Raw genomic sequence first — 115,343 nt, forward strand, 5'->3', positions numbered from 1 at the left:
GGAAACGAGGCCATAAGGTACACCAATGACGATATCAACAACTGTTGCAAAGACAGCAATCATTAGTGAAATCCTGGTGCCATATAATAACCGTGAAAGCATATCCCGGCCAAGATTATCCGTTCCTAATAAGTAACTTGCGTTTTGAAATGGATGTAAGTTCGATAAACTGACATTTTGCGCATTCGGATCATGAGGCATCCAAACCAACGAAATTATCGATACGACAACAACAAATGTTAAAAAGCCAAGCGAGACCATTGCTGCAGTATTTTTCTTAAGTTCTCGCCATGCCTTCGTTCGAAAGGAAAGCGAGTGTTCTGCTAATTCCCCCGAATGATTGTGAAGAACATCAGCGTTCACAAACTCAAATGATTGTGCAGTTTCAGGTTGTTTCATATTAGTGTTCCCCCTTTTCTTCGGAAAGAATGCGCGGATCAACCAGGCCATAAACAATATCCGTTAATAAAATGATGCTACATAACAGTAGGCAATAGAACATTGTTAATCCCATAATGACTGGATAGTCGTTTGACAAGACGGAGTTAATAAATAGCTCCCCAATTCCCGGAACAGAGAAAATATTTTCCACCACCATAGAACCGGTAATGAGGGTCACTGCCAATGGACCAATTAGGGTTAAAGCTGGAATAATGCTATTCTTCAAAGCATGATGAAAAACAACTTCACGGGTTGAAAGCCCCTTTGCTTTAGCGAGCAAAATGTAATCTGAATTCAAAACTTCGACCATTTCAGTCCGTACAAAGCGTGAAACCTGGGCCATTGGGACTGCTGATAACGCAATCGTTGGCAAAACTGTCGAAGGGAAGCCATCCCAACTAGCAACCGGAAACAGACCGAGTTTAAATCCGAGATAGTATTGCAACAGGATTGCCAAAATAAAACTGGGAAATGAGATTCCGATTACTGCTAATGTACTGCTCGTTGTATCAACCCAGGTCCCTTTCTTCAGTGCTCCGAGACTACCGAGGATAATGCCGACCACCACACCTAAAACGAGTGCTTGGAGACTAATGAGAATTGACGGACCAACTCGGCGCCCAATTAATTCAGCAACGGATGTACTGGTGTATTGGTAGGACATTCCAAAATCACCATGAAATAAACCACCCATATAGGAAAGGTATTGCTGCCACACTGGTCGATTCAATCCATACTGTTTTTCAACCGCTAATTGTTGCGTCTTCGTTAATTTCATTGTATTGCCAAGTGGTGATCCCGGAATCATCTTCATTAAGAAGAAGGTTAGTGTTGCCACGATAAAGAGGGTTAAGACCATCATTAATAATCGTTTGCAAATGTATCTTTTCATAAGAACCTCCGTTTCTACAAATAAAGAAGGTCAGACAGAGGAGCAAGTCGACCTTCTTTATTGATCACGTTAATTACTTTTTCCATTGAGCATATTGGTATTGAGCAACTGTATTGAATGGTCCGTAATTCAGACCAGTGACGTGTTTTGAAACTAAGTGGGCTTGTGCTGCAGTGTATAGCGGCACCCCATCAGCGTTGGTATGAACTTGTTTGTTTGCTTGTTGGAGGAGCTTATAACGTTCGCTAGCTGACTTAGTACCGTCATTGGCTTCATTAAGCAAGTTATCGAGCTTTTCATCTGTGTTATTTGTGAAATTAACTTTATTGCCGGTCTTCAGGAGAGAGAGGAAGTCAGAAGCGTCAGGAACACTAGAATTCCAGTCAGTTAAGTTCAATTCAAACTTACCAGCAAAGTCTCGGCTAACGTGTTGGGCGTGTGGTAGAGTGGTTACTTCAACTTTGAGACCCTTAAATTGTTTTTGAAGGGTTGATTGAAGGTATTCAGCAACTTGTTTTTGGTCATCAGTATTATCAGCTAACAGATTTAATGTCATTTGTTTCTTACCGAGATCCTTTTGCGCAGCCTTCCAATAACTTTGGGCTTTTTGCTTGTTTTGTTTTTGCAGATGGCCGGCCTCTTTAGCAAAATCTTCACCAGTCTTTGGATTCTTCATATCACCCTCTGGGACCCATCCGGTAGCACCTACAGAACCGTCTTGCAGAACTTTCTTGGCAAGTTGATTATTATTAAACGCGTAGTTTACGGCCTGGTGGAAATTCTCATTCTTGGTTAATTCATTTTGTCCATTGAAGTACAAGTAATATTGTGTTGCCATCAGGCTAGTATTTAGTTCTTTATTGCCCTTGTTTCCTTTCACGTAATCGGCGGTCACAGAAGTTTCTTGAACTTTACCAGACTTAAAGAGGTTTTGTGCAGTGTTGTTATCCTTAGTAACTTGGACATTCACCTTCTTCATGTGAACGTTCTTTTTACCGTAGTAGTGCTCGTTCTTAACGTAGCTCCATTCATCATCACTGCCCCCATTCCAGTTGGTGACTTTAAATGGTCCGTTATAGACGGCCTTTGATGATGATGAACCGTACTTACTACCCTCCTTAGCTAACACCTTATGGTTCATTGGTTTTAAATTCGCAGCAAAGTTATTTCTTACGTTAACGGTTGGCTGTTTTTTAGCAAAGTTGAATTGCACTTTATATTTCCCCAGTGCTTTAACACCTAACGAGGAAGTCGGTGCTGATCCTTTCGCAACCTGATCGTAGTTTTCAAGGTTAGAAACCTTATCCGCTGCTTGTGACTTGGTCTTTGGGTCAGCCCAGTGCCGCATTGAGGCAACGTAATCTTGGGCCGTAACCTCATCACCATTACTCCACTTAAGTCCTTTCTTTAAGTTAAATGTCCAGGTCTTACCGTCATTGGTAACGGTTGGTTGTGAAGCAGCTTCACCAAGCACGACCTTATTATTTTTATCATACTTAAGCAGTCCTTCAAATGATTGAACTTGCATGGAAGTGCTTGGTGTTTCGATGGTTTTTGCAGGATCCAGGGTGACTGGATTTGCTTTTAAAGTCACGTTTAAATCTCCGCTTGATTTGTTCTTCCCACTATTGCCACAAGCTGCTAACGACATTGCTGTTAAAGCGACACCAGCTAAAGTCACCACTTTTTTGTTCATCTTCATAATTTTTTCCTCCTGTAAGGCGTTGGATTAACCGAAATTCTAATTGCTTTTTAATCTGACTAATGTCCGTAATGTCTGATTCCATGATCCTCACCTCACTCGAAAAGTTATTTGATTGAACAAAAAAAGTCCTAAGCAGCTAATAAACTAGCTACTTAGGACGATCCATTTACCGTGTTACCACCTAATTTTATTTAGTCATTACTGACTAAACCTCTGAACGTACGTGTGCATACGCTGGCATGATAAAGGATGCATTCCTGGCGACTCTACTTAGTTCAAGTCACATTGCTCAAGGATGATCTTCAATGCTTGCTTAACCTTCCCCTTTCACCACTACGGGGACTCTCTGATCGTCAAGAAAACATTTACTGTTCCTCTCGTCGCAAATCTTTGTTCAATTAATTGTTGTCTAAGATATTAATTAGACTTTTCTCATTTGTCAACAGCGAAATTTAATTCTTTTCAAATTCATTATAGCGGTAAGCGCTTCCTATATTGATAAAATAGTATTTTTAAAGAGCAAAAAAAATCCGTAAAAAGATTATTTCACGGATTTTAATAATTATGCTTCTTGATGGGCTAATTTACCACAGGCAGCGGCAACAATCGCTCCTAATAAATCATCAATGAATGTATTCACGTGTCCACTGTCGGTATCAAATTGCTTAATAATCCCTGACTTCACTCGATCAAGATAACCAAAGTTAGTAACCCCAATTGTGCCATATAGTTCCGCAATTTGCAGTGCCAATGCCTCATCAACGCCAAACACACCAGCATCGTTTTTAATAATTGTAGCTAGTGGCTCCGCAACTTGGTTATCTTCAGTCAAGCGGTCTAATTCTAAGCCGACCATCGCATTATTTAAGAATTCACGCTTGTGCATGACATCAATGACGGCTTCCCGGCATTCTTCATGAGTTAGTTTCGGGATGAACTCTTCCTGCATCTTAAAGGTCAGGTTGACAAGATCATCAATCGTTACCCCACGCTCCTGAAGTCGCTTAACAACAAAATTAAAGGCTTTCGTATCTGGATATTTAAAATTAGCGTTTTGCATACTTCCTCCTTTTTATTTGTACCAGAGTGTTTTTAAAATATCATTTAAGATCTGCTTTTTTTGGTGCAGTTGGACATGATTAGTATGCGGATAAATATGTTCAGCATAGTTAACCCGTTTATTTTGCAGCATGGAGCGGAGCATCTCCGACTGAATATGTGGCACTTCACCATCAGTGCGTCCACCCTTAGCACCCATCCAATTATAAATTTTACCAATGAGAACTAGGGATGTGTGACGAATTTGACGCTCCATCAATTTAAAGTTACTGTCCTTGGATTTCTTAAATAACCACTTCGTAAATTTAGTTCGTTCTCCGAAAGTTTCATCAACGGGAGTCCCAAGCAAAATCACCTTGGGGAAACGCATATTTTTTTGAATATCGGGCGAACTAATATAAGCATGGAGCCATTCCGTACCACCATAGGAATGAGCCACTATATTTAAAGTGCGAACATGATACTGATTATGTAATATTCGCATTACCCGCGTTAACTGCTTGGTTTGAGCCTGATAACCAGGAGTGTAGTTCCAGTCATATAGTAACTGGATAATTGAATTTTCCCGATTTAAATTACCCTTGATACGTACGTGACCATTGGGGGCCACCCAAATCGTCATACTTTTTTGGGCAACATTCCTTTTCTGAGCAGTATTGATCAGTTTTTGGTAAGTCCACGTGTTACCACCCCAGCCAGGAATAAGTAAAGTTGGCGTGGACTGATACCGAACTTGCGGATTATTGGTTTGAATAGACTGCTCTTTACTACCTCGTAAAAGATACAACTGAACTGCCCCACCAATCAAAATCATGATCAGAATAATTCTGAGAATGACTCGACCAACTTTGGCAATCATCTTGCCACCTTCTATCTAATGTGTCTGATTTAACCGAATAACCGTGCCCAAAAACTCTTTTTCTTTGGCTTTTCCTCTTCTGGTTCCTGTGTTGCAGATGTTTGCGCTTCTTCTGCCGTCTTTTCTGGATGCAGCTGTGGATTAGCGACCCCAATCCAATCATAAAAGGCTGGCGCCTTTAACTCAACAAACTTACCGTTTTTGCCGTTGATCCCATCAACACATATTTCAACAGGTAATGCATTCCGATATTCTTCAATGGAATCTTTTTCAAAACCATTAAAAGTCGTTAAACGGGTAATGTCGAACAATAAACTATTCTTTTCTTCATGATAAATAAAATCATCTTTCTGGGTAAGATATAGTTTGGCCCATTTACTACGGGCATTTTCGCCGAAATCATCTCGTAGGCCATCAGAGAAGTAATCCGGGACCGGCTCGTCGATTAATTTATAGTAATCACGGAAAATTTTTCGCGTGGTTGCTAAAAAGTCTAATTCACCAGTCGTATGGTCAAAGAGACGCCATGGCGTACTATCGTCTTCTAAGTAGTTAGCTAGCCGCACTACGAAATCTTTAAATAGAGTATTGTTAAGATCCTTGCGAACAGCATAAATATACTTTGAAGCAACGCCCTTCTTTTCACTATCAATGACCTTATCCAGCTGAAGGTAGTATGTCCGTCGAGCAGTTTCGCGCCGCATCGTAAAACCAGAATTATAGTTCGTGGTTCCGATCAATGGAGCATATGGCTTGGGACTATTAACAAGCTGGTTCATTGTATCAACGATTAAGCGACGACTGTATTGTGGCTGTTGGAAAAAGTAAGGTTCGATTTCATCGACCAGTACTGGGTATGAACTACCTTGCTTCATATATGACTCCAACGCTTGCATTGTCTTTGCTTTCCGCTGATTGGTATCTGTTGGATAAATGGTACCAAAGTCAATTAATGAGTTGTCGGTGTTCCATGTTAGTTGGTTAATGATACGCAGTAACGTGGTCTTTCCCGAACCTGCACTTGCTCCTAAAATTAGAAAATTAGGAATATCGTTCCCATCTTCTGGGTTTAAACTCGCCCGTTGACGGATTTCCCATAAAAACGGAGCTGTGAATGCGTACATGATCGCTTCGTAAAATCGTTTTCCATACTCAGGAGTAAAATCAACGACAAATTGTTGGTATCCTTTAATTACGTTTTCGATTTGATGGATACCATCTCGAATTTGATTAATCGTCGCTAATTTTCCAAAAGCAATCGGGAAAGTCCCCGCATCATTGGGCGTATATAGCCCTGTTTTATTATGAGCAATGTTTCTTTCGAGTGGACGATCATAAAGGAACGTCGTGTACTTTTTTTCTACAGCCAGATCCTGCGGCGACACTGCTGCGGACATTGCATTTTCAACGTTTTCCGCAATAACTTCCCGCTTTTTAATTTTGGGCCTGGCAGCTCGTGGTGACACGGCTTCTTTCTCAAGCATGAGGACGGTATCCCGTTGCTTGATTGCCCGTTCTTCCTTGTCTTGATCTTGAGTCCGATTATCGGTAACGTTCCGCATTGCCAGGGTGACACCAGCACTCAGATGCTGTTTATCGATTTGGTGTTGAACGTCGTCGACAATCAAATTAGTCATTTCTCGGTGTGAAATGTCATCTGTCTCATCATTGGACAAAATAATGATGTTATCATTATCACCCTTTGCTGCTTTTAATGCTTTAAGCTGTTTTTCAGCAACTTTCAATAATTCATTCGTAAAGTATGGCTGTAAAACTGGACGAAGGTCCCTTTTAAAATGGCTTAGCAAATTTTCATATAGCGGTGAATTATCAAATACCATTATTTCTTCAAACCGATTGGCATTAACGTCAAATGATGGTTCAGTTAAGTCCACAGAACCTAAAATGACCCGCGTTTCCTTCGTTGCTGGATTACCTAAGAGGTAAAAGCGTGAATGGATGACTTGGGTTGGTGCAATTTCAAGTTTTAATACACCAGCTAATGCCGCCAGTTGGAGTTGCGAACTGAGGCTTTGAAACAACTTAATTGATTCCTTATTAGCGGTATTCAAAAGCGCGTTTGCTAGAGCATCTTTAGTAACATTTTCCATCGAAGTATAGTGATGGTAATTCGGCAAGCTGCCAATGGCAATTTCTACCTGAACAAAATGCGCAAGATGTTTATTTAGAAATTCTGGACTAATCTGGCCCGTGACCCCCATTAATTGCGGATATTTTTCTGCATAAAAGATTTGATCCAGGGTCATTTGTTTAGACTGATTGTTATAAATAATATTAATTCGATTGGTGTTAACATCATTACCAGTCGTTTTGATTTCATTTGACATTCTTTAATCTCCAATAATTATTCATGGAATACATGTCTATTTTCCGCTATTTAGCCCGTTTTTTCAAGTTACTTATTATTTGATTGATTGTAATCATAGGGATTTTAATGTTATGGCTATTTAAACTTTATCTTGACAAAAATAGCATGCAAAGGATACAATCATTTTTGCAAATAGTAATCATTACGATTAACCAATAAAGGAGATTTAGAATTATGAAACATTTGCGTTTATTTTTGAAATTATTTATTGCTATGATCGCATTCTTAACCATTACTGGTTTTAGTCATGTATTGGCTTCTAGCAACAGTGGTAAACCAATTCAAGTGGTTACCGGATTGGACTTCTATGGGGAAGCAGCAAATCAAGTTGCAGGAAAATATGGGCATGTTACTTCGATCATTAATAGCACCTCAATTGATCCACACGACTATCATCCAGGAACTAAACAAGCCAAACAGGTTTCTAAAGCTAACGTGGTGATTGAAAATGGCTTAGATTATGATTCGTGGCTAAATAAACTAGTTAAAAATAATCATCAACATAATTTACAAGTAATTAATGTTGGTAAATCTGTGGCTGGTAAAAAGGTTGGTGACAATGAACATGTTTGGTATCGTCCATCAACAATGAAAGACTTAGCTTATAAATTAGCTGATAAATACAGTAAAATCGATCCTAAACATACTTCCTATTATCAAGCTAATGCTAAAAAATATGCTCAATCTTTACAATCAATTGATGAAAAAGTTAGTGAAATCAAAAATAATGTTAACTCTCAACGGAATAAAGTTGCAGTAAGTGAACCGGTTTTTGACTACGCATTAAATGCAACAGGATATCAAGTATCAGATCGCCATTTTGAAAAGGCAATTGAAGATGAAACAGATCCTTCACCAAAAGATATTCGATCCATTAAAAATGATATGAAGAACCATCGTTTAGCGTTTTTCGTTGAAAATTCACAGACTAGCGATAAGGTAGTTAATAATCTAGTAAAGTATGCTAAAAAACATAATACTCCAGTACTTAGAGTGACGGAATCAAAGCCAAATGGAAAAACATATAAACAATGGATGATGAGTCAATATCAACAATTATCTAAAATTCAAGAAGAAGAAAAATAGGAGAATTATCCATGAAACCACTTGTAACGATTAATAATCTAACAGTGGCGTTTGGAAACCATACAGTAATCAAGTCTCTTAGCTGCAAAATTATGCAGGGAGACTTTTTTATTATTTGTGGTGACAATGGAGTTGGAAAAACTACTCTAATTAAAACGCTACTTGGATCCTTACATCCACAAAAAGGAAAAATTATTCTGCCATCCAAACGAGAAATTGGCTATGTTCCACAATTTAGAAATTTAGACCAAGAATATCCCCTTTCCATTCGTGAGTTTGTTAGATTGAATTACCAAACAGCAATAATACCGTGGGCAACGTCAAAAGAGAAAATTGCCCAAAAGAAAATCATTGAAAAAACCGATCTTGTTAAACTGCAAAACCAACCGCTTGGGTTAGCCTCTGGTGGTGAAAAACAACGAGCATATTTAGCTCAAGCTATGATTAACCATCCTCAATTACTTATTCTGGACGAAGCAACAGCTAGTTTAGACAACTCTATGAAATATGAGTTATTAAATCTTGTTGCTAATTTTCAAAAAGACGGTGTTACGGTCATTTTTGTAACCCATGATCTCCCCTTAGCTAAACAATATGGTAATCGTTTTCTATATATGTCTTCTGGTAATTACATGATTGATTCTATAAATAAATTGCCAAAATGAAAGGAGAAATTTCATGTTTGATTTAGATTTTATGCGATACGCTTATATTGCCAGTACCTTTATTGCAATTACTAGTGGCGTAATGGGTGTTTTCATCGTTGGTCGTAAGATGTCTTTTTTAACGCATACACTTTCGGAAATTGGCTTTGCTGGTGGAGCTTTTGCTGTTTTTGTTGGTTGGCCATTGTTAAATGGGATGCTAATATTTACACTACTAAGTTCAATTCTAGTTGGCCAATTAAGTCCAAATAATGAACGGAGAGAGTCTGCAACAACAGCTGTTTCAGGATTATGTTTTGGACTAGGAATATTATTTTTATCATTAAGTAATAAAATGTCGAGTTCTGCAACTAATATTTTATTTGGGAGTATTGTAGGCATTAGTAATTATGAAGTTAAGCAGCTTATTATTTTATCAATCTTTGTAGTTGTGATGGTTGGCCTTATTTTTAAACCACTTAAATTCGACTCATTTGATCATATTGGGGCAACTGCCGCTGGCATTAAAATCCATCTATTTTCAATTATTTTTTTGTTATTACTTGCCATTAGTGTTAGTGTTGCAGCTCAAATTGTTGGTTCGCTTTTAATTTTCATTTTACTAACTTTGCCAGCTGCCAGTGCCCAATATTTTACTCATCGTATAAGTTTGATTATTCTTTTATCGATAGTATTCTGCTTAGTCGGTACATATTTAGGATTAGCATTAGCTTATATCACTAATTGGCCAGTTAGTTTTTTTGTTGCTACCTTTGAAGTAGGATTATATTTTATAGCTTTGTTTATCCATAAACTTGGCACACTGATTAGCCAACAGAAGATTAAAGGATAATTTAAAATGTTTAGACTGAAAAAACATACAGCAAAATATTGGAAAATAGTTATTCTGTTACTTGTGGGGTGCCTATTAATGACTTTTGCATGTCATGATCAGTTTTTATACCACCAGCCGATCGCTAAAATTACAAAAGTAACTAACAGTAAACCACTTAAACAAGTTGATGAATTTCAAAACAAAGATCAAATTACTTACCAAAAAATACGAGGAATAGTGTTAAATGGTCATTATCATGGTAAAAAAATCTATCTAAAAAATAGCTTTACTAAAACTCATGCTACAGATCAAGAGTTTCATAAAAATCGTCAAGTTTTTGTATCTCAAATTGCGAAGTCTAAAAATGGTTTGGAAGGAAATATAAAAAACGTTAAACGTGATTATGTCATTGTTTTTCTGGGATGGCTGGTTGTTGCACTGTTAATTTTATTAATGAATAAAGATGGATTGAAAACAATCTTTAGTGTCATTATAAATACTTCCTTATTTATTTTAGCAATTTGGATTGATCAACACGTTTATGGCAATGCAGTTGTAATTGTATTTAGCATTTTAACAATTTGTTTCTCAACAATTAGTCTACTAATTATTTTGGGGCCAAACAAAAAAATGCTAGCAACATTGTTTTCAACAATCCTCGGGACGTTGTTTTCCGTTTTACTAGGTATTTTGATTTTAAAAATAACGAAAAATCGTGGTGTCTTCTATGAATCCATGCAATATGTAACACAAATCCCTCAAACACTTTTTTTGGCAGAGTTAATGTTAGGTTCATTGGGTGCAGTCATGGATGAATGCAGTGATATTATCGCCACCTTATTTGAACTGCATTCTTTAAATCCAATGATTAGTCGACAGCAACTATTTCAAGCTGGTAAAAAAGTTGGAAATGAAATTGTCGGGCCACTGATAAATGTTTTATTTTTAGTTTTTATGACCGGAACTTTTGCCTCCAGTATCTTATATTTAAAAAACGGTAATAGTTGGGGATATACATTTAATATGAATATGAGTTTGGGGATGGTACAAAGTTTGATAAGCGCAATTGGGATTGCAAGTGTGGTACCAATCGTTAGCATGTTTGGCGCTATTTTATTAGGAAGGAAGTAAGTCAATGAGTAGTATTTTTGCATTAAGCTTAGTATTACTAGTAATTATGATTAGCGTAGGTCATCAACAAGGATGGACTTCCTTTATAAGCATGTGGTTGAACTTTGGCGCATTGATATTATTGATAACTTTAATAACCTGGCATTTACCACCACTAGTACTAACAATAATTTTTAGTATGCTGGTTTTGTCCATTACGATTTTTATGGGATCCGATAATATTAAAGCAACTGTACCAGCATTTTATGCTTCATTGTTAACAGTTAGTGTTACCATGATTTTAGTTATTATTACAACACATTTAGCAATGGCTTATGGTTTTGGAATGGAAGATAGCGATGATTTGCAAGGAATGTCAACCGCCTTTGGCATTGATTACATTCAAGTTTCAATTGCCATTACAACTATGGCAACTTTAGGAGCAATCGCTGAAGCATCTATTGCCATAAGTAGCGGGATGCAAGAGGTTCTACAAAAGCATCCTGATTTACGCCCCTCACCACTATTTATTACAGGAATGCACATTGGACATCAGATAATTGGTACTGCTTTAAATACACTATTTTTTGGTTTTTTTGGTGGCTTGTTATCACTTTTTACTTGGTTTGCTGGGCTTCACTATTCGCTAAGTATGATTATTAATAATCAAATTATGGTAAATGAGTTAGACGAAGTTTTAATTTCTTTTATCGGTGTTTTAATCAGTGTACCATTTACTGCTTGGATTACATGCATATACTCTAAACATCAATCTATAGATTCCTAGAAATATGTAGTTCAATGATTGTAAAGCTTTGAAAAATAATAAATGCATCATTCCATATATCACTTGTCGGAACGTTACTTTAAGAATGATCACACTAGGTTATTATAAAATGGATAATATAAGACTAAAGAAGGCTTTAGTTTTTATCGATTAATTATTGTAAAGAAGAATGGAGATCCATGAAATCTTTGAGTTTCATGAATCTCCATTCTTTATTAGAACTTTACATTATAGTGTTCCAGTTCTCTGGATCATAGCCTCCCAATTTACAAATCACTTTAGTAATTATTAATTGCTAATAAACAACAATTATAAAAGGAGCTCTTATAGTCATGTAACTATTATTATCTTTTAGCTACTGCACCAGTTTCGTAATTAATCTTAATATTGTTCTGCACATTCGGCACAAAGACGTTAAAACTCAATGAGCCATCCTTAGATATGGCTTCGATATGAGCACCGGCTGGTACTACACAATTACCATCGTAAATATTAGTAACCCGATAGCGAACTAGTTTGTTTTGGTCCAAGGCTTTTCGTACTAATCCTTCGTAGTAGTTTTGCCCAGTCGAATTACTCGATCGGGCTTCATTAGCCCACGCAGTTTGGGTCGCGATATTTTGCGGATTTGATTCCGAAGCGTTAAATCCCTTAATGCCCCCCACCAGTGCGTATCCTAATAAATGTCCTCGATCATATGCATGCCGCGGACCATTAGTTAAATTAGTTGCTTGAAGGAAGCCAGCTGGACGCCAATTTGTTGCGCCATTTCCCGTTTGCTCACGATTTTGATATTGCCGCGTACTATGGTTTAGCCACGCATCACCACGCCACGCGCGCCCTTTAGCATCCACATGGTTAACCGCGTACGGTGCACTAGAAATTTGGGCGTTCAATTGGGGATGATTATTATTGACAATATAGGCCCCATGACCATTCCAGCTCAAATTAGCAGGTAACTGGTTTCGCACCGCATCCGTTAAGACAACCTTAGCTTCGTCTTCAGTAGGCGCTGGTAATTGCTGACCATGTGAAGTATTTTGCGATGAAAACTGACTAAATTGGTTAAAGATTTTAGCAATACTATTTGTAGATGCTTCACTAGTCTGACCACTATTTTTTTGAAAGCCAGTTGCAATGGCAAAGAGCACCGCAAAAACTGCTAGCCAACGCCATAACTTTTTAAATTTTCTTTTCACTTTTCATGAATCCTTCCCGGTAATGTTATTACTACTATTTTACACTAAGCAGCTTAAAATGAACACCAGTTCGTTCGTGATTATTAAAAAATCGTGGCTTGATAACCACGATCTTCTAGACCTATATTTGTTTATTAATCTCAACGTCCTCCTTACCACGCTTAGCTCGGTAGAAATAAATTACTGTCATGATGACCAAGAAGACAATCCCTGCTGATACAGAAACTCGCGTATCAGGGTTAATAAACATGAACAGAACAATCAAGGCTAACATGGTGAGCGAGAAATAATTGTAAGCTGGATAGAGCGGCATTTTGAACGGATGATCGTTCAGGCGTTCTGGGTGAGCCTTTCGGAAATTCAATTCGGATAACAAGATTACAAACCACGGAACCATTCCCGGGAGCACACTTGAACTATAAACAATTACGAACAGATCTTTGGATGCGGAACTAATGGAGGTTAGAACAAAATTGACGACAAAGCCCAGAAAGATCCAAAACGAGATGGTAACAATTGCAACGTTAGGAACCACCCGTTTGGATAGTCGACCAAAGAAAGCTGGAACTTCTTTATCGATAGCCAGTTTAAATAACATCCGACTGGCAGAATAGATTCCTGAATTAGCTCCAGATAACGCTGCCGTTAAGACTACAAAGTTAATAATTCCTGCGGCACCGGTAATTCCAACTTTGGTAAAAGTTTCTACGAATGGTGAACCAACTGCTTTTAGTTGATCCCAAGGATAGATGGAAACAATTACAAAAATCGCACCAATATAGAAGATTAAGATCCGCCAAATTACGGACTTAACTGATTTGACGATTGCATGCCGCGGAGAAGCTGATTCACCAGCCGTAATTCCTAATAACTCAATTCCTTGATAAGAACCGGCAATGACAGCCATTGAAAAGACAAAACCCTTTAATCCATTCGGGAAAAACCCACCATGGCGCCATAAATTGCCAATTCCGACTGGCTGCCAATGGTTACCAAGACCAATGACGATCACTAATAACCCAATGATAATCATCGCAATAATTGTGACCACTTTGATCATCGCAAACCAGAACTCTAGTCGACCATATGCTTTAGCTGAGACCAGATTAGCCAACGTGAGAATAATAATCATGATAATTCCGGATAACCAATCTGGTAGATTGGGCCACCAATAGTTCAGATACTGGGTCATTGCGATGATATCGGAAATCCCCACGATAATAAACTGGAAAACATTACTCCATTTAACTAAATATCCAGTCAATGGATGAATGTAGGTCGTTCCATAATCAGCGAAAGAACCCGTTCCAGGACTAATATAAATCATTTCACCCAGCGCCCGCATTACTCCATACAAAATTACTCCAACAAAAGCGTAGGCTAACAAGACGGATGGACCCGCCCACTTAATTGTTGACGTTGCCCCCATAAATAACCCAGAACCGATCGTGCCACCGATGGCGATCATTTCCATTTGTCCAGGAGTCATGGATCGTTTTAGTTGGGGTTGTTTTTCCTCTTGCATTAAAAATCCCTCATTCTTTAAAAAAGGATCCTCCATTGCCGTTGATTACTGGCTGGAAGATCCATTTATTTTGATCATTCTTAAATCCCCCAACTTAAATCAGCTGATTAGTTGAGGTGGCGGTTGATTGATTTGCATTTGAACATAACATGTCTTCAACCTCCCAAAAAGATTACCTAATTAGGATATCATTAGAAAAATGAGAATGCAAGTAATAATTTTCTAACGTTTGTGTTGAGTATGAAACAGTCCCAAGATTGATAATAGTGCCACTCCAATGGCCACTAACAGTTGTCCACCACGATTACCGGTTTGTGGTAAAGTCTCACTTGTTGATTGGAGTTTTTTGTGGTTGAGGTGACTTTTTAGTGGACGGTTGTATTCCTTCAACTTTGCTAAATCACCGGTTGCGTGCTTTTCATCAGCAAGTTGCATCACTGGCTTCATTTCTGAAGTAATTGAGTGATTAGGGCTTTGGGAAATATTTGATGATGGACTACCGGTTGCGTTACTTTCACTTGCAGCTCCTTCTTTGGGAGAGTTAACGTGTCTTTTACTGGTTCCAAATGGTTTGATGAAGGCAACTTCACCGGCTTTTCTGATTGTGGTTTCTTCTGTGACGGAGTTGGTGTCTCTTTAATTGGCTCTACGGTCTTTGGTGCCGTGCCTGTCGTCGGCTTGGACGGTAATTCCTCAGGCTGTACTAATACTTCCTTATGTTCACCATATTTACCCATCAGTAATTGATCCTTGCTTACTGAATCGACAAAATCCATGCCGGTTGGTGCTTGTAAGGTCACCTGCCGAGTTTTGTCATATGGGACGGTATAGAGATGACGAACGTAGATTTTTCCCTGCGAATCTTTGAGATCTACTGAACAGTTGGCTGGTGGCTGACGTTGATGATCGTCCTTCGGAAAATATTCTATATGGTAAACCGTGACTGGAATATTGATTTTTTCTAATTTATCAATGACTAATCCATTAGCATTATTTTGATAACCTGCAATTTGGGGCAATTTTGCTGAACTAGTGCGAAGATATTCACCATATTTGCCCGACCGCCAAGAAACTAGATCCGTTTGTTGTTGATGGACTGTCCCATCAGTGGAAGTAATTTCAATGATTCGTTTAGTCTGCGGTAAGGCAACCGTTGCTGACGTCGTCGGTGGTTGGCTAGTATTTTCGGCAGCTTGAATCGGACTCCCCGAACAAATAATAACTGCCCCACTAATTACACTAATCCATAATGAGTAACCTTGCCATTTTGAATATTTCATAAAACATTCCTCCTATTTTTTGGGTCTCATTATTTAAAGACGCAAAAATGACTAACTTTTATCTTTTTTTACTAAAAAGATTTACACTAGGGTTAGTTACTTCATTTTAGAAAGAATGATTCATGTGAATAAGTCTGCTCGTTCCCATCTTCGTGGTGATATTGGTGATTATTTAAAGGTCTTTGCTTGTGTCGCCGTTATGGGGCAACCAATCATTGGTCTATTAATCCATGATCAGTCGCCCCATCTGCAAACCAATTTAGGGAGCATCTATAATTTAATTAAGTACACGGCCCCAGCCTTTATTTTTGGTATTTTATATACTGATATTCGCCAACACAGTGAATTAGGCTACTTTGATGTTCGTGCTTATTATCGCAATATCGGATTTTCTCTTTTTCTGCCGACGATTATTTGGTCTTTAATCTACCTGTTAATTATGCCCGACCTGCAGCAACGCTTCCGCTGGCATAATATTGTAACCTTTTTCTGGCAATTTATTAATGGTAATGCCGCTCCTCACCTTTGGTACAACACGATGATGCTCCAGTTTGCCATTCTGGTACCACTTTTCTGGCAACTCCACCTGTGGTTGGGACAGAACGTTTGGAAAGGCTGGGCCGTTTTGATTGGTACTGCCGTTCTTTACCTCGTCTGGCTTGGCATTTATAACAGTTACATATTTCATCAACCTGATGAAGCCCATTGGTATCTCACTGACCGTTTATTTATTAGTTTCATTCTCTATGCTGTCTATGGCGTTCTAGCATGGAACTATCGGCGACAATTTAATCACTGGATTTTTCGTTTTTGGCCCATCCTTCTGGTAATTCTGGCCATCACTTTTGTTAAGTGTAATCATGAATTACGGCAGTATGGCTGGCCGATTAATTTAGTTAACGCTTCTTACTATAAGCCATCAACCACCATGTACAGCTTAATGGTAATTGGACTAGTCGCCAAACTTTCCCTTAGTAACCAATTCCATCACCACTTAGCAATCCAGCACTTTTTTCACTACTTTGCTGATCTCGCCTATCAGGCCTACCTCAGTAATGTCTTCTGGGAACAACTACTTTGGCGAGCCCTTCACTTAGTAAAATATGTAACTATTCACCCATACTTAGTTTTATTTAGTTTATGGGGAGCAACCATTGTTCTGGCTTTCGGTTCGGCAGCCATAGTTCAACAAATCATAATCAAACTTAAAAGAGGTTAATCGAAAAAGCGATTAACCTCTTTTTGATGTTATTAAATTTGGTGAACAACCTTTTCAATATCATCAACAATCAGTTCTGGAGTCAAATGGTACCATTCCGCTAAGACATCGTAAGGAACATTGTCAGAGAATTCACGTGGTGCACCAAAGTTGAGCACCTTCATTTCACTAGCACTATAATAACGATCAATCGTTTCACCAAAACCGCCCGAAAGGTTGCCGTCTTCCAGCGTTACAACAATATCATGATCTTCTTGCAAATGATGAAGGTCTTGTTGGTCAATATTCGTCACCGTCTTCGGATTAATCAAGGTCGCATTGATGTTGAGTTTCTTTTGTAATTCTTTTCGAACATCTTCACCTAATTGCCAGAAATCACCAACGGCAAAAATGGCTACTTCACTCCCCTGGTGAGCAATTTCATAATCAATGGTACTATAGTCAGTTTGCGTTGCTGGTCGATGAAGCAACTGCCGTTCTGGTTGACGAATAACGACTGGGGTATCTGTTTGACTAATGGCCCATTTGAGCATCGAGATCATTTCTTCGACGCTCGTTGGTGCCAAATATTCGATGTTTGGTAATGAACTAATGTATGAAATATCAAACGTTCCTTGGTGGGTCGCTGATTCACTGGAAATGGTCCCACCCCGGACAATCATTACCACCGGAGCATCATTCAAAGCAACATCGTGAATTAATTGGTCATAAGCCCGTTGTAGGAAGGTACTACTTTCAAAGACCACCGGACGGACGCCATTTTGGGCCATTGCTACCGCAGATGTAACCGACATCTGTTCAGCAATTCCGACATCAAAATACCGTTCTGGATAAGCCTTTTCAAAACGCTTCAAGTCAAACATACCTGGGATTCCAGCATTAATGGCCGCAATATTGGTTCCGTCTTTAATTTCATTCAGGAGTTCGTCAATCATCACAGCTTCACTGTATGATTCCTTTGGTTGTGGAGTGGTGCTTTCACCAGTTTGACCATTGAATGGACCACGCCAGTGGTAAGCCATTTCATTATCAATGGCAGGTTGATAACCAGCACCCTTTAACGTATGAACATGTAAAACAATTGGGTGGTCGATATCCTTTACATCTTCAAAGACCTTGATCATGGCGCTCAGATCGTTACCGTCAGGAACATAACGATAATCAAGCCCCATAAATTTAAAGATATTATTAGCTGATTGACCAGCAGTTTCTCGCAATTCTTTAAGTCCTTGGTATAAACCACCCTGGTTATGATCAATTGACATGTTATTATCATTTACTACGATAATCAGGTTGGAATGGAGCTTGGAAGCATTATTGAGGCCTTCAAAAGCTAAACCGCCGCTTAAAGAACCATCCCCAATAATTGCAACGACATTTTCATGCTTGTGCTTTAAGTCTCGTGATTCCGCCATACCAACTGCTAAAGCGATTGACGTCGAGGTGTGACCAACTTGGAAAAAGTCATGGTCACTTTCTTCAGGCGAAGTAAAACCGGATACGTCCTCATAATGATCAGGATCTAAGAAACCTTGTGCCCGTCCAGTTAGCATCTTATGTGGATAGGACTGGTGCGACACATCCCAAATCACCTTATCATGTGGTGAATCAAAAACATAGTGATAGGCAAGAGTAGTTTCCACAATTCCTAAGTTTGGCCCCACGTGGCCCCCGATTTTTTCATCACGTTCGAGAATTAACTGACGCATTTCGTCTGCTAGCTCGTGCAATTGATCCAGTGACATCCCTTTGATGTCTGCAGGCTCTTCAACTTCATTTAAAAGATAATCTGGATGAAGATTCATAAACCCCACTCCTTAACTTAATCCATCTCTAAAGTATTCTTAATTTATTCTACAACATGTTTTGCCGATGTGAAACCAAAAACCAAATGGTGAGGAAAGATTACCATCTAACTGCCACCATTAATTGACGAGGACAGATTTTCTCGTTAGCATTAACGTAATTAATCTTAGAAAAGAGTAAATACTGTGAAGAATGAAGCAACGGAGAAGCTTTCTCCACTTAAGCCATTAACAAATGAACAAAGCGCTTTAATTCAGAAAATTATGAACTTTACAACTGAGCACCTTAAAGCTCAAAATACTCCAGCGATTTTTACAATTTACGGTGATGCCGGCACTGGAAAAAGTGTGGTTCTTTCCCACCTTTTTAATGAACTTCAAACTGCTGCGCGGACCGATTCTACAAGTCCACTGTACCAAACACGCAATAAGTTTTTAGTTAATCATCCTGAAATTATCAAAGTTTATCGTGAAATTGCTGGTGGACAACCACATCTGCTCAAAAAAGACTTCATGCGGCCGACTTCCTTCATCAACCAGTTAGATAAACTGCATCAAACTATTGATGTCGCCGTGATTGACGAAGCCCACCTGTTACTATCGAAGCCTGACCACTACAATAATTTTTACTATGACAATCAATTAGTCGAAATCATTAAACGATCGCGGATTGTCATTATCGTGTTTGACCGTTACCAGGTATTACGCATGAAAAGTCTCTGGACACCTGAACGGTTGCAAAAGTTGGTTAACCAGTATCCTCATGATGAGTATTACCTCAAGCATCAATTTCGAATGACTGCTAGTGATCAGTTGGTTCAATGGATGAATGACTTTACCGATGGCCAGATCAACCCATTACCTCTTGATAGTCGCGACCATTACGATTTTCGGATTTACGATGATGCGGAGGAGATGCGGCAGGCCATTGTACGGCGGAACAATGAGGTCGGACTTTCACGCATCCTTTCAACCTCCGGATACCCTTCCACGCTTGATGGTGGGAAACATTATATTTGTGAAGGACGCTTTAAGATGCCCTGGGATCAATATAACTTTACTGCCACCCCATGGGCAGAAATCCCAGAAACCATTAATGAAGTTGGCTCAATCTATACTTGTCAAGGCTTTGATCTAAACTATGCTGGGATCATCATTGGACCAATTTTTAGTCAAAAATCATCCAGTAATCAGCTTGCAATCCACCTGGATAAGTTTACGGATGTGGAAGCGTTTAAAAAAAGGAGTGATCTATCTGATCCTCAAGAGATCCAAGCTCTTGAAAAACGGATGCTGTTAAATGCTTTAAACGTGATCATGAAACGTGGTGTTAAAGGAACTTACCTCTACGCGCATGATCCCCGCTTGCGGCAAACCCTCGTTCAGTTGTATCATCAAATGATAAGACAAAACCAAAGGAACGAATTGAAATGAAAGCAAATCAGGAACATCACCGTCCCCGTTACGTAAGCAAAACACTGCTGATTAGTATTGCGATCGTCTTGATCGTATTAGCATTAGTCGGCATCTATCATGATTTTAAGCCAGAATTGAACCTCATTTTACACTACAACCACCATAATCAAACCAAACTGTTGCATTTAATTCGTGCTCACTCATACCGCGACATGGGAATGCTTGTCGTTATCATTGCCATGATGAATGCAATTCCCGGTTTATCAAATTCAGTGGTTTGTATTTTTACCGGGGTCTGCTATGGACCCATTGTTGGGCTATTAATTAATTGGATTGGCAATGTTACTGGTAACTGCTTAGTAGCAGGCTTAATTACCCACATTCATTTTTCTGATAAGTTTAAGCACAGTCGTTCGCTTAAACACTTAACAAACACCAAACATCCGCTCATCGCATTAACCATGGGTTACATGATCCCAGTGATCCCCAGTGCGCTCGTTAACTATGCAGTAGTGCAAATGAAAGTTTCTCGACAACGTTTCTTAGCAATGGTAATTATCGGAATGCTCCCGACTTCTTATCTGTATGCATTTGGTGGCGACGCCATCATCAAGGGTGATTTGAAACGAATTATTGCTGCATTACTAATTATCGTCGTAGGAATTGCAATCTATAAGTTGATCGAATACCGTCGAGAACGGCAAGAAAGTATCACTAAAAATTAGGACTCGATTGCTCGGCAAAGCCGAACCCTCGGGTCCTTTTTTCGTGAGTTATTACTTTTCACTTTGTCCATAGCGGTCAGCAACTGGTAGTTCCGGTTGTTGAAGGTATTTTACGTACGCTTGCGCCCGCTGTGCTAATTCAGTATCAGACATGTTGGAAGCATTATAACTGATAAATGGCGTCATGAACTTAGTCTTAATGAAAATACTGGTTGCTTGGTATGGTCGTAGCAAACTTGGCATTGTGTAATGAACCCGACCATCCTTGGCATACGCATCCTTATCATCTCCTGGCGTAACCGCAAGCAGCCATTCGTGGTCAAGAAGTGCTTTGCCACCGTTGTACGCCCAGTTGCCAGTGAAAACATCATCTTCATATTGCTTAACCAGTGCTGGACTGGAGTACCAATAAACAGGAAACTGGAACACAATTCGATCAGTATTTTCAAGAATTTGGCGTTCCTTTGGAACATCAATTTTAAAATCTGGATATAAAGCATACATATCACGAACTTCAAATCCAGACTTCTTGGCAGCTTCTGCTAGTGCTTTGTTGACCCGCGATTGATCCATGTGAGGGTGAAATAATAAAATTGTTGTTTTCATAATGAACGCTCCTTTTTCTTACTATTCGTCATTTAATTTTGAACCATTTTTAATTAAATTTCAACTTGTTTCATGCCTCAAACGTTTGTTCTTTTATGCTTAATTCGGTATAATACTAGTACCTAATATAACGAAAGGATTAATACTATGGATGCGCGAACCTTTTTAGCAATCGATCTAAAATCATTCTATGCTTCCGCTGAGTGTGCCGCTTTAAATTTAAATCCGCTCAATACTAACCTAGTGGTGGCGGATACTTCTCGTTCCGATAAGACCATCTGCCTGGCGGTTTCGCCTGCTTTAAAAAAGTTTGGCGTACCAGGGCGGCCCCGTTTGTTTGAAGTGCGTCAACGAATTCATGGAATTAATCGGGAACGTGCTAAGCATGCAACTTATCACCATCTGTCCGATCACTCATCGATTTACCGCGGTAAATTATTAAAGTCGCCTAATCTCCGGGTGGCCTTCAAAATTGCTAAGCCACGGATGGAATACTATATGCAGGTTTCGGCACAAATTTATGAAATTTATTTACGATATATCAAACCGCAAAACATTCACGTCTATTCGATTGATGAAGTTTTTATGGATGTAACTGACTATATCCATGAGCATCAAGTTTCTGCCCATGATTTAGCTAAAACCATCATTCAGCAAATTCAAGCAGAAACAAAAATTACGGCGACGGCAGGAATTGGTACTAATCTATACTTAGCGAAAATCGCTATGGATATTGTGGCCAAACGGATTCCCGGTGATCAAGATGGCGTGCGAATCGCACAAATGAATGAAAAACAATACCGACGTTATCTCTGGGCCCACACCCCACTCACGGATTTTTGGCGTTTAGGGAAGGGATATGCCAAGCGCTTAGAAAAACTTGGCTTACATACGATGGGAGATATTGCCCGTTGTTCACTAGGCAAACTCTCTGATCCAATGAATGAAGAAGTCCTTTACCGTGAATTTGGCAAAAATGCGGAACTATTAATTGATCACGCCTGGGGCTTTGAATCAGCAACCATTGCTGATATTAAGTCTTATACTTCAGACGAACATGGTATTTATTCTGGACAAGTCTTAATGCGTCCTTACAAGCCTAAGGAAACTCGGGTTGTCGTTAGTGGAATGGCGGATGATTTAGCATTAACGTTAGTTAAACGTGGCATGATGACAGATTCGATTGAAATCGTCATCCAGTACGATGTCCAAAGTTTAACGTATGCCAATAATTATAGTGGCGCAATTAGCGAGGATTTCTATGGCCGTAAGACCCCAAAACCAGATCATGCTAAATATCACTTACGATCGTTAACGGATTCAGCACAAGAACTCCGGGAAATTCATGGGGAGTTGTTTAAGCGAACGGTCAATCCCCACTTATTAATTCGCAAACTCACGTTGATTGCACATAACCTTACTCCAGTAGCAGTTGCGGAGCAAGAAGCCCGATATGAGCAAACCGACCTTTTTTCAAATGTCGACCAGGCGGTTAAGGAGGATCGGGTTGCCAAGGTTAAGCGCCAGCAAGATCATAAATTACAAGAGTTAATTGTTAAATTGCAACAAGATACCGGAAATAAAAATGTCATTATGCATGGTTCTGATCTTTTACCGGAATCGACAGCACGAGAACGAAATAATCAGATTGGAGGTCACCATATTTAATGGATCACGAAAAAGAAATTATCGAACACCACTTGTTTTCGGATACATCACGTTATCAAGACATTATGGATCCCCCACGTCATCAGTCAAAAGCTCACTTACCGATGAGCCAGCATGATCGAGCAGGTCAATTTGCCCCCTTCTCCGCATTAACTGGCTATCATCGTTTGATTGATCAAACTGCCCAACATTATAAAAATAAGCAGTATCAAACCAGCCAGCAAGCACGTGACATTAGTGAGTCGCTTAGCAAGCTTAGCAATCAATCTCCAGTTGAAGTCAATTACTTCAACGCTGAATCGGGGTTTTATGAAACGATTCAAACCCATTTGATGCAGATCAATTGGCAAGCTGGAACGGCAACGTTTATTGATCATCAAAATCCCCAACAACAGTATAAAATCCCCCTGGCAAACATCAGATCAGTGCGTAATTTATCGCAATTCTAAAAAACGAAAAAGCCTGGCCATAGTGGCCAGGCTTTTTGTGAAGCAATTTTATTTTAGTCTTTGTTAATTTCATTTGTGTTAGCAACATGGTGCTTCTTTGCTTGATGGTTGTAGAAGAATAAAGCAACCAGGCCAAAGAAGACCGGACCAAAGATTGTCCAGAATGCTGTTTGGTAATCGCCAGTCAAGATTGGGTTCAGGCAAGTGAAGATAATCCCGAAGGCAACAACACAGAACACAAAGATTGAAATCGCATTAGCTGAAGCTTGTGACTTAAAGAATACGAATGGACGATCAATTCCTTGACGCTTCTTAAAGAATGGGAAGGCCCCTACGATGAACAGGTATGGTGCAGATGATGCAACATTGGCCATGTTCGTCAAAATTTGATAGAACTTTTGGGCACCAGAACCACCAAATGAAATTGCGAAAATCAAGATGGCAATCACCCAGAATTGAATCCACATTGCAAATGATGGCATTCCATGCTTGTTAAGCTTAGTCATCCGTTCTGGCCATAAGCGCTTGTCAGAACCAAGAACTAAGGCCTTCAGTGGTGAGTAAACCATAACAAAGAATGAACCAACATATGCACAGAACATTCCTAAACCAGCAAACCGGGTCAAAACATTACCAATAATCAATGCGGTACCATGAGAAAGGCCTAAGGCATCACCCATTACAACCCCGGCATTGTTCATCATAACGTAAGTAATGTTCCCTAAGGTAACGTCTTTACCACTCAGCACTTGTTGCCAGTTGGTGCAGACACCCCAGAAGAAGATCATAAATGAGTACAATACCGTAATTACAATCATGGAAATAACCATCCCTTTAGGGAAAGTCTTAGCTGGGTCCTTCATGGAGTCTGTCAAAGTCCCCATTGATTCAATCCCACCATAAGCAAAGATTGCATAAACAACGAATGAAAGTAGTGCAATTGGGGATTGGAAATTAGGGTTTGGAGAAATGAAGAAACTCTTCACACCATGAATTGGTTCCAGAACCATACCTTTTTGTGCAATCCAAATTACAATGGCAATTACAACAAATAATGCGGACATGATTGAAACCATGGTTCCACCAAGAGAACCAATCTTTTGAATCTTATCAACCCCGTGGGATGCAGTAAAGGTACATACTACCATCCAGAGAATTGCTAAGATACCGACGAATTGGGTGGCGGTTAAACCAAAGAATGCCCAAGTTGTCGTCTTATCGGAACCAAAGATCAATGATGACATTGGAATCCAAATCTTTGATGAAGTAGAAACCATCCAGATTAGCCAGTTGGCTAACCAAATAAAGGTCCCAACGAAGGCAAATCGTTCACTAACTGAGAATTCCAACCAGGAGAAAATTCCCCCTTCGGCATTTGGCATTGCTGAACCATATTCGGCAATCATTAAAGCTGCTGGCAGGAAGAAGAAGATCGCTGCAACAACGTACCAGAAAATGGAAGCATAACCCATTTGGTAAAAGGCAACTGGTGAGTTGGCGAACCCGAACACGGTCGTAAAGACCATCAGGACCAAACTGGCCAGGCCAATTTGTTTTTTGTTTGACATTATTTTTCGCTCCTCTATATAAAAATAAAATGTCTATAAATGCTTCAATAACATTATACGACTGATTTAGATAAGTGTCGTCAGTTATTCGGAAAAAACGTATCAATGCCTTGATATTGTCTTATTTTTTGACATTTTAATGCTGAAAGCGATTACTTATTTAATAAAACAAAGTATTATCTGTTTTTTAATTAGGAATTGTGTCCCGACAATCTTCACAACTAATTCCTTTTAGTCTACAATTGTGGAAGAATTTAAAAATGAGGTGTTAAATATGAAAATGCGCAGAATCGATCATATTGTTTTAACAGTTAGTGATCTGGAAGCTTCCCGTCGTTTTTATCATGAGGTTTTCGACATGCCAATCGTTGAAGATCAAACAGAAGATAATGATCATGAGCATGTAGTTACTTTACGATGTGGTCACCAGTTAATCCGCTTGCAACCAACTGACCGTCCAAAGGAACAGTTGCAAGCCGCCCATCCGACCCCGGGTTCAGTTGACCTTTGCCTGGTTTCTGGTGATAATCCTGATGATGTTTTACACCATCTTAAGTCGTATTATGTTGATGTGATTGCAGAACCACAACCTAATCAAGGAGCAGAAGGTGACATGACTTCCCTTTATCTCCGCGATCCGGATCAAAACCTAATTGAAATTTGTTTTTACAAAAATAAATAATTTATTGGATTGATAGTGTCATTTAAACAAAAAAATCGTTATAATTTAACTGAATTAATTTATTTAACAGGAGGAATTAATCATGGGGGAACCAATTTACATGCGTAAAGCCACCCTTGATGACTTGGACGCAGTTTATGAAATTATTGAAAATGCTCGGCAATTGTTAAAGGAAGATGGTAGTGACCAGTGGCAAAAGGGCTACCCTTCCAAGCTAAGTATGCAACAGGATATTGAAGCTAACTCCTGTTACCTATTGATGTACGGACATACGATTGTCGGCACTGGAACTTTGATGCTCCAAGGTGATACTCACTATGCCTACATCGTTGATGGTAAGTGGAACCATGCTGGTCACCCATTTGGGACAATCAACCGGATTGCCATTTCGAGTGGCTACCGTGGTAAGCACTTCGCTCGCTACATCATGTCAACCTTAATTTCAATCGCTTATGGTCATGGTGCTCGTGATCTGCGGATTTCCACTCATGAAAAGAACGCTCGGGTCCACAACCTGGTGTTGGACTTTGGCTTCGTTCAACGCGGGAAGGTCTACACTGGGCCATCTGATGATGACTTACGGGTCGCTTACGAATTAAACCTTGAATAAACCTGGTGAACCTCAATCGTACTGCCATAATTGGTGGTGCGATTTTTTCATAAGGAGAAGAACTAAATGGCAACACAAATATCACAGGCTGAACGACTAAGGGAAATTATGGGAATCCTTCGTCGCCATTCTTTTATCAGTAATTTCTATCATCAGACTAATCCAGATGAAGTTTTAGCAACCTTTCAGGAATTAGGACCAACTTTCATTAAATTAGGTCAGATGCTCTCAACTAGACCTGATCTCGTTTCTCCGGACTACATCAAGGCTTTGCGCACTCTCCAAGATAAGGTTCCAGCTGATGATTATGATACGGTCGCTCAGATTTTTCTCAATGAAACGGGCCAAACAACCGATCAAGCCTTTAAAACTTTTGAACATCAACCTTTCGCTTCCGCTTCTGTCGGGCAATGTCACTACGCAACCTTAGAGGACGGCACCAAAGTGGTTGTCAAAATCCAGCATCCCGCGGTTAGTCAGTTAATCAAGGTAGACTTAGCTCTCTTTAAAAAGGCAATCCGCCTTCTCAAGTATGTTCCTGGCGACCTCAGCGTCGTTGATTTTGATGCCGTGATGGACCAATTAGCTGCATCGCTGTTAAGCGAGGTTAACACCCTACATGAAGCAGAAAATAGTGAAAAGTTTTATCGGTTCAATAATGGTGACGGTATTATTGAAGTTCCCCGTGTTTATTTAAAAGAATGTCATCCCAAAGTTTTAGTAAATGAAGCCATGCCTGGTAAAAGCATTAAGGCTTTAATGAGTAAACCACTTCCTGATAACCCAGCAGCTGCTGAACAATTAACTGCTACCCGGAAAAAAGTTGCACAGGTGCTAGTTAAAAACTTTATTAAACAAGTTTTTGAGGACCACTTTTTCCATGCCGATCCACACCCTGGCAACATTCTTTTTCACACTGTTACCAAACAACAAAGTAATCCAACTCATGAATATGAGAAATCGTTTGGTAACACGACAATTCAATTTAGTACTAATCAAGTATTACCACCCTACCGACTGGTTTACTTGGACTTTGGAATGATGGGAACTCTATCTAATACAATGGCAGATGGCATTGCAGAGATTATTGTCGCCCTCACCACAAAGGATAACTACCGGATTAGTAAAGCGGTTCTTAATGTCTGTAATCGGACCGGCGAAGTTGACGAGCAAAAATTCATTCGCGAATTTGGCGTGCTTATTCATCCATACTTGAACGCCCAACTAGCAACGATCGATATTCCTAAGTTCCTTTATTCAATTACCCAACTTTGTCGTGATAACCACTTGCAACTACGACCAGAAGTTACCCTTCTTTTCAAGGCATTTGGAACCTTAGAAGGCACCATTGCCAAACTTGATCCTGATCTCTCAATGATGCAAGTTGCGCAACCATTTGCTTGGCACTATTTCAAGGAGCACTTTAACGTTAAGGAAGCGTTGATTGATCACGCCGGAACAATGTACCAGGGCATTGAAGCGACTTCCCAATTACCACAAAAAATGACTCGTACCCTTGACCAAATCGCAAGTGGTGAAGCACGAGTTAATCTGCATTACCTTGGTCAAAAGAAAGTATTTGACCGCTTTGATCAGTTAATGAATCGATTATTAATTGTCATCATGTTAGCTTCGCTCGTTTTATCATCATCGATCCTCGTAGTTGGTAGTCGAGATCGTCTCATTTATAAACTAGGCGTTGGCGGTTGGCTATTAGCTGTCATTGTAGCTATTATCTTAGTCATTTCGGCGCTCCATAAGCGATGGAAAAATCGACATTAATATTAATACCCCCATGGTTTTATTAACATCGACCATGGGGGTTACTGTATTTTTAATAGCATTTAGTCACACCGTTCGCCAGGCACACAATTGCAATCCACCATTTTTGGAGCTGTTTGGGCCTTTTGTTTCAATAAGGTTTGTAGTGTTTGAATATCAGACTGGCTAAGTTGATGCTCTTTGATAATATGTACTAACGTTGATCCAACGTGCATCTCACAAAGACTAGAAAATAATTCATCAGCAGCGGTGTTCATCGTTTCCTGTTCTGCTACCAACGGTTCATAGATAAAATGGCGCCCCTGTTGCGTAGTTTTCAAAACTTTTTTCTGTACTAATCGTCGTAAGAGCGTCTTAATGGTTGCCGGTTTCCAATCAACCTTTCGCTGTAAAATATCGATTACTTGAGTACTGGTAACCCTACCCAATGTCCACGCGATTCGCATGACTTGCCATTCAGCTGGGCTAATTTCTAAACTTTTACTCATAAGTTCACCTCATTGCAAAGTTTACGTGTGTAAATTATAAAAGTCAATTATTCCTTTATAAAATCAGTTACTAATTGCTTAATCTCGGGTAAACGTTGTCCTTCTAACATATGATCTTCACCGGGCAGTAAATGTAGCTGGCTCTGCGGTAAAATTACGTTGTATTTACGAGAAGCTTCGGGGGAGACAATTTGATCAGCCAGGCCATGAATTAATAATGCTGGTTTTGCAAAATGTTGCGCCGTCTCATAAATTGGCAATAATTGAGCTGTTCTAAAGTATTGCCCACCAACTGCTTGACCGTGAACGCTAACTTCCAATGGAATATGGTTGGAATCATAGTGAGTTCCCTGACATTCACCCTTTAAGGCATCATCTTTAAGAGTGGCTGCTGGTGCTAAAAGCACCAATTTATTAACAATGTCGCGATAGTAACCCGCCAACATCGAAGCAACAACGCCACCTTGTGAATGACCAATTAGATAAATTTGTTTGGCACCCATTTGCGAACGTGCAAAATCAATAATTTGCATGCCGTCTAAGATTTCACTCAAAACCGTCATTTCAACAAATTGTCCCTGACTTTCCCCACATCCAGCAAAGTCAAAACGGAGCGTTGGTATTCCGGCAGCGTTTAGCGTCGCTGATAAATCATATAGTAATTGTCCTTGCTGATAGCCACGGTTCCCTTGAAAACCATGGAAAAGAATTGCTACCTGCTGATTTTCTAAATGGTCAGTCCCCTCTAGAACTCCTCGTAAGGTTATACCATCTCGTTGCACTGCTACTTCCATAATTAAATCTCCTTTGTTTTTAAACTTAAAATTAAGTCATTAATGAATATTTTAACGCAAGATAATTGACATCTAGACTTAATTTAGTTTATTCTCATTGAATTCTCACAAAAAAATTGGAATTTTTTTAGTTTTTGACTTTATTTTAAATGTGTATGGTTGTATTATATCTATCGTGGTAAAGATATAAAGCCACCTGGCAAGGCTCTTCCCCGATCCTTGTTAGTAGAATAATATTAGCCACTGAATGTCAATATTCAGTTTTGATGATTGATGCTATTTTTACAATTAGCCACGTGAAACTAGTAATCAATTTATAAAAGGTTGGGCCAGATTGGGTTCAACCTTTTTATTTTGACAATTTTAGTTCTGGAAACCAAATTTGAATTTCTCGTTGAGCATTGGCTGCACTATCAGAAGTATGAACTACGTTGCGCATCACTCCATCCGGCCACTCACGGCCAAAGTCAGCACGGATTGTCCCAACAGTTGCATCGCCAGGATTGGTTGCACCTGCCATTTTACGAATTTCTTTCACAACATTAGTTCCCGCAACCACAATACCAGCAATTGGACCTTCCTGCATATAATGGATTAATTCCGGAAAGAAACTTTGATTAACTTTATCAGAATAATGACGTCGTAACTGATCCTCAGATGCTTCAATCATTTTCAGCGCAGTAATCTGGTAATTTTTTCGTTCAATTCGGGTAATGATTTCTCCAAGATGGTGACTTTGAATTCCATCTGGTTTGACTAGTACTAATGTATATTCTGTTTGAAACATAATTAATCCCTCTTCCGCTAAAACTATTTTTAGATTAGCATAATCGGTTATCTTTGCAAATCCGATCATTATTGGAATCTTTAAATTCATAAAGCTTTCTTTAAGTTTGTAATCACTTTGTAATAATGATAGAAACATTTGATAAAATTAATTTGTAATTTGAATTTATTCCTAGTTTGGAGGGATTCATCATGAAAAATGAAGCAATTCAAATTCTTAAGGGAACACTCATCATTGGAATCTCAACTGGTTTAGGATACATGATTGGTGATACTCTACAAAAATCAAATGTAATTAAAGCGTTGTATTGAAAGCGTTACCATGTTAATATAATTAACAGATGACATACTACTTTCATAAAAGGGGCTTGGTGGACTGTTCTATCCGCTATCAAGGCCCCTTTTATTTTATTGTAAGGAGAAAAAATGAAAGCATTAGTTGTTCCAGATAGTAATTGTCATAGTATTAAAAATTTACAAATTATGAACGTACCTGTGCCCACCGTTACAAACAATCAAGTCTTAGTTAAAGTCCATGCAGTTGGCTTGAATCCTGTTGACTATAAAATTGTTGAAAGCGGAATTGATAGTTGGACATACCCCCACCCGCTCGGCTTGGATGTCGCAGGAGAAATTGTCGCAATTGGCAGTCAAGTTAATGACTGGCAGATTGGCGATCGAGTGTCAGGACACGGCAACCTTTTTAAAGCAGGTTGTTTTGCAGAGTACGTGAGTGTTCCGGAATATCAACTGGCAAAGTTGCCGGAAAACGTTAGTTATGAGCAAGCGGCGGCCCTCCTCTGTGGAGCCTTAACCGCCTATACAGCCATTAACCGCAAACCTAACCTTACTAACGTCCAGACTGTTTTAGTGCATGGTGGTGCCGGAAGCGTTGGAAGCCTAGCAATTCAATTCGCCCAACTACACGGTTTACAGGTTTTAACTACGGTTTCAACAAAGAAAATTCCGTTTGTCCGTCAGCTTAACCCTGACGTAATTATTGATTACCAATCCGAAAATGTTGATCAAAAAATTGCGAATTATACTAACGGCCATGGAGTTGATTTAATTATTGATACAGTTAGCAAAACGGAGGCCGAACGCGATTTGCACCGACTAGCATACAACGGCACATTAGTAACAATTGTAGACGTTCCAGAAATTGATGCAGATCTAATGTTTGATCACGCCTTAAACTTGTCAACGGTTAACCTAGGTGGTGCGCATGGTTCAGATAATCCTTTTCAGCAAGCTGATCTTGGTCATATGAATTCTGAAGTATTAGCGCTTCTTAGTGATGGTAAAATTGATCCACTAATTGAACGCGTCTTGTCGTTTGATGAAATCAAATATGGACTGCAGTTAATTAAGGATCACCGAGTAACTGGAAAATTGGTGGCAACAGTTACTGACTAATTGACTTTTGTTGTTCGCGTTTTCCATAATCAAGTTGTTCGTCATGAAAATCACGAATTGCTTTTCGGTGTTCGGAGAGGATGAATCCACCCCACTTCATCTTGCCCCGATCGTGGTAGTAATATTTAAAAAAGTTTTCCGCCACTTGGAATGTTTCTTGATCATTGTAATAGCGCATTATTGATTAACCTCCTGACTTAATCTCCGTTGCTCTTTACGACTAAAATGATAATAAACAAAGGTAAAGTGGTATTTAGTCCGAATTTCATTCAAAATAATGATTAACTCGTCGAAGGAACAGTTACTCACCTGACCGAGAGGAATTGACCTCGTAAAATGGTGTGGTCGGCGAATATTAAAAAAGAAAGTATAGCCGGTTTTGGGTGCATAGTAATTAACGATGATCCAGTAACGAACCTGCACAATATTGTTTTTAAAATAGCGATCTAGCTGACCAATAATTTTTTGGCCGGCTTTTTTAGTCCAAACTTTGTCCACCACTGTGACCACCTACCAATTTACTTCTCGCGATAAAGGTTGCCCCCTTCTCAAGGCTTGACGCCCGCATAATTGATGTTTTTCCAAACCGATGCCGTAATTCATCCATCGTATTTTCTAACTTAAGGCGTTTCGTAACGTGAGAATGAAAAAGATCCAATTGTTCACCCACGCGGCTGGATAATCTGGTACAGGCGATCCCTAGATGGCGAACGGCAGCATGACCATCCCAATATTTCTCAAATAACCAGATTACCTGCTCATTGATCTGATTAGTTTCGGCTGTCGAAACTGGTAATTTTAATGAATGGGCAAAACCAGTCTGACCATTCTCATCAACCACATTCATTGAATAGCTCACAAATAAGTGAATACCCTGACACTGCTTGTTTTGTGCGCGTAATCTGGCCGCCACTTGCGCCCCAATTTCCTTTAAAACAACTTCAATTTCTGCTCGCTGGTGATAATCACGGGGTAATACTTGAGAATTACCGATACTTTGATGACGAGTTCTGACCTGCTGCATCATTTGAGTTCGATCAATTCCCCATGCCGTGGCATACAATTGGGTTCCCATAATACCGAGCTGTGCCTTTAAATAAAACGGATCAGCGTGGGCTAAATCATCAACGGTATAAATGTTTAAACGATTTAGACGGGCGGCCGTACGATGATTAATTCCCCAAACATCTGTTAAATTCGGGATAGGCCAAATTTTACTAGGAACCGTCTGATTAGTAATCACACCGATAAACTCTCGATTATGCTTAGCATAGCAATCTAAAGCAATTTTTGCTTGGAGGGGATTATTGCCCAATCCGACCGTCAAAACCAATTGTTCTCGTGCTAGTACTTCCTGTTGGATTTGACGAATAACCGCCAGAATATTATTGCCAAAAAGCCGCCAGGAGTGGGTTAAATCCAGTAAGGATTCATCAATGGAATATGGCATTAGGTCCTCATCGGCAACATATTCATTAAAAATGCGATTAACTGCGGCATTTTTCTCAATGTATAAATTCATTCTTGGCGGCACCACGATTAAGTCAGGATCATCTGGCAAATCACGGCGCCGATTAACATTGGTAATATGGTAACGCTGCTTAGCCATGGGGGATGAAGCAAGAACTAAACCACTCCCCGTATTGGCCGCTTCAGACATTACAACCAAAGGTGTGGTTAATGGATCAAGGCCGCGTTCGGTACACTCTACAGTGGCGTAAAAGGACTTATTATCAATAAAAGCAAATACGCCGGCCGGTTCTTCTTCTGTAATCATTTGCTCACCTCACGAACATTTGTTCAAATAGAATTATATTATATTAAACATGCGTTCGTAAAGTGCAAAATAAAAAAGTAACCCAATTTTATGAGTTACTTTTTTAAATTAGCCTTTGTATTCTAAAACATTTTTGTTAGTTCCAGTTGTAAAGGTTTCGTGGAAGTTTTCAAAACTAATCGAGATCATGTCTTCCAGTGCTGGTTCAGTAAATGAACCCATGTGTGGTGTTAAGAGTACCTTTGGATAAAGTTTAGCTAAGTCACGAACGTCAGCATTTGGAATGTCATCTACAGAATCAAACTGGTGACCCATAATATCCTTTTCATCCACAGTAACATCACCAGCATATCCGGCAATTTCACCATTCTTAACTGCTTCCAAAATAGCCTTCGTATCTGCAATTTCGCCCCGCGCAGTATTTACTAAGATGGCTGACTTCTTCATCTTCTTTAAGAAATCTGCATCAATGAAGTTTTCGTTTTCACCAGGGAAATATGGAATATGAACGGAAACAATATCACTTTTTGCCAGAACATCATCCAATGGTTCAAATTCCACGTATTCTGCTGCCTGCTTAGAAGGATGGGAGTCTGAAGCCAGAACCTTCGTCCCCATTCCAGAGTATAACCGAGCTTCAGCTGTCCCAATCTTACCAGCACCGATAATCCCCACCGTTGATGAATGGATTTCTTTACTAAACAGATTTGGTGTTACTTTGAAATTCCCAGCAGCACTGTCAGTAGTTGCAATACTAGTGTGACGGAACAATTGCATTCCTAGAGTCATTGCTAATTCAGTAACCGCATATGGTGAGTAATTAGGTACTCGAGCAATTTGAATTCCTAATTCCTTAGCAGCCTTTAAATCGATGTGGTTGTAACCCACGGAACGCGTAAAGACGTACTTAATTCCGTAATCTTCAGCAAAGATTTTAAGGTTCTTGGCTGATGCGGCACAGTTGCCCCGAATTAAAATTGCATCCATGCCCTTAGCTTCATCGACGTTGTCATCAGTTAGAAACTCAGTCACTAACTTTAAGTCAAAGTCATACTTGTTTAATTTTTCAAAGTATGGTTCTTCAATTGGTCGAACCCCATAGCAAACGATTTTCATGATGATGCTTCCCTTCTTCAATACTTAAATCTTAGTGAAAAATACCTGCTGATTGGAGAATCCCTAACAATGCAATCCAGATCGGCATCATAACAACTGCCGAGACGGTTGATAATAATGATGCATTAGAAGTCAAGACCGCTTCACGATCGTAGCTAATTGCATATGCTGCTGCCACCGTTGCCGTTGGCGTTGCCATCATAATAACAACTGTCGCAATGGCAACGTAGTTTAATGGCAAGATGTGAACCGCATTTAAGATCAAGAGGATTACCAAGTTTAGTAATGGCACAATGATAACCTTGTTGAATGAGTAGTACCAAGAAAGCTTGTTAGTAACGGCTTCTTTAATCGAGATTGAACCTAAGGTACAACCAATCGCTAACCATGCCAATGGTGAAGCAAGTGATGATAAGTAATTTAATGGACGCCAGAGCCAAACTGCAGTTTGATCAATCCGGTAGAAAGCCACTTGTGTCATTCCTCCAGCGGCAACCCCGTTTTTCATTAATGGAACCGTAATTGTTGGCATCAGTGGCTGAATCAACCAAAGAATGAACCCAAGTAAAGTAGCAATTACGATTGGGTTTAAGAACATCTTCTTGATGTTGTCTTTTTCCATCTTTAATCCAGACATCTTAATGTAGGCATAGGAGTAAAGGAAGATCCGGTAACCGATGTTGAAAATGGAGCTATAAAGAACCCCTTCTGCACCGTAGATAGCTCCAACAATCGGAATCCCAAAGAAAGTAGTGGAACCGAACGTCGTTAAGATTCCCATTACCTCTTTCCGATCACGCTTTTGACCAGAGTAAAGCAATGGTGAGATGAAAATGAGGAGAATGTAAATTACAAATCCCCAAATTAAAACTCCAATTCCTTGATGCATCGACTTTTCATTAATTGGTTGCATAAAGGAATTAAAGGATAGTGCCGCGATGGCAACTGATAATACAACCTTGGTTAATACTTTACCGAAGTTTGGACCAAAGACGCCCCGCTTCCGTAAAAAGAACCCAAGTAAAATAATAAAAATGGTTGAAGTAATTGCGCTAACGATCGCTTGATTCGTGAACGTCTTAACAATTGCACTGCCGATATTCATAATCTGTCCCCCTGAGATTAGATAATGATTTTAAATTAACGATAATTGCAAATATTGTGCAACAATAACCTTTCTCACAATCAATACAGTTTGTCGACAACTTGTATACAAGCAATATACTAACAAACTTCTTTTATAATTCAACCCTTTTTCGCAATTTTTGTGGTGCTTTTCACAAAGTTTAACGCAATCAGTTGATTTAATGCGCTAATTACTTAAAATTTCACTAAATTAAAAACGACGCTTCGCCGATATTCACCAGCAAGACGTCGTTCGTGATTATATTAAAAGTAAGCTTGTTTAAAGTAAATCAATGCTTGGGTAACCGCCAAAATTGCAATAATCCACCTCATCAGCTTTGCAGAGACATGGCGGACAACAATTGGACCCAGGTAACCACCAATGAACATACCAATCGCCATGGGGATTGCATCCCACCATAAAATGTGCGAGGTAAAAGCATAGATTAGCAAAGCCGCAAGGTTGGTAAATGCCCCCACCGCATTTTTCAATGCGTTCACCACGATAAATTTTTCTTCAGTCAAATATGTTAACAGTACTAAAACAACAATTCCGCTGGCTGCACCAAAGTATCCAGCATAAATCCCAACTAGTACCAAACAAACAGTATAGAAAACCTGTTCCCAGACGGTATGTTGACGCCGCGGATTAGGCTGATGTTTACCTGATATTAAAACCAAACTTCCGGCAATCAGGATGAAAAATGGCACAACTTTTTCAAAGATCGCGCTCGGAAATGCCAATAATAGCCAACATCCGATGGCAGAACCAATCACCGTAAAGAATGCGTAGTATAAAACTTGTCGCCAATAACCATGTAACTCACGTAACGAACCTAAAATTGATCCCAGGCTTCCCCAGATCAAGGCCCCGTCATTTGTAACGTTAGCTAATACTGGTGGCACCCCTACACTAAGCAATAACGGATACGAGGCCAGCGAAGCAAATGAAGCTGCTGAAGCTAAAATTCCGGCCACGACCCCGCCGGCAATTAAATAACAAATGGTACCAAACGATGGAATTGCAAACATACTAAAACTCCTTTCTAGTCATTTAAATAATTCAAATAAGAACGGACTGAATCGTATACCCGTTGCAAATGATAGGCTAACGCTTTTTCAGCTTCATCCAGATTACGCTGACGAAGCCATTTGATAATTTCCTTATGTTCCTCCAATGAGCGACTCATCCGATTAGGATTATAGGAACTAACGTGGCGCGTCCGTGCCGTTTGTGCCTTTAAAATACTGAGAAACTGCGCTAACCGGGGATGCCCAGCAATATGAGTAATTAACTCGTGAAAATCAGTATCAACTTGTAAGTATTCATCCCAGTCTTCTTTAGCAGCAGCCTGCTCAAAGGCCTCTTCCAACTCATTTAACTTAACAATTGGAATCAGATTAATGGTCTTTTTTAACGCAAAAGTTTCTAATAGGCTCCGTAATTCATAGACCTCTTGCACTGCATCTACCGTTAATGGGGCAACCACATTTTCGCGCCCGCGCATTTCAATTAAGCCATCCGCTTCGAGCTGCTTTAGTGCCTCCCGAACCGGTGTCCGACTCATATTCAACTTATCGGTAATCTGATTTTCAGAAATTACTTCATTGGGCCGAAATTGGTTATGAACAATCTCGCCCCGAATATACTCGTACGCTTCTTCTTTTCTCGTCATGACTAACTCTCTCTTAGATTTTAGTTAATTGGATACTTTACCGTCAGTTCTTGAACTCCATTCCGAACTGCCTGCTTGGTTTCTTCATCTGGTTCATTCAACATTTGGACAATTAAATCGGCTACTTTGCGAACATCGGCTTCCTTAAAGCCCCGGCTAGTAACTGCAGGAGTCCCAATTCGTAACCCACTCGTCACAAATGGACTTCGTTGATCATTTGGAATTGCTTCTTTGTTAGTAGTGATGTTAACACTGTCCAGTAATGCTTGGGCATCCTTACCCGTTAAACCAGTATCGGTAATATCAAGGACCAGCAAATGGTTCTCAGTACCACCAGAAACTACCCGAACATTGGCCGACTTATTAAATTCATCCGCCATTGCTGCCGCATTTTTAACCACTTGGGCAATATAATCATGAAATTCTGGTTGTAAATCTTCATAAAAAGCCTGCGCCTTCCCAGCAATCACGTGTTCCAGCGGTCCACCTTGAATTCCCGGGAAAAGCGCTGAATTAATCTTTTTACCGATTTCTGGTGATTTGCTCAAAATCATTCCGCCACGCGGCCCCCGTAAAGTCTTGTGAGTCGTCGTAGTGACTACATCCGCTACTGGGACTGGATTGGGGTGCATCCCGGTAGCTACTAATCCAGCAATGTGCGCCATGTCAACCATTAAGTAGGCACCAACTTCATCTGCAATTTCCCGGAACTTCTGCCAATCAATGATTTTACTGTAGGCTGATGCCCCTGCCACGATTAACTGCGGTTGGATATTCACGGCCAGTTCACGAATCGCATCATAATCAAGCTCTTCCGTTTCTGGGTTTAATCCATAGCCATACGATTGGTAAATCTTACCGGAAAAGTTGACCTTAGAGCCATGGGTTAAATGCCCACCAGCATCCATCCCCATCCCTAAAATCGTATCACCTGGTTGTAATAGGGCTTGGTAAACCGCCATATTGGCTTGGGATCCTGAATGTGGCTGAACATTAGCAAACTCAGCACCAAATAACTGCTTAGCGTAGTCAATAGCCAATTGTTCGACTTGGTCAATGTATTGGCAGCCACCATAATAACGCTTGTTTGGGTAACCTTCCGCATACTTGTTGGTCAGAACCGAACCTTGAGCAGCCCGCACCGCATCTGAAACGATGTTTTCTGAAGCGATCAATTCGATCGTTTTTTGCTGACGTTGTTCTTCATGATGAATAGCTTCCCATAAAGCCGGTGATTTTCCTGCGTATTGCATGGCAATTCCCCCTTATTAAAACTTCGGTGAATATAAACAGCAAGTTTATTATACTAGATCGGTCCCTAAAAAACACTAACGGACGTTGCTCTTCTTTGAACAACGTCCGCATTTACTATTAATATCTGAATGACTAGCCTAAGTTTTTCTTGAAGAATTGATCAATTTTAGCAAACGGAATATAGTCATGGTCACCGCCATCGTATAGGTCAGTGTGCGTGGCATTTGGTACAATCAATAATTCTTTATTGTCGCTCTTTAATTTCTTAAAGGTATCCTCACCCATGTAACGGGAGTGAGCCTTTTCACCATGCACGATTAATACAGCATTCTTTAAGTCTTCCGGGTGAACCAGGATCTTAGTATTCATCCATCCTGTTTGACTTTGTAGAACCCAACCATCATTTGAGTTAACTGAACGCTTATGGTAACCACGCTTGGTCTTATAGTAAGCACTGTATTGCTTAACAAAATCTGGTTGGTCGTCAGGAGCTGGGTAGTCATAGCAACCGCCAGCCTTAGCTAAACTCTTGCTACCATATTCTTTGGTCCGTTGTTCAGCAATTTGCTTCTTACTTGCGTAACGGTCATCGGCAGTGTCCTTATCAAAGTAACCCCAGGCACCTACCCGTGGCATATCGTACATGGTAACCGCAGCAGTCGCCTTAATCCGTGGATCCATTGCAGCAGCATTTAATGAAATACCACCCCAACCACAGATACCAATAATGCCGATTTTTCCTGGATCGACATTATCTAGATTACTCAAGTAATCAACGGCCGCTTGATAATCTTCGGTGTTAATATCTAATGAAAATACATCTCGGGCATCACCACCACTTTCACCAGTAAATGATGGATCGAAAGCAATGGTTAAATACCCTTTTTCCGCCATTGTTTGCGCGTAAAGACCACTAGATTGTTCCTTAACCGCCCCGAATGGTCCTGCAACTGCTAAACCCTCATAATCCTTCGGTGTATATTGATCAGCTGCTAGGGTAACACCGAAATGGTTAGTAAAGGTTACTTTCTGATGATCAACTTTATCACTATTTGGGAAAACTTTATCCCATTCTTGGGTTAAATGTAATTTCTGCATATTTTTCCTCCTTATTAACAATTAATCAGACTTTTATATTTCTTCAATTGCCCGACTAACTGGTGTATCTCCATCCTCAACATCAAAAGCTTTGCGGATGGTATTATCATTTCCAAGCGAATCAACAATTAATGTAGCAACGTTGGCACGACTAGTATAGTTATGTGGCAGGTAATCGCCGATCGTAACTTTCCCAGTTCCTGGCTCATTGGTTAAGTTTTCTGGCCGTACAATGGTGTAGTCCAAGCTAGATTGTTGTAATAGTATATCAGCATAATACATGGCTGCACTATATTCTTCCCACTCATCCATCCACGCAAGCTTCTTTTCATCGTGGAAGTGTTGAATAGCACCAGCACTCACTAGGACTACTCGTTTAATTCCAGCCTGTTCAGCAGCTTGGTAGATCTTAACCTTACCATCAAGATCAACCATCCAACCACCACCAATGGAAATCACAATTGCATCAATATTATCAAGACTCTTTTTGATTTCAGTAACTGACTGGCGAACATCAACCACTCTTGCTTCAATCCCTTGATCTGTAAATTCTTTAACTTGTGACTGACTCCGCACACCAGCAACCGGTGTAAAATCAGCATTTTCTTTCAATTGTGCTACTACTTGACGACCAGTTTGTCCATGGGCACCAATAACTAAAATATTTTTCATCAAGGTTACCTCCAAACAGCTCTAAGCATTTTTAGTAAAGATCAGGTGGACACCACCATCGGCTAATTTGGTTGCTGATTTAAATACAAATTGCTCATTTGCAAAATTCCCGAGCGTATTAAAAGACGATTGAATCGCATTATCACCACTCACAAATGGAGCAATCACCAATGAAATTTCATCAACTAATCCCGCCCGAAGAAAGGCACCATTAATCGTTGCACCACCACATAAGGCAATTGTATCTAAGTTAAAGTATTGCCTTAACTTCAGTAACGCCTCATTTAAATCCAGATCTCGCTCGCCACAAATCAAGTACGGGATTTCCATTGACCGCAAAAATGATAAATATGCTTTAGGCGCTTGTTTAGTTAGCACTTCAACTGCTCGACTCTTCTTTCCACCATAGTCGAAATAATTACGCTCCCAACCTGCACGACCGTAACGATCAAAACTAACATCATAGGTTTCAGCATGAAAATCTTTGGGAACCCAATCTTCATACTCTAATTTTGAACCATCAAACTGTTTCAAATCAGGGTGGCCTTTAGCAGCATAAGCATTTACTGTTGTGATTCCATTGGCGTTAGCCGGACTCAATTTAAACAATTCATTTGAATAATATTTACTTGATGGTTTAGCTGCTTGTTGTTGTTCAAACGGGCCATCTATTTTCCCATCAATTGAGACACGCATATGGACGATAACTTTTGCTCGCTTCATCTTATTCATCTCCTAATGTTATCTTTGCCTTCGAAAGGTTATAAAAAAGAAGGATTGAAAATAATCCCCCATTTTATGTCCAAATTAGGCCAAATTCTTCTTAAAGAAACTTTCAAACTTGTCAAAAGGAATCTTATCCATTTGATCGTAAAGATCTGTATGAGTAGCATTTGGTACTAATACAAGTTCTTTAGGATCACTCAAACGCTTGTAAGCATCTTCTGCCATGTAACGTGAGTGCGCATTAGCACCTGTAACAATCAGTTTAGGAGCGCTAATCTTCTCAATCCGTTGTTGGAGTGGGAAGTTGTAGTAACCCCATGGGCTAGTAGCATCCCAAATCGCAGCAGAGTTAATTGCCCGTGGATGGTAAGCACGCTTTACATAATAGTTAAAAAATTCAGTCGTAACTGGATCAGCAGCAGCTGGCAATTCATCTGGGAATAATTTATTTGCCCGAACTGGTTGACCATTTTCATCAAATGGTAATTCATGGAAGCCACCAACATGTGTATCGTTATCAACATCTTCCCAGCGAATGTCAGCTAAATACTTCTTTTCGCGGTCACGTTCTTCTTCAGTCTTTGAGTTATTCAAACCAGACCACATTGATTCTGCCATGTCATACATTACTGAAGTAGCAACGGCCTTAATCCGGACATCAATTGAAGCCGCAGTTAAAACATGGGAACCTAAACCACAAATACCAATTGCCCCAATCTTTTCACGATCAACATACTTTTGGGTACCAAGGAAATCAACAGCGGCCGAGAAGTCTTCAACAAAAATATCAGGTGAAGCAACATTACGAATATCACCAGAACTTTCACCAGTAGTGGATTGGTCAAATGCTAAGGTTACAAAGCCTCGTTCATCAAGTGTTTGGGCATATAAGCCACTTGCTTGTTCCTTAACTGCACCAAACGGACCAGAAATCACGATTGCTGCATACTTCTTTGTTTCATCAAAATTTTCTGGCAAATAAAGGTTCCCAGCGATCATAAAACCATAACGGTTTTGGAAACGAACATCTTTTACTTCAATTTTTGGATCAACATTGAATACGCGAGTGTCTTCTGCTAATGGTTTTACACTATACTTCATTTTTCTAGTCTCCTTTAAATATCTTGTTTAATTGGTCGAATAATTACTTCATTAATGTCAGCATTATCTGGCATGTCGATCGCGAATTCGATTGATCGAGCAACGTCATCAGCCTTTAAGCCGACTTCTTTTTCAAAATTAATTTCTGCTTGCTTATTTTCTGGATTATTAATGGAATTGTATAATTCTGTCGCTACCGAACCCGGTGAAACGATGGTAGTTCGAATCCCATCATTATGGTGTTTCTGGCGTAATCCTTCAAAGATTGCCCGAACTGCAAATTTTGAGCCATTATAAACGGCCAAATTTGGAATAACCACGTGACCCGCAACCGAATCAGTAGCGATAATCTGGCCACTCTTTTGCTTTACCATTACCGGTAGGACGGCCGCAATTCCGTTCAAAACACCCATGACATTTACATCAAGAATCTGTTGCCATTCATCATATGCACGATTGATTAATGCATTAACTGGCATCACTCCTGCATTATTGTAAAGAACGTCAACCCTGCCAAATTTTTCAACCGCCGCATCTATTAGTGCTTGAACTTCTTCTTTTTTAGTGACATCAACCTTTTTTACTAAGATTTCTGCATCGGGAAATTCAGCCTTCAGTGATTCTAGTCGGTCTACCCGACGCGCACCAATGACTAACTTAGCATGTTGCTTAGCCAATCGACGTGTGGTTGCTTCTCCAATCCCACTTGAAGCCCCAGTAATTACAACGACTTTATCTTTAATCATTCTATTTTCCTCCTTTAGCATCATGAGTAATAATTGATCCAGACTTAATCACTGAACCATCCGTAATCTTAACGTCTGGCAAAATCGTAACGTTTCCACCAATCCTGACATTATTACCAACTATGATTGATCCTTGCTCAGTACCATCGACTGTTAAAAGTGATGAGCCAGGCCCAATTTCAACGTTGTCACCAATCTTGATTCCCGCCTTATCTGCCATCATGACATTACAGCTAACTGAGACATTTTTACCAAGTTTGATATTCCGACCATAGTCACTATAGAACGGTAATAAAAATTGATTACTATCGTCTAATTGATAACCCAAAATTTCACTTAGTAACTGCTTAATCTGTCGCTTATTCAAACAGGATGTATTGAGATGCTGCAGTAACCGTTGGTTTTGTTCTAATAATCCTTGATCAACATTAACTTTGTTTAACAATTATTACTCACCTCCATTTATTAACTGTCTTTATTATATTTAACGAGATCTTCAATGTGAAATACTTATATATTTTAGCTATTAATAGTTTTTAGTTATAGTTTGCCCATTAAAAAATCACCAGTAGAATACTGGTGATTCATCAATTATTTAGCTTGATCATTAATGTATGGTGTATTTTGCTTATTCCGTACCTTTTGTGCATGATCCAGAATATACCGATTAATTAGATCAACGATTTGCGTGTTTTGTGGTAAATCAGAATGCTGAGCATTATCACCAGATACCATGATTGTTGTAAAATGTTTAACTTGGTTTTGATAAATATATCGGCCAGTTAACACACTATTTAAGGGCACCAAACCATCCGAAGTAAAGGTTTGGGTTCCCGCCACTAAATAAACATTCATATTTTTGGGCAACCGTTTACGATATTTAATAAAGTCTGCCAGCATTTTTGTCTGATGATTCATCGACTTTTCATTAAAGTTATACGGTGAACCGATCATCATTAATTTCTTGATCCGTTCCGTTTGCTGGTAACGGGCATAGTAATGCTCTAAGAAATAAGTATAGATTAGCCCTCCATTGGAATGGCCAATTGCTTTGAAATTGTTAAAGTTATATTGTTTGGTTAACTCACGGAATGCTAAATTAAACCACCGTGCCTGCTGCTGGATATTGCTATAACCATCGTGGTTATTCTCGAATCCAACTACAATTATCGGTTCATTGTCATTCGGACGAATTCGACCAGAATACTGAATTTTATCATCCTTCATGACCTTTACCTTTAAAAGGCTGTGGGGATTCTTCCGGCGTCGATTCAGTTGATTAACTAAGCGATCAAAGCTATTAACGGACGCTGAACTACCCGGAATCATAATGACCGGTGACATTTTTGCATTATGCCATTTGGTCAAATTGTTAACATTGCGCTGAGACCATGATAAGGAAAGGACAATTAAAATAATCGTTAAGATAATTGAACAAATACTAATAATCCAGACTTTTTTACTACTCTTCATGGTCCACACCTGCCTTTACAATAATTTCTTCAGCAATCCGGACAAAGGGAACATAAATTAAAACGTCGACGACGATTAGGATGATGGATAAAATAAAGACACCCCTGTTTCCGTTGGTACCAACCAGTGCAATTAACGGCGCCGGTGTCCCTGCTGGAACTGGATAAATCGCTGCTGGAACCCAGTTTAGACTCAAAAGCACCCCTGAAACTAACATATTGACTAATGGTGCCACCACAAATGGAATGAAAAAGATTGGATTATATAAAATTGGTATCCCTAACATCATCGGATAATGATCATTAAAGATTGCCGGGAATAATGACCATTGGGCCACCCGTCGGTAACGCTTTTGGTGAGAAACAATGAAAATCGCGATGATTAGTGCTAGTACACAGCCACTTCCCCCAAAGTTGGCAAAGCTGTGAAAAATCGTGGTGTCAGTATACTTAAACGGTGCATTCCACGCTGATCCAGAACGGAGTGCATGCATCAAATTGGCCCATGACGGGGCATCCGTAAATGATGGACTGTTGATAAACGGACCACCAATCGCTAGAAATGCTAATATATCTGTTAACATCCCTAAGCCAATTACGTACCAAAAAGCCCGTCGACTAGAGTTGATGGTAATAAAGCTCGCCACATAGGTCGGTACTGATAGTCTTGCAAGGAGGCTCAGCAATAAATTAATCAGTGTCGCAATAATAGCGATAATAATGATTGGCTTTACCAACTCACTCAACTTTTGCTGATAACTTTTGGCAAACAGTACCAAGAGGCGACCACAAAAATAGCCAACTATAATGGCAAATAGCATTCCTTCTGATAAAAAATAATTATTAAAGCTCAAACTATCTTGAGTTGTTGTTTGGTAGGCAATAATCAAGAAGGCAAAAAGACCAACCGCACCGCCACCAGGAATATTTTTACCATACGCCTTAATCGTATAATGAGTACTAAAAAAGACTGCATATAAAGAAATTAAATTAATGGTACATTCAAAAATGATTTGACTAATTGTCCCTAATTGTTGGTATAACGGTAACCATTGTTTCAAATTAAAAATCGTCGCAATATACCCGGAATTAGAGAGAAAATTAAATCGCAAGACGGAGGCAAAACTCCCGCTGCGTCCTTGCCGACCTTGTTAGGATCAATATCGACAGCCGCAACTAATTTAACGGACTTGCGTTCACCAATCATCCGAACGGCCGCTCGACCAACGTTACCAAGGCCCCAAATAATGACTTTATATTGCTTCATGATTGTCGCTTCTTTCTGTTGAAACCGGTGCAACAAAAATGATGATTTAGCTAAACTTATTTAAAGAAATCCGGATCCTTATATTCTGGGTTTGGGTAATGGTAGAATCCTTGGCCCGATTCAACACCCGTGTGACCTTCATCGATCATCTTCTTCAAATTATCCGCAATCTTTTTAGCGAGTGGATCCTTGGTTTGTTGATATTGATTATTCACAATTTCGTAGGCAGTCCGAAGACCAACCACGTCCAAAATCATGAACGGTCCCATTGGCGAGCCATTTGAAATCATCCAGTCCTTATCAATTGTGTGCGGATCTGCGATGCCGTTTGCCCAGAGGGCTTGAGCAGCGTTCAGTAATGGAATCAATAATGCATTCATGACGTAACCATGGTTTTCCTTATTCAAAACCACTGGCACCATCTTGATGTCACGGGCGAACTTGATTATGGCGTCCTTCACTTCTGGTAACGTCTGGTCCGTGCCGACAATTTCAGCCACGTTGTGCGACCAGATATGGTTAGCAAAGTGCATGTGCAAGAACCGTTCCGGGAAATTCGTAAACTTGACTAATTGACTAGGAACAAAGGTCGATGAATTACTTGCGACAATTGTCTGGTCAGGAAGAACTTCGCCTAATTCTTTGTAAAAGGCTCTTTTGATTTCGACCGATTCAGAAACTGATTCAATTATTAAATCAGCGTCCTTGACTGTTGCGGCGAGATCATTACTAATGTCGACAATATTATCCATCGCCGCTTGATAATCGGCTTCCGTTGCGTGCATGTCTTGCATAAATGGCGCTTTAATGCTGGCTAACCGCTTTTCAGCCCGGTCAACGTGCCGGTTCCAAATCTTAACTTGAAAACCACACCGCGCGGTTTGAAAGGCAATTTGACTACCCAACACACCGGCTCCAGCTACGACAACATTTTTAATTTCCATTATGTCAGCCTCCTTCATTGTAGTAACTTCTCAACAACTTCATTATACTATGTGAACGTTTACAATGATAATTACCGGCTGGCAAAGTTGGTATAATGGTCCAAAAAGGAACAATTGGAGAGAAATGATGAAAGCTTTATCGATTCGCCCAGATGCGGCGCTAGATATTACGTTGGGACAAAAAGTCGAGGAATACCGGACGTGGAGTACCCCCTACCGTGGCGATCTGCTGATTTGTAATACCGCCAAGAAAATTCACGGGACGGTCCCCGGCTATGCTCTGTGTGTAGCAAAAATCTATGATGTGATCGAACGTCGCGATGCGGATGGTAAATATTATGCCTGGAAGATTGCGCCTTTTACTAAGGGTGGCTCGTACTGGATCGAACCAATTAAAGTCAAAGGTCAATTAAAATTATTCAATGTCGATGACCGTTTGATCCACCCGGCTCCCTTTAGTCGGATTGATAGCAAAGTTGCTGCCAAGTGGTTGATGGAGAAAGTGGAACCGTTGGTGTATTAGTCTGTTGAGATTTTAATGCAAAATAACACCCCCAGAACCAATTTTTAGGTTTCGGGGGTGTTATTGCGTCCTAATTTTAAGTGCAGTTACAATCAACTACTTAATGTTTTGCTTATAAATACTAGTCCAACCGCAAAGAGAATACTGCTTCATCGCTGAATCATCATTTTTAGAATCATCAAAAAATCCAGTATCCGCAAACAAGTCCATTTCTTCTGTAGCTCCTTGAACAGTACCAGTTGGCCCACTTTGATTAATGATAGATTCAAAAGTATATTCTGTTCGTTGAACTTTATTGCCAGACTCAGGTTTCCATTCACTAAAAATAATTGGTGAGCCATCCGAAGTTGTCTTTTCCAACGTATTCCCCTGAACCATATTAGCTTGAATAATCACTTTAGCACTATCAAGGACATGCTGATTAACCTTACCAGCAAATTTATCGTTAATGATCCGACTGTATTCCAGATTAAATGTTGTAATCATATTCATTACTAACATCTCAACATTGTCTTCAAGCAGTTCTACGCCGTACAAGGTTGATAAGGCGAGCAAGCTTTTATTGTTAAACGACTTTACCGATGTACTTTGACCCATTGCAACTTTGAGTTTTCTCTTTAATAGCTCAACCAGAAAAACACCTTCTCCTGCAGAAGGTTCAAAAAATGTCGCCTGTAAATCATTGATTTTAGTTTGTATTTCTGGCTGATCCAACATCAAATCAACGATTCGTTGGGGAGTAAACACTTCACCATGATCCTTTACCCGGTCAGATGATTTAATTATCCGTTCAGTCATTACTTGATCCCTTTTCTTTTTGAAATATTTTTCTCATCATATTAGGTAATTCTTGAATTAAGGCAATTATCTGCTCTTGGGTTTGCCGAATCCCATACTTTGTAGCTCTACCATTACCTCTCTTTTCAAGAATACCCTTTACAATTAATTCTTGTAATGATTTATCTACTTTAGATCTGGTCAACCCAGTCCTTTTTTCGATTTCCTTATGGCTTAATTCTTGACTTGGATAACTCACGATGGCCTTCAAAAGTAGTCGCTCTCTTTTTGAGATTTCTTTTCCTGAAAAAGAGTCAGCATAATCAACTTTCCAAATTCTCAGTGCTGTACCATGATAATCAGAACTTATTTCGGGGTTTCGAAAATTATTAACTACAGCAGATTCATAAATTTTTTCTCCACCATGTCCTGCCCGTTCACTTTCGCCAAGCTGAACAAATAATTTAGAGATTACCGGATTTCGTGATTTGGTCATATTGGTAGTGAAAAAAGAATTTACTGGTACCAACATTCTACCTGGATTAGTAAATTCATAATAATTAACCTTCACAAGCGCTCGCAACGGATCCTTTCCATAATAATTCGCGTGCATCAGCATATTTAATAATGCTTCCCGAAGGGCAATTAACATTGGCCCTGCTGTATCCTTACGATTCATATTACTATCCAGAGCAAACTTACTAGTAACGGTTGTTGATAATGCGGCTAAATTTCTTTTATAAAATGAATAGATATTTAAATTATCAGTGACTGAAGAAATCCGATTGAGCCATCGATCAACATTCGGCTTGCTCTGGTCTAAATAATCTAATTGAAAATAAGGAAAACGGTGAATAATGGCATTATTATTACCAAAAAATAGTAAACCACCAACGGTAATGCCTTCTTGACCATTACCTTCATAGTCCTTAGAAATAACCCCGATTTTTCTCAAAAAATGTTCCAAGTTATATTGTTTATAGCTAGAATACTGTTCTCTTGATGTTAATTCATCTTTATATGCATTTACAGAATCGATATCTAAATCATCAATCCAATAATTATCTAATACGTTTGTGTCCAGATCCGTTGCATTATTGATTAGTAACTGCTTGAGATCTTCCCCTTTAGCCTTCACATCAACTGAGCCTTTTCTTAGGTACGGTGTCCCATTAGCTCGAACTGGTTTTTGATTTATCTTTGCTTCCGGAACTGTAATTTCTATAACTTGTTTATTTGAAACATCAATTACTTTTACATCATCATTCGTGACAGTATTAACATTTAACACTTGATCCGCAGTTGACCAAAAATTTTCAAGTAATTCATGGGGGTTTGATACACCCGTTACAGAGAAGGACGGTCTACTTTGTGTCTTTCTGTCTTCGGCAACTCCTAAAATAATGACGCCACCTTCTGTATTAGCAAATGACGAAATTGTTTCCCACATTGCTTTAGAAAGTTTGCTACTATCTTCTTTATATTCTATATATTGATTTTCATCAGGTAAGTTAGAATAATCCATTCGTGCCTCCCTCCATAAAAACCTGCAGAAAACCTGCAGAAAAATTAGTTCTCAATTTGTTGATATACCAGCATTTAACAATGCTAAAGTATTTTTGACCTGCAGAAAACCTGCAGAAAAATTAATCATCATTAGTAAAAAAGTCAGCTAATTTATATGTAGTCACTGGTGTTACATATAATTGGTACTTAGCTACCAGATCAACTAGATGATCACCATCAATTAATGTCACTACTCTAGTGCCTAATCTGGAAGCCCGAATTGCATCTCTCGTAAAGGACGAGGTTGTAATAAATATGCCATACTCAGCCCGGTATTTATCCATGGTACCACGAAACTTATCAATTTCTGGTGAGGATACTAAATGGTTAGGATTCCATTTCTTAGCTTGAATCGCAACTCTAGTAGTTCTGAAGTCATCCGTTGTCATGTACCCGTATCCATCAAGTCCACCATCACCGCTTAGCTTTACGCCAATTGTTTCATCAATATCAACATTCATCCTTCGCACTAATGCCCGACAAAACATCTCAAATTTAGCTGGTGTTAGGCTGCATAGAGCATTTAGCAAATCAGTACGCCATTGTTCTTGAACTACTTCACTCTGACTAGTCTCTAGCTGATCCTGTCCTTCATCATGTTTAGATTTAGAGCGTTCTTTCCACATAGGTAGGGTGATCTGATACACCTGGTCGTTTAGCTCTTTTTGATTACCGTTAAATAATCTGCCTTGCTTAGTTAAAAGCAATTCTCCAGGATGAGGACGATCGATAAAATTAGCCATCACTAGGTTAGTTACTGCGAAGTTGAAAGGAAAATTAAAGGGTAAATACTCATTCCCTTTTCGAGACTTTTTAGTAGTAACTAACACTTTTTCAGGAATAAAGTTATCACTAGCAACCACCGTACTCCTTAGTTCCTTAGTATTTGACTGACCGCCTAGTTTCTTTAATCCCTGGATAATTGGCAGCATTAAATACGCTTCCTGGTCATGTCGGTTTAAATCATTAAAACTTTTCATTAATCCATAGCCTGCACTTTCGTTTCAATGAAGTCAATTTCATCTTGAGACAGGTTGTATTTTCGATAAAGCTGCTGATCAATCTCTGGAATACTCTTTGACCAATCAATATCAGAATTAGAGGTGAAGTCTTGCATAGGAACCTCTGCCCACGTGGCTCTGTTATTATCCTGAGTTATTTTCAAAATACCTAACATAGTTCTTGCAAACTTACTTTTAACGTATTTAAATGCTGCTTCGGCTTCTTTTTTTTTATCAAATGAACCAAGCCCTATAAACGTTTGGGTATACCCGATTAGGGGTTCCCCGATTAGGGGTGTACTCAATACTTCCCCTAGTGCTCCTGAACCGTTTGATCGAGGTATAAGAATCTTATATTTAGAAATGTTTTCATGGCTCATATCGAAATATTTTATAGGTAAATACCGCCAAACACGTTTATTATTTATAACCCCCAATACCTTTATATCGTCATCATTTTTCTTTTTTTCCGTAAAGGCATCAATTTTCTCAAAAATATTATTCCGAAAGCGTTTGTCTTTACCATTACTACCGATTACTTTCTTATACTCGGGATGATCTTCATATAAAGCGTCTAAATTAAACTTATTCTGGATATAAATATAATTTGATAATCTTTCCTTATCTGACCTTGGTTCTGCTTTGTCTTTTATAGAAGCTAGTTCAGGGTAAGGTGTAAATACCTTTATTGGTTTAAATTTCTTTTCTTTATCATATAAAGAAATAACTACCCCACCCTTAATATCAGTATGAGGAAAAATAAATGAACTATTTGCAAAGTATTTAACTACTTTAAAATGTTCATCATTAAGCATTTTATCATTCCATTTTTTGGGAGTGCTTCCTGCCCTAAAGAGAAACCTTGCCGGTGTAATTAGAGTTGTTAGTGATGAAAGTTCATTTGATAAATCCATAAACTGGTTATATATTGGTGCAGCATAATTATCCTGTTCTCCATGAGATTCATCTTGATAAGGAGGATTTCCAATTACCACATCAAATTTCAAGTTACCAAATACCTCCTTAATCTTCTTGGCTTCTGCTTCAACATCTTGCTTGGAGTCTTCAACAATATTATCTACAAACTCAATATTGGTATCATAATCTTGATATCCCGTTAATGTCCGTTTAGCAATTTCTCTTGCCATCGGCGTTTTTGCCACACAGAAAATGTTCTCACGTAAAATTTGCTGCCACAGCAATCGTTTATTTTCTAAAGATACATTGCCGGCAGTAGCCTGCTTTTGTTTCTCATATTCCTGGAAATAGCGAGAAGTAGCTACATATAACGGGTATAAACCAGTCTTTGAGTTGATCTCTAGTACATGAGCATTTCGATTAAATACCTGCCCAGTATAATCAGTATGAATCCAATGAGCAGCATCAACCCCATCAACGGTGGTATTTTGATAGTTCTTATCATAAAAGGAATAACCACCAATTGTCTTCCCCAAATGCATATTAACCACCCGCCATGGAGTTAAAACCGTTTCCTTATCTGGATTACGAAAAGTACCAAAGATTAAAGCTAATTGGCGAGTTCGTTCGATTGGGTCACTTTCATCTAAGGCCTTTACTCGGTTACGAATAATCTTCCCTGCTTCGATAAACACATCTTGATCATAATACTTAGAAAATTCCTTAAAGAGTTCCTTAGTCACACCCTTAGGCATGAATTCTTGCCATGATTGATCATCCACCTTATCAATGAACTTATTGATATTAACATCTTCGTCAAGTTCGACGTCCATGCCATAAATCATCATTGGTATCCGGATCGAAATGGATCGTAGAATCGAGATCATCGTCTTCCGCTGCTTTTTAAGTTGCTTCATTTTATCCATTGCAGCTTGTTCTTCTGGCGTGCGTTCCCGCTTTTTCTTTTTCTCACCCTTTTGCGCCTGATCGTACTCTTCATCGGTCAGGCCCTGGTTATTAACATCGACTTTAAGGGGCTTTTTTTCTGACTTAGTTGTACCGACAATTGCTTTTAAATCATTAAACGCCTTTAAGTCAGCATCTTTAATCATTAACAACTCGTCACTATACAGTGAGTCATCATCAAAGTCAGTTCGAACCGCTTTTTCGGCATATACCCGTTTAATCTTAGCCAACATGGAATCAACCTTGAACGGCTTCATTCCATTTCCAGTTTCACCAATAATTGGTAAGAAATTCATTAATTCCGCCATTTGGTACTTTTGAGCCGAGCTAGTTCGTTTACCAACACCAGTATTTAATTGGGTAGTGGCAGCCATAACAGTTAGTGCCCGATCTGGAGCAAAATCAAAGATATAACAATCAGTCTTCTCACCGAATGATTCTGATGAATAAGGCGTTTGCGCCCGAAAAGCTGCCTGTAAGTACTGCATCGCACTATTAGTGTTAGACAAAAATAACACTCCCGTCCACGGCTTGATCGTGACTCCGGTTGTTAACTTACGTACGGTTAAAGTGATGGTTTTAGTCTTAGCCGGATCTTTACCAATGGCTTCCTTAACCAAATCAACATCACTTTCAGAAGCAACTCCTTCGTTATCGCCATTTTTAACCACGTTGACAATTTGATATTCCATACCAAAAACCGGATGTTTCTTTATCATCTTCTCTAAGGCATTGGCTTCTTTAACTCCCGGCATAATCCAAAGAGTATGGCGAAGACGGTCCCGAAATTCTCTCGTTGAGTATGGATAATTAGTTTGCTCATCAGGAGTTGTAATGTTATTAAGGAACTGTTCGACCTGCTTTTGATAAACAAAGTTTCCTTGATCATCAACTTTAAAAAACTCCTTGAAGTTAAAGGACCGTTTATCATCACTTTGAAAGCGCAGATCGGTAAACTTACTTCCCATCTCAAAAGTAAACATGTTAACCCGAGGTAATCCCTGATAAGGGTTCTTTTCATCCGGATGTTCCTTACTCCAAGTATACTTAGCCTTTTGCTCATTCACATAATCCCAAGTGTAAACCTGGTCGTCTTCATACTGATCAAGAATATTAAATGGCGTTCCAGAAAGTTCTAGTAATTTAGTATTCTTACCAACTACTAAATCAGTAACATTCTTAGCTAATTCAGTCTGAGTGCCTTCATGAGCTTCATCAACAATTACCAAGTCCCACTTAGTATTGAAGATTGCTTCATTCTTATCGCCAGCCGAACCACCAGCTAATTTAGATCCACGCAAATCTTGCAGACTGGCGAAGTAAACAAATGGTTTCCCACTCTTAGCAAGGTAATCGAAATCTTCGCCATCCTTTTTAGAACCATATAGATAACCTGCTTCAGGCATCCCGATCTTCTTAAAGTCTTCAAACCATCCCTTATCAACAACCGGACGATGAGTCATGATCAAAACATGTTCATATTTTTCATCTTTAACAAGTTGTAAGGCAGACAATGTTTTACCAAAACGCATTTTCGCGTTCCATAACATTTTGTCATATAATTTGAAAGCTTTTTCAGTTTTTTCGACTGCGTCTTGTTGTTCGGGACGTAAAACAATTTTAATTTGATTCTTTTCTTTTGCTACTGGGGCATCAATTGACTTTCGTCCCTCTTTCACTGCCTGAATTGCCTTCTTAACAGTATCAAGATCTGTTTTAAACCATTCTCGACCCTCAGAAGCCTTAGATTTATAACGCTTTATACCTGAACGATCCAAAACATCATGCACGTCGTAGTCCCTAAACCAAGTGTTATCAAACTTTCGGTACGCTAGTTCCGCCCATTGAACGTTATACGGGACGATTGAGGTACCCATATAAGCAGCCACTCGTTTTTTGGCCACAGTAATTAAGTCGGAGCTTCCTGGGCGACTATCGATTTCAATATTATTAGTGGTCGTGTCACCAACTTTTTCTAGACCTTCATATGCTGGCCATTGTCCACTACTATTGTCCCCAGTTTCTGCATAAATAACTTTGCGTTCTGCAGTTTGGTACAAAGGCTTTTCCTTAGGTTCTTGGAATTCTTTAAAAATTGCTCCAGCACTGTAGTATTCCTTAAGATACCAAGTAAGAATTACATATGTATCCTCTAAACCCTGAAGAGCTTCAGATTTAGTATACGTCTGCATGGTATGAGCAGCAGTATTCCCTCTACCTTTGATAAAGTAAAACTTTTCTAGAATTGCACGATCAATTAAATGCATCTGACTTATTTGTCTTAAACAATCATTGAATGTACTGTGCCTATGCATCTTGATATTTTCTTCATTTAAAATATTTCTAGCAACATTTTCTGCAATTTTACGTAAGGATTCAAACTCATTAGAAATCTTTCCAGCTGAATATAGTTCTTCAGAGTCTTCAGCTGTTTTATATAAGTTTCGTGTATTTTCATTTTCAAGTAGAAAGCTAAAATTGCTAGACATTATTTTCCCCCCACAATTAGAACGAAATTTAACATAATAATTATAATACAGAACAAAACTTCTTTTGATAGTTTTAAACAAATACTTTTGTTTATCCGCAAAAAAATAACCGTGCATCCGCACGGTTATTTCACCATCATTAACTATTCATGATGTCGTTTCCGATCAATCAAGCCAAGACTGGCTAGCATTGAAGCAAAGCCAATTCCAACCAGTGCTCCACTATGATTTTCACCGGTTTGTGGCAATGAATGGTCTTGACGATTGTTATTCTTTAACCCAACAGCACTATGACTTGCAACACCATTATTGACATCAGCAGCCATGCCATTTCCTGGCTTACCAGTGGTTGTTGGTTTTGGTACCGCAACATAGGTTACAGTCACCACGATATCATCGCTATCTAGGTTGATTGATTGTCCATCAACAACCATCTTGTCAGCTGTGTAGTCAGCAATCTTTGGTGATTCAACAGCTACAAAGCTACCATCTGCTGGTTCCCATGGATTCCAATTAATATTCTGGGTAACTAAGTCTTCAATCCCCGTCCGCTTGAACTCGACTGGGGTTGCTTGGTAGTCATTCGTAACTGGGGTGCCATCAGCGTACCGATAATGAATCGTTTCATGAACCACTTTCGTATCCGTAACGTTCTTGGTGCCATGTACTAAATGGACAACAAATGACTGATCCATTTGGTCATCATTATCAAAGTTTGGATACTGAACACTCGCATAATCATTACCAGAGAGAGCAACTGGGGCCTTAGCATCCGTATCATTAACAACCTTTACGAACTTGTATCCTTGGTCGATTAATTGCTTAACCAAATCACTACCCTTGGCAAAGTTAATTTTTCCAGCGGTAACTCCATTATCATGATCACTATATCCCTTTAATCACCTGACCAGTTGTATCATCATAGAATGTCAACAACGCTAATTGTTGATCAGCAGAATACGTAACTGTCTTTTCCACATCAGTACTATCAGCTGTTACATCTTGCTTAGCAACCTTCTTGTAATCTGGAGTATAGCCCTTAATCACTGGTGAAGTTACTTCCACAAAACTGTTTTGAGCAGGCGCCCATGGATCCCACGTGGTAGTTTGGTCAACTAGATCTTTAGTCCCGGTCCACTTAAATTCAATTGGCGTTGCCGTGTAATCTTCAGCTGCTGTTGTCCCGTCTGCAAACTTGTAATGGATAACCTCCTTAACTTTCTTGTCATCAGACACGGACTTCTTACCATGCTTTAAGTGGACGACAAACAACTGATCAACGTTTTCATCATTATCAAAGTTCGGGAAGGTTACTTTTGCATACTGGTCGCCGCTCAGATCTATAGGCTTCTGCTGATCAGTATTATTCACTACTTTTACAAATTCATAGCCCTGGTCGGTAAGTGTCTTCAACAGATTACTACCATTGCTAAATTCAATCGTCCCGTTAGTAACCCCATTAGCATGATCCTGCACTCCACTAATGGACTTTCCGGTCGTATCATCATAGAAAGTCAGCTGAGCAGCTTGCTTGGCCGGTGAGTATGTAACCACCTTTGAAACATCGCTACTGTCATGATGAACCGTTGTCGTGCCAACTTCAGACTTGTCCGGAGTGTAACCGGCAACCGTTGGTGATTTCTTGCTATCAAACGTTCCATCGTCCGTGGTTTTGCCTGTCGCGGTCCAATGAATCCCTTGATCTGGGTCATCGTAAGTCTTAGTAATGTTACCTTGATCATCAACATCGACGAATTTTCCAGTCACCTTATCAACATGACCTGTCCCAGTGAATGTGATCGTCTCCGTCACAGGATTAGTCGTAATTTCTGTCTTGTGAGATGATCCATCACTGAACTTGTAGGTAATCGTCCGCGAAACTTTCTTGCTGGTGACAACATTTCCTTTACTTGGGTCTTTAGGATCAACTGGATATGTGTGTTGACTATCAACCGGTTCAGTTCCGTGCTTTAAGTGGATAACAAATGTTTGGGTTGTTTGATCGTCACTATCATAATTACCAAATTGGTACTTAGCGAATGCCGTGGAATCAACTGCACTCTTTTCATCGTTTTTACTAATTCCGACATAATCGTACTTATTAGTCAAACTATTCAGGGTATCTGGTGCAAAGGTAATTGCAGCGTCCACATCGCCTTTTGCGTCCGTTGGCGTCACTCCAGAAATAAACTGATGGAGTGTATCATCATAATACTTCAACTGGGCAGTTGCTTGGTTGGTCAATTCATACTGAACAATATCACCATCAAAGTAGTACTTTACCACTTGATCAAACGCGGCAGTCTCATTTTCCGCATCTGACTGCCATGTCTTAGGACCATTAATAATAGTTGGCGTCTTTGCAGCTAAGTGATATCCCGTTGGTACAAGCTTCTGATCAGCATCCGTCAACGTGAAGTCAGTTGACTTCATCGTGTCCTGATTATCTTTGTACTGATGAGTTAAATCATCTAAAGCAATATACTGATCCTTACCTTGAGCATCCTTGTAATGAAGTCGCGCCTTTACCGTCGACTGTCCATCAACCTTAATTGATGAACTACCTTTTCCTTCAGTAATCGTCATTGGTTTGTGTTCGTCAGACCATAACTGACCAGTTAAGTATGAAATCTTACCGGCATCACTGGCGACGGTTGGATCTGTTCCTTGCATAATTAATTGAACAGCCCCATTGTCCTTAGTTAATTGATTAATCTTCAAGGCCACTGACCGAATTTGTGACCAATCACTAACTTGATCGGCAGTCACATACGAACTCAAATCAGTCTTAGTAGTGGTATCATTTCCAGCCTTCGTTGAATAGAGAATTTGATAACTTCCAGCTGGTAATGCTTCACCAGTAGCAGTATAGACTACCTTAACCCCGTTGGCATTCAAATTAAAATTAAAGGCCGTTTTACTAATCGTCTTTGGCAAGTTGGCGACCACTACAACGTTATGTAAAGTGCCATCTTCCTTCGGATTATAAATAACGCCCGTACTGAACGTCATCTGGGTACTACCCTTATCATCAGAATGACCAGCACTTACTAGGTTAATATCAGTGTTCCCCTGAGCATTTTCAACAATTGCCAAACCATTTGCAGATTGTACAGCAACGTTAAACTTACCAATTAAGAAGGTGTGATCAGCTTGGGCACCCTTCAACATTGCCAATTGATCACTTGTTGCCAATGGATTATCACTCGTACTCTTTACCGCTAAATTGTCTGCACTAATGAAGGCATAACCGTCAGATGACATATTTGGCAGATTATTTTTAAGGTCATAGTGAGTAAAGTAACTTTGTAACCAACTGTAGCCAGGAATCGTCAAGCCAGTTCCATCATACTCAACAATTGTCCGGCCATTTGCCCGGTAAACATTAACTTTAAATTTAACAATATTATTACCAATGTAGTATTGGTTCTCATAATTAGCCTGATTACCAACCACCGTTGTTGGCAAAACATAATAAATATGAGGATTAACTAAATCGGTGTGATCAATGTCCTGAGGAATTTTGACTTCGATCATCCCCGCGTTCTTAGTACCCGCTGTCTTCTGCCATTGGTCATTACTAATACTAAATGACCACGGTGTGGTTACCCGTTGAACTACCGTTTGGGTCTTTGACCAGCCAATTGGTGACGTTTCGGTAAATTCTGGATGAGCGGGATCCGTTGCAATATTAATGGTTGCCGTCAGCTTATCGCCAACCTGCACAGACTGCCCATTTTGAAGGGTCTTTGCTACCTTTCCTGATACTTCGAGCAGCATCGATTTACCGGTTTCTAATTCATCAATCCATTCAACTTTTGCCAGATTTTTTGCTGCATTAATCTGAAAGTTACCACTAGTATCCTCTTCGACAACTTCAGATGTGCCGTCCTGATAGGTGACATAAATGTAACCGGATAGCGTAAGCTTATGCCCACTGATTTCAACTGGCCAGCTCGGATCATTGTTAAATGAAAGCTTATCCACAGAATAACCATCCGAGAAACTAGCAGTATAGTGAATATTCTTAAAACTATATGCCGAAGGGTTACTAATACTAATTTGGTTAATATAATGTTCGCCTTCAAAAGATCCGGTACCAACGTCAACCGGTGAATTTAACGGTACCGTATCTTGATACTGATAGTCCGCTCCTTGCTTAGTTGGGTAAGCATTAATTACATTGCCTTTAAAAATATTACCATCCGGCAATTGGGTTTCATTCCCTAAAATCGTATCTCCCCAGGCCGGAACCGCAACTTGGATTTGCTTGCCGCCATTCAAATTCCAGGTGGCTGTTGATGGAGCAGCTGTTATAGTTTCATCTTCAGTTGGTGAAGCCATGACAAATCGTCCCGTCCAACAATATAAAAATCATCATTCAGACTCAAGCCCTTAAAAATAACTGGTGATCCAGCGGCTTCCTGAGTCACGCTCGTGTATGATGTTGATTGGCCTGCGACTTGATATTTATCCAGCGTTGCTGATTCATCAATTTTAAAATTCTTTGGGACATTTAAGGTCAAATCAACCTTCCCATAGTTACTAATTCGATCCCTATATGGCAGGTTAGAGCTAATGTGACTTTCATACTCATAATCTTGATTAACTAGAATTTGTTTTTGCTCAGACGGTAACGGACTGACCCGGGTTGGCGCCGTCATCGTAAAGGTTGGGTTGATATCTTCATAAATTGTATGCTCACCAACCTGCTGACCATTTTGCATTACAGTAATGGTCTTAGTGAATCGGCCATTTTCAATCACATGGGAATTAATCTCCCGGGAAATCGTAATTCCTTGTGACATTCCACTTGCTGGCGCGTTACTGGTAAAAGTATCGTAACCGTGAATGAACCATCACTATTCTGCGTTGTCGTCGTAGTCCCAATTCCAGCTGGTAATGGATCTACACTTATTCCATTTTTGTGATACAAATCACCATCTGGAATGTTTAGTGACCAGACATCACCATTTTTAAAATTGGAAACTTGCCACGTTAAGCTAATTGAAGGTTGTGATAATGAAATTGTGTCATGATCAGCCGTTAGCGACCAATCCTGCTGAGTTTTATTACTGTCAGCATGAGGTGTTACAGCGACGGACGTTGTTACATTTACTGGTTGTTTACCCCCCCTATTGATATTTTGATCTGCCGTTGACTGATTATGGTTCAGAACCGCGACATTATTATTTGGCTGCTGAATTGCTGATCCTGTGTTTTGAACTTGATTAACAGAATCCGCATTATTTGCGTCAGTAGTTGCGGCCTTTACAGCTACATCGTTGGTCCCAAAATAAAGCGTTGTCCCTAATAACACTGAAGCAACCCCAAATGATAGTTTTCTCAAACCATAATGGGGACGTTGTTTGGCCATCCACTGGTCATGTTGCAAACGATTATTTTTTGATACCATTACTTTGCCTCCCAATAAAACATCTCTTACGATATCGCTTTCATTATACTCCCAATTATGTAGAATTATTCTAATTTTTTAGACAAATTTTGCACTACTAAAAAAGAGCTGGCACAATGCCAACTCTCTTCTTTAATAATGTCCCTTATTCATCAATACTTGTCCATCCAACTGTTCAAGCTGGCGGTTTTCTAGCATTGGCGCAAGTTTCTTTTGAACGGTTTTAAAGCCATCCGAATTGACGTAGTTATTAAACGTCCCATCATTTTGGAAGACTTGGAAATTCAGCCATTCATTCGGCCGTTCCTTAATCTGCGCTACATAGCAAACCAAAATTTCCGTTTCCGCCTTCATCGCCGCCTTCAGATAATCAGCCAGAATCCGCTTAAATTGTTCACCTTGGCCATCTTTCAGGGTGAAATGCACCAGATTAACCCGCATATTATTATCAGTTGTAGCGTTTAGAGAAACATCCTGCTCACCCAGGAAGTGCGGAATCAATTCCACCTTGCGACTTTCCTTCACGGCATCTTTAGCCACCGCTAAAAAATCTTGATATTGTGCAGAACGATGATGAACGTCAAAAGCATGTTTATCGTTATACAGTTCCACAATCAGGTTTTCGCTCTGTTCATTCACCGTGTTATACATCGCTAACGTGCCGCCTTCAATCGTCACGGACGTCACCATATTGCGCTTGCTGATGTCACTAAATGCCCGCCGGTGTTCTTCATCCACGGTCATCTTGTAAATATTTAAAATTCCAGAATTGTTAATAACTTTCATAATTCCCTCATATTCTCACTTTGCCGAAAGCGTTTTATACAGGGACATTATAGCAAAGATTATCACTAGAATGAAAGCGTTGCTTACGTTAATTTACCGTTTGAAAGTATCAAATAAAACTTCCAGCAGGCGTTCCATTCCCTCCTCGCTCAATCGTTCACCATAAAGTCGCTCATGCAGGCTATTGAGAACATAGCCATAGACGTGGCGTTTAATTTCAAACGCTTTCGCTGCCAGTTCTGCCCGTTCATAATATTGATTTCCATAACAGGCACAATCGCGCTCGATTCCATAGCGGTGTTCCATTTCATGTAACTCGACCAAATGCATTTGAGATATTGCATCCGCCTGTTGCAGAATCTTATCAAACTTTCTTTGGTATGCTGGCACCGAGATATTCAAGGATTCCCGGCCAATTTCAAATAGCAGCATCATCTCCTGCTGATCATCAAGATAATAATGACCCTTAAGCGGCTTCGCCATGTAATAAACCACTTCCGTATTTTGAATTTCCATTGACGGGACCAACAAATTCTTTCCCGCAACAAAAGCCCGAATTGGGTGCTTTTCTCCTAAAATATTGTAATATGGGATCGTGCACCGCTGGTAGCAATGATTAATCGTTGAAAAATCTTTCAAGGCCTGCTTCAATGGCTTATCAATCACGAGTCGCCGTCCATCTCGCAAAAGAACAAAGGTCTGCCGCTCGCCGTAGTGAGTAATTAATAAAAAGTTATCCCACGTCAGTTGATAGTATCCAGTCAGCGTCACTGGCCCCTGCTTTAATTCATGAATGGTGGTAAAAGTTGTCGTTTTAAACTGACAATTTGTCATTGGTGATTTCTCTCCCCGATTATAAATTTGCGCCGGCTTTATTTCATCGCCAATTAATTTACGGGAAACGCCGGACCCTGTCAATCAGAAATTTGTGAATTGACTGAGCAGTCGTTCAGTCACGTAAATTTTTATAGATTTCTAGGTTAAAGTTCTGTATACTAACTTATTTATTGCATTTTTCCGGTAGTTTAACCCGAATTTCAGAACTTTTAAGCCGGATCATGGACTTTTTGATAATCGTTTTCGTTCACCCACTCCGCTATTATTCACCATACCGGGCCCGAGTAATTGATTGGAGAAAGACAATGACTTTAAACTTAAACGATTATTTACAAGCCACTTATACCGATTCTGAATGTCAGCGGATCATTTTTGGCGTCCTCAAACGCTTGCATATCTATCACTATCAACCTGATCGGGCTGACTTCGAACAAGAAGCCCGATTGATCATGGCTAAGGCGATGCAACGCTTTGACAGTACGCATACAAATCTGACTTCAGATCATAAATCAGCCCGCTATCTCTACCTTTATCAACATCTTTATTGGCGTTTAATTGATCGCCTGCGGGTTCAAAAACGTCAAACTGAACAAATCCAAATGTCACTTGATAAGGATTTTGCAAATACTGCAGCTCAAATTCAGCAAGAAAAAATTTTGCAGGACTTTGCAGCGGAACATGAATTCACCAAACGAGAAATTAATAACTTTTTACAAATCTTGATAGCGCAACTGACCACTCAACAACGCCGCTATCTTCAGCTTCTATACCTCGGTTACAAACCGAGTGAGATTGCTGACCGGCTGGGAATTCCCCACCAAGCCGTTGCCAACCTGCGGCGACGTATTATCAAAATCGGCCAACAGCTCGTCAAATCAACATTGTACTAACAACAAAAAGGACTGCGTGTGCAGTCCTTTTTGTTTGTAAATGCATCCTTATGACAAATTATTTCCTATTGTATATACAGATGTATGCATTCGTATATACGAACCATCTGATCATCAGAAGAGCTTAATTCGTAAATTCAGTAATTGCCTTGCCCAGTCGCTGGATGCCATCCTTGATCTTTTCTTCACTCATGTTGGAGAAATTCAGGCGGAAGGCTCCAGATTCTGGTTCACCCGGATAGAATGGCTCGCCCGGTACAAAGGCAACATTATTTTTAATACATTGGTCAAAGAGGTCTTGTGTATTAATATTGCCTGGAATCTCAACCCAAATAAAGAGCCCACCATCCGGATTAGTATATTTCACACCAGTTGGAAAATGCTTTTGAATTTGTTCAATCATTAATTGCTCACGTTGCCGATAAACCTGGCGAATTTTTGCAATATGCTCATCAATATTAAAGTCCGTCAAAAATTCCGCAATGACTTGTTGCGCAACATTATCCGTATGCAGATCAGCGGACTGCTTGATGACCGTAAAGTGTTTGATGAATGCCGGGTCAGCCACTACCCAACCCGTCCGCAGTCCTGGCGTTAGGGTCTTTGAGAAGGTACTTAGGTAGAAGACCCGCCCGTCAGAATCAAAACTCTTCACTGCGGGTACCGGATCACCCGCAAAGCGTAGTTGACCATACGGATCGTCCTCGATAATCACAATATCATATTGCCGAGCCAGTTCCACCATGCGCTGCCGACGGTCAACTGGTAGTGTGCGACCAGTTGGATTTTGAAAGGTTGGCACGGTGTACAGGAATTTGGCTTCTGGATGGTCTTTCAAAGCCTGTTCTAGAGCATCCATTCGTAAACCATCATCGTCCATTTCCACGCCCACAATCTTGGCACCATAAGTATTAAAGACATCCAGCGCACTCATGTAGGTTGGCTTTTCAACCAAAATGGTGTCTCCACGGTTAATAAACATTTTAGAAATCAGATCGATTGACTGTTGCGATCCAGTGGTAATGGCAATGTTATCCGCATCACAGCTGACTCCACGTCGCGCCATCCGCTGCGCTAAAATTTCACGCAACCGATGAAAACCATTTGAATTGCTGTATTGCAGTGCTGATTCAGCAGAAGTTTGATAAACCCGGTCCGTGGCCTGTTGCAGTTCACTAGTTGGAAACAGCTCCGGAGCTGGCAAACCACCCGCAAAGGAAATGACGTTCGGTGATGCCGCCACCTTGAGAATTTCACCAACTGTATCAACCCCACCTTGGGGAACTGCTTTTGAATAATTGTATTCCATCAAAAAGACCTCCTTCAAAAATCCACTTTTACTTTTTAAATTGCCGCATTGTTTCCGCCAAATGGACTTCATGCACTACAAATTCATGCGTTCGACAGACGTAGTCATGCTCCCGACCAAGCTTGGCGATATATCCGTTAATGTAATCCACCTCGGTGGGCCGTCCCTTGCTAAAGTCTTGATACATGGAAGGATAGTGATATTTATAAGCTTTGGAAACTTCAATCACCGATTCAACTTCCTCTTTCCGGCTTTCGATTAGGTAAATGCCTGCTCGCTCACAAGCATCAAAGGCTTCGTCAAAAAGTTGGCGAGCCATGTCACGGACACCATCATATGCAATAAATTGACCCATCTGAATCTGAAACATTGTACAAAGGGTATTGCAGACGGCATTGAAGACCACCTTCGACATGCACATCCCTTGCCAATCCTTTGCCCAAACAGGGCCCAGCACCGCTTTTTGGAAGTCCGCAAAAATTACTTGCATGGTCTCATCAGGAGTTTCACTATTATACGGCGCCATGTGCATCACTTCTGACCCGGCAGCCCCCATAAAATCAACGTCGGCCGGTGCATCCATCCGGGTCGCAATCATTGCGGTCCCACAAACCATCTTGTCTGGTGAGAAGTATTGAGCAATCTTTTCAAAGTGACCCATCCCGTTCATTGCGGAGAATACGTACTGGTCATCATGGAAAAGTCCTGCTTTGGCATCCCGCTGTAGTTCGTCTGCCAATTGCATTTGCTTTTTAAAGATAATCCAGACATCTGGATGACCCGTATATTCTTCAGGATAGAAAATATTGATTGGAACAATGTGACGATTTTCATGATCGCGGGCTACCGAAACCCCGCCTTGTTCGCGCACCTTCTCAACATTCGGTTGCCAAGTATCAATAAAGTCAACCTGCACCCCAGCATTTTCTTGCAACATCACTCCGTACCGGTAACCCATCGCCCCAGCACCAATAATTCCATACTTCATTTGTCATCATCCTTTCAGCATTATTCGATCAATTAAAAAAGCGTCCTCTGTTCAACTTCTGAACAAAGGACGCTTCCACGTGGTACCACCTTTTTTCGTTGCCGACTCACATCGCCAACCTCAAACGGACGGCAAAAACTTGCGATCCGCTGCACGATATTGGGTGCCACCAAGTTGCCTCGGAAAGCAACTTTTTCATTGTCATCTTTAACTGGAGAGTCAGGATACCTTTCCACTTAACGGTACTCTCTGTGACCTCACTCTGCAGCGACTCCATCACAATGGTTAATTGATCTGATTAAGTTGTTGCAAGTATCATACGCCGTTTGATTAGAAAATGTCAACCATTTTCTAACTATTTTTTAATTTTGATCTGCGTTGAAGTACAATTCGTCATCCTTGTGCGTTTCGCCAAAAAGCGTCCGATCCATGACCCGTAATTCAGCCACCCGGTCTGCGTGCCCCAAAACATGCTGCACATCTTCACGAGCATTCTTCAAGTATTCTGGATCCTGCAGGCGCTTGGCGAAAAGTAATGGCACGTTTGTCATTTGATCAAAAACTGGTTGCTTATCCTTGTTTTCTTCGGCCATCTTAGCCAAGAAGGTAACAAATGCCTTGTCCTTATCAATCCATGAATTAAAGGTTTGAGACGCATTCTTTTCACTGGCAAAAGAAATCATGTAATTCTTGAAGTAATCAACCGCGTAGTAATCTTCACTGGTTGGCTTTACTAATGGGTTGTTTTCAATGAACATCATACAACCAGCCCCGTAAAGGTAGGTCATGATACCGGCACCCCAAGTGGCTGCCTGACCCTTGGTCACTGGTTCTTTTGCGTTTACTTCTGAGTAGCGCTCAAATAATAAGAGTGCCGCGATAATGAAATCATCCGCCGTCCACGATGACTTAACATCCATCGTGTGGTTGCTATCTTCACCAGCGGTTGGCTTTCCTGCGAATTGCACCATTGCCCGATTACCAAAGTACAGTGGACTATAGTTCAAACTGATCGCCTTATCAAACTGTTGTAAGGCTTCCTTTGGGTTACCAGTTGCCGCCAGTTTAATTCCCTTTTGATTGTAGTCTTGTGCGGTACTTGCATTGTGTTTTGCCATAGTCAAGCTCTCCATTCTATTTCGAATAATATTAGCAGTGGGAATAGCCAATTCCCAACCTCTATTAGTTTTAGCATTCTGCGCGCCAAAGCGCAAGATTAGTGTTGTTTAACAATCATCACGTTGCCATCTTCCGGATTACCATAAACCAGGTAGTGGCCAGAAAACTTAATTTCGGGAACATCCTTGCTAATGGCAATCCCTTTGACCACGTAATCGCCATTTGGTAATTCTCCAACTTGGTTAAAAAGTTATGGTACCGGATCAATATCGGTCACAAAGACTTGAAATTCACCGTCGACCCCACCGTTGCTAAAGGTGAGTTGCTGGCCATCCGCTTGGTCAATCACGACCTGCCCGTGATTAGTCAATTGGTAAACTTGTTGCATCATATTGCTTACCTCCATGTAAACATTTACATATAAAAGTTTAGCGAATTACTATCATAATTTCAATCAAAAAGGCTTTGTGAAGTTTAAACCCACAAAGTCTTTTTTAACAACTAATCTTGCTTTTTCTTTCGACTAAGACCTAGTAAACCAACTAGTGAGGCCAGTCCGAGTGCGCCAATGACTGCATTAGAATCATTCCCCGTTTGTGGTAAAGCTTGTTGATGGTCCTTAGCCTGTTGGCCTTGGTAGTTTGCAGTTACGCTTTGGCTACCAGTTTGAGCAGTGGCAGTTCCACAGCTTGGTAAACGATCATATTCAACATTGACCGTTGAATCTTGATCAGTAAATGCAACTTGTGCAGCAGGTACTGCCGCTTGGCTTGCTTGATAACCATTAATTACTGGAACGGTTAAACTAGTAAAGGTCTGCGCGTCAATTGAATCCCAAACAGTCTCATTCGTCACAAGATCCTGCGTCCCGGTTTGGGTAAACGTCTTCGTTTGCACAATTGAAGGTCGTAACTGATGACCAGACTGATCAACAAAGTTAATCGTCCGTGAAATCTGCTTACTCCGTTGAACCTGCTTGGTTCCATGAGTGAGGTGGACCGTGTAAACTTGATCAACGTCATCATCATTATCATAGGTTGCACCATCTGCTGGATAACCATCCTTCACTAGGGCATAACCCTGAGCTTCCAGTAATTGAATGTCACTAGCCGTTCGATACGGAGACGTTTCATCTGTATGACCACTAAGAGTAACCGGCTTTACAATTTTGCCAGTTTTGTCATCAACGAAGTTAACCATTACTTTTTGAGCATCTGGCGTATAGGTGACGGTTTCCGTAATTGGGTCACTATCATAGGCAACACCATTATTGACAACGCTAGTCTTAGATGGCGTGTAACCTTTAATGGTTGGTGAAGTGATCGGCTTGAAGTTCTTTGGCTGATCCCAGGTTTCAGAACCAGGAACAATCTTACCAGTTACTTTGTCGACTTTAACCGTTGCCGTGTAAGTCAAGCTATCATTATGGGTAGTTGGTTTCTGAGTACCATCCGCATAAACATACTTAATCGTCCGGTCAACCGTCTTGGTTAGCGACTTCTTATCAACTCCCGTTGGGTATTTTGCGCCTTGCGGATCATTTGCATTAATTGACTTACCCGCCTGACGATCCTGATCAGCCGTAACGGTGTCAATCCCGTGCTTCAAGTGAACTGTATAGGTTTGATCATTGTTATCATCATGATCGAACGTCATCGGTTGACCATTCGTCTCATCAGATACCAGCTCATAACCAGCGTTTTGATAATCAGTAATTTGCTGTTTCGTTGTGTACTTACTCTTGTCATCCGACTTACCAATAATCGTCTTGCTTGTCGTATCATCAATGTATTTAACCGTGATCTTTTGATTATCTGGCGTGTACGTCACTGTTTCTGTAATCGAATCACTGTTATAAGCAACATTCTTGTTAGTAACACTAGTCCGACTTGGTGTATAGCCCTTAATAGTTGGTGATGTAATAGTTTCAAAGTCCTTTGGCTGAGACCAGGCTTTAGAACCGATAACCTTACCAGTTACTTTGTCGACTTTAACCGTTGCAGTATACGTCAGACTATCCTTATGGGCAGTATGGGCAGTTTGTGCCGGTGTTCCATTCGCATAAACATAGTTAATCGTCCGGTCAACCGTCTTAGTCAGCGAGTTCTTGTCAACGCCAGCTGGGTATTTTGCTCCATGCGGATCATCCGTATTAATTGGTGTTCCCGATTGAATGTCATCATCAGCAGTCACTGTCTTAATACCGTGCTTAAGATGAATTACAAAGGACTTGCTACCTTGCGGATCAGCGTCATAATTGCCAAATTGAATATCACTAAACTTCGCATTTGGTTGGTTATTAAGAACCTCCGGAGTCTTCGCATTAGTTGTATTAACAGCGGAGACAAACTCGTACCCCTGATTAATTAAGTTTTGTAACTCCTGATTACCATTAGCGAAGTTGATCGCCGTTGAAACATTACCCTTAGTCGTTTGTTGATCACCGACCGTTTGCTGCTTTTGATCATCATCAACAAATGTTAATGTTGCACTTTGGGTATCAAACCGTTCATTAAACTGAATGGTATAAACCTGATCAGTAGTACTATCATCATCATAACTGCCGATAAATGAAGAAAGACCTTCTTGATCACTAGATGTATCTCCAGTAGAATTGGTCACTTGATTAAATTCATATTGTTGACGGCCTGCCGAAGTCTTCTCCTGGCTGATTGCATTAATGGTTTGAGTAATTTGATCGGTTGGAATCTTTTCACCGTCGACGCCCTGGAGCGTTAATGCTGGATAGTTGGCAATCTCCTTACCATTTTGATCAACAAATTTAATAATTGCCTTTTGACCATCCACCGTAATCTTAGCCGCATTGGCTGAATCAACCTGAACCGGGTATGGTTTAAGGCCATTTTCTGATTGCCAGTCTTGAGACCAGGAAACGGAACTCAAGTAACCAGTCTTACCGCTATCATTAGCTAAGGTTGGATCAATACCGTTCATAATGAACCGCACACCAGCTCCGACTGCTAATGATGGAATGAGAACTTTGACCGACCGCACTTTTGCCCAGTCAGACGGTGTTACAACATAGGTGCCCGTAGTTACTGGTTGGTTGGACAACGTTGGCTGATCTGTTGAATACGTTACCTCACCAGATACCGACTTCAAAGTAATTGGATCCACAATTTCAATTGGTCCCGTTAATTGGAAATTGAATCCTGACTTACTGTCATTCGTACTTGGTAAATTAATCACGGTCGTAACGTCTTGCAAAGCATGGCTTTGGAAGTTACGGACAGACGTTACATAAGTCATGGCTTTATCGCCAAAATCGTGAGACCGGCCGGAGACAGTCAAACCATTATCGGTATTTCCTTGACTTTGCTCGTAAAGCCCCAGTCCCTTCGCAACCTGCGTATGCCAAGTACCTGAACCAACGTAAACCGCATTCCGATTGCCATCGACATAGGAAAGCGTAGTTGCGTCGTCAGCAACTTTCGTTAACTCTTCTTTATTATTACCGTCTACCAGTTCATTATTTGGTGAATAAGCGTAAATTTGATATGGCGCTTCGCTGGTCCCAACGTCGAGAAGGTTAGCTAACTGGAATGACATTATACTATCAGATAGCTTGCCGCAATTCGTATAATCGACTTTAACTACACTACGCCCATCCTTAGCCTTAAATACCGTTATCTCCGGCTTGGCAACAGACCCATCTGATAAATTAAAGGCACTGACTGAATTAGCATTTGTCGAATTTAACTTCGCGTTGATTGGCAAAACCACATAATAAACTGATGCTGTATAGTTTCTATCAACATTGTTTAAATGAATATATATATCACCTGCATTATTCACACCGGGTACCATAGAAGTCTGGGTAGGAGTACTACTTATCTCAACTTTCGACATTACTGGTGCGACCACTTGTTGGGTCTTTTCTTTAACTGACCCGGACTTTAGCTCATCAGCGGTTACAGTAACCGTACCCTTTAATTCCGTACCAATCTTAACTGAATGATCAACATAGCCATAAAAGTTAATCCCATAGGATGGTTCCATATCTTGACCATTTAATGTACTAGTATACTCTCCTGGCGCCACCGTGCCTAAAACTAGGTCAAGCCCGCGAACCAATTTACCAAACTTAGTGGTGTCAATTGTTCCACCATTTACGACAACACCAGTCTGATCCGGTTGACCGGCCAAATGAAGGACATAATGATACTGGCTAACACCATCAATTGTCGGCACCTTAATTGAAGTGGTGACACAGCCCTCGGGAACTGTCATTTTCAAGGTTGTATTATGGAATTCATAAGCGGAATTGTTGTCAAAACCAAAGCTCCACATCTTAATCGTTTCCGGATCCTTAGCGGCACCCCGTGGAATTTGGGGATCTTTATATGTACCATTACTGTACGGTGAATATGCACCCGTTATATCTTGCTCTAATACGTTTCCAGTTGGAACGACATCTTTCTTCATGATGGTATCTTGAAAAGTTGGACCGGTTTTGGTTAAGGTTTTGCCTTGATCATCAATCTTCTCGACTACTTAAATTGGTGCCGACGCAGTTACCATTTGATCTGCTGTTGTTTGGTCAATATTAAAGTGACCAACTATTTGGATTCCTTGCTGATCAAATGTTATCTGTGTCAAATCATTAACGAGATCTTGTGAAGCCGGAATCGTGACGATCACATCCGCTCCTTGTCTGGCTTGCGTTGCCGTAATCCCGTATTGGTTCAGCGCATTAGTTTTCGCAGCATTCAGGACAAAGGACGCCGGAACTGGAATGGTAACTGTGGTTCCATGGTTAATAAGTGGGGATGGTAAATCATAAGCCGCATTTGTCGATACCATCGAACCATCAGGCTCAATCATTGTCACTGCTTGTCCTGGCGTAACCCCATCATGCTGATTAATTTTTAGTGTCCAAGTATAGTCAGTATTTGGCATTAATTGATTGACTGATTGCGAATCTGGCGTTGTCCGGTTTAAAACGACCTTTTCAAGTGAGGGACTAATAATTTGGGTATACTTAACTTCACCAATCTCCTGCCCATTCTTGAGCACTTTAATGTAAATATCCTTCGAGCCATCTGAATATAGTCTAACTTTACGCGTTTGCTTTGCATACAGTCCACCATCATAAGTTAATTTGAGATTTTGAGTGACCGTTCCAGTTCCAGTAATGGTATTTTTCACAACATCATTAGTGGGATCCTTTTCATCAAACGTAAAATTTGTGTTCCCCTGGCTGGGGTCCAAAGCTTCCCCGGTTAGCATAGCTGGAGTTGGATCAATCCGAATCGTATATTGATCACCCGGCTTTAAATTGGTAACTTTAAATGACATGTCAACTTCGGCGGAATTTTGATCTTTTAGTTCAACACTCGCCTGATTAACCTTTAGAGAAACATCGCCATTATTAAATGACTGAGTAACTGGTTGAACAGCGGCAGTCTGCACCACCTTTTCACCATTCAGTGCTTGAGGTGTTACCTGATTATCCTGTTGAGATGTCGCCTTAAATGTTTGTTCACCAGTCGTTTGCTTCTTCGCATTAGTTTTATCAACTGACGTTTGTGCAACTGTTGTTGGTTGGGTTTGCGTTGCAGCATGGGCAATCACGTTCCCACCAAAATAAAAACTGGTCCCCAAAAGAACAGAAGCGACCCCAATGCTTAGTTTCCGTAAACTGTAATGAGGCACCCGCTTGGCATTTAGTGCTTCTCTTTGCTTGACAGCATTAATAAGCCTCCTAAATAATTAACAAATATCTTAATTTTGCTGTATAACTATTTAATTATAACACTTATAATCATCACTTTGTTATATTCACTGATAAAACTAATCAAAAAGGCAGGATGGATTTTAATCCATCCCGCCTTTTTAAACTAATTTTCCTTCTTATTTCGACCAATGCCGAATAATCCAATCAGGGATGCTAAGCCAAGTCCAACCAGAGCAGTTTGATCACGATTACCAGTTTGTGGTAATTGCTGTGAATTCGTTGAGTTAGCTTGTGAGTAACTTCGTTGAGATTCAGCTGGGGTAGTTATTCCTGTTACAGCATTCGGGTTATTCTCGGAAACTGGAACAGCTTCGTATTCGACATTCACTGTCATATCCTGATCAGTAAATTGCACCGTCGCTGGTCCAACAATTTGTGAACCCACGACCTGATAACCAGGAATCTCTGGCACCGTTAAACTACTGAAAGTCTGTGGTGCGACCGGGTCCCAAGTAATCTGCTTAGTAACCAGATCTTCTGTCCCAACTTGCGTCATCGTAATCGTCTGGACAATCGATGGCCGTAGTTGCCGACCAGTCTGGCGATCAACAAAGTTAATTGTCCGACTGACCTGCTTAGTACCGTGCTTGACATGAACCACATAATTTTGATCCACCTGATCTTGATGATCAAAGACCAGTTCTTGACCATTGGTTGGATCATGTACCAGAATGTATTGCTGAGCTAATAACTTATCCAGCTCCGTCGTCGTTTGATAGCCAGTCTTCTCGTCTGAAGTCCCATGCTTAGTAACGGTCGTCAGTGGATCACCAGTCGTATCATCAACGTACTTAATCGTCATCGTTTGCGGATCACCACGATAGATGACGGTATGACTAATGGCTGGATGGTTATACGGAACGTTCGAATCAGTAATTACTGTCAAGTCCGGGGTGTATCCTGCCTTCTTCGGTGTCTTGACTACCGGATAACTTTGAGTATCCGACCAATCTGTCCTGATAACTTTGCCAGTTACTTTATCAATCGTCTTCCGAGCGCTATAGTGCAGTGTTTGAGTCTTGGTTGGTTCAGCTGATTCTCCATCCGCCAATACATACTTGATCGTTTTGGTAACATCATGGCCTAACGCCTGCTTGCCTGTTTCACCACTATATTTGGGTCCATCTAGATCTTTGGAGTTGATTAACTGACCTGGTGTTCCAGGATGCTGCTCATCAACGGTCGTGACACCATGCTTCAAGTGAACCTCAAATTTTTGATCGGTTTGATCATCTGTGTCGTACTTCACTCCCGTCGTTGGATAATTATCGGAAGCTACCTCATAACCTTGGTTTTCATAATTTTGGACATCCGTAGTTGTTCGGTATGGATCAATTTCGTTGGTATGACCAGTGAGTGGAACCGGCTTAATAGTTTTACCAGTATTGTCATCAATGAAGGTCACGGTTGCTTTTTGAACATCTGGTTTGTACGTAACCGTTTCGTTAATTGGATCGCTATTATAAGCAACTTGCTTGTTAGTAACACTAGTCCGACTTGGCGTATAACCCTTAATGGTTGGTGAAGCAATAGTTTTAAAGTCCTTTGGCTGATCCCAGGTTTCAGAACCTGAAACGATTTTACCAGTCACTTTATCAACTTTAACCGTGCCCGTGTAAGTCAAGCTATCATTATGGGAAGTTGGTTTCTGAGTACCATCCGCATAAACATACTTAATCGAGCGGTTAACCGTCCTCGTAAGGGAATTCTTATCGACCCCGTTCGGATATTTGGCACCATTCGGATCTTGAGGATTAATCGCTTCCCCCGGTTGTCGATTATCAGTCGCCGTGACGGTCTGAATTCCATGCTTCAAATGGACTACATAAGTTTGTTTCTTTTGATCATCATGGTCGAATGTCAATGTCTTTCCCTGCGTCTCATCAGAAACTAACTCATAGCCCTTATTTTCGTAATCGGTAATTGACTGAGCGGTCGTATATGAACTCGTAGTGTCAGATTACCAGTCAGTGTTTTCGTCGTTAATGGTTGGTCAGTCTTTGCGTCATCATCAATATATGTCACCATGATCGTTTGCTCATTTGGCGAATACTTAACCACATGCTTTAGATCTGCATGGTTATGGTCAATATTAGAATCAGTGACCTGCTTAATATCTGGGGTATAACCTTCGATTGTTGGCGATTTAACCGTTGCAAAGTTTTGCGCTGGTGACCATTCAGTCTTAAGCACTTTACCAGTAACCTTATCAATCGTCTTAGTTGCCGTAAATTGGAGACGCTTCGTGCTGGTTGGTTGCTTCGTTGCCTTGCCGTCTGCATAGACATACTCAATGGTTTGGGTAACGTCATGTTTCAACGCATCCTTCCCCATTTCCGTCGTGTACTTTGGGCCCGTTGGATCCATTGGATTAATTGGTTGCCCAACGGTTCCTGGAGTAGTCTCGCTGACGGTTGTCTCACCATGCTTGAGGTGAACCGTATAATTTTGGTCGGTATTGTAATCTTGATCGTATTGAACCCCAGTCTTTGGATAACCATCCGAAACAAATTCATAGCCTTGATTTTCGTAATTTTCGAGGTCCTGAGTCGTCCGATAAGGGGCAGTTGTACCACCATTACCAGTTAGATGCTTTACTGCGAGATTTTGTTTAGTCGTATCATCGACAAAGGTTACCGAGGCCTTCTGCTTTTGAGCACCGACCGTAATGGTAAATGTTTGTGCACTATATTTATCGGAATCATAATTACCAAATACCTTTTGCCAGTCAACATTTTCACCTTGCGCAAGGGTTTGACCAGTTGAATTATTGGTAACTGAGATGACATTCAAATGTTGCTGTTTCAGCTCACTAATGATACTTGCTAATTGATCAAAGGTAATAGCCTGATTAGCAACCCCCTTCATTGATGTTGGACTTTGGCAACTGAATATTCTTTGCTACTGAGGCATCGCCCTTAAACCGCACAATGGCAAGTTGATCTGCAGTTTCACCAGAAGCAGACGCCTTGGCTGGTAAGCTCCCAAATGAGAAGTTTAAAGTCATCCGACTAGCGAGAATATGCATGTTCATCCCAGGGTGAACTTTACCATTCTTAACTGGTGACTGACCCTCAAAATGCAAAATGTAGGCATTTGAATCTTGTTTCCCACCAAAATTAATTTTGACCGTGTTAGTTGCTGCATCATAATACAGGACACCTGGTGTCTCAGCATCAGCTTCATTGGTCGAAATTTTCAGTTGATTCGTAATATCGTCATACTCACTATAGTTTGGAATCAAAGATGCATTAAGGGTCTTTCCATCCTTAACCCGATAGACTCTAAACGTGCAGTTTTTAGGATTCAAATCAGTATTATTATCGCCACGCGCCCATATTTCGATCCGTTGGTTATCCAGTGGCTTATTTTGCGCATTAAAGTATGCGTTAACTTTATATTTTCCATTTGAAAAATCAATATCATAAATCCGCGCACTAAACCCGTATTGGGCATCATTTTGTTGCAGATTATCATACTGAATATTTAACGGGAAATGTTTAGTTTGATCCCCAACGGTAATTACTGCATCAACTGTCCCACTATTAGGAATTTTCATAATCTGGGGATAGAAATAGTTTGAGGTTGAAAACTTAATATTGCTTTCATTTTCAACGATTGGTAATAAAACATAGGTAATCTTATCTTCATTGGCATCGACATAACCATACGCAATCTGGTTACCATTACTATCCTTAATTGGATTGGCTGATTGTTTGCCATTGTTTGCGGACGCTTCATCAGTATCTGACCGTCTAATATTATCAGAGAAATTGATGCTAAAAGTATCCCCTGCTTTTGCCGTTGGACTGATTTCACCACTAACGGTCACAACTAATGGCTCATTACCATACAATTGACTGTATTGCAGTTTGTGTGGATCCTTTTTATCCGTGGTTGCCATTTGAATTTGAACATTTTGAACAGGCGCCGCTTGACTAGTTTGCCCCTCCTCAGCAGTTTTTTGATCAGCAACTGCTGCCTGGACAACTGGTTGGCCATTCGACTTCGTCCCGGTTAACGATTGCCCCACCTTTGGCTGCCCATTTGATTGGGTAACCGGTGAATTCTTAGTTGGTGTTGAAATTTGTGCTGCCGCATTACTGGATGCTGGCTGGGTAGTGGCCGCGTGCCCAACGGCATCCGTTCCACAAGCAAAAAATAAGCCTAAAACAACTGATACAAAACCGATTGATAACTTTCGCAGACTAAATACTTGATTAGTAGCAAGTAGACGCTGTTGTTTCATTCTATGATTATTTTGTGAAACCATTTAATTAACCTCCCAAATTTCATTATTCGGGTCTATTATTACACTAATTAGTAATTTTGTTAATTAAATATAGTTTCAATAACGTTTTATGATATTTTGATCATCTAATTCATTCTTTGCTTTTATAACTGACTTCTAGTAAAATAAACTCATTGCTTTTCACGAATGGAGTTTAAAAATGATTGGAATTTTATCAAATACATTCGCGGTTGTCCTTGGCACGGCCATTGGCGTCATAGTTCGACATTTCATAACCGAACGCTATAAAGACGCCCTCTGGATGGTCCTTGGATTTGCAGCATTGGGGGTTGGCATGCAAACGGTGGTCGCCAACCTCCCGAAAAGCCACTACCCCATTTTGTTCATTGTTAGTATGGCAATTGGCTTTCCACTCGGTACTTATCTTCAATTAGATGACCGCTCTAATCGGTGGTTAAATTCGCGTTTTTCCACCAAAGTTGGAGAAGGGATTGCGACCGCTAGCTTTCTCGATTGTATCGGTGCTTTGGCCATTTTAGGACCGGTTTACGCCGCCACCAGCGGCAACCAAACCATGCTGTACACCAATGCCATGTTTACACTGGTCTGTGCCATTATATTCGGTGCTGGCTTTGGTTGGGGGATGTTGCTTGAAACACCAATCATTTTTATTTGGCTGTCTTTAATTTTCCTGATTGCAAAGTTCTTATCCGTCAGCTTTTTCTCACCGGCATTCATTGTTGAAATGTCAATTGTTGGTGGTTTCCTGATCGTTGCGGCAGGGCTCTCACTCCTAAAGATTCGCCAATTCAAAACGGTTGATATGTTACCAGCATTGCTAGTACCAGTTATCTTCTTCATTTTGCTCAACGTGATTAAAGCATTTTAAATCCACTAACAACTAATGGTTACCCTGGTGTTGCGTCATGCAACACCTTTTTTGTTTCTTCTAGAATCTGCACTACCCGTGTGACGTCACCTTCGTCATACCCAGTTTCCATTAAATAACTCACCATTGTTTTCGAGTCCGTCTGCCAGATTAATTCTTCCATGTGAATCCCTCCTCATTAATATAAATACGCAAAAAATCGGTAACTCATTTCTGAATTACCGATTTTTTTAATCAACTTTTTTGGTTGCTTCAACTTTCATTTGCGGAATGATGGTTTGTAATGCGGTTACCAGCCGTTGAATATCTTCACTCGTATTTGTCATGCCGAGACTAAACCGCAGTGATTCATAAATCCGTGGACTCGTTTTCCCGTACATCGCCACTAAAACATGTGATGGTTCCAGTGATCCCGCCGTACATGCTGATCCAGCGGCGCCCACGATGCCATTTAAGTCTAAGTTCACCAATAATGCATCATTACGAATTCCCTTAAACCAAATATTAATCGTTTGTGGTGCCATATTATCAGTTAAATTTCCGTTGATTTCATAATCAATGTTACTGTCATCTAATCCTTGAATCAGTTGCTTTTTCAATGCAACATAATGAGCCGCATTCTTTTCCCGCTGACCATTCGCAAAGTGCATTTCAATGGATTTGGCAAATGATAGGGCTGCTGGCACATTCTCGGTTCCCGGACGATGCTTCATTTCTTGGTCACCGCCCCGCATTAACGGTGAAAAGTTAATGCCATCCCGGCGATACAAGAAACCAATCATTTTCGGACCATTAATCTTGTGGGCGGAAACCGACAATAAATCAATATGATCAGCCTGGACATCAATTGGTACCGCTCCATAGCCTTGCACGGCATCCGTATGGAACCACGCTTTCGAGTCCTTCACAATCTCACCAATTTCATGAATTGGCAGGTGACTACCAACTTCGTTATTAACCGTCATAATGGAAACTAGGATGGTTTCGTCATCCAAAGCGTCCTTTAATTGTTGCAAGTCAATCTGACCATTTTCATCGACATCTAAGTAGGTCACCTTAAATCCATAATTTTTTTCCAGATCTTCAAGGGGACGCAGGACCGCTTCATGCTCAAACTTGGTCGTAATGATGTGCTTACCTTCATTCTGCCGTGCTCGCGCTGTTTGATAAATCACGGTGTTGTCACTCTCGGTGCCCCCACTCGTGATGTTAATCTCACTATCAAGCTTAGCGTTAATCGATTTTGCCATCACGTGACGGGCCTTTTCTAACACCCCACGAGCTTGTCGTCCAAAATAGTTCGTCGCTGAGGCATTTCCCCAGTAGTCGTGCATGGCATCCGTCATTGCTTGCATCGTTTCCGGTAACATTGGTGTCGTACCGGCATTATCGAGATAAACTCGCTTTTCCATTGTATCCCTCTTTTAGCTTACTTAATGTCAGCAATTATACTATAAGTTGGGATTATTTAACAGAGGCACTTGCTCCCGTGTCCGGTTCATCATTTTCAGGCTGGTCATTTGCAGAACCTTCATCATCAGCCACGGAAGCACTGGCATCAGTATCAGTAGCCGGTTCTTCCACTGGCGTTTCTTCTGCCACCGAAGCACTAGCATTAGTATCTGGAGTTGCGTCAGCGTTCGTATCATCTTCGGACACTGACGCTGAAGCACCCGTATCCACCGCATTGTCAGGATCATCAACTAACTTTTGACCAGTCATTTCGAGGTATTTCTTCACAATTGGCCAAAAGTCTAGCACGATTTCGTTCGTTCCACGGTAATTACCGCTTTCGTCATGCATCGCTTGGTAGTTATTAACCACCCACTTAACGTTCTTCCGGTCTTGCGGTTCGGATAATTGGAACATGTCCTGCTTACCCGTCCGTAAAATATGCAGAACTTGCTTGACGTGGTCATGAACATTGCGAATATCAGGGTGGACCTCACTCAATGGTAGACCAGCTTGCTCTGGACGACGGGAAGCATTCATCCGTTCGGCCGGCTGATTATGGTTGTAGTACAAAAACTGGTTATTATCATCCACAAACGTTAATTCAGCTGGAATTGATTTAAGGAACCAGTTAATTTGATCGACCGTCAAGATTCCGCGATCTAATTGAACATAATCGTGTCCGGAAGCGGCTTTGGTAATCTCAGCTGCCTTTTCAACCCATTCTGGATCATTCATTTTGAACCCTTCAATGGTCGTATCAGCTTTGCCACTTGCCGTTAAATCTTCGTTCTTCCAGGCATCGGCCGGTTCTGGACCTTGGAGTGCTTGCATGACATCAACCCACTTGATGAATTTCTCCATCATCTTCGTCAAAACCTTGATGGTTTGACCGTCAGTAAGGTTACCGTGTTCATCAAAGGCTTCCTTAGCATCGCCCAGTAAGAATTCTGTCCCTGGCATTACCAATCCCCGCACTCCTGGTGCTTCGAGAATTTCTCGCAGGTCCAGTTGCGCCCGCGAAGAACCTTGCGAGAAGTAAGACGCACCAACAATCATGACTGGTTTATTTTCCAACGGGTGGATCTTGTATGACAACCATTCAATAACACTCTTGAGGGCCGCCGTGGTGGTGTGATTATGTTCTGGGGTCGCCATGATTACCCCATCGGCATTTTCAATCCGGTGCTTAAGATATTGGATTGGTGCGCTATTCGTAGCGTCCTGGTCCTCATTAAACATTGGGACATCCTTAATATCAACCACTTCAATATCCGCATAATTACGGAAGTGGTTGGCCATGTACATCATTAATTTGCGATTATATGAGTCTTCAGCGATAGAGCCGACAATTCCAACTAATTTCATTTGATTTCACCTCAATGCTTATTTGCCTAATTCTAATTGACGAATTTTTTCTAGTGCGTGGTCCTTTTCCAGTTGGAACTCACGCGTTTGCTTAACAAATGTTTCAAAAGAGACAAAGATTTGATCCAGTAAATCCACAAATTCTGCCTTTTTAAGTTCACCATGTTCATCAAAGGCTTGGAGCGAGTGGTCAAGCATATACTCAGAACTTGACATCGTCCGGGCCGCTAATTCTGGTGAAGCCAACATCTTTCGTAAAATTTGCTGAGCCCGGGAAGTCCCGAGCGTCCCATAAGAAGCCCCCGTCACCATGACAGGTTTATCCCGAAATGGGTGAATAGTATACGACAACCATGCGAGGGCATTCATCAATACGGCCGGTACTGCATGATCATATTCCGGTGTGGAAATAATCACCCCATCTGCAGCCGCAATCTTCTTGCCCATCTCTTGCGCAGCTGCGGGAATCGTATGATCAGGAGTCTTGTAGTAGACCGGCAGATTCCCAATGTCGAGAATTTCAATCTCAGCCACTTTTGCATAACGTTCTTTCATAAACTTAATCAATTTTTTGTTAGTCGAACCATGCCGGTTTGAACCAGCAATCGCAATAAAATGATTCATGTTGATCCCTCCGATTTTTTATCAGTATATCACATGTACAATTATTCACAAGTCAGCATTTGGCCATCACGATTAATGACAATAGCTTGGACATTTTCGAGCGTTTTGATAACCTGTTGAATGTACGACCAATCCTGGCCAAACAGCATTGACGTCCAAATTTCACCATCAACTGATTGGGGAGAAATAATTGATAAACTAGCCATATTCGTTTGAATCGGGTAACCGGTTTGCGGATTAAAAATGTGGTGATAAAAATGACCCTGACTGGTTAAATTCCGTTCATAAATCCCTGATGTAACTATCGATTGATTATTGAGTTTCAACACATCAACATAATTCCCTAATGCTTGCTGAGGATCCTGCAAACCAACGTGCCACATTCCATCGCTCCGTTGTTGATTACCACCAATCACAACCACATTTCCCCCGAGATTAATTACCGCAGAAGTAACCCCAGCGTGAACTAAGAATTCCTTAATCAGGTCAGCAATGTAACCCTTAGCAACCGCGCCGAGATCAATCTCCATACCAGGCTTTGCTAGCTTGACGGTCTGCTGTTGCTCATCTAACTTGATTAACCGCGGATCAGTTAAAGCCAATCGTTTCTGAATGGCTGTTTTATCAGGGACATGCGCATCCGTAAAACCAATATGCCACAGTTTCACTAACGGGCCAATGGCGATATTAAGGAAGCCACCCGGATACAGGCTATATTGCTTTCCAATTTTAATCAGGTTAAATAATTCTGCTGGAACCTTAACCGCAGACTTTCCTGCCTGCTGATTAACCTTCATCAATGTCGATGAATCATCATTTGCGGAAAAAATTTGTTCATACTTACGGAGACGTCGTACTGCTTCATCCGCAATTTGCTCCGCATTTGGTACTGGTGTTTGTAATTGCAACTTAATAATCGTGCCCATTAAGTGAATTGATCGTTCAACGCTCATCACGACTCCCCCATTTCTAACCAAATCTTACCATAACTCGGTGTGATTATTTACATTTTGCCAAAACATCTTAAAATGGTGATGAATCATACATGAGGAGCCTGATATTATGGAAAACCAGCTTGATATTTTTGACTTAAAAGCAGTCCAAATCAAAAAATCAAAACAAGAATTAATCAAATTCGGCCAGCAACGTCAAACTGAATTGCCAAGTGAAAAGTTGGCCCAGTATTCGCCGGTTAATCGCGATCCCCGTAAAGCCATCACCAAGACCGAATCCAATATGATTAAGGAACTTTTACCCTTGCGCCATCAGCGAATGATGGCTAGTCCCTTCGCCTTCTTTCGCGGAACTGCAGAATTAATGGAACGGGACTTGAAACACCAATCCCAAAGCAACATTCCCATCATCATTTGTGGTGATGCCCATATCCAAAATTTCGGTTTTTACGCTTCATCTGAACGCCAGCTTCTTTTTGGACTGAACGATTTTGATGAAGCACGAATTGGTAACTGGGAAAGTGATTTAAAGCGCCTGTTGGTAAGCAGTCAACTAGCCGGTGAAGAAAACGGCTTTGACCAAGATGATCTCCACCGGTTATTAAAGAAAATTACAAAAACTTATCGACATGCCATCAAACGTGCTAATCAAGAACCGCTCTTTGCTCGCCACTACTTTTCGTTCAAGTATTCAGACATGACCCAAACAATTCAGGCTCTCGATCATCATAAACAACCCCGTGCCATTCATAAGGTCATGAAACAAATTTTGAAAAAGAGCCAACAATCTAATTCCGCACAGATTGTGAGAAAGATGGCCGAAATAGGTTCCGATGGCGAGTACCATTTCATTGAAAATGCTCCACGCGCCAAACACGTTGGTAAAGCACGCTACCAGGAAATCGTGAATGGTTTCCGTAAATATCGAAAGAATGTCCGCCCAGATATTCAGATCTTGCTTGCCAACTTCCACATTTCAGATATTATCCGTTATAGTGTCGGGGTTGGTAGTTTTGGGACCCGCTGTTACTTGATGTTGTTAACGGGGAACGACGGAACCCCCTTGGTTCTCCAAATTAAAGAGGCCTTACCACTCCGGTATAACTTGCAAATCCTTGGTAGTGATCAAGTGGCTGCTAACGGTCAACGCGCGGGTCGTCGGATCGTCACCGCACAGCGGACATTGCAGTCATCTTCTGACCCCTTCCTAGGAGCCACTAACTTTGGCGGACGAAGTTACTACATTCGTCAATTCCGGGATATGAAAGAATCTGTTAAAGTCAGCAAACTCGATTTAGAAAGTTTTCAACTTTACTGTGAAACCTGTGCGCTCCTCCTGGCGATGGCCCATTACCAGAGTCCGACTGCGCCCATCATCCGGGGCTATTTAAAACACCAAAAGTCACTTGATACTGGACTAGCCGATTGGGCAATTCAGTATGCTAATCAAGTTCACCAAGATTATCAATATTTCGTCAATAGTCAACCATAATTAATAAAGGGAATTAGGTCCAGCGACCTAATTCCCTTTGTAATTATTTAACCTTTTACAAAACATATTTTTCAATTGCTTCTGCCACTCCATCATGATTATTATCGGCCACGGTAACGTCTGCCTTCGCCAACGTACTTGGAATTGAATTCCCCATGGCGACACCAGTATCGGCAAATTCAATCATGGACTCGTCATTTTGGGCATTACCAATCGCCATCACTTCATCCGATTGAATTCCTAGATGTTCACAAAGGGCCGCTAACGTGGCTCCCTTGCCGGCTTTTTGATTCACAAATTCAAGATAATAATCCTCGCTCCGGACAATCTTAAACCGCTCGACCAAGTCCGCAGGAAGTTGTTGGTGAGCAGCATCCAGCTTCTCCTTATCATCCGTCATCATAAACTTACCAATCACGAGCTGATTGCGAAGGGCATTAATCTGATCCAGTGAACGGTAGCGCATCGGCATAAAGACTAAACCAGACTCATGAACCGCGTATGGACTGATGTCTTGATTAGTGGTGTAAATATAGTCTTGGGTTTCAATCACCGACTTAACATTGTGCTTGGTGGCGTATGCCAAAATATCAACGTAGTCGTTAAAACCAACCGTGTAGTTAACGATAACTTGACCATTCGTGTCTTGAGCCAAACCGCCATTAAAGGCCACCACGTACTCATGATCAGAGTGATCTAAGTCCAATTGTTTGAGAAACGGCCGAACTCCCGTCATTGGCCGACCCGTACACAGCACAATTTTAACACCCGCTGAGCTAGCCCTTTTAATTGCGGCCACGGTTTGCGGCGTCACCGCTCGCTGATCATTAATTAACGTTCCGTCAATATCAATCGCTACTAATTTAATTGTCATTTATGTTCTCCCGTTTTTACTTTTATTATACCTGATTAGTGATTCAGAACCACCATTTCCGCCATCAAGATTTCTGAGTAGAGACTGGTCACAATGTCCATGTAACCAGCTTCTTGTTGTGAAACTTCGTTCAAATACTCCCGTTCTTCACGAAAAGCTAACCGATAAGCCATATCTAAAGTGTTGCTCTCTTCTGGAGTTAAGGCAGGCCGCTGAAGCGACCGTTTAAATTCACGGATAAAATGTTTAATTGAGGTGTGCATCCGTTGCGTTTGCAAATCATACAGTACTGTCTGACGAAGGTCCTCTGGGAGATAGATTTGGCGAATTTTTTCAATTGCGTGTTGAATCATTTGGTCACGAATCTGGATCGTTTTTTTAGTAATCACCTTGTCGGAAGGTTGCCGCTGTAAAATAAACCGAAACAGAAATGTTGGAACTAAGAGACTCAGAACGATTAACACTGCTTCAGCCATCAAAACTAAGTTAAAATCGGTCCGTTTTACCGAAGTTTCCGCAACCATAAATGCTAAGGCAAAGGTCACGGTTCCGTGGACCCCACCAAATGCAAAAATGGTAGCAGCTTTGGCATTAAGATGGCGAACTGTTAACGTATACACAAATCGCACGACAACGTTGGCCACGTACATAATAATCCCTAAAATCAACCAATTCTGCGGATGTAAAACCACATTGTTGTTATTGGTAATCCGCACCATCATAATTCCCAGAATCACGAACACGATCCCGTTCAGTAACTCTTTCATCATGCCGGTCAATGCTTCAGAATCATAGATGACACGTGGATTTAAGAGGTTGCTCCGTTCCATTTCAGCATTGTGTAAGACCCCGGTACAAACCACGGCAATAATTCCAGACACGTGTAAGTGTTCTGCCACAAAGTAAATCACGAAAGGCGTCGCCAGAAAAATAATCTTCGATGGCGTCCCTGTATTATTAGCCGTATTGACTAAATTAATATGGGAACGAACCAGGTCCTGCCGAACCAAAATGATAATTCCCCCGCCGACAAAACCGAATACGGCACCACCTACTGCAGAATACATAAAGTTAGCAACCGTTTGACCATAGTTGATATATCCATTGACGTACCACAAAATAGCCATGTTCAACAAGATAATCCCTGAAGCATCATTGAAAAGTGATTCTAGTTTTAAAAAGGTTCGTTCAGTCTCCGGAATAATCAGGCCGTGTGAAACCGCCTCACTTGCAGTCGCATCGGTTGGCGTACTGATTGCCGCAAGTACAAATGCCAGTGGTAAACTAACGATTCCCGTAACGGCCATACTAAAACCAGCTGCAATTGCACAAAAAAGCGCCATAAAAACGGTCAACGAAACAATCACCCTAAACTTCCGAGCAACTTTATAAAACCTGGTCTCCATGCCATCGTAAAATAACAGTGGCGCTACAATCATCCCCATAAAGATTTCCGAAGAAAATGTCGCCACCAAGTGATCTAGCACGGGCACCAGGGCCACAATCACCCCTAATCCGAGGTTGATATAGTTGCTAGCGATATGGCTTAAAAATTGTCGATGAACTACGATGCCGACGATTGCGACAGCCACTAAGAAAACTGTGGAAAGCATTAACGTCATTTTGGACTAACCTCCCAATTTATTAATCCTGCCACCAAAGTTTGATTAAGGCTTGTGTACCATCATTGCCCAGTCCCCGTTGGTCAACGAGAATTTCATACAATCGCTTTGCTTCCTTCGTAGCTGGAAAATCAATGTCCAGCTGTTCAGCAGTTGTTAAAGCAATTCGTAAATCCTTGAGGAAATGTTTAGCAAAAAAGCCCGGCGTATAATCATGCTGCAAAATCCGTGGTCCATAGCTGCCTAAACTAAAGTTTTCGGCCGCCCCACTTTGGAGCGTATTCATGACCTGCTGGAGATCTAAACCAGCTGCTTTAGCATAGACAAATGCTTCGGTCATCCCCGTCATGGTTCCAGCAATCATAATTTGGTTGGCCATTTTGGCATTTTGCCCACTTCCAGCCGGGCCAAAATAGGTTACTGATGCGGCAAATTCATCAAAGAGTCCTTGTAACGAGGCCATGGTCTGCTTTTCACCACCAACCATCACTGTCAATGTCCCTTTTTGAGCACCAATATCTCCACCAGAAACTGGCGCATCCAGGCACTGAATCCCCTGCTTTTGACAATCACGAGTGATTTCCTGATCCAGTGATGGCGTACTGGTTGTCAGGTCAATCAAAACTTGACCAGCATGGGCAGTAGTTAGGATTCCCTGACCACCATAGTAAACATCGCGTACATCCTGCGGGAAGCCAACCATCGTCATTACGACGTCAACCTGAGCCGTTAATTCAGCTGGTGAAGTTGCCCACTGTGCACCGTTATCAAGCACTGCCTGCGCATGACTCTTCGTCCGGTTATAGACGATTACCGTTTCATGATGGTTAAGCAGGTTATTAATAATTCCGGTTCCCATGACGCCGGTACCAATAAAACCAATTTTCATCATTGTCATCCCCAATTGTATTTCAAAGTGTTCTAATAGTTTCTAATTATAGCATTCCCTTATACCGACTGCTATTAACGGTTAATCAGCAGAAAACTGTGAATTGGCTAAGATAAAATCATGTCACCATTTTATTAATACATTCGTATAAAAACGCGGTATAATAAGAACATTAACCAATTTTTTGCGCGCATCAATTTCACTTCATTTGCACAATTCTGAGAAATTGATTAATATTTATAGTATGGTTCATGAAGCTGCATGAACTTAAAGGAGGAATTTAAATGGCTGATAAAAGCCATCAGGCCACGCAAGATTCAAATGAATTACAACGTGGACTTACTAACCGTCACGTTCAAATGATTGCCCTAGGTGGTGCAATTGGAACGGGTCTTTTCTTAGGATCTGGTGAATCCATTCACTTCGCCGGTCCATCCATCATCCTTGGTTACTTGATTACCGGGTTAATCTGTTTTTGGATGATGCGGGCAATGGGAGAAATGATGATGACCAATGTTCACTATCACTCCTTTGTCGATTTAATTCATAAATACTGGGGCCACCGGGCCGGATTTGTCATCGGCTGGGCCTACTGGGCCAGTTGGATTGCGATCGCGATGGCCGAACTAACTGCAATTGGGGTTTATATCAAACTTTGGTTGCCGGGCCTGCCGCAATGGGTCCCCGGGTTAATTACCATTGCAATTCTGCTTTGTATTAACCTAATTACCGTCAAGGCCTTCGGGGAAGTCGAATTCTGGTTTGCATTAATCAAAATTGTGGCAATCATTGCCCTGATTTTGATTGGGATCGGCCTAATGATTTTCCATTACCACACTAGTGCCGGTATTGCAACGCCAGCCAACCTGGTTAGTCATGGTGGTTTCTTCCCGACCGGTTGGTCAGGGGTACTGAAGTCCTTACCAATGGTCGTCTTTGCTTTTGCCGGGGTTGAAATGGTCGGAATGACCGCTGCTGAAACTCAAGACCCGGAAGAAGTTATTCCGCGGGCCATTAATAACATTCCCGTACGGATCTTAATCTTCTATATTGGTTCACTGGCGGTGATCATGTCGATCTTCCCCTGGAACCTGCTCAATGCTAACTCCAGTCCCTTCGTAATGGTATTCAAGGATATTGGGATTAGCGGGGCAGCGGACATTATCAACTTCGTTGTAATTACGGCGGCTGCTTCTTCATGTAACAGTGCGCTTTACACGACCGGACGAATGTTAGCTGAATTGACTTACAAGTCACCTAATCCCAAGGTGCGGATCATCAGCCACATTTCACGGTTCCAAGTTCCAACATTTGCGATTATCATTTCCGCACTCTTGATTACCCTTTCGGCTGCTTTAAACTACTTAGTTCCAGGCAGTGTCTTCACCCTGATTTCTAGTGTGGCCACCACGAGTTTTATCTTCATCTGGGGAGCAATTGTGATTACCCACTTAAAATTCAGAAAGAAGTACCCGAAGGAAAGTCCGTTTAAAATGCCATTAGCACCGGTTTCTGACTACTTAGTGCTGATCTTCTTTGCGGTAGTTGCTGTTACCATGACGATGCGGGAAAGCACTTTAATTTCATTAATTGTGACCCTCGTTTGGATGGCAATTCTGTTATTTGCAAGTCGGCAACACAAGGAAATCAAGATTAAAAAGTAATAAAAAAGGATTGACCGAAATTTGGTCAATCCTTTTTAATTTACTTTGGGGATGTTTCAGGAGCAAAGAAGAGACAGCCGACACCACCAATTAGCAGAATGATTGCACATACCAGCATGGCCAAATTACTACCACCAATATTTGTTAAAACTGGTAGGAGGAATGTCCCACTAGCCGCTCCAATCCGGCTAATCGTAATGACCGTACCGACACCAGTTGCCCGCACTTTAATATCAAATAGCTCCGTCGGGTACGGATAATCAAGCACCAATCCAGCAGATAGGACAACAGAGAAGATGGCAAAACATCCCAACTGGAAAACTGGCTGTGACCGGGATTAACAATGATAATCATTAAGGCCAGGGCCGCTAATAATAAGTGACCAACCAAAAATGCTCGCCGACTCAGACGATTAAATAAGGCCATCCCAACGAGCACCCCCGCCATGACGCAGGCGTTATACATTACCCCCGATAATTGATCATTTCCTAACTTCAACCCCTTTAAAAGAATTGGTAAGAAAATACTAATGCCAAAGAAGGCGAACGCCTGACATGCATAAAATAAGCCACCAACAATGGTCCGACGTCGATATTGCTTATTAAACACCACTCGCCACGTAATCTTCTCTGGATCACGCTTGCGACGCCCAATGTGCTTGTGAATTAAGTGTTGGGCCCGTTCCTTTTGCCCTTGGCTTGCTAACCAACTTGGTGATGCGGGAACCCGGCAGACTGAGCGATACAGCGCAGTAATTAAGCTTGGTACCACTGAGGAGGCAAGGATAATTTGCCAGGTGGCACTACCGAATCCCTGAATTAGAATTCCCGCAAAATATGAACAAACAAAGCCAATTGCCCAATAGAAGATCAGGCGACTTTGCCGCTTACCTGCTTCTTGCTCTGGTAGCCATTCTACTAATAATGAATTGCCGACCGTGTAATCAATGGCAATCATCAAACCAATCGCAACCCGAATAATAAAAAGCAGCCAGGGATTAGTTGTCACTAATTGCGCCAACGATAGCACAGCAAAAATGTACATATTAATCATCAAAAGACCGCGACGACCGATTGAATCCGCTAACTTACCCATCACAGCGCTACCGGCTAGACCAATCAAACTCCCCGCACCGAGCAAGCCAACCCAAAAGTCAGTTAGATGAAGATAAGTTTGTGCGAGTGAAAAACCGGTTCCGCTAATACCTAACGCATACCCACAGGATATTTGTCCCAGGATTAACGCGATTAAGATCCGCCGATGGACCGTTTTGAAAGGGGCTTTCTTATAATTCTTCTGTGGAATCTGTTGTTCATTCATATAATGATTCGGTTGATGACCAACCGACTTCAATCCCTCCTTATTAAATTAACACCATTTTTATAAAAAAAAGGCACTGCGAACGCAATGCCTTAATTTTTATTGGGCTAGCTGGATTCGAACCAGCGCATGACGGTACCAAAAACCGTTGCCTTACCGCTTGGCTATAGCCCAATATTTAACTTGTCGCCTGACGACTATTTAAATATAACATCGTTTTCAAAAAAGTTCAACGATATTTTCAAAAAAATCCTTACGAAAAAATTTAGAATCTGGTAGAGTAATCAATCGTTGGTATTAATTACCGTTTGAAATTTATTTGAGAAGGAGTTTTGTTTTATGGATAATTAAGAAACTGTGCATTTACAGGCACGGGTTTCCGTCCACCATCCAAAGCTGGCGATGGTTAGTATGATGTTGGGGGGGGGCGTTTGTCGGGATGTTTAGTGAAACTTCATTAAACATTGCCCTGCCCCAACTCATGGCTCAGCTCCACGTTAATCAGTCAACGATTCAGTGGTTAGTGACTGGATACATGTTGATCATTGGAATTATCTTACCCCTTTCGAGTTTAATTACGAAGTGGTTTACAACTCGTCAAGTCATTATCTTTGCCCTGTGTGACTTTATTATTGGTTCAATTATCTCCGCGATGGGAAATGGCTTTACGGTTGTTTTAATCGGTCGAATGATTCAGGGAATTGGAACTGGATTGATCCTTCCGCTTATGTTCACCGTGGCAATGCAAATCTTCCCACCACAAAAAATTGGTGCGGTCATGGGAATGTGTGCGCTCGTGATTATGTTCGCCCCAGCCATTGGACCAACACTAACGGGAATTTTACTGGGCGTTGGTAGCTGGCGCTGGGTCTTCTGGTCATTCGTTCCATTCTTGGCAATCGCGTTAATTTTTGCGATTACTTCTTTGGAAAACATCAGTGAATTAACTAAGCCACATGTAGATATCATTTCAATCTTAGCATCCGCAATCGGTTTTTCTGGCCTAATTGCCGGGGTGAGTTTTGCCAGTGAAAGTGGCTGGTTATCAGCCAAAGTTCTCGGTTCCCTGATCATTGGGGTTCTTGCCCTCCTGTTCTATGGTTACCGGCAACTCCACCTCGCTGAACCAATCCTGAACCTCCGGGTCTTCAAGCACGCGAACTTCCGGACCGGGGCTGCAATTGTCATGATTGATTTTGGAATTATTCTTTCTGCAATGTACTTACTACCCCAATACATTCAAAATGGGATGACATTACCGTTGGCATTGACCGGGATAATTATGTTACCAGGTGGATTGGTCAACGCGATTGTCTCAGCCATCGCCGGACGGATGTACGATAATGTCGGTGCAAAATTACCTGCGCGCCTTGGCCTTGTTATCGCGTTAATCGGGGCGATCTTGCTCGCCTTTGTTTCTACCAAAACTGCAATTTGGTACGTTATCATGGCCCACATTATCTTAATGATCGGGGCACCATTGGCAATGTCGCCATCACAAACGAGTGCCTTAAATTCGCTCAGTGGTCGGGAATCTGCAGATGGTAGTACGATTTTGAACACGATGCAGCAAATTATTGGAGCGTTAGCGACTGCTCTTGCTACCAGTTTCTTGGAAGTTGGTCGTCACGCAGTTAGTGGTAGCAACGCCTTTACATTTACTAACGGGGTCCACTATGGTTTCTACTTTACCATTGCCCTCGTTGTGATCGGTTTGTTGATTTCACTTAAAATCCAAGACGACGCTGACAATCACTAAAATTAAGCCCACTCTTGTACAAACAGGGGTGGGCTTTTAAAATAGAACTAGAATTTCTACTGAAATGTGGTGACTAAATTGACTCAACAAAAATTGCTGTTACTCTCGACCGGTGGCACCATTGCCTCCGTTGTTTCTGAAGAAGGCCTGGCTCCTGGCGAATCTGGTGAAGATCTTCTCAAAATGGTTGGTAACCTTCCCTATCAAATTGACGTGAAGGACATTCTGAATCTAGATTCTTCCAATATCCAACCCGAAGAATGGAAGACCATCGCTGAAGACATCTACAAGTACCGGCATGATTATGACGGGATTGTCGTTTCACACGGGACGGACACGATGGCTTATACAGCCTCAATGATGACCTTTATGCTCCAAAATATTGATGTTACAGTCGTCTTTACGGGAAGTCAGGTCCCCATCAATGTCTTACTGAGTGACGCTCCAGATAATATGCGACTGGCTTTTGCGGCAGCCGCTAGTTTGCAGCCTGGCATTTACCTTGCTTTTGACAGTAAAGTTATGCGTGGTTGTCGTGCCGTTAAGGTCCGGACAACGGCCTTTAATGCCTTTGAAAGTGTTAATTTTCCGCCAGTCGCTGAAGTGACCTCCGATGGTTTAGAAATCAAAATTCCAGAGCAATGGCAACCTCGACAGTGCATTTTAAATACCGCAATTGATACAAACGTTTCTCTAATCAAATTATTCCCTGGCTTTGATCCCGCCCTCCTCCACGCAATGGCAGAAAATGGCTGTCATGGGATTGTGATTGAGGCTTACGGGCTCGGTGGCATGACTTTTATTCGACGGAATGTTGCTGCTGCCATCGGTGAGTTAATCCGCAAGGGGATTCCAGTGATTGCTGCCAGCCAATGTCTCTATGAACGAAGCGACCTAACCAAATACGAAGTTGGTCGGCAAGCATTGCTAGAAGGTGCCATTAGCGCCCGTGATATGACCTCCGAAAGCGCAATTACTAAGTTAATGTGGGGATTGGGCCAAGGGATGGATGTTAAAGACATCGATAAATTTTTCAACACCAACGTCGCTGGTGAAGTCACCATTGATGAGCTAAATTAACAAATAGTCCTCCAAGTGAGTCGCAATCTGACCTTGGAGGACTATTTGTTTACAACCAAGAACTTATTCTCCACCACTTCCTGGCTGATTGTACTTTGCGCCATGCGGTAGCATAAATTCAAGCTGATTGTAACCATTCCAAGTAGTTTGGTTGTGATTCAGCTGTGTCTCCTCATTATCAATTGTCGACAGTGATTTCATTCCTAACGTTTTCCGGATAAAATTACTGCCCTTCCGTAGTTCGGTAACCGTCGCAATTTGAAAAGCTGTCCCTTGAATCTCAGCATCCCTAAACCGCAAGACACGATGGCGAGTTTGTTTTAACGATGAATGATACTTCCAATAAAGACCGCTGACGTTATTAACCGGTAGATCTGTTCGGACACCATCGCCAATGGTCTTGATGATTTCATTTGTAGTCGTTAAAGAACCCCGTTTTCTGAATGTCCGCATGGCAGATTGAATGACCTGCTGCCCTCGTTTTTGGCGACCATAATCATTATTAGGGTCATCATAACGCATCCGGGCATACTTTAATGCTTGATTTCCGTTAAGATGCTGTCGTCCCTTTTTAAAATGGTGACCTTCATAATCAAAGGCAAACGGATTATCAACGTCCACGCCACCGACAGCGTTAACGACTTTTTTCATGGCCCCCATATTAACCAGCGCATAATAATCAACCGGAACACTCAATAATTCACTGACCTGCTTTTTTGCTTTCTTAGCACCACCAATAGCATAAACTGCATTAATCTTTACGTAGTCCGCTCCCTGGTTAGTCGATACTTTAACCAAGGTATCACGAGGAATTGCTAGCATTGCGACTTGTTGTTTCTGCGGATTAACGGCCATCAATTCCATCGTATCTGTATTACCTGCGTATGCTGTTCCACGGCCTAAAGCACCGACGTCAGTTCCCATTACTAGCACAGTAAATGGTTTTCCCTGACGTAGTTTAGCGGGGAGCGGCTGATGCGCATTCCCGGTCATCTGATTAGTCACTGAACTAATCTGTTGGTGAATCATCAAGCCAATCATCATAACTAATACGACGGTTACACTTAACCATAATTTTGCCGACCGTAATCGTTTAAATTGCACAAACCATCCTCCTCAATTTCAATCAATGGTTTAATTGTACAAAACCACTCTTAATAAATTAAATACTGTTTTATAATAATAGATATTAAAAAATTAGATATGAGGTGCAAAATGAATTTAAAACAGCTCCATTATTTTTTGGTAATTGCGGAAGAACACCAGATTACCTCGGCAGCCAAACACCTTTATACTGCTCAGCCACCATTATCGTATCAAATGAAGCAATTAGAAGAAGAATTAGATACCAAATTATTTCAGCGTACTGCTCATGGAATTAAATTAACCCCAGCCGGGATGACGTTTCAAAAGTACGCTCGCCAACTCGTTAGTATTGCTAACAATGCCAAGCAACAGATCCATCAAACCACTGACGGCACCAGCGGGACCTTGAAAATTGGTCTAATCTCATCAGCTGGGCAAATCGTAATGACCGGACCACTCAGTCAGCTGACTGATAACTATCCGATGGTTAATGTTGAAATTACTGAGGGCAATACGTATGAACTAATCCAAGCTTTGCATGCTGGAACCATTAACCTGGCGATTGTTCGCTCCCCATTCAATGCCGTTGGTCTCCAGCAAACTTCCTTAATGGAGGAACAAATGGTGGCCATTAGTTCGACAACTACTCCCACTATTAATGCACACCAGCATTTAACAATTAATGACCTTGCTCACCGGCCACTAATTTTATACCGGCGCTTTGAAGCCGTATTTAATGACACTTTTCGCCGGCACGGAATCGATCCTTTCTATGCTGTCAAATGTGATGACGCACGGACCGCTATTTTAGCAGCTAACTCTGGAATGGGGATTGCGTTGGTACCACACTCAATTGCCACCCTTTATGCTAACCACCCTTTTCAAACCATTGATGAACCTTCCTGGCGTTCAACCCTACAACTGGTGTGGATGAAAGAAACCGCCTTAGACCCACTTACAAAACGGGTGATCAATCTTTTTAATCATTCACAAATAAATTAATCTCTTGATTACTAACTTTTTGTAAGTTAAAATAAAGCTAATGAATGAAATTTAGCAAAACCATTGGAGGGATTACTATGACTTCAAAATTTAATGAAATTGCTGCTCAACGTCGTTCAATCTATTCGCTAGGTGAAAACGTGCGCCAAACTCCTGAAGAGATTTTTGACCTTGTTAAGACAACGGTTCGCAACTCACCAAGTGCCTTTAATAGTCAAACTGTTCGGACAGTTGTTTTGTTTGGTAAGCAATCGGATCGAGTTTGGGACATTGTGGAAGCCACTTTACAAAAAATCGTGAAGGATCCTGCCGCATTTGAAAAGACGAAGGCGAAAATTGCCACTTTCCGGGCTGGTTTTGGAACGATTCTCTACCTCACCGATACAGAAATTGTCCGTAATTTAGAAAAACAATTCCCATCTTACGCTGATAACTTCCAACCCTGGTCAGAGCAAGCCATTGGTGGTGCTCAACAAGCGGTCTGGACAGCACTCGCTGAACAAGGCATTGGCGCTAGTCTGCAACACTATAACCCACTGATTGACGACGCCATCCATGAAGCATTTGATTTACCAACAACTTGGCAATTACGTGCTGAGATGCCGTTTGGTTCAATTGAACAACCTGCTGGTGGTAAGGAATATCTTCCGGAAGATCAAGTGTTCAAGTTAATTCAATAATTATTTATTCAAAAAGCGACGCTGTGGATTTTCACAGCGCCGCTTTTGCAATTAATTACCATTATACGGATCAGTATCCGAATTCTTTTGATTAACTTTCCGCGGCCCATTATTCGGGTTGCGGTTATTTTTTAAGATATATCTTTGAATTAAGTCCAGGACTTCCGTATTTTGGGGAAGCGATGAATGTTGTGCCAATTTACCAGTGACGGTGACTTGTGTATAGTGCTCAACCGCGCCTTGGTATACATATTTACCGGCTAGCACACTACTCAAAGGCACAATCCCGTCTTCGACATAGTTTTCCGAACCAGCGACCGAATAAACATCGAGATCATCCGGTAAATTATCCCGGTACTTAACAAAGTCTTTCAGCATTTCTGTCCGCCGACTAGTTGGTTCAGAGAAGTTATATGGTGACCCAATCGTCATCAGTCGTTTAATCGTAATCTGATCTTCATCAAAGTAATGTTCCAAGAAGTAAGTGTAGACCAGCCCACCATTGGAGTGACCGATTCCCTTAAAGTTATTGAAATCGTACCGATTCTTTAACTGATTAAAAGCCTTATTAAACATCTTAGCCTGTTTTTTAATGTTGCTATATCCATCGTGGTTATTTTCAAAACCAACAACCATAAATGGTTCATTATCACCGCGCCGGACCCGGCCAGTATAGGTAATCTTACCATCGTTATATACCTTAACCTTGAGCAAGCTGTGACGTTTATGATCCATACTATTGATCTTTTTAACCATACCGTCAAACCGGTTCACCGTCGCACTACTGCCTGGAATCATAATTACTGGCGACATTTTTGACTGCTGACGAATCCGTAATTGGTGAACGTTTTGACACGACCAGCCATAGGAAAGCCCCGTCAAAATGGCAATCAGGATTACTAGCCAAATGATCAATCGCCGGTGTTTTTTAGTGATTTTCATTTGCTGAATCCCCCTTTAAGTCTTCCCGTGCCTGCGCTTCAACTTTTTCAACGAGTTTAACAAATGGAATGTAAAGAATAACATCAATTACCAACAGCACCATTGTAAAAATAAATGCAACCAAGTTACCACCAGTTGCAATAAATGGAATCAAAATTCCTGGGGTTCCATTAGGCACCGGGTAAACTAATGGTGGGAAGGCATGGATGAAAATCAGGCAACTTCCTAAAATAATATTAACTACCGGTAAAAACACGAATGGTAATAAATAAACTGGATTACAGAACACCTGCGCTCCAAACAAAATTGGCAGACCGATATTGAAAAAGCCCGGTGCCATACTCCATCGTGAGACTTGACGGTAATAATGCGAACGGCTGCTCCACAGCACCGCGATTATTAATGCGAGAGTCAATCCGACCCCGCCGAAAACTGCAAAGCCCGTATACAATGATGAAGGCGTAAATGGATACGGAATTCCCCAGGCTGTTTTATGGGTCAATGCATAACCAAGGTTTGCGGCCATTTCGTTGCTATAAACCTGCGAGGTCGCGCTAAGCGGTTCAGCAAACCCTAACCACACGAGAATTGTGTTAACGACTGACAAAGTAATGTTCAAGAAGTAGTTACTGTTCCGGTCTAAGGTCGACCCAATCCACTGACTGACCATGCCGTCTAAACCAAATTGTCGATATAAGGCAAATAAGAAGTGAAGAACAAAAGCACTGCCAACCAAAATGACAAGTGGCTTTAAATTTTTCAGTACGGTCTTAATAATTGCTGAATTGGGTTCTGCAAAGTCCATAAAAGTGGCTGACCGCCCGAGCCCCGGACAAACATTCGCCCAACTACATACCCTACCAGGACCCCAATAATGAGCCAAGCGGCACTATAATACTTCATCTCGATAACGTCACTATTACCTTGAACACCATGAACAAAGATCAAGGTATAGCAAACAATCGCTGCCACACCAGCAATCGGATTTTCCTTATGATAGTACTTGGTAGTTAAAACGGCACTGACTAAGCAGGCAAATGGTGCAGTCCAGCCAACCGTTACCCTGGTCATATCCATAAAGAGAGCCCGCCAAAATTGACGGAATGGTAACCAATCCGCAACGTGTAAAACACTACCTAAGAAACCGTTCGTTGACAGTAAATTTTCGTACAATAACCACGAAAAACTGCCCACTAAAATTAAAGGGAAAAGGGCAATTAAAGTGCGGTGCAGGATTTGGACAAATGACCGTTGCCGAAAACGGACCATCCAATTAATCCACCGTTCTTGATTGAACATTCAATCAACTCCATTCATTCAAACAAATTACTCCATATTATAAGCTGATTAACTTACCCTGTATAGTTTTTAGACGCAGAAAAGCTGTCTGACAAGTCCAATAGTGATCTTGTCAGACAGCCCTTTTATTATTCATAACGTTTTAGATAGTCAGCGAGATATTTGATTGTTAAACTTTGTGGATCATTAACCAGGTCTTGCGGTTGACCACTCGCTACAATCCGACCACCATTTTTTCCACCACGTGGTCCTAGATCAAGTAGATAGTCTGCATTGGCAATCAAGTTCAAATCGTGTGTAATTGTAATAATCGTGGCTCCACGGTCAAGTAACTGCTGCATGACATTAACAAGGGTCTTCACATCTAACGGGTGCAACCCAATTGTCGGTTCATCAAATACAAATAACGTAGTTGCTTGATTACGATTAAGGTGTTTGACTAGCTTCAATCGTTGTGCTTCCCCACCGGACAGGCTGGGCGTGCTTTCACCCAAGTGAAGATAATCAAGACCGACTTCTTGCAAAAGTTGCAGCTCTTTTTCAATTCGCGGTTGATCTTCAAATACCGAAAGGGCTTCACGAACGTCCATCTTTAAAATGTCAACAATCGAATAGCCGTGCCACTTAACTACCTGAACAGCCTGATTATAACGATCCCCGTTACATTCTGGGCAGACTTGCTGCATATCCGGCAAAAATTGAATGTCTAAAGTTACTACGCCAGCACCACCACAGGTAGGACACGCCCCTTGCTTAGGTAACTGCTGGTCCTTCGCTTGAGCTTGAATTGCTGGAACTAAGCTATCTAAAATCAGACTTGTCTTCCCTGCTCCAGAGAAACCAGTAATCGCACTTAACCGATTAACCGGCAACTGGGCATGGACATTCTTGAGGTTGAAATAATTTTGGACGTCAAAGTCAATTTGCTGTTTTGCTGGTTGATCAGCAACAGACCGGGCCAGCAACTTTGCGGTCCCATTTAGGTATGGTCCAATCTTGGACTGATCATCATGGGCCACTTGATCCGGTGTCCCTTGAGCAATAACTTGACCACCAGCATTCCCGGATCCAGGACCCATTTCAATGATCCAATCCGCCGCTTTAATAATGTCAACGTTGTGGTCAACAACCACAAGTGAGTTCCCTTGGTGAACAAGTTCCCGGAAGACGTTTAACAATCCAGTAATGTTATCCGAGTGCAGTCCAATCGACGGTTCGTCAAGGATATACAGCACCCCCGTGGTTTGGGTTCGCAAGGTCCGTGATAGTTGAATTCTTTGCAGTTCTCCCGTGGATAAAGTATTCCCGTTTCGTGACAGGGTCAAGTAATCCAACCCCAACTCTAATAACGGTCGTAGGTTATCCGTAAATTCTTTAAAGAGGCTTTGTGCCATCTTATGCATATCTGATGGTAGTTCTTTTAAGACATCCTGTTGCCAGTCTTTTAGTTCGACAAGTGTTAATTCACTCACCTGAGCAATGTTTAAACCACCAGCAAGCTGCTTGAGCAACTCGGGCTTTAAACGTGTCCCGTGACAGACTGGACATGTCGAATAGTGGAAAAACTCACTAATCCGTTTTTGGGCCCGTTCACTTTTACTAGATTGTGCAGAACGCAACACCGCTGCATGGGCATTTTCATATAAAGCATTAAAGTCGTGAAAGACCCGCCCCGTGCCTGACCGAAAGTCCATCTTAAATTTCCGTTCTGGACCATTCAGCACAAAGTCCTTCTCTTTATCCGTCAAATCCTTGTAGGGTACGTGAATCCGCACACCTGCTTGCTCAGCGACGCTCGGCATAAAGTTCCGCCCCGGGAGGTGCCAGGAAGCCACCGCACCATCTGCTAAACTCAGGTTTTCATCACCAATTAATTTACTATCGTCAATTGTCCGGACTTGACCAGTCCCCTGACAGTTAGTGCAAGCCCCTGCAGAATTAAAAGCAAAATCTTCCGCGCTAAAGGCATAGAATTGCGCGCCACATTCTGGACAGGTTAATTTCCCCATATCATCCCCAGACGTGCTCATCACCTGTGCAATCTCCAAACTCGGCTTTAGCCGATGACCATTCGGACAGACTGGTGACCCCAACCGAGAAAAGATCAGCCGAATAACGTTAAAGATTTCACTCATCGTTCCAACAGTAGCGCGTTCTGAAGGAATGCTTGGCCGTTGTTTCAAAGCAAGTGCCGACGGAATATGCTTAACACTGGTTACTTCAGCTTGAGCCCCAATTTTAATCCGCCGTCGGGTGTAAGTTGAAAGTGCCTCTAAATAACGGCGCGAACCTTCTTCATATAAAATTCCCATTGCTAACGAACTTTTCCCCGAGCCAGACAGGCCAGAGATCGCCACAAACTTGTGTAACGGAATATCAACATCAATATTTTTTAGATTATGAACTCGTGCTCCGCGAACTTCAATTTGCGTTGGTAATTTCTCCACATTTACGACTCCTTTCCATTAAATAATGTAATTATACGTGTCGACGATTCATAATAATCGTAATCACTGCCCACAGGAATGTCCAGATCAAACCAACTAAGGAGACCATTGCCCCTAGTTGTAATCCTGGAATATGGTAATGCAATACCACGTGGTGCGTTCCCTTGGGAAGCCGAATGCCCACGAATGCTTGATTGGTCCGAATAATCGTGGCCTTTTTTCCGTTTACCGTGGCGGTCCATCCACTGGAATACGGAATTGATGAGGTCAAAATCCCGGTTCGGGTAGTCGTGATATTCCCAGCCACTTGGTTTGGATTAAATTTAAGATTCTTGAGCCCATGACGTTGAATCGTTCGTACTTGTTTCTGATAGTGACGCCCTAATTTCACCGCAGTGACTTGATACTTTAATTGATACGTGCCTAGCTTAGTTGGTTTAAACGTTAACTTTTGCGGGAATTTACCATCGTAATAACCGATGTTGAGGGTTCCATTTTTGACCTTCTTAAAAAGTGACAACACACTTTGCTTGGGTTGGTCAACCGTTGCCGTCCCAAACTTACTCTTAAAATTCAACTTAAAACTGATATCTGGCGAACCATTAAGAACGTGATAACGCCAATACTTATACTGATTGAAGCGGTGGTTAATATATTGTCCGGGATTAACCGCCATTTCTAGTAAATGCTGCTGTTCGTACTTAAGCTGATCTTTCATTGAAAATGGCGTGTACTTAATTTTTGAAAAATCAATGTGCACTTCACTACCACTTAATTGCTTCCGGTTACTGGACTTCTCCATTGCCGGAAATTGCAGTTGATATGTTTCATCACTATCAGTGTATTTTAAGTGGTTTGGATCGACTTTATTCAGTCGGTTTGAAATCAACACTGACTTGACCGTTTGGACAGCATTACTCAAGTCAGCAACACGCATTCCTTGGGCATTCTTCTGACTGGCGTTAATAACCACCCCGCTGGCTAATGCCCGTTCTTTAGCGGAGGCAGATAGTTGCTGGTACCGTTGCGGACGAATGTAGGTGTCTTGCCAGTACAACAACGGAAAAGCATTTTTCGTCTTATAACGGATCGTCTGGGTCGGTATTAAATCCGTTTTTTTCTTCGCATCTGATGGTTGTCCCTGGTCATAATTGATAATTGGTGCCGTCAATTGATCTTGCTTATAACCGTACGGAATTTTAGTTGCATTATCTCCATTACTTTGAACAAACAGATATTTAACCCCAAAGAAATTATTTAACACCGTCCGATCATCCGCCTGACGAATCGGAATATTCGGGGTGTATTGGATGTTTTGCAGTGAATTATTAAATGCGCCAAGATATTTATTTTGCAGTGAATAGTACGAATCAATATTATTCAATCCGGATGTTAAATCATTATCCCAGTTGACTCCCGGAATAATCTTGTTTTGACTAACCGTAGAGACCCGGTAGAAATATTGTTGATTAAGGTCCTGGTCCAGCCCGCCATACCGATTCTTCGTCATCACTTGATACTCACCACGGTTTAGCATTCGACTGGAAAAGCCACCATTATACGGGAAAGCAGCATAAATCTCGTTAAAGCCGGCATTTAACAAGATAATCGCCAAAAGCCAATAGTCGGGATGGCGAACACCATGCAAATTCAGAATCCACAGCACCATCATCGAACCAATCAAGAAGAAGACTGGCATAAACATCGCATCATCATTTTGGAAAAAGTATGTGACAAATAAAATTACTAAGTAAATGATGGTCGCCCAATTTAAGATCCATAACTGGTGTCGGGAGAGCCGAGCAGCATTTTCTAGGAGGATACAAATTGTCATTGCTAGTGGCAGGTAAATTAATAACGTCCAACGATTAGAAGTTGACATCATCCCGTTAAAAAAGGCGCCGACTGCTGGAATTAGGAGCATCACAAATGCTAAGCCGAGACTAATGGTCAATAACGGGTAACGACGCGGCTGGCTGTACAAGTAAACTAGCGCGATAAAACCAATACTTACAATCCCGAGCGCCGACCAAAACATAAAGTACCACTGACCACCATTAATCAGCTGTTTAGGTAGGAAAAGATAATAGTAGAGCGGATATGTCTTGAGGCCGTTAGCAAACTGAGACCCAGCCCGGGTCGAATTCATCACCGCATTGAGTTCTGGGACAAGCAATACTGCTGCCAGTAAAATGCTGGTGACCGTAGCAAAAGCTAACTTTCCCAGAACCAGTGGGTAATTGAGTGTCTTACGATAATGAGTTGCCACCCGTAATACCAAGTATAAGAAGGCCCCAATCCCGAGAACGTAAGCCAGATAGTAGTTGCTGACCAGCATCCAGAAAAAGGCCCCAACCAATGGCCAAGCAGAACGATTCTGCAAAACCCGTTCAATTTGCACCACAATTAAAGGAAACAGAATAAACGGCGTGGTAAAGAACGGTTGGGCAATACATGCATACAGCAGAAATGCATTCACCATGTAAGCAACCGTTCCCCCGAGGATGACATTGTCGCGGAAACGAAAGTGTTGGGCAAAGTAGACAAAGGCAAGCCCGACACAATACATCCGTAAAATTAAAATCACCTGATAAGCCATGGTCATCTTGTGCGCGTGAAAGAGTAATGCTAAATATGAAAAAACATCGCCCAGCGTGTAATATGAATAGACTTGAAAGGTATCGGTTCCCAAGCCCATTTTCCATGACCAGACCTGGTGAGCATGAAATGGGTGCCGGAGAAACTCTAAGACCGCCTGGCGATACTTCACCATTAATGGCAAGTGTTGATTCAGCGCATCCCGGTTTAAAATGAAAGTATGCCCAAAAATTAAATATGTCCCAAAAATACAAGCGGCAATTACGATGAACAGTAAACTATACTTCAAATACAGTTTTTTTACGTCCCGCCGTTTAAACGAAAAATTCATGCTCCTGCTCCGTTCCTAAAAAATAAAGGCGCTGGCAAGAAGACTCTCACCCGCGCCTGTCAATCGGAAAGACAGGATTCGAACCTGCGACCCCCTGGTCCCAAACCAGGTGCTCTACCAAGCTGAGCTACTTTCCGAAATTACTCGCTGCTAATTAGCAACGAGTTATATATTACCGTTGATTCACTCAAATGTCAACGACTTAATTAGCGTGAAGCGCGACCTTAATAATGGCAACTACAACCGCAACTGCAAATAAGATCACGTTGGCCCCCATTAACCAGCGATCCTTATTACCTAATTCATTTGACCACAGTGCACTGACGGTTCCTGCTAAGGCAAAGAGCACGCCCAGAAGCATAATCATTTCCTGCTGAGCACCGCCTAGAAAAAGCACCGCATACAAAATGACTAGCATCCCAATTAAACTTAAAACTAACGCCACTAATTTCTTCATTCCTAATGAATCTCCCAACTATTCTTGATGTGAAACTTGATGTGAAAAATATTGTGCAGCATGAATTGCCTGCTGCCATCCTTGATACAGATTGGCTGCCCGTTCTGCTGGCATGGTAGGTGTAAACTGCGTGCCCAGCTTGCTGAGCTTTTTCAGTTCCGTTTGGTCTTCCCAGAAGTCAACCGCTAAGCCAGCCAGAAAACTAGCCCCAAGGGCAGTCGTCTCCTCAATTTGTGCTCTGACAATTGGTGTCTGAAGGATGTCTGCCTGAAACTGCATCATGAAATTATTGCGGGAAGCTCCACCATCGACGGCCAGCATTGTGAGAGGCAGTCCCGTATCCGCAACCATTGTATCCACTACATCCTTCGTTTGATAGGCAATCGCTTCTAGTGTTGCCCGGATAATGTGTTCGCGACTAGAACCCCGGGTTAGGCCAAACATCGCTCCGCGGACTTCTTGATCCCAGTATGGTGCCCCGAGTCCCGTAAAGGCAGGGACAACATACACACCACCAGTAGTTTTGGCGTCGACCGCCATTTGCTCAGATTCACCCGCAGATTTAAATAATTTTAAACCGTCCCGGAGCCATTGCACTGCCGATCCGGCCACAAAAATACTCCCTTCCAGGGCATACGTAATCTTGTTATTCAAGCCATAGGCAATTGTCGTCAATAAACCATTATCTGACAATGTTGGTTGGTCACCAGTATTCATGACGGTAAAGGCACCCGTCCCATAAGTATTTTTGACGTCCCCTTTGTCAAAGGCCGCTTGACCGAAGAGTGCCGCCTGCTGATCACCGGCAATCCCCGCAATTGGAATTTGGACCCCATAAAAGTGGTAATCACCAGTATAACCAAAGATTGATGATGAAGCCTGTACCTTTGGTAGCATTTGCCGCGGAATATCCAGCAGCCGGAGAATATCATCATCCCAATCTAAACTATGGATGTTAAATAACATGGTCCGACTGGCATTGGTGACATCAGTCGCGTGCACCCGATGACTTGTCAGGTTCCATAACAGCCAGGTGTCAATCGTACCAAACAATAAATCACCGTTTTCAGCTTTTTGCCGGGCACCAGGAACGTGATCTAGCAGCCACTTAATTTTGGTAGCTGAGAAATATGAATCAATCACCAGTCCCGTTTTGCTATGAATAAGGTCCGTATAGCCATCTGCAGCTAATTGTTCCGCAATTGGCGCGGTCTGTTTCGATTGCCAAACAATTGCATTATGAATCGGTTGACCAGTATGCTTGTCCCAAATAACGGTCGTTTCCCGCTGATTGGTAATTCCAATCGAAGCGATTTTGTAAGGCTGAATGCCAGCTTTGATCATTACTTCAGAAATTACTTGCTGAACCGCATCCCAAATTTCCAAAGCATTATGTTCAACCCAACCGGGTTGTGGGAAATATTGGGGGAATTCTCGTTGGGCGATGGCAACTTCCTGACCATCATGGTTAAAGATAACGGCCCGGGTACTAGTTGTTCCCTCATCAATCGCCATTACATACTGTTGATCACTCATCTTGTTATCCTTTCCAATTTGCGTAATACCCTTCTATTTTACAACAAGCAGTGAGGATCCGCGACTTTCCTTCACATTTGTAAGCTAATTCTGCTTACTCAATTCCCGACGAATAGTTGCCACAGTTCCAATATCCTTAGCGGTAAAAATAATGTGATCATTGTAATTAATCGTGGTACCGCCTGTCGGTACGATCCATTTATTACCCCGCCGAATGCGGCTAATCGTAATCTGATCAACAAATGGTAGGTCCATCAGTGGCCGGTCAGTGTACTTGTGATTGCGAACCCGGACTTCAAACAGACCGGCTTCAGTACTAGTCAGCATTTGGTAAACCGCTGGTGATTCGATCAGTGACCGCATGACAGAAGCTTCAACATTGAACGGATTGAAGAGTTCTACCCCTGATTGACTGAGGGTTGCTAATTGCCCTTCATCCACCGTGCGGTTAACTTGGGCGACAATTACCCGACTAACGCCATTTTTCTTCGCTAAATGACCAAACTTAAAGTTCTTATCATCGCGGCGGAAGCCCGTTACCAAAATATCGGTATCAAAGAACTTACCATCCGCTAAACATTGCTCATCAAGATTTGGCAAGTAAGTGAGCTGGTCAACCTGACTATTATAGGTTTTATAATTTTTCTCATCATCAGTGACCATCCGGACATCAAACCAATTCCGTTGCAATTGTTGAGCTACCGGCACCGTTAAGACATTTGTTCCTAAGAATACGACCCGTTGCCGAATCAGATCTTCTCGATCCAGGTGGTAACCCGAATTAAAGACAATTGGTGCCACAATACATACAATCACCGCCGCAAGGATAAAAGCATCTGATTGGGTAGCCGTAATCGTGTGCAGATTACGAGCAACTTGTAATGATGGCAAGACCAACGTAATCGTCGTGACGGTTAAGAAACCACCCGCAAATGAATTCCGCCGTCCAAAGCGCAGTCGGTAGACTGGGAAGGTCCAAAACTTAGCTAGGATAAAGCAAAGCACGAGAATTGGAATTAAAAGCAATGCCTGCGCATTACTTAGTAAGGTCCGCAAATTCAACCGCACCCCGGTCATAATGAAGAAAATTGGAATGAAAAATCCATAGCCAATTGATGTTAATTTATCACGGGTTGCTTCACTCGGTTCTAATAATTTCATTACCATTCCGGCTAAAAAGGCCCCGAGAATATTTTCAGCACCCACGGTTTCCGCAATGATCACAAGCGTAAAAATCAGGAAGAAAGCTAGCCGAATGTCTAGCTGAGTAGTGGACTTAGTAACCTTGGTAAACCAATTGTAAGGCTGCTTAAACCGTCGCAATAAGAAAATGGCTGCCAGCAATAAGAGCACGATTAACCAAATCCGGCTCCCGTTACCCCCATTAACCGACGCGTAAACGGTTAAGGCAAACATTGGTACCACTTCACCCAGTACCGCTGTCAGCAGGATGGTTTGCCCCATTGGCCGACTCAAAATTTCCTTTTCCTTTAGAGTCGCAATTACCACCCCGAGGGCAATCGTTGAAAAGAGGATCACTGACAGAAAGACATTGTCGAATAAGCCGGTCATGCGTAGAATTAAGCCTAAAACAAACGCATTAATTAGGGTCCCAACAAACGCAATTCCAGCCAGCTTCACTGGTGACCAACGTTGCTCTTCATTATTGGTACCGGGGCGGAAAAGGTCAAAGTCAATTTCCATTCCCGATAGAAACATTAAAATGATCACTCCTAAAGACGACAATTGTGTCAAATCAGACGTGACCTGAACAATATTGAAACAGCTTTTTCCGATTAGGATCCCCATGACAATTTCAGCAACCGCAGTAGGAACTCCAGAGATCTTAAACCGCGCCATTAAAATTGGAATTAATAGCGCTGCTAGCATTACAAGAAACATTGATAATCGAGCCATAATACCCCTCTTTCCGAATTCTTCCCCATTTTACAATTTTTTGGGTGTAATATTAACACAATAACTAATTTTAAGGAGCAAGTTCATGAAAAAATTTTCTGCATGTACCAGTATTTTGGTTGGGAAAAAGGCCTCCCTGGATGGAACCATCATGATTGGCCGTAATGAAGATGCTAAAGCGGCTTGGCCCAAACACTTTGTGGTCCACCAACGTGGTGAATTAGGTGATCAGTTCATTTCTAAAGAAACGAAGGTTAAAATTCCCTTACCAACCCCTAGTTTTAAATACACTGCTACCCCTGAATGGACGAGCAAAGCAGGTCTTTTTGAGGAAGATGGAATCAATGAATTTAATGTTGCCATGAGTGCCACCGAAAGCGCATATTCCAATGACCTCGTTTTAGGGTTTGATCCCCTCGTAGAAAATGGGTTAAATGAAGAAGGCATGATTACCCTTGTTCTGCCATTTGTCAAGACAGCGCGAGAAGGGGTTCAACGACTCGGTAAATTAATTGCACAGTACGGAACTGGAGAAACTAATGGGGTTTTGTTTGCTGATGATCAAGAAGCCTGGTATTTTGAAAGTGGTGCTGGTCACTACTGGGTTGCCCAGCGAATTCCCGACGATGCCTATGCGGTCGTGGGCAACCAACTTGCCATTCAAGAAGTCGACTTTAATGATTCGCACAACTTCTTGTATCACCCCGGTATTCAAGAGTTCGTGGAACATCATCATTTGAACCCGCAGCCAACTGGATTTAATTTCCGGCAAATCTTTGGCACTGCAGACCGTTCCGACGCTATTTATAGTACACCACGAGTTTGGTCTGGTCACCAGATGTTTAGTGCCAGTCAAGCTGAAAATGAAACGCCGGAATCACAAGCCTTGCCATTCATCATGAAACCGGATAATCTTATCAGTATCTTTGATGTGCAAAACTACCTCGGTTCCCATTACCAAGGCACACCATATGATCCAATTGGAACTGGCGATCCGCATGATCGGCATCGCTACCGACCAATTAGTCTTGCCAAAACGCAAGAATCACATATTTTGCAAATGAATCGACCATATGGTAATGATATTCACTGGTTAGCCATGGGCGTAACTGCCGAAAGCTCTTTCGTACCATTTTTTGCGGACATTAATGAAACGCCGGCTGCTTACCGCCGTGGTAAGCTACCGGCACAGCCCAACTCAGCTTATTGGATTTTTAAGCACGCGGGGGTACTTGTAGATAGTGACCTTCACAATCTCCTGCCCCTCCTAGAAGATGTGCAAAAAGGTGTTAATCAAGCGGCTATCAAATTTATTGATGAAATGGATCAGGCAAAGCAAACCCGTGATGAAAATTGGGCTTATTACATTACCAAGCAAAACACGGTCTTTGCCCAACAAGTTTTGCGAAAGTACCAGCAACTAACTGCAGAATTGATTACCAAGCTGACTGATAATAGTCCGTTGAATTTTAAAACTGATGAAAATCTATAAAAAAAGGCAATCGCAAATGCGATTGCCTTTTTAACTACCAACTAGCTTTTTTAACACCAGGAATTTGCCCCTTGTGCGCTAAATCCCGGAAGGTTAAACGTGACATGCCAAACTTTCGCATGTAAGCATGCGGCCGCCCATCATATTCATCCCGATTACGTAAACGCACCGGACTAGAATTCCGTGGCAGCTTTGACAATGCAACGTAATCACCACTAGCTTTTAATTCACGGCGCTTAGCTGCGTACTTTTTAACTAGTGCTCGTTGGTGTGCTAACTTAGCAATTTTTGACTTTTTCGCCATCTAAATATCGTCCTCCTTCGACAATTATTTTGGTAATGTAATCTGGCTAATTTAAACATTTCTTCGTCAATTTCTACTCTCTATTATCCCATACTTTCGGGATTTATCAAGTATTTTACTTACTTTTTGTTATTTAATTTCGCAGCATAATCGCGATATTGAGCTGCGTAATGATACTTTTGATTTTGGGCATCCACAAGCGGTTGGTTATGGGTATCAACCCGGCCACTTTTAAGGGTACGGTGATACAGTTCAAGATATGGAACGCCGGATTGGTCAGCCAACCGACCTTCTGCTGCCCGGTCGTAACCGACGTGCCGAAAATTCAGGCCCGCAATCCCTTGATCATCAACTTCCATAACCAGGTAGTGAGCCCGGGTATCTTTCTGGAGACGATCCCACCCATTAAACGGCTCACCAACGGAACCGGGATTTAAAACCTTGCGTTCATCGCTTGCGTAACGAAGCAGTTCATGATGAACATGGGCATAAATGGCTACGTCAGGACGATCTTGATCAAATAGTTGGTCAAAATTAGTCGACGAATTTGTTGGGAAAAGCGCCTGGCCCATATTCAAATCTGGTAGATTATGAGAAACCCCAAAGGCCAGCGGTCCCACTTCAACTGTCTGGTGAAGTGGCCATCCAGCAATTTTATCAATGATTGCTGGATCGATCCGTTCACCAACGTATTCGGCCAACCGCGCAAAATAAACATGTGATGGTCGATCAAGATCCATCTGTCCTCGGGCACCCCGAACCGTTAAATCATCCCAATTTCCCCGAACAATAACCGTTGGTGCTAATTTTTGAAAGATTTCCCAAATTTCGTCAATTCCGGGACCCGGCATTAATAAATCACCAATAAACCAGCTTTCGTCCACGTGCTGCTTAACCGCATCGTGATACATTGCCCGAAAGGCATGCACATTCCCATGAACATCTGAAAAAACCGCAATTCGTTTTGTCACCATTACCACTCCGCTTTCTCGATCTTCTTTTAACTTTACCACATTTTTTCCAGAATCAAGTAATGGAAATCTGGTATACTAATTTCTATATAATTTTTTGAGGAGTGATGAATAAATCTATGGATACCACAGATTCGCCAGAACCCCTGCCGAAGGGTTGGCATAATACCTTTTATACACTTTGGATTGGATGTTTCATTACCGGAATGGGTTATTCGATGACGATGCCTTTTATCTCCTTGTTCATTAATGAACTCGGTACTTTTAACCGATTTGAACTCAACCTGTATTCTGGTCTTGCCTTTGCCATGACCTTTATCTCACAAGCAATTGTTTCACCCTACTGGGGAAATCTCGCCGATCAAAAGGGCCGCAAATTAATGTGTCTGCGGGCCTCTGGGGTCATGGCCTGTACCATCTTTATTACGGGACTATCCACCAGCGTTTGGATGATCATTGGAATGCGTTTCTTACAAGGAGCGTTCTCCGGCTACATTAATAACGCGACGGCACTAATGGCTGGAGAAACGCCCCACCGTAAATCAGGGTGGGTGATGTCAGCAATGATGACTGCCGGAGTAACCGGAAACTTAATCGGGCCGTTAATCGGTGGTGCGTTATCAAGTCACTTTGGTTATCGGATTCCATTCTTTATCACCGGTGGTTGAATGTTCTTGGTCTTCATTACCACCTGGACCAACACGAAGGAACACTTCACCCCAATTGATAAAGAAGCAATGAAACCAATGAAGGATCTTTTACATAAAATCCCCAACGTGAAAATTATCTTTGCCATGTTCATTACCACCATGATCGTTCAAGCGTCTGTTATGAGTATTGACCCCATCGTGAGTCTCTACGTTAAAGAAATGATGCATGGTACTGGTGACATTGCCTTTGTAGCTGGGGTGGTTGCGGCAACTCCGGGCCTTGGTAACTTATTGTCAGCTTCGAAAGTTGGCCACATCATGGATGAAATTGGACCAGAACGGGTCTTAATGATTGGGTTAATTATCGCAACCTTGTTATTTATCCCGATGACCTTTACCACTTCCCCATGGATGTTAGCCTTCTGGCGTTTCTTGCTTGGCATGACCAATGCTGGTCTAATGCCAGCTGCCCAAACGATTTTGACTCTGGACGTTCCCGATGAGGCATTTGGTCGCATCTTTTCCTATAATCAATCATTTCAGGCTGCGGGATCGGTTTTCGGTGCCTTATTGGGTTCCGTTATTTCTGGTGTCTCAACCTATTCAATGGTCTTTGCCCTAACTGGTGCAACCCTCTTTATTAACATTTGGATTGTCGTCATTGGCCGCAGTCATCAAAAAGTTCGTAGTTAAATTCAAAAAATTCGTCAGAGTAATTTCCAGCTCTGGCGAATTTTCTTTTATTTAACATAGTTTTTAACTTGGCGTTGGTCCAGTGTGGTTCCCCGTCGGTTCTTAATAAACAGTGGCACGGTTTCTTCATAGGTTTGGCTAAATTCCAAACCATAGTATTGGACCGGCGAAAGGGTCAAGTTTTGCAGTAGCAACCGCATTTGAACTAACCATCGTTTCCACCCAGTAATTTCAGAATTTGGTGATAACCGTTCCCGCAGGAAGATAAAGCGGAAATCACCGACGTTCCTTCCGGGCGTCGTGGTGTACTTTTGCGGTTGTAAATCAATTACATTTTCTGCCATTAATTCTTGCACCACCTGCCGAAGGTACAGGTTAACACTACTATCGATCTTAAATCCAAGGTACAGTTGCAGGTTGACCACATTTCGCGTCCCCATCATATCAACCTTGTAGTAACTAGTATATGGTTCATCCGTTGTGTTAACCGTAATGAACCAGTATACTTGCGCCCGCTTCGGTGATTTATCCAAAATTGAATACAGCGTTTCGCGCTTCAGTAAGTGGTTCTTATTAATCCGGGCCATCATAATTAAATTGCTGACGTACAGCGGCATCGTAACGTCCGCGGAAAGAGTTTGTAATTGTTCTTTGTAATCTTCCAAATTCAGATACTTACTCTCGTCATTCATTTCGTCACGAACCTGACCGCCATAGTACCAACAAATCATCACGAGGAGAATCAGCGCCGTGATAATCACGGTGACAAAACCACCATGGACAAATTTCGCTAAACTGGACAACAAAAAGACCGTTTCAATCGTTGCAAACACCATTAAGAAAAGCATTGCCAAGATCTTTGACCCGTGATTAGCTAAATACTGATGCAACAACAGAGTGGTCATTAGCATCGTAATAGTAATTGCCAATCCATAAGCCGCTTCCATGTGGGCAGACGTTTGAAAATAGAATAAAATCCCAGAAGTAGTGAGGCACAGAAGCCAGTTAATGGGGCCAATATAGATTTGTCCCCGCGACAACGAAGGATGCCGAACCTTTAAACGAGGCAGTAATTTTAAACCAATTGCTTCCTCAACGAGGGTAAACGATCCAGTAATTAGTGCTTGTGACGCAATAATCGCCGCCAAGGTCGCAATCAATACCCCAAAAATTGTTACTGAACCTGGAAGCATTTGGTAAAACGGATTATAACCCGCCCCCTGCTGACCGAGTTCGTTTAAATGATTTAACAAGTACGCCCCTTGGCCTAAGTAATTCAAAACTAAAGATCCACAGACCAGCGGCCAAGTCAGGTAAATACTGTTCCGTCCGACATGTCCCATATCTGAATAGAGGGCTTCCGCACCAGTAGTGGCTAGAAAGACCGCCCCTAAAATTAAAATTCCGGCCCGGTTTGCTGGTGAAAAAAGCAAGCGGATCCCGTAGACTGGCGAAAGGGCTTTTAAAATGACAGGTTGTTTCACCAAGTTCAAACCACCAAAGAACGCTAAAAACAGGAACCAAAGGAGCATAATTGGACCAAACGTTTTGCCAATAGCACTAGTACCAAACCGTTGAATCATAAAAAGGATCAATAAAATCAAAAATGCAATGACAATAACCTCATTTTGGTCACTCACCAACACTGAAGAACCAAGCTTGATTCCTTTTAATCCCTCAATTGCAGTCGTGACCGTCACTGCCGGCGTCAACGTCCCGTCAGCAAGCAGCGCCGCGCCACCCAATAGCGCCGGGATGATCAACCAGCGAGCTTGGCGACGGACTAGCGCGTACAAAGCAAAGATGCCACCTTCACCATTATTATCAGCCCGCAACGCAATTAAGACATACTTAACCGTCGTCATCAGCATTAATGTCCAGAAGACCAGTGAAATACCGCCGATGATGTAGTCGGTCGTTAAAGATTTCGTACCACCAGCATCGTTAATCAATGCATTCATGACATACAGTGGTGAAGTGCCAATATCACCATAAACAATTCCTAAAGCGACTAATCCACTCGCCAGCAAATGTCGATTTTTAGCTTCCATATTGTCATCCCTTTTCTGAATCTAAAAACATAGCAAGGATCCCCATCCTTACTCTTAATTTGTAATTAATTATTTAACTGTCAGTGTGGCGGTATGCTGATCACCATCTTGATTGATTTCCACATCGTATTGCCCAGCATAAGTGAACTTAATCGTTGACTTTTTGGCGCGGTCATCAGTACTGATCTTACCATATTGTTGGTGATGTAAATGTCCCTTGATCACAACCGTCGTTGATTTGGGAACCGTAAACGCCACCTTCGCTTCACCGCTCTTTAACTGTGGTGTCTCAGGTGACCAGCTCACCTTCTTTGGCTCCGTGCTTTCTGCTGAATGATTGTGCTTGGACGCTTTAGTTTGCGATTTTGCTGAAGACTGATCATGGTGACTGACCTTAGCAACTTGATCAGCCGCAACCGTTTTTAAATGGTCAAAACCAGTTGGGTTTGCTGCTCAGTAAGCAATTCCAGAAATACTGATAAAGAAAACGAGCAACAATAGCCAGCTCAAGAAAATGGTAAACCTGCCTGCATTGCTATAGTTACCGGTTTTGCGGATCCGGTGAGCACGCTTAATTAATAGCAAAATAAACAACACAAAACAGACAATTGCAATTACATCTAAATACATTAACATTTTAAATTCCCCAAATTCGTAAACTCAATTAATACTAGTTTAACCGCCTTTGAGAATTTTTTCCATCAAAAAAACTCATTCCATTAAGAATGAGTTTTAAAGGCTTATTTATCATCCGCTGTAGATGGATCCTTTTTAGGGGATGGCGAACTTGGTTTTTGAATCTGCACGACCCGGAACTCACTGACGTACTCATTTTGCACCTCAGTCGGCGTAAATGAAAAGTCGCCAAGCCTGATTGGCCGATCTAACTTCATTGGATACTCTTCTTCTAAGAAGTATCCCGTCAAAGTGGCCACGTCCTTGTCTTCAAATTGGGGAATATCAACATTAAAGTAACGTTCAAAGTCGGACAACGGTGTCTTACCAGAAACCTTAAAGACCCGATTACCTTTCTTATCAGTTCCTTGCTTTTCAATCATATCAGCTGAAACATGATCAATTTCTTCCCGGACATTACCAAACATTTCTTCATAGATATCCTTGTCAGTCACAATTCCCGAAGTACCACCATATTCATCTTGAACAACGGCAATTGGGGCTTCTTTACGCATCATCTTCCGGAGAACATCCGTCAATGATTCCCCTTCGTAAACGACCGGAATCTTCCGAATGATTTCGCGAATGGATGATTTAGGATTGATCTGATTTTGGCGCATGATGTCATAGCTAAAGATGTAACCAATAATGTGATCCTTATCGTTATTTTGGACCACTGGATAACGAGTAAACCGCTTCGTAAAGTAAAGGTGCGCCGCCTCAGCAATCGTGGCGTTACGATCAATCACTTCCAACTGCGTCCGGTCAATCATGATGTCCGCCGCGGTCTTATCATTCATTTCAAAGGCCCGTTGCATGAAAGTAATGTCTTCCTTTTCCATTTCACCGGCTTTTTGCGATTGTTGTGAAAGCGATAAAATTTCGTTTTGCGAATAAGTATCTTCTTCCGGATGAGTACTAAAGCCGAGGGCCTTAGTAATCGATCCGGCGACGACAGCAAATAACCAAACAAATGGATAGAAGATCCAGTGGAAGAATTGAATGGGATGCACAATCGCCAATAAAATTGGGACCGGCCGGTCAATCGCCATATTCTTTGGTACCAAGTCGGTAAAGACCGCATGGAAGAAGGTGAAGATTAAAACCCCGATCACCGGTGCTAGTGGTTTTAACACATCTGCCGGAATAAAGTTCATCTTGAGCAGTAAGTCCGTAATAAACTCATCACCAATCCACCCTAAGACCAGTGACGTCATGGTAACCCCAACCTGAGCGGTTGAAAGATACTCTGACATGTTGCCGACCATATGCTCGGCCTTTTTTACCACTTTCGTTTGCTTTAATTCCTGGAGCTCACTTGGCCGCACCTTAACAACCGAATATTCAAGTAAGGTAAACAAGGCTGCCAACAGTAAAATAACAACGATAATTAACAAACGTATCCAATAGGATTCCATATATTAATATTCACACCTTTACGTAATTAATCTGCTTCTAATTATACCATTGTACCAAACTTTTCAATCAACGGTTCGTTCAGCAACAAACTGAAGAAATTTCTCCACAACCGGCGTTAACTGGATATTTTTTCGCCACGCTAACAGGTGTCCCGTCGTCCGTTCTGTACTAAATGGCACAAAGGTCAAACGGTCGTCATGATACTTTTCAAAAACACCATAGATTCCTAAATGATAGTATTTACCAGATAATAATAAATCGCGACTATTTTGCGGCAAATTAATCTGAATCTTCCAGTCCAACTTGTTGGGATCCAGATGAAGGCCATCTAGAATATCATCACGAACAATATTTCGCCGGCCAACAATTAAGGGTAATTGATATAAGTCATGGGCCATAATTGTCCTTCGTTT

The 115,343-nt window shown here is 41.3% G+C and carries 100 protein-coding genes, 2 tRNA genes, 4 pseudogenes and 1 other annotated feature (2 of these 107 running past the window's edge); of the genes and pseudogenes, 25 read left to right on the forward strand and 81 right to left on the reverse strand.

Annotated elements, in window-relative coordinates; genetic code table 11:
* From AC1EKL_RS00595 to AC1EKL_RS00620, 6 genes are all read right to left on the reverse strand, one after another.
* On the reverse strand, positions 1-399 hold the beginning of the coding sequence (locus AC1EKL_RS00595; RefSeq protein WP_480190162.1) for an ABC transporter permease. 534 nt of this gene lie to the left of the window's left edge; 399 of the gene's 933 nt are visible here — the first part of the coding sequence; the start codon lies at positions 397-399; the stop codon falls past the left edge of the window.
* A gap of 1 nt (position 400) precedes the next feature.
* Positions 401-1,333 carry an ABC transporter permease gene (locus AC1EKL_RS00600; protein WP_480189024.1) on the reverse strand — a complete coding sequence of 311 codons (933 nt, stop codon included), beginning with the start codon at positions 1,331-1,333 and terminating at the stop codon, positions 401-403.
* A 73-nt stretch (positions 1,334-1,406) separates the two neighbouring features.
* Positions 1,407-3,035: a peptide ABC transporter substrate-binding protein gene (locus tag AC1EKL_RS00605; RefSeq protein WP_480189025.1), complete on the reverse strand. Its 1,629-nt coding sequence runs from the start codon at positions 3,033-3,035 to the stop codon at positions 1,407-1,409.
* Between the two features lie 153 nt (positions 3,036-3,188).
* Positions 3,189-3,428 (reverse strand) — a binding site (T-box leader).
* Positions 3,429-3,600: 172 nt separating this feature from the next.
* Positions 3,601-4,098: a phosphatidylglycerophosphatase A family protein gene (locus AC1EKL_RS00610; RefSeq protein ID WP_480189026.1), complete on the reverse strand. Its 498-nt coding sequence runs from the start codon at positions 4,096-4,098 to the stop codon at positions 3,601-3,603.
* A 12-nt stretch (positions 4,099-4,110) separates the two neighbouring features.
* Positions 4,111-4,956: an alpha/beta hydrolase gene (locus AC1EKL_RS00615; RefSeq protein WP_480189027.1), complete on the reverse strand. Its 846-nt coding sequence runs from the start codon at positions 4,954-4,956 to the stop codon at positions 4,111-4,113.
* Positions 4,957-4,985: 29 nt separating this feature from the next.
* Positions 4,986-7,304 carry an ATP-binding protein gene (locus AC1EKL_RS00620; protein WP_480189028.1) on the reverse strand — a complete coding sequence of 773 codons (2,319 nt, stop codon included), beginning with the start codon at positions 7,302-7,304 and terminating at the stop codon, positions 4,986-4,988.
* A 215-nt stretch (positions 7,305-7,519) separates the two neighbouring features.
* On the opposite strand from AC1EKL_RS00620, the gene AC1EKL_RS00625 reads away from it, so the two are divergent.
* Genes AC1EKL_RS00625 through AC1EKL_RS00645 form a run of 5 tightly spaced genes read left to right on the forward strand, consistent with a single transcriptional unit; the run spans position 7,520 to position 11,807 of the window.
* On the forward strand, positions 7,520-8,431 hold the full coding sequence (locus AC1EKL_RS00625; RefSeq protein WP_480189029.1) for a metal ABC transporter solute-binding protein, Zn/Mn family: 912 nt from the start codon (positions 7,520-7,522) through the stop codon (positions 8,429-8,431).
* Positions 8,432-8,442: 11 nt separating this feature from the next.
* The gene (locus tag AC1EKL_RS00630) at positions 8,443-9,096 is read left to right on the forward strand and encodes a metal ABC transporter ATP-binding protein (protein WP_480189030.1); all 654 of its coding nucleotides are present in this window, start codon (positions 8,443-8,445) and stop codon (positions 9,094-9,096) included.
* 13 nt (positions 9,097-9,109) lie between these two features.
* Positions 9,110-9,928 (forward strand): metal ABC transporter permease, encoded by an 819-nt coding sequence (locus tag AC1EKL_RS00635; protein ID WP_480189031.1) that lies wholly within the window; start codon positions 9,110-9,112, stop codon positions 9,926-9,928.
* A 6-nt stretch (positions 9,929-9,934) separates the two neighbouring features.
* Positions 9,935-11,041, forward strand: a complete 1,107-nt coding sequence (locus AC1EKL_RS00640) for a YibE/F family protein (protein ID WP_480189032.1) — start codon at positions 9,935-9,937, stop codon at positions 11,039-11,041.
* A gap of 4 nt (positions 11,042-11,045) precedes the next feature.
* On the forward strand, positions 11,046-11,807 hold the full coding sequence (locus AC1EKL_RS00645) for a YibE/F family protein (protein ID WP_480189033.1): 762 nt from the start codon (positions 11,046-11,048) through the stop codon (positions 11,805-11,807).
* A 344-nt stretch (positions 11,808-12,151) separates the two neighbouring features.
* Here AC1EKL_RS00645 and AC1EKL_RS00650 read toward each other — a convergent pair whose 3' ends face one another.
* From AC1EKL_RS00650 to AC1EKL_RS00665, 4 genes are all read right to left on the reverse strand, one after another.
* Positions 12,152-13,006 (reverse strand): DNA/RNA non-specific endonuclease, encoded by an 855-nt coding sequence (locus AC1EKL_RS00650; protein WP_480189034.1) that lies wholly within the window; start codon positions 13,004-13,006, stop codon positions 12,152-12,154.
* Between the two features lie 121 nt (positions 13,007-13,127).
* Complete coding sequence (locus AC1EKL_RS00655; RefSeq protein WP_480189035.1) at positions 13,128-14,531, reverse strand: amino acid permease; 1,404 nt, start codon at positions 14,529-14,531, stop codon at positions 13,128-13,130.
* Positions 14,532-14,753: 222 nt separating this feature from the next.
* Complete coding sequence (locus AC1EKL_RS00660; RefSeq protein ID WP_480189036.1) at positions 14,754-14,966, reverse strand: LPXTG cell wall anchor domain-containing protein; 213 nt, start codon at positions 14,964-14,966, stop codon at positions 14,754-14,756.
* A gap of 8 nt (positions 14,967-14,974) precedes the next feature.
* On the reverse strand, positions 14,975-15,811 hold the full coding sequence (locus AC1EKL_RS00665) for a hypothetical protein (RefSeq protein ID WP_480189037.1): 837 nt from the start codon (positions 15,809-15,811) through the stop codon (positions 14,975-14,977).
* Between the two features lie 115 nt (positions 15,812-15,926).
* On the opposite strand from AC1EKL_RS00665, the gene AC1EKL_RS00670 reads away from it, so the two are divergent.
* Entirely contained in the window at positions 15,927-17,030 is a 1,104-nt protein-coding gene (locus AC1EKL_RS00670) for an acyltransferase family protein (protein WP_480189038.1), read from the forward strand.
* 32 nt (positions 17,031-17,062) lie between these two features.
* Here the strand turns inward: AC1EKL_RS00670 and AC1EKL_RS00675 are convergent, their stop codons facing one another.
* A complete protein-coding gene (locus AC1EKL_RS00675) occupies positions 17,063-18,835 on the reverse strand; it encodes a 1-deoxy-D-xylulose-5-phosphate synthase (protein ID WP_480189039.1) in 1,773 nt (590 codons plus the stop codon).
* Between the two features lie 186 nt (positions 18,836-19,021).
* On the opposite strand from AC1EKL_RS00675, the gene AC1EKL_RS00680 reads away from it, so the two are divergent.
* Together AC1EKL_RS00680 and AC1EKL_RS00685 are read left to right on the forward strand one after the other, a co-directional pair.
* Positions 19,022-20,269, forward strand: a complete 1,248-nt coding sequence (locus tag AC1EKL_RS00680; RefSeq protein WP_480189040.1) for a DUF2075 domain-containing protein — start codon at positions 19,022-19,024, stop codon at positions 20,267-20,269.
* On the forward strand, positions 20,266-20,976 hold the full coding sequence (locus AC1EKL_RS00685) for a TVP38/TMEM64 family protein (protein ID WP_480189041.1): 711 nt from the start codon (positions 20,266-20,268) through the stop codon (positions 20,974-20,976). The genes AC1EKL_RS00680 and AC1EKL_RS00685 overlap by 4 nt, the downstream gene beginning before the upstream one ends.
* 51 nt (positions 20,977-21,027) lie before the next feature.
* Here AC1EKL_RS00685 and AC1EKL_RS00690 read toward each other — a convergent pair whose 3' ends face one another.
* The gene (locus tag AC1EKL_RS00690) at positions 21,028-21,582 is read right to left on the reverse strand and encodes an NAD(P)H-dependent oxidoreductase (protein WP_480189042.1); all 555 of its coding nucleotides are present in this window, start codon (positions 21,580-21,582) and stop codon (positions 21,028-21,030) included.
* Between the two features lie 147 nt (positions 21,583-21,729).
* Between AC1EKL_RS00690 and AC1EKL_RS00695 the strand changes: the two genes are divergently transcribed.
* Together AC1EKL_RS00695 and AC1EKL_RS00700 are read left to right on the forward strand one after the other, a co-directional pair.
* Positions 21,730-23,250 carry a Y-family DNA polymerase gene (locus AC1EKL_RS00695; RefSeq protein ID WP_480189043.1) on the forward strand — a complete coding sequence of 507 codons (1,521 nt, stop codon included), beginning with the start codon at positions 21,730-21,732 and terminating at the stop codon, positions 23,248-23,250.
* The gene (locus AC1EKL_RS00700) at positions 23,250-23,699 is read left to right on the forward strand and encodes a hypothetical protein (protein WP_480189044.1); all 450 of its coding nucleotides are present in this window, start codon (positions 23,250-23,252) and stop codon (positions 23,697-23,699) included. The genes AC1EKL_RS00695 and AC1EKL_RS00700 overlap by 1 nt, the downstream gene beginning before the upstream one ends.
* A gap of 53 nt (positions 23,700-23,752) precedes the next feature.
* On the opposite strand, the gene yjeM is transcribed toward AC1EKL_RS00700, so the two are convergent.
* Positions 23,753-25,267 carry a glutamate/gamma-aminobutyrate family transporter YjeM gene (gene yjeM / locus AC1EKL_RS00705; RefSeq protein WP_480189045.1) on the reverse strand — a complete coding sequence of 505 codons (1,515 nt, stop codon included), beginning with the start codon at positions 25,265-25,267 and terminating at the stop codon, positions 23,753-23,755.
* 274 nt (positions 25,268-25,541) lie between these two features.
* On the opposite strand from yjeM, the gene AC1EKL_RS00710 reads away from it, so the two are divergent.
* From AC1EKL_RS00710 to AC1EKL_RS00720, 3 genes are all read left to right on the forward strand, one after another.
* A complete protein-coding gene (locus tag AC1EKL_RS00710) occupies positions 25,542-25,949 on the forward strand; it encodes a VOC family protein (RefSeq protein WP_480189784.1) in 408 nt (135 codons plus the stop codon).
* 82 nt (positions 25,950-26,031) lie between these two features.
* Entirely contained in the window at positions 26,032-26,559 is a 528-nt protein-coding gene (locus AC1EKL_RS00715; RefSeq protein WP_480189047.1) for a GNAT family N-acetyltransferase, read from the forward strand.
* 66 nt (positions 26,560-26,625) lie between these two features.
* Positions 26,626-28,341, forward strand: a complete 1,716-nt coding sequence (locus AC1EKL_RS00720) for an ABC1 kinase family protein (RefSeq protein ID WP_480189048.1) — start codon at positions 26,626-26,628, stop codon at positions 28,339-28,341.
* A gap of 62 nt (positions 28,342-28,403) precedes the next feature.
* Here AC1EKL_RS00720 and AC1EKL_RS00725 read toward each other — a convergent pair whose 3' ends face one another.
* The 3 genes from AC1EKL_RS00725 to ndk form a co-directional block, all read right to left on the reverse strand.
* Entirely contained in the window at positions 28,404-28,829 is a 426-nt protein-coding gene (locus AC1EKL_RS00725; RefSeq protein ID WP_480189049.1) for a CopY/TcrY family copper transport repressor, read from the reverse strand.
* Positions 28,830-28,876: 47 nt separating this feature from the next.
* On the reverse strand, positions 28,877-29,623 hold the full coding sequence (locus AC1EKL_RS00730) for an alpha/beta hydrolase (protein WP_480189050.1): 747 nt from the start codon (positions 29,621-29,623) through the stop codon (positions 28,877-28,879).
* Positions 29,624-29,972: 349 nt separating this feature from the next.
* Complete coding sequence (ndk, locus tag AC1EKL_RS00735; protein ID WP_480189051.1) at positions 29,973-30,410, reverse strand: nucleoside-diphosphate kinase; 438 nt, start codon at positions 30,408-30,410, stop codon at positions 29,973-29,975.
* 425 nt (positions 30,411-30,835) lie between these two features.
* Here ndk and AC1EKL_RS00740 point away from each other — a divergent pair, with 425 nt between their 5' ends.
* On the forward strand, positions 30,836-31,825 hold the full coding sequence (locus AC1EKL_RS00740) for a zinc-binding dehydrogenase (protein ID WP_480189052.1): 990 nt from the start codon (positions 30,836-30,838) through the stop codon (positions 31,823-31,825).
* Here AC1EKL_RS00740 and AC1EKL_RS00745 read toward each other — a convergent pair.
* The 18 genes from AC1EKL_RS00745 to AC1EKL_RS00830 form a co-directional block, all read right to left on the reverse strand.
* Positions 31,815-32,003 carry a hypothetical protein gene (locus AC1EKL_RS00745; RefSeq protein WP_480189053.1) on the reverse strand — a complete coding sequence of 63 codons (189 nt, stop codon included), beginning with the start codon at positions 32,001-32,003 and terminating at the stop codon, positions 31,815-31,817. The genes AC1EKL_RS00740 and AC1EKL_RS00745 overlap by 11 nt on opposite strands.
* Entirely contained in the window at positions 32,003-32,323 is a 321-nt protein-coding gene (locus AC1EKL_RS00750; protein ID WP_480189054.1) for a hypothetical protein, read from the reverse strand. Before AC1EKL_RS00750 ends, AC1EKL_RS00745 begins: the two co-directional genes overlap by 1 nt.
* Complete coding sequence (locus AC1EKL_RS00755) at positions 32,304-33,602, reverse strand: Y-family DNA polymerase (RefSeq protein ID WP_480189055.1); 1,299 nt, start codon at positions 33,600-33,602, stop codon at positions 32,304-32,306. Before AC1EKL_RS00755 ends, AC1EKL_RS00750 begins: the two co-directional genes overlap by 20 nt.
* 108 nt (positions 33,603-33,710) lie before the next feature.
* Positions 33,711-34,718 (reverse strand): 2-hydroxyacid dehydrogenase, encoded by a 1,008-nt coding sequence (locus AC1EKL_RS00760; protein ID WP_480189056.1) that lies wholly within the window; start codon positions 34,716-34,718, stop codon positions 33,711-33,713.
* 31 nt (positions 34,719-34,749) lie between these two features.
* Positions 34,750-35,823, reverse strand: coding sequence for an AEC family transporter (locus AC1EKL_RS00765; protein WP_480189057.1), 1,074 nt, complete (start codon positions 35,821-35,823; stop codon positions 34,750-34,752).
* Positions 35,824-36,107: 284 nt separating this feature from the next.
* Positions 36,108-36,875 carry a sulfite exporter TauE/SafE family protein gene (locus tag AC1EKL_RS00770; RefSeq protein ID WP_480189058.1) on the reverse strand — a complete coding sequence of 256 codons (768 nt, stop codon included), beginning with the start codon at positions 36,873-36,875 and terminating at the stop codon, positions 36,108-36,110.
* Positions 36,876-36,889: 14 nt separating this feature from the next.
* Entirely contained in the window at positions 36,890-37,519 is a 630-nt protein-coding gene (locus AC1EKL_RS00775; RefSeq protein ID WP_480189059.1) for a GntR family transcriptional regulator, read from the reverse strand.
* Between the two features lie 20 nt (positions 37,520-37,539).
* Entirely contained in the window at positions 37,540-38,772 is a 1,233-nt protein-coding gene (gene glyA, locus AC1EKL_RS00780; RefSeq protein WP_480189060.1) for a serine hydroxymethyltransferase, read from the reverse strand.
* 133 nt (positions 38,773-38,905) lie between these two features.
* On the reverse strand, positions 38,906-39,871 hold the full coding sequence (locus AC1EKL_RS00785) for an alpha/beta hydrolase (RefSeq protein ID WP_480189061.1): 966 nt from the start codon (positions 39,869-39,871) through the stop codon (positions 38,906-38,908).
* Between the two features lie 33 nt (positions 39,872-39,904).
* Positions 39,905-40,543: an SDR family oxidoreductase gene (locus tag AC1EKL_RS00790; RefSeq protein WP_480189062.1), complete on the reverse strand. Its 639-nt coding sequence runs from the start codon at positions 40,541-40,543 to the stop codon at positions 39,905-39,907.
* Positions 40,544-40,564: 21 nt separating this feature from the next.
* Positions 40,565-41,266, reverse strand: coding sequence for a dihydrofolate reductase family protein (locus AC1EKL_RS00795; RefSeq protein ID WP_480189786.1), 702 nt, complete (start codon positions 41,264-41,266; stop codon positions 40,565-40,567).
* Between the two features lie 84 nt (positions 41,267-41,350).
* On the reverse strand, positions 41,351-42,370 hold the full coding sequence (locus AC1EKL_RS00800) for an alpha/beta hydrolase (protein WP_480189787.1): 1,020 nt from the start codon (positions 42,368-42,370) through the stop codon (positions 41,351-41,353).
* 14 nt (positions 42,371-42,384) lie between these two features.
* Positions 42,385-43,116 (reverse strand): SDR family oxidoreductase, encoded by a 732-nt coding sequence (locus tag AC1EKL_RS00805; protein ID WP_480189064.1) that lies wholly within the window; start codon positions 43,114-43,116, stop codon positions 42,385-42,387.
* 1 nt (position 43,117) lies between these two features.
* A complete protein-coding gene (locus AC1EKL_RS00810) occupies positions 43,118-43,561 on the reverse strand; it encodes an LbetaH domain-containing protein (RefSeq protein ID WP_480189065.1) in 444 nt (147 codons plus the stop codon).
* Positions 43,562-43,707: 146 nt separating this feature from the next.
* Positions 43,708-44,589, reverse strand: coding sequence for an alpha/beta hydrolase (locus tag AC1EKL_RS00815; RefSeq protein ID WP_480189066.1), 882 nt, complete (start codon positions 44,587-44,589; stop codon positions 43,708-43,710).
* The gene (locus AC1EKL_RS00820) at positions 44,579-45,649 is read right to left on the reverse strand and encodes a PTS transporter subunit EIIC (RefSeq protein WP_480190163.1); all 1,071 of its coding nucleotides are present in this window, start codon (positions 45,647-45,649) and stop codon (positions 44,579-44,581) included. The genes AC1EKL_RS00815 and AC1EKL_RS00820 overlap by 11 nt, the downstream gene beginning before the upstream one ends.
* Positions 45,646-45,855, reverse strand: coding sequence for a hypothetical protein (locus AC1EKL_RS00825; RefSeq protein ID WP_480189068.1), 210 nt, complete (start codon positions 45,853-45,855; stop codon positions 45,646-45,648). Before AC1EKL_RS00825 ends, AC1EKL_RS00820 begins: the two co-directional genes overlap by 4 nt.
* 56 nt (positions 45,856-45,911) lie before the next feature.
* Positions 45,912-46,799 carry a 3-hydroxyacyl-CoA dehydrogenase gene (locus tag AC1EKL_RS00830; protein WP_480189069.1) on the reverse strand — a complete coding sequence of 296 codons (888 nt, stop codon included), beginning with the start codon at positions 46,797-46,799 and terminating at the stop codon, positions 45,912-45,914.
* A 127-nt stretch (positions 46,800-46,926) separates the two neighbouring features.
* Between AC1EKL_RS00830 and AC1EKL_RS00835 the strand changes: the two genes are divergently transcribed.
* Positions 46,927-47,322, forward strand: coding sequence for an ASCH domain-containing protein (locus AC1EKL_RS00835; protein WP_480190185.1), 396 nt, complete (start codon positions 46,927-46,929; stop codon positions 47,320-47,322).
* Between the two features lie 96 nt (positions 47,323-47,418).
* Here the strand turns inward: AC1EKL_RS00835 and AC1EKL_RS00840 are convergent, their stop codons facing one another.
* The 11 genes and pseudogenes from AC1EKL_RS00840 to AC1EKL_RS00890 form a co-directional block, all read right to left on the reverse strand.
* On the reverse strand, positions 47,419-48,120 hold the full coding sequence (locus AC1EKL_RS00840; RefSeq protein WP_480189788.1) for an N-6 DNA methylase: 702 nt from the start codon (positions 48,118-48,120) through the stop codon (positions 47,419-47,421).
* A complete protein-coding gene (locus AC1EKL_RS00845) occupies positions 48,113-49,624 on the reverse strand; it encodes an RNA-binding domain-containing protein (protein ID WP_480189071.1) in 1,512 nt (503 codons plus the stop codon). Before AC1EKL_RS00845 ends, AC1EKL_RS00840 begins: the two co-directional genes overlap by 8 nt.
* Positions 49,625-49,745: 121 nt before the next feature.
* Positions 49,746-50,645 carry a restriction endonuclease gene (locus AC1EKL_RS00850; protein WP_480189072.1) on the reverse strand — a complete coding sequence of 300 codons (900 nt, stop codon included), beginning with the start codon at positions 50,643-50,645 and terminating at the stop codon, positions 49,746-49,748.
* Positions 50,645-55,039 (reverse strand): Eco57I restriction-modification methylase domain-containing protein, encoded by a 4,395-nt coding sequence (locus tag AC1EKL_RS00855; protein WP_480190164.1) that lies wholly within the window; start codon positions 55,037-55,039, stop codon positions 50,645-50,647. Before AC1EKL_RS00855 ends, AC1EKL_RS00850 begins: the two co-directional genes overlap by 1 nt.
* A gap of 143 nt (positions 55,040-55,182) precedes the next feature.
* Positions 55,183-55,734: a mucin-binding protein gene (locus AC1EKL_RS00860; protein ID WP_480189104.1), complete on the reverse strand. Its 552-nt coding sequence runs from the start codon at positions 55,732-55,734 to the stop codon at positions 55,183-55,185.
* A pseudogene (locus AC1EKL_RS00865) lies at positions 55,714-55,911 on the reverse strand (hypothetical protein); the annotation flags it as partial. The pseudogene AC1EKL_RS00865 and the gene AC1EKL_RS00860, both read right to left, overlap by 21 nt.
* Positions 55,912-55,924: 13 nt before the next feature.
* A complete protein-coding gene (locus AC1EKL_RS00870) occupies positions 55,925-59,383 on the reverse strand; it encodes a mucin-binding protein (protein WP_480189074.1) in 3,459 nt (1,152 codons plus the stop codon).
* Positions 59,353-59,805: a hypothetical protein gene (locus AC1EKL_RS00875; protein ID WP_480189075.1), complete on the reverse strand. Its 453-nt coding sequence runs from the start codon at positions 59,803-59,805 to the stop codon at positions 59,353-59,355. The genes AC1EKL_RS00870 and AC1EKL_RS00875 overlap by 31 nt, the downstream gene beginning before the upstream one ends.
* Positions 59,802-60,455, reverse strand: a complete 654-nt coding sequence (locus AC1EKL_RS00880) for a YSIRK-type signal peptide-containing protein (protein ID WP_480190165.1) — start codon at positions 60,453-60,455, stop codon at positions 59,802-59,804. Before AC1EKL_RS00880 ends, AC1EKL_RS00875 begins: the two co-directional genes overlap by 4 nt.
* Before the next feature lie 132 nt (positions 60,456-60,587).
* Complete coding sequence (locus AC1EKL_RS00885; protein ID WP_480189077.1) at positions 60,588-61,241, reverse strand: putative quinol monooxygenase; 654 nt, start codon at positions 61,239-61,241, stop codon at positions 60,588-60,590.
* A 93-nt stretch (positions 61,242-61,334) separates the two neighbouring features.
* The gene (locus tag AC1EKL_RS00890) at positions 61,335-62,075 is read right to left on the reverse strand and encodes a hypothetical protein (RefSeq protein ID WP_480189078.1); all 741 of its coding nucleotides are present in this window, start codon (positions 62,073-62,075) and stop codon (positions 61,335-61,337) included.
* A 308-nt stretch (positions 62,076-62,383) separates the two neighbouring features.
* Between AC1EKL_RS00890 and AC1EKL_RS00895 the strand changes: the two genes are divergently transcribed.
* On the forward strand, positions 62,384-62,968 hold the full coding sequence (locus tag AC1EKL_RS00895) for an RNA polymerase sigma factor (RefSeq protein WP_480189079.1): 585 nt from the start codon (positions 62,384-62,386) through the stop codon (positions 62,966-62,968).
* Between the two features lie 124 nt (positions 62,969-63,092).
* Here the strand turns inward: AC1EKL_RS00895 and AC1EKL_RS00900 are convergent, their stop codons facing one another.
* The 9 genes from AC1EKL_RS00900 to AC1EKL_RS00940 all read right to left on the reverse strand — a co-directional run bounded on the left by AC1EKL_RS00900 (position 63,093) and on the right by AC1EKL_RS00940 (position 76,415).
* Positions 63,093-64,277, reverse strand: a complete 1,185-nt coding sequence (locus tag AC1EKL_RS00900) for an aminotransferase-like domain-containing protein (RefSeq protein WP_480189080.1) — start codon at positions 64,275-64,277, stop codon at positions 63,093-63,095.
* Between the two features lie 28 nt (positions 64,278-64,305).
* Entirely contained in the window at positions 64,306-65,265 is a 960-nt protein-coding gene (locus tag AC1EKL_RS00905) for a ketopantoate reductase family protein (RefSeq protein WP_480189081.1), read from the reverse strand.
* A gap of 362 nt (positions 65,266-65,627) precedes the next feature.
* Entirely contained in the window at positions 65,628-66,383 is a 756-nt protein-coding gene (locus AC1EKL_RS00910) for a hypothetical protein (protein ID WP_480189082.1), read from the reverse strand.
* A gap of 251 nt (positions 66,384-66,634) precedes the next feature.
* Positions 66,635-66,775 (reverse strand): hypothetical protein, encoded by a 141-nt coding sequence (locus tag AC1EKL_RS00915; RefSeq protein WP_480189083.1) that lies wholly within the window; start codon positions 66,773-66,775, stop codon positions 66,635-66,637.
* 110 nt (positions 66,776-66,885) lie between these two features.
* Positions 66,886-70,830 carry a mucin-binding protein gene (locus tag AC1EKL_RS00920; protein WP_480190166.1) on the reverse strand — a complete coding sequence of 1,315 codons (3,945 nt, stop codon included), beginning with the start codon at positions 70,828-70,830 and terminating at the stop codon, positions 66,886-66,888.
* A gap of 69 nt (positions 70,831-70,899) precedes the next feature.
* Positions 70,900-72,060, reverse strand: coding sequence for a YSIRK-type signal peptide-containing protein (locus tag AC1EKL_RS00925; protein WP_480189085.1), 1,161 nt, complete (start codon positions 72,058-72,060; stop codon positions 70,900-70,902).
* 185 nt (positions 72,061-72,245) lie between these two features.
* The gene (locus tag AC1EKL_RS00930) at positions 72,246-74,066 is read right to left on the reverse strand and encodes a mucin-binding protein (RefSeq protein ID WP_480190186.1); all 1,821 of its coding nucleotides are present in this window, start codon (positions 74,064-74,066) and stop codon (positions 72,246-72,248) included.
* Positions 74,033-75,010, reverse strand: a complete 978-nt coding sequence (locus tag AC1EKL_RS00935; protein WP_480190167.1) for a mucin-binding protein — start codon at positions 75,008-75,010, stop codon at positions 74,033-74,035. Before AC1EKL_RS00935 ends, AC1EKL_RS00930 begins: the two co-directional genes overlap by 34 nt.
* Positions 74,994-76,415 (reverse strand): fibrinogen-binding adhesin SdrG C-terminal domain-containing protein, encoded by a 1,422-nt coding sequence (locus AC1EKL_RS00940; protein WP_480189087.1) that lies wholly within the window; start codon positions 76,413-76,415, stop codon positions 74,994-74,996. Before AC1EKL_RS00940 ends, AC1EKL_RS00935 begins: the two co-directional genes overlap by 17 nt.
* Before the next feature lie 178 nt (positions 76,416-76,593).
* Between AC1EKL_RS00940 and AC1EKL_RS00945 the strand changes: the two genes are divergently transcribed.
* Complete coding sequence (locus AC1EKL_RS00945; protein WP_480189794.1) at positions 76,594-77,283, forward strand: DUF554 domain-containing protein; 690 nt, start codon at positions 76,594-76,596, stop codon at positions 77,281-77,283.
* A 19-nt stretch (positions 77,284-77,302) separates the two neighbouring features.
* Here AC1EKL_RS00945 and AC1EKL_RS00950 read toward each other — a convergent pair whose 3' ends face one another.
* The 5 genes from AC1EKL_RS00950 to AC1EKL_RS00970 all read right to left on the reverse strand — a co-directional run bounded on the left by AC1EKL_RS00950 (position 77,303) and on the right by AC1EKL_RS00970 (position 81,680).
* Positions 77,303-77,446 carry a hypothetical protein gene (locus AC1EKL_RS00950; protein ID WP_480189089.1) on the reverse strand — a complete coding sequence of 48 codons (144 nt, stop codon included), beginning with the start codon at positions 77,444-77,446 and terminating at the stop codon, positions 77,303-77,305.
* A 67-nt stretch (positions 77,447-77,513) separates the two neighbouring features.
* Positions 77,514-78,695 (reverse strand): cysteine desulfurase family protein, encoded by a 1,182-nt coding sequence (locus AC1EKL_RS00955; protein ID WP_480189090.1) that lies wholly within the window; start codon positions 78,693-78,695, stop codon positions 77,514-77,516.
* A gap of 52 nt (positions 78,696-78,747) precedes the next feature.
* Positions 78,748-80,103: an NAD(P)H-dependent oxidoreductase gene (locus tag AC1EKL_RS00960; RefSeq protein ID WP_480189091.1), complete on the reverse strand. Its 1,356-nt coding sequence runs from the start codon at positions 80,101-80,103 to the stop codon at positions 78,748-78,750.
* Between the two features lie 18 nt (positions 80,104-80,121).
* Positions 80,122-80,727, reverse strand: coding sequence for an NADPH-dependent FMN reductase (locus tag AC1EKL_RS00965; protein WP_480189092.1), 606 nt, complete (start codon positions 80,725-80,727; stop codon positions 80,122-80,124).
* 41 nt (positions 80,728-80,768) lie between these two features.
* The gene (locus AC1EKL_RS00970; RefSeq protein ID WP_480190168.1) at positions 80,769-81,680 is read right to left on the reverse strand and encodes an FAD:protein FMN transferase; all 912 of its coding nucleotides are present in this window, start codon (positions 81,678-81,680) and stop codon (positions 80,769-80,771) included.
* 109 nt (positions 81,681-81,789) lie between these two features.
* Here AC1EKL_RS00970 and AC1EKL_RS00975 point away from each other — a divergent pair, with 109 nt between their 5' ends.
* Positions 81,790-83,172, forward strand: a complete 1,383-nt coding sequence (locus AC1EKL_RS00975; protein WP_480189796.1) for a DUF2252 domain-containing protein — start codon at positions 81,790-81,792, stop codon at positions 83,170-83,172.
* 55 nt (positions 83,173-83,227) lie between these two features.
* Here AC1EKL_RS00975 and AC1EKL_RS00980 read toward each other — a convergent pair whose 3' ends face one another.
* The 3 genes from AC1EKL_RS00980 to AC1EKL_RS00990 are packed head-to-tail and all read right to left on the reverse strand — an operon-like array spanning position 83,228 to position 86,557.
* Positions 83,228-84,046: a Cof-type HAD-IIB family hydrolase gene (locus AC1EKL_RS00980; RefSeq protein ID WP_480190169.1), complete on the reverse strand. Its 819-nt coding sequence runs from the start codon at positions 84,044-84,046 to the stop codon at positions 83,228-83,230.
* Between the two features lie 35 nt (positions 84,047-84,081).
* Complete coding sequence (locus AC1EKL_RS00985; RefSeq protein WP_480189095.1) at positions 84,082-85,668, reverse strand: cation:proton antiporter; 1,587 nt, start codon at positions 85,666-85,668, stop codon at positions 84,082-84,084.
* A gap of 22 nt (positions 85,669-85,690) precedes the next feature.
* The gene (locus AC1EKL_RS00990) at positions 85,691-86,557 is read right to left on the reverse strand and encodes an NAD(P)-dependent oxidoreductase (RefSeq protein WP_480190187.1); all 867 of its coding nucleotides are present in this window, start codon (positions 86,555-86,557) and stop codon (positions 85,691-85,693) included.
* A 284-nt stretch (positions 86,558-86,841) separates the two neighbouring features.
* Here AC1EKL_RS00990 and AC1EKL_RS00995 point away from each other — a divergent pair, with 284 nt between their 5' ends.
* A complete protein-coding gene (locus AC1EKL_RS00995; protein ID WP_480189096.1) occupies positions 86,842-88,221 on the forward strand; it encodes an amino acid permease in 1,380 nt (459 codons plus the stop codon).
* A 40-nt stretch (positions 88,222-88,261) separates the two neighbouring features.
* On the opposite strand, the pseudogene AC1EKL_RS01000 reads toward AC1EKL_RS00995, so the two are convergent.
* Together AC1EKL_RS01000 and AC1EKL_RS01005 are read right to left on the reverse strand one after the other, a co-directional pair.
* Positions 88,262-89,541 (reverse strand): annotated as a pseudogene (locus AC1EKL_RS01000) (MFS transporter).
* Between the two features lie 102 nt (positions 89,542-89,643).
* Positions 89,644-89,715 (reverse strand) — tRNA-Gln (locus tag AC1EKL_RS01005).
* Positions 89,716-89,943: 228 nt separating this feature from the next.
* Here AC1EKL_RS01005 and AC1EKL_RS01010 point away from each other — a divergent pair.
* Together AC1EKL_RS01010 and AC1EKL_RS01015 are read left to right on the forward strand one after the other, a co-directional pair.
* Positions 89,944-91,300, forward strand: a pseudogene (locus AC1EKL_RS01010) (DHA2 family efflux MFS transporter permease subunit).
* Between the two features lie 78 nt (positions 91,301-91,378).
* Positions 91,379-92,380, forward strand: coding sequence for an asparaginase (locus AC1EKL_RS01015; RefSeq protein WP_480189107.1), 1,002 nt, complete (start codon positions 91,379-91,381; stop codon positions 92,378-92,380).
* A 63-nt stretch (positions 92,381-92,443) separates the two neighbouring features.
* On the opposite strand, the gene AC1EKL_RS01020 is transcribed toward AC1EKL_RS01015, so the two are convergent.
* Positions 92,444-93,484: an LCP family protein gene (locus AC1EKL_RS01020; protein WP_480189108.1), complete on the reverse strand. Its 1,041-nt coding sequence runs from the start codon at positions 93,482-93,484 to the stop codon at positions 92,444-92,446.
* Positions 93,485-93,595: 111 nt separating this feature from the next.
* Between AC1EKL_RS01020 and AC1EKL_RS01025 the strand changes: the two genes are divergently transcribed.
* Together AC1EKL_RS01025 and AC1EKL_RS01030 are read left to right on the forward strand one after the other, a co-directional pair.
* Positions 93,596-94,468: a LysR family transcriptional regulator gene (locus AC1EKL_RS01025; RefSeq protein WP_480189109.1), complete on the forward strand. Its 873-nt coding sequence runs from the start codon at positions 93,596-93,598 to the stop codon at positions 94,466-94,468.
* 77 nt (positions 94,469-94,545) lie between these two features.
* Positions 94,546-95,148 carry a nitroreductase family protein gene (locus tag AC1EKL_RS01030; RefSeq protein ID WP_480189110.1) on the forward strand — a complete coding sequence of 201 codons (603 nt, stop codon included), beginning with the start codon at positions 94,546-94,548 and terminating at the stop codon, positions 95,146-95,148.
* Between the two features lie 51 nt (positions 95,149-95,199).
* Here AC1EKL_RS01030 and AC1EKL_RS01035 read toward each other — a convergent pair whose 3' ends face one another.
* From AC1EKL_RS01035 to AC1EKL_RS01075, 9 genes are all read right to left on the reverse strand, one after another.
* Positions 95,200-96,090 carry an alpha/beta hydrolase gene (locus AC1EKL_RS01035; RefSeq protein WP_480189111.1) on the reverse strand — a complete coding sequence of 297 codons (891 nt, stop codon included), beginning with the start codon at positions 96,088-96,090 and terminating at the stop codon, positions 95,200-95,202.
* Positions 96,077-96,895: a PTS transporter subunit EIIC gene (locus AC1EKL_RS01040; protein WP_480189112.1), complete on the reverse strand. Its 819-nt coding sequence runs from the start codon at positions 96,893-96,895 to the stop codon at positions 96,077-96,079. The genes AC1EKL_RS01035 and AC1EKL_RS01040 overlap by 14 nt, the downstream gene beginning before the upstream one ends.
* Complete coding sequence (locus AC1EKL_RS01045) at positions 96,850-97,389, reverse strand: hypothetical protein (protein ID WP_480189113.1); 540 nt, start codon at positions 97,387-97,389, stop codon at positions 96,850-96,852. The genes AC1EKL_RS01040 and AC1EKL_RS01045 overlap by 46 nt, the downstream gene beginning before the upstream one ends.
* A gap of 128 nt (positions 97,390-97,517) precedes the next feature.
* Positions 97,518-99,836 carry an ATP-binding cassette domain-containing protein gene (locus tag AC1EKL_RS01050; protein ID WP_480189114.1) on the reverse strand — a complete coding sequence of 773 codons (2,319 nt, stop codon included), beginning with the start codon at positions 99,834-99,836 and terminating at the stop codon, positions 97,518-97,520.
* A 31-nt stretch (positions 99,837-99,867) separates the two neighbouring features.
* Entirely contained in the window at positions 99,868-102,765 is a 2,898-nt protein-coding gene (locus AC1EKL_RS01055) for a YfhO family protein (RefSeq protein ID WP_480189115.1), read from the reverse strand.
* 63 nt (positions 102,766-102,828) lie between these two features.
* Positions 102,829-102,902: transfer RNA gene (locus AC1EKL_RS01060), tRNA-Pro, on the reverse strand.
* 65 nt (positions 102,903-102,967) lie between these two features.
* Positions 102,968-103,222, reverse strand: coding sequence for a hypothetical protein (locus tag AC1EKL_RS01065; RefSeq protein ID WP_480189116.1), 255 nt, complete (start codon positions 103,220-103,222; stop codon positions 102,968-102,970).
* An 18-nt stretch (positions 103,223-103,240) separates the two neighbouring features.
* Positions 103,241-104,758 (reverse strand): glycerol kinase GlpK, encoded by a 1,518-nt coding sequence (glpK, locus tag AC1EKL_RS01070; RefSeq protein ID WP_480189117.1) that lies wholly within the window; start codon positions 104,756-104,758, stop codon positions 103,241-103,243.
* 84 nt (positions 104,759-104,842) lie between these two features.
* Complete coding sequence (locus tag AC1EKL_RS01075) at positions 104,843-106,675, reverse strand: cation:proton antiporter domain-containing protein (RefSeq protein WP_480189118.1); 1,833 nt, start codon at positions 106,673-106,675, stop codon at positions 104,843-104,845.
* An 85-nt stretch (positions 106,676-106,760) separates the two neighbouring features.
* Between AC1EKL_RS01075 and AC1EKL_RS01080 the strand changes: the two genes are divergently transcribed.
* Entirely contained in the window at positions 106,761-108,167 is a 1,407-nt protein-coding gene (locus tag AC1EKL_RS01080; RefSeq protein WP_480189119.1) for a C69 family dipeptidase, read from the forward strand.
* Between the two features lie 34 nt (positions 108,168-108,201).
* On the opposite strand, the gene rpsN is transcribed toward AC1EKL_RS01080, so the two are convergent.
* Positions 108,202-108,471 carry a 30S ribosomal protein S14 gene (gene rpsN / locus AC1EKL_RS01085; protein WP_480189120.1) on the reverse strand — a complete coding sequence of 90 codons (270 nt, stop codon included), beginning with the start codon at positions 108,469-108,471 and terminating at the stop codon, positions 108,202-108,204.
* Positions 108,472-108,590: 119 nt separating this feature from the next.
* Positions 108,591-109,442, reverse strand: a complete 852-nt coding sequence (locus tag AC1EKL_RS01090) for a metallophosphoesterase family protein (RefSeq protein ID WP_480189229.1) — start codon at positions 109,440-109,442, stop codon at positions 108,591-108,593.
* A 119-nt stretch (positions 109,443-109,561) separates the two neighbouring features.
* On the opposite strand from AC1EKL_RS01090, the pseudogene AC1EKL_RS01095 reads away from it, so the two are divergent.
* Positions 109,562-110,785: pseudogene (locus tag AC1EKL_RS01095) on the forward strand (MFS transporter).
* A gap of 47 nt (positions 110,786-110,832) precedes the next feature.
* On the opposite strand, the gene AC1EKL_RS01100 reads toward AC1EKL_RS01095, so the two are convergent.
* The 5 genes from AC1EKL_RS01100 to AC1EKL_RS01120 all read right to left on the reverse strand — a co-directional run.
* Complete coding sequence (locus AC1EKL_RS01100) at positions 110,833-112,836, reverse strand: KUP/HAK/KT family potassium transporter (RefSeq protein WP_480189121.1); 2,004 nt, start codon at positions 112,834-112,836, stop codon at positions 110,833-110,835.
* Between the two features lie 69 nt (positions 112,837-112,905).
* Positions 112,906-113,142 carry a hypothetical protein gene (locus tag AC1EKL_RS01105; RefSeq protein ID WP_480189122.1) on the reverse strand — a complete coding sequence of 79 codons (237 nt, stop codon included), beginning with the start codon at positions 113,140-113,142 and terminating at the stop codon, positions 112,906-112,908.
* A gap of 147 nt (positions 113,143-113,289) precedes the next feature.
* Positions 113,290-113,472 carry a hypothetical protein gene (locus tag AC1EKL_RS01110; RefSeq protein WP_480189123.1) on the reverse strand — a complete coding sequence of 61 codons (183 nt, stop codon included), beginning with the start codon at positions 113,470-113,472 and terminating at the stop codon, positions 113,290-113,292.
* Positions 113,473-113,576: 104 nt separating this feature from the next.
* Positions 113,577-114,929, reverse strand: a complete 1,353-nt coding sequence (locus tag AC1EKL_RS01115) for a hemolysin family protein (RefSeq protein WP_480189124.1) — start codon at positions 114,927-114,929, stop codon at positions 113,577-113,579.
* A 63-nt stretch (positions 114,930-114,992) separates the two neighbouring features.
* Positions 114,993-115,343, reverse strand: partial view of a LysR family transcriptional regulator gene (locus tag AC1EKL_RS01120; RefSeq protein WP_480189125.1) — the 3' end only. Its footprint extends 531 nt past the window's final position; the window shows 351 of its 882 coding nt (coding positions 532-882); the start codon falls outside the window, past its right edge; it ends in the stop codon at positions 114,993-114,995.

The sequence above is a fragment of the Limosilactobacillus sp. C0001E2 genome (assembly GCF_056590915.1).

Excerpts from the sequence above, each read along its gene's own strand:
- AC1EKL_RS00600 (WP_480189024.1), bottom strand. The coding sequence starts at position 1,333 with ATGAAAAGATACATTTGCAAACGATTATTAATGATGGTCTTAACCCTC.
- AC1EKL_RS00605 (WP_480189025.1), bottom strand. The coding sequence starts at position 3,035 with ATGAAGATGAACAAAAAAGTGGTGACTTTAGCTGGTGTCGCTTTAACA.
- AC1EKL_RS00610 (WP_480189026.1), bottom strand. The coding sequence starts at position 4,098 with ATGCAAAACGCTAATTTTAAATATCCAGATACGAAAGCCTTTAATTTT.
- AC1EKL_RS00615 (WP_480189027.1), bottom strand. The coding sequence starts at position 4,956 with ATGATTGCCAAAGTTGGTCGAGTCATTCTCAGAATTATTCTGATCATG.
- AC1EKL_RS00620 (WP_480189028.1), bottom strand. The coding sequence starts at position 7,304 with ATGTCAAATGAAATCAAAACGACTGGTAATGATGTTAACACCAATCGA.
- AC1EKL_RS00625 (WP_480189029.1), top strand. The coding sequence starts at position 7,520 with ATGAAACATTTGCGTTTATTTTTGAAATTATTTATTGCTATGATCGCA.
- AC1EKL_RS00630 (WP_480189030.1), top strand. The coding sequence starts at position 8,443 with ATGAAACCACTTGTAACGATTAATAATCTAACAGTGGCGTTTGGAAAC.
- AC1EKL_RS00635 (WP_480189031.1), top strand. The coding sequence starts at position 9,110 with ATGTTTGATTTAGATTTTATGCGATACGCTTATATTGCCAGTACCTTT.
- AC1EKL_RS00640 (WP_480189032.1), top strand. The coding sequence starts at position 9,935 with ATGTTTAGACTGAAAAAACATACAGCAAAATATTGGAAAATAGTTATT.
- AC1EKL_RS00645 (WP_480189033.1), top strand. The coding sequence starts at position 11,046 with ATGAGTAGTATTTTTGCATTAAGCTTAGTATTACTAGTAATTATGATT.
- AC1EKL_RS00655 (WP_480189035.1), bottom strand. The coding sequence starts at position 14,531 with ATGCAAGAGGAAAAACAACCCCAACTAAAACGATCCATGACTCCTGGA.
- AC1EKL_RS00660 (WP_480189036.1), bottom strand. The coding sequence starts at position 14,966 with ATGCAACTTGCTGATGAAAAGCACGCAACCGGTGATTTAGCAAAGTTG.
- AC1EKL_RS00665 (WP_480189037.1), bottom strand. The coding sequence starts at position 15,811 with ATGAAATATTCAAAATGGCAAGGTTACTCATTATGGATTAGTGTAATT.
- AC1EKL_RS00670 (WP_480189038.1), top strand. The coding sequence starts at position 15,927 with ATGATTCATGTGAATAAGTCTGCTCGTTCCCATCTTCGTGGTGATATT.
- AC1EKL_RS00675 (WP_480189039.1), bottom strand. The coding sequence starts at position 18,835 with ATGAATCTTCATCCAGATTATCTTTTAAATGAAGTTGAAGAGCCTGCA.
- AC1EKL_RS00685 (WP_480189041.1), top strand. The coding sequence starts at position 20,266 with ATGAAAGCAAATCAGGAACATCACCGTCCCCGTTACGTAAGCAAAACA.
- AC1EKL_RS00690 (WP_480189042.1), bottom strand. The coding sequence starts at position 21,582 with ATGAAAACAACAATTTTATTATTTCACCCTCACATGGATCAATCGCGG.
- AC1EKL_RS00695 (WP_480189043.1), top strand. The coding sequence starts at position 21,730 with ATGGATGCGCGAACCTTTTTAGCAATCGATCTAAAATCATTCTATGCT.
- AC1EKL_RS00700 (WP_480189044.1), top strand. The coding sequence starts at position 23,250 with ATGGATCACGAAAAAGAAATTATCGAACACCACTTGTTTTCGGATACA.
- yjeM (WP_480189045.1), bottom strand. The coding sequence starts at position 25,267 with ATGTCAAACAAAAAACAAATTGGCCTGGCCAGTTTGGTCCTGATGGTC.
- AC1EKL_RS00710 (WP_480189784.1), top strand. The coding sequence starts at position 25,542 with ATGAAAATGCGCAGAATCGATCATATTGTTTTAACAGTTAGTGATCTG.
- AC1EKL_RS00715 (WP_480189047.1), top strand. The coding sequence starts at position 26,032 with ATGGGGGAACCAATTTACATGCGTAAAGCCACCCTTGATGACTTGGAC.
- AC1EKL_RS00720 (WP_480189048.1), top strand. The coding sequence starts at position 26,626 with ATGGCAACACAAATATCACAGGCTGAACGACTAAGGGAAATTATGGGA.
- AC1EKL_RS00725 (WP_480189049.1), bottom strand. The coding sequence starts at position 28,829 with ATGAGTAAAAGTTTAGAAATTAGCCCAGCTGAATGGCAAGTCATGCGA.
- AC1EKL_RS00730 (WP_480189050.1), bottom strand. The coding sequence starts at position 29,623 with ATGGAAGTAGCAGTGCAACGAGATGGTATAACCTTACGAGGAGTTCTA.
- ndk (WP_480189051.1), bottom strand. The coding sequence starts at position 30,410 with ATGTTTCAAACAGAATATACATTAGTACTAGTCAAACCAGATGGAATT.
- AC1EKL_RS00740 (WP_480189052.1), top strand. The coding sequence starts at position 30,836 with ATGAAAGCATTAGTTGTTCCAGATAGTAATTGTCATAGTATTAAAAAT.
- AC1EKL_RS00745 (WP_480189053.1), bottom strand. The coding sequence starts at position 32,003 with ATGCGCTATTACAATGATCAAGAAACATTCCAAGTGGCGGAAAACTTT.
- AC1EKL_RS00755 (WP_480189055.1), bottom strand. The coding sequence starts at position 33,602 with ATGATTACAGAAGAAGAACCGGCCGGCGTATTTGCTTTTATTGATAAT.
- AC1EKL_RS00760 (WP_480189056.1), bottom strand. The coding sequence starts at position 34,718 with ATGAAAATCGTTTGCTATGGGGTTCGACCAATTGAAGAACCATACTTT.
- AC1EKL_RS00765 (WP_480189057.1), bottom strand. The coding sequence starts at position 35,823 with ATGAATATCGGCAGTGCAATTGTTAAGACGTTCACGAATCAAGCGATC.
- AC1EKL_RS00770 (WP_480189058.1), bottom strand. The coding sequence starts at position 36,875 with ATGTTTGCAATTCCATCGTTTGGTACCATTTGTTATTTAATTGCCGGC.
- AC1EKL_RS00775 (WP_480189059.1), bottom strand. The coding sequence starts at position 37,519 with ATGACGAGAAAAGAAGAAGCGTACGAGTATATTCGGGGCGAGATTGTT.
- glyA (WP_480189060.1), bottom strand. The coding sequence starts at position 38,772 with ATGCAATACGCAGGAAAATCACCGGCTTTATGGGAAGCTATTCATCAT.
- AC1EKL_RS00785 (WP_480189061.1), bottom strand. The coding sequence starts at position 39,871 with ATGCAGAAATTACATTTAACCCAAGAATGGGATAAAGTTTTCCCAAAT.
- AC1EKL_RS00790 (WP_480189062.1), bottom strand. The coding sequence starts at position 40,543 with ATGAAAAATATTTTAGTTATTGGTGCCCATGGACAAACTGGTCGTCAA.
- AC1EKL_RS00795 (WP_480189786.1), bottom strand. The coding sequence starts at position 41,266 with ATGAAGCGAGCAAAAGTTATCGTCCATATGCGTGTCTCAATTGATGGG.
- AC1EKL_RS00800 (WP_480189787.1), bottom strand. The coding sequence starts at position 42,370 with ATGAAGTATAGTGTAAAACCATTAGCAGAAGACACTCGCGTATTCAAT.
- AC1EKL_RS00805 (WP_480189064.1), bottom strand. The coding sequence starts at position 43,116 with ATGATTAAAGATAAAGTCGTTGTAATTACTGGGGCTTCAAGTGGGATT.
- AC1EKL_RS00815 (WP_480189066.1), bottom strand. The coding sequence starts at position 44,589 with ATGAAGAGTAGTAAAAAAGTCTGGATTATTAGTATTTGTTCAATTATC.
- AC1EKL_RS00825 (WP_480189068.1), bottom strand. The coding sequence starts at position 45,855 with ATGAAGCAATATAAAGTCATTATTTGGGGCCTTGGTAACGTTGGTCGA.
- AC1EKL_RS00830 (WP_480189069.1), bottom strand. The coding sequence starts at position 46,799 with ATGGAAATTAAAAATGTTGTCGTAGCTGGAGCCGGTGTGTTGGGTAGT.
- AC1EKL_RS00835 (WP_480190185.1), top strand. The coding sequence starts at position 46,927 with ATGAAAGCTTTATCGATTCGCCCAGATGCGGCGCTAGATATTACGTTG.
- AC1EKL_RS00840 (WP_480189788.1), bottom strand. The coding sequence starts at position 48,120 with ATGACTGAACGGATAATTAAATCATCTGACCGGGTAAAGGATCATGGT.
- AC1EKL_RS00845 (WP_480189071.1), bottom strand. The coding sequence starts at position 49,624 with ATGGATTATTCTAACTTACCTGATGAAAATCAATATATAGAATATAAA.
- AC1EKL_RS00850 (WP_480189072.1), bottom strand. The coding sequence starts at position 50,645 with ATGAAAAGTTTTAATGATTTAAACCGACATGACCAGGAAGCGTATTTA.
- AC1EKL_RS00855 (WP_480190164.1), bottom strand. The coding sequence starts at position 55,039 with ATGTCTAGCAATTTTAGCTTTCTACTTGAAAATGAAAATACACGAAAC.
- AC1EKL_RS00860 (WP_480189104.1), bottom strand. The coding sequence starts at position 55,734 with ATGGATCAGTCATTTGTTGTCCATTTAGTACATGGCACCAAGAACGTT.
- AC1EKL_RS00870 (WP_480189074.1), bottom strand. The coding sequence starts at position 59,383 with ATGGCTTCACCAACTGAAGATGAAACTATAACAGCTGCTCCATCAACA.
- AC1EKL_RS00880 (WP_480190165.1), bottom strand. The coding sequence starts at position 60,455 with ATGGTATCAAAAAATAATCGTTTGCAACATGACCAGTGGATGGCCAAA.
- AC1EKL_RS00885 (WP_480189077.1), bottom strand. The coding sequence starts at position 61,241 with ATGAAAGTTATTAACAATTCTGGAATTTTAAATATTTACAAGATGACC.
- AC1EKL_RS00890 (WP_480189078.1), bottom strand. The coding sequence starts at position 62,075 with ATGACAAATTGTCAGTTTAAAACGACAACTTTTACCACCATTCATGAA.
- AC1EKL_RS00895 (WP_480189079.1), top strand. The coding sequence starts at position 62,384 with ATGACTTTAAACTTAAACGATTATTTACAAGCCACTTATACCGATTCT.
- AC1EKL_RS00900 (WP_480189080.1), bottom strand. The coding sequence starts at position 64,277 with ATGGAATACAATTATTCAAAAGCAGTTCCCCAAGGTGGGGTTGATACA.
- AC1EKL_RS00905 (WP_480189081.1), bottom strand. The coding sequence starts at position 65,265 with ATGAAGTATGGAATTATTGGTGCTGGGGCGATGGGTTACCGGTACGGA.
- AC1EKL_RS00910 (WP_480189082.1), bottom strand. The coding sequence starts at position 66,383 with ATGGCAAAACACAATGCAAGTACCGCACAAGACTACAATCAAAAGGGA.
- AC1EKL_RS00915 (WP_480189083.1), bottom strand. The coding sequence starts at position 66,775 with ATGATGCAACAAGTTTACCAATTGACTAATCACGGGCAGGTCGTGATT.
- AC1EKL_RS00920 (WP_480190166.1), bottom strand. The coding sequence starts at position 70,830 with ATGAAGAAAGATGTCGTTCCAACTGGAAACGTATTAGAGCAAGATATA.
- AC1EKL_RS00935 (WP_480190167.1), bottom strand. The coding sequence starts at position 75,010 with ATGAAGGGGGTTGCTAATCAGGCTATTACCTTTGATCAATTAGCAAGT.
- AC1EKL_RS00940 (WP_480189087.1), bottom strand. The coding sequence starts at position 76,415 with ATGGTTTCACAAAATAATCATAGAATGAAACAACAGCGTCTACTTGCT.
- AC1EKL_RS00945 (WP_480189794.1), top strand. The coding sequence starts at position 76,594 with ATGATTGGAATTTTATCAAATACATTCGCGGTTGTCCTTGGCACGGCC.
- AC1EKL_RS00950 (WP_480189089.1), bottom strand. The coding sequence starts at position 77,446 with ATGGAAGAATTAATCTGGCAGACGGACTCGAAAACAATGGTGAGTTAT.
- AC1EKL_RS00955 (WP_480189090.1), bottom strand. The coding sequence starts at position 78,695 with ATGGAAAAGCGAGTTTATCTCGATAATGCCGGTACGACACCAATGTTA.
- AC1EKL_RS00960 (WP_480189091.1), bottom strand. The coding sequence starts at position 80,103 with ATGAAATTAGTTGGAATTGTCGGCTCTATCGCTGAAGACTCATATAAT.
- AC1EKL_RS00965 (WP_480189092.1), bottom strand. The coding sequence starts at position 80,727 with ATGAATCATTTTATTGCGATTGCTGGTTCAAACCGGCATGGTTCGACT.
- AC1EKL_RS00970 (WP_480190168.1), bottom strand. The coding sequence starts at position 81,680 with ATGAGCGTTGAACGATCAATTCACTTAATGGGCACGATTATTAAGTTG.
- AC1EKL_RS00975 (WP_480189796.1), top strand. The coding sequence starts at position 81,790 with ATGGAAAACCAGCTTGATATTTTTGACTTAAAAGCAGTCCAAATCAAA.
- AC1EKL_RS00980 (WP_480190169.1), bottom strand. The coding sequence starts at position 84,046 with ATGACAATTAAATTAGTAGCGATTGATATTGACGGAACGTTAATTAAT.
- AC1EKL_RS00985 (WP_480189095.1), bottom strand. The coding sequence starts at position 85,668 with ATGACGTTAATGCTTTCCACAGTTTTCTTAGTGGCTGTCGCAATCGTC.
- AC1EKL_RS00990 (WP_480190187.1), bottom strand. The coding sequence starts at position 86,557 with ATGAAAATTGGTTTTATTGGTACCGGCGTCATGGGAACCGGAATTATT.
- AC1EKL_RS00995 (WP_480189096.1), top strand. The coding sequence starts at position 86,842 with ATGGCTGATAAAAGCCATCAGGCCACGCAAGATTCAAATGAATTACAA.
- AC1EKL_RS01025 (WP_480189109.1), top strand. The coding sequence starts at position 93,596 with ATGAATTTAAAACAGCTCCATTATTTTTTGGTAATTGCGGAAGAACAC.
- AC1EKL_RS01030 (WP_480189110.1), top strand. The coding sequence starts at position 94,546 with ATGACTTCAAAATTTAATGAAATTGCTGCTCAACGTCGTTCAATCTAT.
- AC1EKL_RS01035 (WP_480189111.1), bottom strand. The coding sequence starts at position 96,090 with ATGAAAATCACTAAAAAACACCGGCGATTGATCATTTGGCTAGTAATC.
- AC1EKL_RS01040 (WP_480189112.1), bottom strand. The coding sequence starts at position 96,895 with ATGGACTTTGCAGAACCCAATTCAGCAATTATTAAGACCGTACTGAAA.
- AC1EKL_RS01045 (WP_480189113.1), bottom strand. The coding sequence starts at position 97,389 with ATGTTCAATCAAGAACGGTGGATTAATTGGATGGTCCGTTTTCGGCAA.
- AC1EKL_RS01055 (WP_480189115.1), bottom strand. The coding sequence starts at position 102,765 with ATGAATTTTTCGTTTAAACGGCGGGACGTAAAAAAACTGTATTTGAAG.
- AC1EKL_RS01065 (WP_480189116.1), bottom strand. The coding sequence starts at position 103,222 with ATGAAGAAATTAGTGGCGTTAGTTTTAAGTTTAATTGGGATGCTAGTC.
- glpK (WP_480189117.1), bottom strand. The coding sequence starts at position 104,758 with ATGAGTGATCAACAGTATGTAATGGCGATTGATGAGGGAACAACTAGT.
- AC1EKL_RS01075 (WP_480189118.1), bottom strand. The coding sequence starts at position 106,675 with ATGGCTCGATTATCAATGTTTCTTGTAATGCTAGCAGCGCTATTAATT.
- AC1EKL_RS01080 (WP_480189119.1), top strand. The coding sequence starts at position 106,761 with ATGAAAAAATTTTCTGCATGTACCAGTATTTTGGTTGGGAAAAAGGCC.
- rpsN (WP_480189120.1), bottom strand. The coding sequence starts at position 108,471 with ATGGCGAAAAAGTCAAAAATTGCTAAGTTAGCACACCAACGAGCACTA.
- AC1EKL_RS01100 (WP_480189121.1), bottom strand. The coding sequence starts at position 112,836 with ATGGAAGCTAAAAATCGACATTTGCTGGCGAGTGGATTAGTCGCTTTA.
- AC1EKL_RS01110 (WP_480189123.1), bottom strand. The coding sequence starts at position 113,472 with ATGTTAATGTATTTAGATGTAATTGCAATTGTCTGTTTTGTGTTGTTT.
- AC1EKL_RS01115 (WP_480189124.1), bottom strand. The coding sequence starts at position 114,929 with ATGGAATCCTATTGGATACGTTTGTTAATTATCGTTGTTATTTTACTG.